The organism is Streptomyces sp. NPDC006529 (assembly GCF_040611795.1).
Lineage (GTDB): Bacteria > Actinomycetota > Actinomycetes > Streptomycetales > Streptomycetaceae > Streptomyces.
This window is the reverse complement of record NZ_JBEXPB010000006.1, coordinates 1-115343: the sequence shown is the minus strand read 5'-3', so window position 1 is coordinate 115343 and position 115343 is coordinate 1. Positions and strand designations below refer to the sequence as shown.

The window sequence follows — 115343 nt, the reverse complement described above, 5'->3', positions numbered from 1 at the left end:
CGCACTCGCCGCCCGGCGCGGGGAACTCCTGGACGAGGCCCGCGCGGACATGGCCGCCTTCGCCCTGCTGATCGACGCCTGGGAACCGCTGGTCCGCGCGAGCGCGGCCGAAGGAATCACGACTGAACGGACCGCTTTCGGGCGGTCGGCGAGGATCCACACCCGAACCGTCACCGTCCGCTACGCGGGCGGCGCCGAACGCCGGGGCCCCGTCACCATGGGGCAGGCCAACATGATCCGGTGCATCCTGCGCGACGATCCCGCGCACATCAACATCCACGACGTGTGGCCGGTACCCGCGGGCACGGAACTCACCGCGGCGATCGACGCGCTGCGCACCCTCGTGGTGCGGCACGAAGCGCTGCGCACCACCTTCCCCGGCGCCACCGGCTCCCCGCCGGCCCCGGGCGACGCGCCTGCCGAGCAGCTGGTCGCGCCGGAGGGGCAGTTCGAGGTCACCGTCCTCGACCACGAGGAACTGCCGTCGGAACCGGCGCGGTACGCCGAGGCGCTGGCCCGCCAGGCCCGCGCCGAACGCTACGCCCTCGACCGGGACTTCCCCCTGCGGATCTCCGTCGTCGCCGAGCGGGGCGCTCCCGGCTCCGTCGCCCTCGTGTCCAGCCACGCCGTGGCGGACGGCAGCGCCCTCGCCGTCCTGCGGGAGGAGTGGCTCGCCCTGCTGGCCGGTGAACCGCTGCCGCCGGTGACGGCCTTCACCCCGCTCGACCTCGCCGCCGAGGAGGCGGCTCCGGCCGGGCTGCGGAAGTCCGCGGCGTCCCTGCGGTACTGGGAGCAGATCCTGCGCACCGGTCCCCAGGCGATGTTCGCGGAGCCGGGGGCCACGGGTACCGAGGTACGCATACCCCAGCTCACCCTCCGCTCGGAGCGCGGCGCCCGGGCCCTGGCCCGCGTCGTGGAGCGGACCGGCAGCCTTCCCTCGACCGTGCTGCTGACGGCGTGGTGCACCCTCGTCGCGCACCGCGCGGGCCAGCGCACCTGCGTCGCGGCGGTGCCGACGTCCAACCGGTTCCTGCCCCGGCTGGCCCGTTCGGTGAACACCGTGTCCCAGGACGCGCTGCTCGCCCTCGACGTCGGCGTCCCGTCCTTCGACGCGCTGCTGCGCACGGCCTGGGGGGCGGCGCTCAACGCCTACCGGCACAGCCGCTTCGACTCCGTCCGCCTGTGGGAGATGATCGGGCGGGTCACCTTCGAGCGCGGCAGCCACTTCGCGCGCGACGTCGTGTTCAACGACGTGAGCACGCTGCTCTCCACCGCCAACGTCCCTGCTGACGAGAACGGCTCCGATCCCGGACCGGAGCTGAGCTGGGGCCCGGTCCAGGTGCTGCCGACCCGCGTCCTGGCCTTCGCCTACCGCACGGACCCCGTGCTCCACATCGGGATGTGGGCCGACCCCGCGCTGTTCCCCCGGGCCGAGGCCGAGGGCTTCCTCACCGGTCTCGTCCGGCTGCTGGAGGCGGCCGCGGCCGGGGACGTACCGCTCGCCTCGCTCACCGCGGTGACCGGCGTGCGTACGGTCGAACGCGACGCGCGCTGGCTGCGGGTGGACGGCTGCTGGGTCTCGCCGCCCGACGTGGCGGACGCCCTGAGCAGGGCGCTCGGGGGCCTGCCCGTGCACGTCACGGCCGAGGCGGACGCTCCGGGCGCTCCGGCCGGCAGCAGCGGGTCGCCCGGCGGCCTCACCGCGTTCATCGCCTCCGGCGGATCCCCGCTGACGCCGGCGCGGGCGCACGCAGCGCTGATGGACGCCCTCCCGGGCCGTCCCGGCGTGCTGGCCCCCCGCCGGTACGTGATCGTGCAGGACCCCCCGGCACAGACCGACCGGAGCGACGCGTGGCTCCGGCAGCAGATCCTCGCGGAAGGGAACGGCCGGGAACGGCGGATGTCACATGACGATGGATGAGGTAACCGTACGGCCGGAGCGGGTCCCGCTCCCCAGCCCGTGGCGCTCCAGCCGCTTCCGCCTGTTCTTCACCGCCCGCAGCACCTCGCTGCTCGCCGACGGCATGCTGATGGTCTCGCTGACCACCGCCGTGCTCGGCGCGGGCTACGGGGCGAGCGGGGTCGGGTACGCGCTGGCCGCGTGGATGGCTCCGATCGTGCTCCTGGTGCTCTTCGGCGGCGTGCTGGCCGACCGCTTCACCCCGCAGGTGATGATGGTCGGCGCGGACGCGGTGCGGATGGTGGCCATGCTCGCCCTCGCGGCGCTGCTCGCCACCGACCACGTACGGCTGTGGCAGATCATGGCCCTGCTGGCGCTCAGCGGCGCCGCGACCGCCATGTTCCAGCCGGGTCTGGCGAGCATGGTCCCCCGGGTTGCGCAGGACATCCAGCGGGCGAACGCGCTGCTGCGGATCTCCGAGGCGATCTGCACGCTGCTCGGTCCGGGCGTGGCCGGTCTGCTCGTGGCCTACTGGGACGTGGCGGGCTCGTTCGTGGTCATCGCGGCGTTCTACGCACTGAGCGCGCTGGGCCTCACCCCGCTGCGCGCGCTCGGCACCACCCGGGACGAGAGCGACGAGCCGATGTCGCGCAGGCTCGTCACCGGCTGGCACGAGTTCCGGTCCCGGTCCTGGCTGTGGGGCGTCATCGCGGTCTGGTCCGTCTACGGCCTCTTCGTCTTCGGGCCGGCGCTGCCGCTCGGCGCGGCGCTGCTCACCGAACAACACGGGGCCAGCGGCTACGGCTGGATCGCCTCCGCCGACGGCGCGGGGACGATCGTCGGCGGCCTGCTCGGCATGCGGGTGCGGCCCGCCCGGCCGCTCGTCGCGGGGGCCTTTGCCATGTTCTTCTTCTCCCTCAACCCGCTGGCGCCCGCGCTCGGCTGGTCCTTCACCCTGACGGCGCTCACCGGAGTGCTGGCGGGCTGCGGGTTCGCCTTCTGGGGCGTCATGTGGGCGACGAGCGTGCAGTCGCACATCCCCCTGGCCGTCCTCAGCCGGGTCTCCGCCTACGACGTGGCCGGCTCCATCATGGTCATCCCGCTGGGCCGGGCCCTGGCCGGCCCGGCGGCCGAATCCTTCGGCGCCGACCGCGTCCTGCTCTTCTCCTCGGCCGTGGGCGTCCTGCTCCTCGCGCTCATGCTCGCCATCCCCGCGATCCGCGCCCTCACCCGCACACCGGAGGGCGCGGTGGAGGCGGCCGCGAAGGATGTTGCTCGGTGAGCGGACTCGGCGCCGGTCACTGACGGTGTCAGCGGTCGGCGCCCAGCGTGCCCCCGTGGTCAGGCGCCCCCGGGGACGGGGTCACGGTCGATCACCTGCAGGAGCTTGAGCAACTGCCTGGTCGCGTCCAGAGCCGGAGCGTCCTGTTCGGGGGCGTCGACGTCCCAGTGCGCCAAGGCGTTCCGGTAGGCGCTGACCGTCTTGAGCCGGTCGACGATGTCCTCGCGCTCATACGGCCAGGCGAGTTTCGCCCACCGGGCGTCGTCGTCGATCAGGAAGCGGTAGGCGCCGAGAGTCAGGTCGGCAGCCGAGTGGATCTTCGCTGCCATGTGGGGCTTGTGCGACGCGCGCAGTTCCTCGACGGTGAAGCAGCCGACCGCTCGGCGCAGCCTGCGCTCCACCTCTTCGAGCAGGGTGAAGGGTTCGACGCGCAGCTTCAACTGGGCAGCCAGGTCGGAAGCGGTGAGGATGCCGACCACGACGCCTTCCGCATCCACGATGATCAGGAAGCCGCGGTGCTGTACGTCCCCGATGCGCCCGAAGAGTTCCTCGGATTCCCGTGCCGTCCGCGGATGGCGGTGCATCGCCTCGGCGATGGTGGCCTCGCGCCGCCCGAGCTGGGCGCGGGCAATGCCTTCCCACGTCACCACGCCGATGAGCCGGTCGTGCGGTCCGACGACCGGCAGTTGCGAGAAGTCTCCCTGGATCATGCGGGTGACGGCCCGGCTCAAGGGTGCCTGTTCCTCGATGGAAACGACATCGCGTACGAACGGCAGACTGCCGATGCGCCAGGCCAGGTCCGCCTGGTCCGATCCGTCGTCCACGCCCGCGGCGGTGTCCTGGTAGGCGTCCTGATAGGCGCGCCCGCTGTCCGGTCCGGTCACGTCGGCCTCGGCCGTCGCCGCAGCGACGGCCGACACGGTGACGATGCCGTCCATGCGCACGTCGGTGAAGTGCGGATCCGCCCGCAGTCCCCGCGCGACCAGTTCCCGGTCCACGAGGTCGATGACGTCGGCGGTCCGCCGGGACCAGCCCCACAGCCCGATCAGGTCCCGGGCCGTCAGCTGGCGGCTCCCGGCTTCTTCGACGTCGCTCTCCAGCTCGGCGGGCCCGTCCGGCGGTTCGATGTAGCCGCGGTAGCCGGGATCCACGCCACCGGCAGCCAGTGTCGCCACGCGCCGGACCGCGTCGCCACGGCTCAGCTCGCTGATGGTAAGCAAGGACCCCATGCTGTCCCGCAGGTCCCCCTTGACGGCGGCCCGCTCCACGTCGCGGCGTTCCCACGTGACCCTGCGGACGTGACGGAATCCGGGCGGATTCTCGCCTCGGTACTCGTACGGGCCGTTGAGCCGCCCGATCGCGATCACCGACCGGAACTTGCGCGGCATGACGACGAAGTCCCCGGTCTCCATCGTCAGGAACCGGCGCAGCTGGTGCGTCCAGCTCCGAACGGTCCGGGGTGCCTCCTCCGGGTAGGTGCGCCGGAGCAGCTCACCCAGTTCCTCGAGGGCCGAGCAGTCCGAGAGGTCGCCCAGGCTTTCCCAGCCCGCGACGACCAGTCCTTCGTCCAGCGCCGCCTGCTCCCGCTCGCCCTGTTTCCCACCTCTGACCGTCCACGCCCTTGCCACAGCCCCGCCCCACCCCGTGTCCGCATCCTTCGACCGTCCGCCGTTCCGCGGAAGCCGCAAGAGTACTGAGCAGCGACCCGATCCGCTCCTGCGCGACCGTGTGATGGCCGGGAATCGTCATGTCCAGAACCGGTTCGAATCCTTCGAACGGGCCGCGGGCGCGGGGGCCGCGTCCTACGATCGGCGGCATGCCGTTGCGTCGTGTGGTGCACGTGTTCATGGTCCTCGCCGTGGCCCTGGGGCTGGCCGGAGGCGCCTGTGGCGTCGCGGCTGCCGAGGGCGGCGGGGCGGGGGCCGGTCGTCAGCTGCTCTTCTACAACCACGCCTACGGAGTGCTCGACCGGGAGACCGCCGACGCGGTCGAACGCTCCGCCTACTTGCGGGACTTCGCCAACTTCCAGGTCCGCACCACCACCGGCGCGGGCGGGGAGAAGTGGACCGGGCGCTACCTGATGGGGCGCGAGACCTACCTCGAACTGTTCGGCGTCGGCGACGTCCCCGGCCAGGACGGGCTCCTCGGCGCGGGGGGCATGGGCCTCTCGGTCGAACGGGCCGGTGACCTCGCCACGGTGACGGGCCGGCTGCCGGGCCTCGGCGTCCCGCAGCCCATCGCCTTCCGCCAGACCCGCGACTTCGGCGACGGCGTCCCGGTGCCGTGGTTCGACGCCGTCCTCACGTCCGAGCAGTACGACGGCTTCGGCGCCTGGGGCATGGAGTACCGGCCGGAGTACTTCGCCGACCCGCGCAGCGGCACCGAACCGGCGGCGTTCCCCGGTGACGTGGGCCGCGAGCGGTACCTGTCCGACGCCTACCGCGACCACCTCATGCGGGACGTCACCTCGATCCGCCTCGCGGTCACCGCGGGCGACCTCGCCCACACGGTGCCGCTGCTCCGGGCGGCCGGCTTCCACGTGCGGCAGCTCCCGGGCGGCGGTGTCGTCGCCCGCGGCGGCGGCGTCACCATCGCGCTCGACTCCGTCGCCCGCGAGGACGCCGGGCTGCGCCGGGTGGAGCTGTCCCTCAACCACCCGGTGGCGTCCCGGCACGAGGAGCGCCTCGGGCACTCCACGCTCGTGGTCGGCCCGGGCGACCGTGCCGTGTGGACCTTCGACGCCACCGGTCCCGGCGGCGCGTCCCGCTGACTCCCGGCCCGTGGCAGCCCCGGCCGTCGCCGCCGGTCCGCCGGACGCCCCCGTAGCCCGGACGCCCCCGTAGCCCGCACGGCCCCGTACCGCCGACGACGTGCGGGCCCGGGGCCGCCGTGCCAGGCTGGACGGTGCCCCCGGGTCGCCATCGACCGGGCGACGCAGCCGCAGTCCGTCGAGACGAACGGGGCCTGCCGTGGTGCGAAGAGTGAGTGCATCGTGCCCGCGACCGCGATCGCGGCGGCGCCGCGCGGGGGCCGGATGCGCGGCCCTGCTGCTCGTGGCCCTGGCCGCGGTCCCGGCGGCCAGGGCCACGCCGCCGCCCCCGCAGCCGACCCCCACGCCGAGCACCCCGACCGTCCCGGCCACCCCGGCCTCGCCATCCGCCTCGTCCGCCCCGCTGGACCCGCGGATCACGGAGATCATGCGGAAGCCGGAGTACCGCAACGCCCAATGGGGCCTGTTGCAGACCGACCCCGCGACCGGGCGCGTGGTCCGCGGCAGCTTCCCCGGGCAGTTCTTCATCCCCGGCTCCACCGCGAAGCTGTTCAGCGTGTCCGGGCCCTGGAAGACCCTCGGTTCCGACCACCGCTTCGAGACCCCGGTGTACGCGGTCGGCGAGCGGCGCGGCGCCACCCTGGACGGCGACCTCGCACTGGTGGCCCAAGGCGATCTCACCCTCGGCGGCAGGACCGCCCCGGACGGCACGGTCGCCTTCACCTCCCTCGACCACACCTACGCCAACGACGTCCCGGGCGCGACGCTCACCCCGGAGGACCCGCTCGCCGGGATCGACGAGATGGCGCGGCAGGTGCGGCGCGCCGGCATCACCCGCGTCGACGGGAACGTCATCGTCGACCAGCGGCTCTTCGCCGCCGATCCGGTGCTCGTCCCCACCCCGACCCCGCTGATCATCAACGACAACCTGATCGACATCACGGCCACCCCCGGCGACCGCGCCGACGCGCCGGCGCGCCTGGACTGGCGGCCGAAGGTCGCCCCCTACCGGGTCACCTCGAGCGTGAAGACGGTGGCCGCGGGCGAGCAGACGGCCGTCACGGTGACGGCTTCCGACAACGGGACCCGGATCCAGCTGTCCGGCACGGTCGCGCTGGGCTCCGCCCCGGTGGTGCGCGTCTCCCCCGTCGCCGACCCGGCCGCCTTCGGCCGCACGGCGCTGATCGAGGCCCTGGAACGGGCGGGGGTGCACATCAGCGCGACCCCGACGGGCCCCAACCCGGCGGCGGGGCTGCCCGCCGACTACACGGGCCGCGCGCGCGTGGCGCTGTACACCTCACCGCCCTACGCGCAGTACGCCAAGCTCATCCTGAAGGTCAGCCACAACCTGGGCGCCAATCTGGGCATCTGCCTGATGGCGGTCACGACCGGCAGCCACGCCTGCATGGACGGGTTCCCCGTCCTCGCCCGGTTCCTGGACTCGGCGGGCGTCGACCGCCGGCAGGTGCAGCTCCTGGACGGCCGGGGCGGCAACCAGGTCGACCGGTCCACGCCGCAGGCGGAAGTGCAGATGCTGTCGTACTGGATGCGCACGCCCGACGCCCGGCTCTTCCGGGAGTCGCTGCCCGTCCTCGGTGTGGACGGGCTGCTGGCCGACAACTGCCGGGCCTGCCCCGCGCGCGGGAAGGTGTTCGCCAAGACGGGCGCCGCCGTCGGACTGGACGCGCTCAACAACCGCCTGGGCGTGGGCGCGATCACGATCGCGGGCTACCTGGACCGGGGCGGCGGCCGCTACGACGTCTTCTACGCGGGGGTCACCGGCGCCTCGACGCCGACGACCGACCCCACCGGCATCCTGTCCATCGCCAACGACCTCGCCATGATCGCCGCCTACCTCCAGGAGGGCTGAGCGGCGCCGGCGCCCCGACCCCGGCGTGCCATGATCGAGGGGGCGCGTGCCCGCCCGCACGCGCCCCGCTCGCACGCCCCACGTCAGGAGCACCGCCCATGTCCGCGCAGCCCGGTCCGCCCGCCTCCACGCTCGGGGCCACCCTGCTCCGCTCCCGGCGGCTGGTCGAGCCCGCGCTCCGCAAGGCCGTACAGGAGCTGCATCCGGCGCCGGCCCGGGTCGCCTCCCACGCCTTCGGCTGGTGCGACGAGGACGGCACCCCGACCCGGGACCCGGGCGGCAAGGGCATCCGCCAGGCGCTCGCCGTACTGGGGGCGGAGGCGGTGGGCGCGGCCGCGGAGAGCGCCGTGCCGGCCGCCGTGGCGATCGAGCTGGTGCACACCTTCTCGCTGATGCACGACGACATCATGGACGGCGACGAGCGCCGGCGGCACCGCGCCAGCTCCTGGAAGGCCTTCGGCACCGGGCCCGCGGTACTGGCGGGCGACGCGCTGTTCGCCCTGGCCTTCCGCACCCTGGCCGAGGCCCCGGGCGACGGGGGCGGCGCGGCGCTGCGGCAGCTGACCGGGACCCTGGGCGAGCTGGTGCACGGGCAGGCGGACGACCTGGAGTTCGAGTCCCGGCCGTGGACCGGGCCCGCAGCCGTGGACCTCGCCGAGTACCGGGCGATGGCGGAGCGCAAGACGGGGTCCCTGCTCGCCTCCGCCATGAGCCTGGGGGCGGTGCTGGCCGGCGCGCCGCCGGAGCCGGTGGCGGCGCTGTCCCTGGCGGCGCGCCGGTGGGGCGTCGCCTTCCAGGGGATCGACGACCTGCTGGGGATCTGGGGCGACCCCGACTCCACCGGCAAGCCGGTCCACAGCGATCTGCGGCGCCGCAAGAAGACCCTCCCGGTCCTCGGCGCGGTGCACCTGGACCCGGCGGCCGGGCCCGCTCTGGCCCGGCTGCTCGGGACGCGGGGCCCGGCCGGGGAGGACGCGGTGCGCAGCGCGGCGCGCCTGGTGGAGGAGGCGGGCGGGCGCGCGTTCGCCGTCGCGGAGGCGCGCCGCCTGCTGGACGAGGCGCGCGCGGACCTGTGCGCGGCGCCGCTGGCCCCCTCCGCCGTCGACGAACTGGTCGCCCTGTCGGAGGCCCTGCTGCGGCACGCCGTGTAGGGCGGGCCGCGGCAGGGCGCCGGGGTCGGGGCTTCGGGGCCGGGCCTGCGGGCTCAGGGGGCGGAGGTGGTGACCGTCACCGTGCGCGGTGCCTCGCGTTGGTGCGGGACCGGCGCGGGCGCGGTCTGCGGGGCCTCCTCCGGCAGGGACGCGGCGTCCCCCTGGAGGGTGACCGTCCGGGTGGGGGCGGGGATCGAGATGCCCTCCGTGCGGAAGCGGTGGTGCAGGCGCTTGATGAACTCGTGCTTGATCCGGTACTGGTCGCTGAACTCGCCGACGCCGAGGATCACCGTGAAGTTGATCCGGGAGTCCGCGAAGGTGTGGAAGCGGACGGCCGCCTCGTGGTCCAGCACGGCGCCGTCGATGTCGGCCATCACGCTGTCGACCACCTCCAGTGTGACCCGCTCGACGTGCTCCAGGTCGCTCTCGTAGCCGACCCCCACCTGGACCAGGAGGGACAGCTTCTGTTCGGGCTGCGTGTAGTTGGTCATGTTGGTGCGGGCGAGCCGCGCGTTCGGGATGATCACCAGGTTGTTCGACAGGTTGCGCACCACGGTGTTGCGCCAGTTGATGTCGACGACGTACCCCTCCTCGCCCCCGCTGAGCCGGATGTAGTCACCGGGCTGCACCGTCTTGGAGGCGAGGATGTGCACGCCCGCGAAGAGGTTCGCCAGGGTGTCCTGGAGCGCCAGGGCGACGGCCAGACCGCCCACGCCGAGGGCGGTGAGCAGCGGCGCGATGGACACGCCCACGGTTTCCAGGGCGACCAGGGCCCCCATCGCGAGGACCACGATCCGGGTGATGTTGACGAAGATGGTGGCCGACCCGGCGACCCCGGTGCGCGACTGGGCCACTGACCGGACGAGACCGGCGACGACCCGGGCCGCGCCGACCGTGGCCAGCAGGATGAACACCGCGGTCAGCGTGTGGTTCACGAATCCGGAGATCCGCGCGGTCAGCGGCAGCGTGGAGGCGGCGACGGCGGCGCCCGCGACGAGGGCCGCGCCCGGGGCGAGGGTGCGCAGCGCGTCGACGATGAGGTCGTCGCCGCTCCAGCGGGTGCGCTCGGCGTGCTTGCCGAGCCAGCGCAGCAGGGCCCGGACGAGCAGCCCGGCGAGGGCGCCTGCGGCCAGGGCGATCCCGGCGATCAGCCAGTCGTGCACGACGAGGTCCCGGGTCACCGGCGGGCCTCCGCCGCGCGGTGGGCCGGGGCCGGGGTGGCGGCGGGCGCCGCGGGGCGGGGTATGGGGGGTGTCGTCACCTTGTCACCTGTCAGTTCGTCGTGGGACCAGCCGTGTTCGGCGGTGCGCGGGCGGATCCGGATGTACGCATTCCGAACGGGTTGCCATCCTGCCCCATCGCCGGGGCGGCCACCGCGGGCGGGCCGCCGGAGCGCTCCCGCCGGCCGGACACCGGATCCGACGGTCCATCAGGTCAAGCGTCCCGGACTCTTGACTCCGTGTGCGGCAGCCGGGACCCTCATCGCATCGTTTGCTCGGAACATGACAACGCGCACGACCGCTCGCCCCGCTCCTGGGGACCTCTCCCGCCGCCCTGCGAAGCCGACCGAAGACGTGAGTGATGACCTTGACCCGACACCCGTACACCCGGCGCAAACCGGCTCTGGTTCTGTCGTTGCTCCTCGCCCTGCTGGCGATGGCACTCAGCCCGGCGTCCAGCGCCGCCGCCGACCCCGGCTGGTGGAACCCGACCGCGCGGCCCGCCCCGGACTCCGCGATCAACGTCACCGGCGAGCCGTTCAAGGGAACCGACGCCCAGGGCGGCGTCCGCGGCTTCGTCGACGCCCACGACCACATCATGGCCAACGAGGGCTTCGGCGGCCGGCTCATCTGCGGCAAGCCCTTCTCCGACCTGGGCGTGGCCGACGCGCTCAAGGACTGCCCCGAGCACTACCCGGACGGCTCCCTCGCGATCTTCGACTTCGTCACCAAGGGCGGTGACGGCAAGCACGACCCGGTGGGCTGGCCGACCTTCAAGGACTGGCCCGCCCACGACTCGCTCACCCACCAGCAGAACTACTACGCCTGGATCGAGCGGGCCTGGCGCGGCGGACAGCGCGTGCTCGTCAACGACCTGGTCACCAACGGCGTGATCTGCTCGGTCTACTTCTTCAAGGACCGCAGCTGCGACGAGATGACGGCCATCCGCCTGGAGGCGAAGAAGTCGTACGACATGCAGGCGTACATCGACGCGATGTACGGCGGCCCCGGCAAGGGCTGGTTCCGGATCGTCACCGACTCCGCCCAGGCGCGGGACGTCGTCCAGCAGGGCAAGCTCGCGGTGGTTCTGGGCGTCGAGACCTCGGAGCCCTTCGGCTGCAAGCAGGTTCTGGACATCTCGCAGTGCAGCAAGGCGGACATCGACAAGGGCCTGGACGAGCTGCACGCGCTCGGCGTCCGCAGCATGTTCCTGTGCCACAAGTTCGACAACGCCCTGTGCGGGGTGCGGTTCGACGAGGGCGCGCTCGGCACCGCGATCAACGTGGGGCAGTTCCTGTCGACCGGCACCTTCTGGCAGACCGAGAAGTGCACCGGTCCGCAGCACGACAACCCCATCGGCCTGGCGCCGGCCCCCGGCGCGCAGAAGGAGCTGCCGGCGGGCGTGTCCGTCCCGGCGTACGCAGCCGACGCGCAGTGCAACAGCCGCGGACTGACGGACCTCGGCGAATACGCCGTGCGCGGCATGATGAAGCGCAAGATGATGCTCGAAGTCGACCACATGAGCGTCAAGGCCGCGGGCCGCGCCTTCGACATCCTGGAGTCCGCCTCGTACCCGGGGGTCCTCTCCTCCCACAGCTGGATGGACAGCGCCTGGACCGAGCGGCTCTACAAGCTCGGCGGGTTCGCCGCCCAGTACATGAGCGCCTCCGAGGGCTTCAGCGCGGAGGCGAAGAGCAAGGACGCGCTGCGCGACAAGTACCGGGTCGGACTCGGCTACGGCACCGACATGAACGGGGTCGGCGGCTGGCCCGCCCCGCGCGGCGCCGGCGCCCCGAACGCGGTGACGTACCCCTTCCGCAGCACCGACGGCGGCTCGGTCGTCGACAAGCTGACCGCCGGACAGCGCACCTGGGACTTCAACACCGACGGCGGCGCGCACTACGGCATGGTCCCGGACTGGATCGAGGACATCCGCAAGGTCGGCGGCCAGGACGTGGTGGACGACATGTTCCGGGGCGCCGAGTCCTACCTGCGCACCTGGGGCGCTTCGGAGCAGCACCGGGCGGGGGTGAACCTCGCGTCCGCAGCCGCCTCCTCCGCGAGTTCGGCCGAGTGGAACCCCTTCACCAGTTACGCCCCCGGCCAGGCCGTGGACGGCTCCACCGGCACCCGCTGGGCCAGTGACTGGAGCGACGACCAGTGGTTCCAGGCCGACCTGGGCTCCGCGAGCCTGGTCAAGCGCGTCACCCTGGACTGGGAGCGCGCCTACGGGAGGGCCTACCGCATCGAGGTCTCCACCGACGGCTCGGCCTGGCAGACCGTGTGGTCCACGACCACGGGCGACGGCGGCCTGGACACCGCCCAGTTCGGCGGGGTCTCCGCGCGCTACGTCCGCGTCCACGGGGTGGGACGTGGCACGCAATGGGGTTACTCCCTGCGCGAAGTCGGCGTATACAGCAGCTGACGCGATCATGTGGACGCCCGCTCCCGGCGCACCTGCCGGGGGCGGGCGTTCCCGTCGTACCCGAGAGAATGGAGACCGCCATGGCACGGATGCCGCTGGCCGAGCGCCGCGGGCAGCTGACCCGGGCGGCGATCCGCGCGATGACCCGCGACGGCGTCTCCCGGACGACCACCCGGTCCATCGCCGCCGAGGCGGGCGTGTCGCTGAGCGTCTTCCACTACTGCTTCGACTCCAAGCAGGCCCTGCTGGAGTCCGTCCTCACCACGATCACCGACCACTACGTCGCGGTGGTGCAGGAGGCTATCCGGCCGCGGGCCACCCTGCGCGAGACCGTCCGGGCCGGGCTCCAGGCGTACTGGGACCACGTGGCGGCCCGGCCGGGCGAGCACATGCTGACGTACGAACTCACCCAGTACGCGCTGCGCGAGCCGGGGTTCGAGCAGCTGGCCCGGCGGCAGTACGAGCTGTACTGCGACACCTACGCCGAACTCCTCGACCGGCTGGGCCGTCAGATCGAGTTCGAACTCCTCGTCCCCGTCCCGGTGCTCGCCCGCTACCTGGCCGCCATGACGGACGGGCTGACCCTGCACTTCCTGGTCCTGGGCGACGCCGACGCGACGGCCGGCATCCTCGACATGATCGCCGACCACGTCGCGGGGCTGACCAAGGAGCACTGAGCCGACCTACGGGGACCCTTCCGCGAGCACGGGGTGCACCTCGGGATGGGCGTCCCACCAGGCCCGGTGGAAGGGGTTGTTGTCCACATTGGCCAGGTAGGCGCGGGCCGCGGCGCGGTAGACGAGTTCCGCCTGGAGGCCGGAGACCGCCGCGCGGTTCCAGGCGACCCGGATGCGGCCCACCACCGGTTCCCCGGTCAGGGGACGCACCACGGTGCCCGGGACGGCCGGTGCGGTGGGCTGGCACAGCGAGACGGCGCGGCCGGCCGAGATCAGGTCGTACTGCATCATGCGGTCGGTGATCCGGTAGCGCAGCTGGGGCGTGAACCCGGCCTTGGCGCAGGCCTCGACGAGGGCCTCGGGCCCGCCGTCGTCGTCCTCGACCAGGGTCATCCAGGGTTCGTCGGCGAGATCGGCCAGGTCCAGGGAGGGTCGCGCCGCCAGGGGGTGCCGGTCGGACAGCCGGATGCAGAAGGGCTCCCTGGGGATCAGGGTGCGGCCCAGCACCCCGCCGGGCAGCGGGACTTCGTGGTCGTTGACCTCGCCGTAGACGATCACGTCGTAGCGGCCCGCACCGAGCAGCCGCACCAGCGCGGTCACCGAGTCCTCCAGGTCCACGGTGATCTCGCGGCCGTAGAGGTCGAGGTCGGTGCGGGCGAGCAGGCCGTCGAGCAGGACGAGCATGATGCAGCCGAGCCGCAGCGGGGTGTGCCCGGCCATCGCGCGCGCCTCCGCGCCGAGCGCGTCCATCTCGTGGATCACCCGGCGGGCCTTGGCCAGCACGAAGTGGCCCAGCGCGGTGGGCTCCACGCCGTGCCGGCCGCGGACGAAGAGTTCGCCGCCGGTGACCCCTTCGATCCGGCGGAGCTGGGCGGAGAGGGCGGGCTGGGAGACCCCCAGCCGCCGGGCCGCACCGCCCAGGCTCCCGGCTTCCGCTATCTGGCAGACGGTGTGCAGATGTCTCAGCTCGAGCTGCATTGCGGCAGCGTACGCAGCGTGACGCGCCCCGCACCATAACGCGGGTCTTATGCGCGCAGGGATGTCCCAATCCCGCCATGCCCGCGCCCATACTCGGCGGCGAACCGCCCGCCCGGCGCACATCCCCCGCACAGCCTTCGCACAGGAACCGCACAGCCTTTGCCGAGGCCGCGCACAGGCCCTGCCCGGGCGGACCCCACCCGGAACCCCCCACACACGATCGGAGTGGACTCTTGCAGCCCACCAGATGGACGGCGACCGTGGCAGCGATGGCGCTGACCGCGAGCCTCGCCGGCGCACTGGCCGGTAACGCGTCGGCCGCGCAGCAACCGGCGGGGCGACTCCAGCCCGCACCGGCCACGTCGGCCGACCGCGCGGTCGCGGCCGCCGACGCGGCCGTCCGCAGCGGCCTCGACTCCCTCGTCAACTCCCCGCGCCAGCAGTACGACCGGCGGATGGTCACGCCCTGGCTCCAGGACCTGTACTCCGTGGCCTACGAGCGCACCTACCGCGGCCTGCCGGTGGTCGGCGGCGACGCGGTGGTCCTCGCCGACGGCCAGGGCCGGGTCCGCGCCGTCCAGTCGGCGTCCGCCACGGCCATCGAGGTGGCGACGACCCCGGCCGTCACCGCGAAGGCCGCGGAGGCCACCTCCCGCCGGGAACTGGCGAAGACCGACAAGGTCCTGGACAGCAGGCTGGTGGTCCGGCTCAAGGACGACCGCCCGGTACTGGCCTGGGAGACCGTCCTGTCCGGCCGGACCGCGACCGCCCCGAGCAAACTGCACGTCTTCGTGGACGCCCGCACCGGCGCGGTCCTCGACCGCCACGACGAGGTGGTGGCCGGCAGCGGGACCAGCAAGTGGAACGGCCCGAACCCGCTGACCATCGACACCACCGCGTCCGGGGGCACGTACTCCCTGCGCGACCCGAACCGGACCGGCCTGAGCTGCGCGGACTACAGCAGTGGCAGCGTCTTCTCCAAGTCGTCGGACTCCTGGGGCACCGGGAACGCCACGTCCAAGGAGACCGGCTGTACGGACCTCATGTTCGCCGCCCAGAAGCAGTGGGACATGCTCGGTGCGTGGCTCGGCCGCAACGGGGTCAGCGGCAACGGCCGCAGCTTCCCGGGCAAGGTGGGCCTGTCCGACCTGAACGCGTACTGGGACGGCAGCTCGGTCACCATCGGGCACAACAGCGCCAACGAGTGGATCGCCGGCGTGGACGTGGTGGCCCACGAGTACGGGCACGCCATCGACACCAACACCCCGGGCGGCACCAGCGGCCAGGAGGCCGGACTGGGCGAGGGCACCGGGGACATCTTCGGCGCGCTGACCGAGGCGTACATCAACGAGCCGTCCCCCTACGACGTGCCGGACTACACCGTCGGCGAGATGATCAACCTCCAGGGCCGCGGCCCGATCCGGAACATGTACAACCCGCCCGCCGTCAACAACGACCCGGCCTGCTACAGCTCCTCCATACCCGGCACCGAGGTGCACGCCGCGGCGGGACCGCTCAACCACTGGTTCTACCTGCTGGCCGAGGGCACCAGCCCGGGCGGCGGCAAGCCGAACAGCAGCACCTGCAACCAGAGCACGCTCACGGGCGTCGGCGTGCAGAACGCCGGCAAGATCTTCTACGGCGGCATGCTGCTGAAGACCAGCAGCATGAGCTACAAGAAGTACCGCACGGCCACCCTCAGCGCGGCCAAGTCGCTGGACCCCACCACCTGCAACCTGTTCAACCGGACCAAGGCCGCCTGGGACGCGATCAGCGTGCCCGCCCAGGCCGGTGACACCACCTGCGTCCCGAGCGGTCAGAACGACGACTTCTCGATGGTCCTGAACCCCTCCGCGGGCACCGTCCAGCAGGGCGGATCGCTCACCACCACCGTGGCGACGACCACCACGACCGGTTCGGCCCAGCAGGTCACCCTCACCGCCACCGGGCTGCCGTCCGGGGTGAGCGCCTCCTTCAACCCGGCCACCGTGCAGTCCGGCCAGTCCTCGGTGCTGACCCTCAGCGCCACCTCCACCGCGGCGCCGGGTTCCTCCACCGTCTCCGTCAAGGGGCAGGGACCGGGCCTGTCGCACACGGTCGACTACGCGCTGACCGTCGGCGGCACCACGCCCGATCCCGGGCAGCCGAACATCGACGTCGCGAACGTGCAGGCGCACCTCGCCCAGCTGAACACGATCGCGTCCCAGAACGGCGGCAACCGCCGGGCCGGCAGCGGCGGTTACACCCAGTCGCTGGCGTACGTGAAGGGCAAGCTCCAGGCGGCCGGTTACACCGTCACCGAGCAGAACTGCACCTCCTGCACCTACCCCTCGAACAACCTGATCGCCGACTGGCCGGGCGGCCCCGCCGACCAGACCGTCATGTTCGGCGCGCACCTCGACAGCGTCTCGGCGGGCCCCGGCATCAACGACAACGGCTCCGGCTCGGCGACCCTGCTGGAGAACGCCCTCGTCCTGGCGCAGCGGAACCCGACCCTGACCAAGCACGTGCGCTTCGCGTGGTGGACCGACGAGGAACAGGGCCTGAACGGCTCGAAGTTCTACGTGGGCCAGCTCAGCAGCACCCAGAAGTCCGCCATCAAGGGCTACTACAACTTCGACATGGTCGGCTCCCCCAATGGCGGCTACTTCATCAACAACATCAACTCGGCCACCTCGGCCCCGATGAAGGCGTACTGGACCTCGCTGAACCTCTCCCCCGAGGAGAACGTCGAGGGCCAGGGCCGCAGTGACGACTACTCCTTCCAGCAGGGCGGCATCCCGACCTCCGGCTACGCGGCCGGCGCCAGCGCCCGCAAGACCTCCGCGCAGGCCGCCAAGTGGGGCGGCACCGCGAACGCCGCCTACGACTCCTGCTACCACAGCAGCTGCGACACCACGAACAACATCAGCGCCACGGTCCTGGACCGCAGCGCCGACGGCGTCGCCTACACGATCTGGAAGCAGGCCGTCGGCGGCGACACCCCGGCGCAGGACTTCTCCCTGAGCACCTCACCGGCGGCCGGCAGCGCCAACCCCGGCTCCAGCGTCACCTCCACCGTCAACACGGCCACCGTGAGCGGCAGCCCGCAGACCGTGAACCTGTCGGTCTCCGGCGCGCCCACCGGCGTCACCGCCTCGCTCAGCCCGTCCTCCGTGCAGTCCGGCAGCTCCTCGACCCTGTCCGTCCAGGTCGGCGCGGGCACCGCGGCGGGCACCTACACCCTGACGGTCACGGGCACCGGCACCACCAGCCACAGCACCACCTACACGCTGACCGTCGGCGGCGGCGGGTCCTGCACCCCGCGCCAGGTCGTCGCGAACGGCGGCTTCGAAAGCGGCACCAGCCCCTGGACCTCCACCTCGGGCGTCATCACCAACCAGGCGGGCGAGGCCCCGCACAGCGGCGCCTACATGGCGTGGCTGAACGGCTGGGGCACCGCGCGCACCGACAGCGCGGCGCAGTCGCTGACCCTGCCGGCGGACTGCGCCACCGGCCGGCTCGCCTTCTACCTGCACATCGACACCGACGAGACCGAGAGCGTCGTCTACGACACCCTCACGGTGTCGGTGGGCGGCCAGACCCTGGAGACCCTGTCCAACGTGAACGCCACGTCGGGCTATGTCCTGAAGACCTACGACGTCTCGCGGTTCGCGGGACAGACGGTCACCCTCCAGTTCCAGGGGGTCGAGGACCAGTCCCTCCAGACCTCCTTCGTGGTGGACGACGTCACCCTCCAGGTGAGCTGACACCCCTCGGAGTCCCCCCACGGGACGCACGGGAAGGCGCCTGACCGGGGCAACAGCCCCGGTCAGGCGCCTTCTTCGCATTCCGTGCCAGCCGGTCAGGCGGAGGCCCCCGCCGCGCCGGCCATCCGACGGCGCAGGCTGAGCGGCCGCATGTCCGTCCACACCACGTCGATGTGGTCCAGGCACTCCTGCTTCGTCCCGGTCGTGCCCTCGGCCCGCCAGCCGCCGGGCAGCTCGCGGTCGAGCCGCCAGACGGAGTACTGCTCTTCCTCATTGCGCACGACCTGGTAGCCGTTCTCGCCACTGGCACTCATCTTTTGGCCCTTCCGCGTTCGATCGCCTCGACGCGCCCAGCCTGCCCCCCGGACCGGCGGCCGCCATAGAGACAAACGCGCAGAAGCCGCGGTGCCCCGCGCTGCCCGTCCTTCCCTACTGCCGCCGGCCCCGCACCGGCAGTGTTCAGGGAGCCAGGGTGACGCCAGAGACGGTACCCGGCGCGGTGTCAGTACCGCCTGGAAGGAGCCCCGCCATGACGGACGTCCCGGACCACGTGCACCTGCCCACCGGTGGGTGGCGCTTGTGGGAGCATTTCGCCCTGCGCGGGCCCGGTTTCCCCGCTGAAGGGGTGCTGCGCATGGCCCCCCCGGGGCTGGCCGTGGCCGCCGACAAGTTCGGACCGCGCGACCTGCTCGCCGGCCCCGAGTGGGAGGCCTTCACCGAGACCTTCGACACCGGGGCCGTGCGGACCGCCGAACTGCTGCAGGAGATCGCCGCCGCCCCGCGCTTCCGCGCCGCGGTGGCCTGGCAGAACCGTACGGTGCTGCGCACGGGCATCGCCCCGTTCCTGAACTGGACGCCGACCGCGGCGGGCCGCACCAGCATGCCCCGCCAGCGCGAGGAACTCGTCGCGCACTACTGGCAGCGGTTCTGCGTCAAGAACGACACCATCGGCTTCTTCGGCCCCGTCGGCTGGGGCCGCTGGGACCTCGCGAGCGAGGGCATCACCGTCGATCCAGGTGAAGGCCTGCTCGCCGACTCCCGTGTGTACTTCGCCAGTTGGGCGATCGACGCGCTGGCCAAGACGCTGGGCGCGGATCCGGCCATGAAGGCCTGGATCCCGCCGCGCCGGGTGTCCTTCGTCCGTGCCGAGGGCCGGACGGTGCGGCTGCCCGGACGCCCGCCGCAGCCCATCACCGACGCCCAGCGGGCCGTGCTCGACCTGTGCGACGGCACCCGGGCGGTGGCGGCGATCGCCGCGGCCGCCGGGATCACCGAGGCGGAGGCGGCGGAGACCGTCGCCTGGCTCCAGTCGAAGCGGTGGGTGCACTGGCGCCTGGAGGTGCCGAGCAGCACCTACCCCGAGCGGGACCTGCGGGCCATCCTGGAGCGGGTGGGCGACCCCGCGCTGCGGGAGTCCGGGCTGGAGCGCCTCGCGGTGCTGGAGCGCGGGCGGGACGCGGTACAGGCGGCCGGGCTGGACGCCGACGCGCTGGGCGAGGCGATGGGCGCGCTGGAGGCGGACTTCGCGCGGCTCACCGACACCGACGGCCAGCGCGCCAAGGGTTCCCGGACGGCGCCCTGCCGCGGGCTGGTCTACTCCGACTGCCGCCGCTCGGCGACGGCGACGCTGGGCACCGCGCTGCTCGACGAACTGACGCCGCTGGCCCAGTGCCTGACCTCGGCGCGCTGGATGACGAACCGCTTCACCGAACGGGTGGGGGCGCGGCTGCGCGAGGTGTACGAGCGCCTGCACGCCGGCGGCCCGGTGGACCTGGGTGCGATGTGGCTGGCCTGCCTGCCGTCCCCGTACCCCGAGGCGAGCGCCGATCTCGACGTCATCCAGGCCGAGATGCGGGCGAAGTGGGCCCGCATCCTGGAGGTGCCCGAGGGTGCGCGCAGCGTGCGGGTCTCCTCGGCGGACATCGCCGAGCGGGTGCGCGAGGAGTTCGAGGAGCCGGGCGCGGGCTGGTCCCTGGCCCGCTACTTCAGCCCGGACGTGCTGGTCCTCGCCGAGGACGCGGCGGCCGTGTCCCGCGGGGACTTCGCGCTGGTGCTCGGCGAGATGCACAGCGCGCTCAACACGATGGGCGCCTCGCTCTTCGTCCACCAGCACCCCGACCGCGACCAGCTGATCGCGGAGACGACCCGGGACTTCCCCGGTCCCCGGCTGCTGCCGATGCTCCCCAAGGAGCTGCCGCTGAAGTGGTCGACGCGCAGCAGGCCCTCGCTGGACCGCCCGGAGGACTACTACGTCTCGCTGGTCGACGACACGGGCGACCCGCACCGGCCGCGCACCTTCCTCAGCGCGGACGTCTTCGTCGAGGACCGGGAGGGCACCCTGGTGGCGGTGCTGCCGGACGGGTCCGCGTTCTCCCTGCTCGACGTCTACGCGAACACCCTGACCCAGCGGATCATGGACCGCTTCACCATCCGCCCGGAGGGCGACCACACCCCCCGGATCAGCATCGACAAGATGATCGTGGCCCGCGAGACGTGGTCCTTCCCCGCGTCCGAACTCACCTTCGCCGACGAGAAGTCGGAGAGCAGGCGCTACGTACGGGCCCGGCACTGGCAGCGGGAACACGATCTGCCGCGCTTCGTGTTCGTGGTCTCCCCCACCGAACCCCGGCCGTTCTACGTGGACTTCGAGAGCCCGGTCTACCTGACCATCCTGGCCAAGGCGGCCCGCCGGCTGGCCCGCAAGGACCCGGACGCGCGGCTGAAGGTCAGCGAGATGCTGCCGACGCCCGAGCAGGCCTGGCTGACCGACGACGAGGGCAACTCCTTCACCTCCGAGCTGCGTTTCGTCGCGGTCGACCAGACGGCGGTCGGCCCGAGCGTGCTCGGTCCGGACGCGGCCGGCCCGGACGCGGCAGGCACCGGTGCGGAGGGGGACGCGTGATGCGGACCTTCGTCGACGACATCACGGAGCACGCCGCCCGCCACCCCGACCGGGTCGCGCTCACCACCCCGGCGGGCGAGCTGACGTACGAGGAGCTGGCCGCCCGGATCGACGCGCTCGCCGGAGTGCTGCGGGCGCGCGGGGCGGGCCCCGAGGTGGTGTGCGCGGTGGCCGTGGAGCGCGGGGTGGACGCCGTGGTCGCGATGGCGGCCGTGGTGCGCTCCGGCGCCGCGTTCCTGGGCCTGGACCCGGAGCAGCCCGCGCCGCGCCTGGCGGCGCTGGTGCGCAGCGGGGGCGCCTCGATGCTGCTGACCGCCTCCGGGCTCTCGGCCCGCATGGACGACCTGCCGGTCGACGGACCGCGGGTGCTGCTGGACCGGCCCGGCGCGGTCGGGGCGGGCGGTACGCCGGCGGGGGCGCCCGACGGGCGCGGACTCGCGTACGTCAGCCACACGTCCGGGACCACCGGAGAGCCGAGCGCGGTGCTGGTCGAGCACAGGGGTCTCGACGCGTACCTGCGCTTCGTCGTCCGGGACTACGGCCTCGGGGCGGACACGGTCGGCCTCCAGGTCGCACCGCTGGGCTACGACGCGTCCGTGCGCGACACCTTCGCCCCGCTGCTGGCCGGCGGGCGCCTGGTCGTCGTACCGCGCTCGGCGCTGCTGCGGCCGGAGGAGTTCGGGGAGGTGGTGCGCACCGAGGGGGTGAACACGCTGCTGAGCGTGACCCCGTCCTTCCTGTCGTTCCTGGCGGGGCAGCCGGACGCGGCCGCGCTGCTGGCGGGGCTGCGGCTGGTGGTCTCCAGCGGGGAGTCGCTGCGGCCGTTCCTGGCCGCGGGCGGCCGGGCTCTGGTGCCGGGCGCGCTGGTCAACCAGTACGGGCCCACCGAGTGCACGATGACCTCGACCCGCTACGCCGTCCCGGCCGAACCGGACCCGGTGGCCGATCTGATCGGCACCCCGATCGACGGGGTCGTCGTCCGGCTGCTGGACGAGGGCCTGGCGGAGGTGGCCGAGGGGACCGTCGGGGAGGTCTACATCGGCGGGACCGGGGTGGCCCGGGGGTACCGGGGGCTGCCGGGCCGGACGGCCGAGCGCTTCGTGCCCGACCCGCTCGGGCCGCCCGGTGCCCGGCTGTACCGGACCGGTGACCTGGCCCGGCGCGGCCCCGGGGGGCTGAGCTACGTGGGGCGCGGGGACCGGCAGGTCAAGATCCGGGGCTACCGCGTCGACCCGGCCGAGGTGGAGGGCGCGCTGCTGGCCCACCCCGCGGTGACCGGCGCGGTGGTCACCTCCGCGACCGACCCCCGGGGGCGGGTGTTCCTGACCGCCCACGTCACCGGCGACGCCGGTGTTCCCGACGCGGCGCTGCGGGCCCATCTGGTGGCCACGCTGCCGCCGCACCTGATGCCGCGCCGGTTCGTCCGGCTCGACACGCTGCCGACCACCCGCGGGGGCAAGGCCGACCGGCGCGCCCTCGCCGAAAGCGGAGGCACCCGGTCATGAACGTGACCCTCAACACCCTGGGCCCGGCCGATGTGGACGCGGCCGCCGAACGGCTCGCGGGGTACGTACGGCGCACCCCGCTGCTGCCCGGACTGGGCGCGCCCGGGCGGCGGCCGCCGGACGGCTCGCTGCTGCTGAAGGCCGAACACCTGCAGCACAGCGGCTCGTTCAAACTGCGCGGGGCCGCGAACGCGGTCCTGGCGATGGGCGCGGACCGGATCGTCACCGGTTCCTCCGGGAACCACGGCATCGCGCTGGCCCGGCTGGCCGCCCCGCTCGGGGTCGAGGTCACCGTGGTCATGGCGGCCGGGGCCAGTGCGGCGAAGGCCGCGCTGATCCGGGCGCTGGGCGGACGGACCGTGTCCGTACCGGGCGGGGTGGCCGAGCGCGACCACCGGGCCCGGGAACTGGCCGGGGAGAGCGGCGCGGCCTTCGTGCCCTCCTCGGACCACGAACTCGTGATCGCCGGGCAGGGCACGGTCGGGGCGGAGGTCCTGGCCGAGGTGCCCGACGTCGAAACGCTCTACGTGCCGACCGGCGGGGGCGGGCTGCTGGCCGGAGTCTGCCTGGCCGCGCACGGCCACCGGGTCAGGGTGGTGGGCGTGGAGCCCGCCGCGACGCCCCGCTACGCCCGTTCGCTGGCGGCCGGCCACCCGGTCCGGCTGCCGCCGAGCGACACCGTCGCCGACGGGCTGCGCGCCCAGCAGCCGGGCACGGTGACCTTCCCGGTCATCAGGGACCGGGTCGACGACCTGATCGCCGTGTCCGACCCCGAGATCCTGGCCGCCGCGGCCTTCCTGCGGCGGCTCGGGATCGAGGCGGAACCCAGCGGGGCCGTGGCCCTGGCCGGGGCGCTGCGCGCCGGCCGGGGCGCGGGCCGCGCCGTCGCCATCGTGTCGGGCGGCAACACCACCGCGGCGCTCACCGCCGCCGCGGCCACCGAACCGTATCTGGAGGAGATCTCATGACCACGTCCGTGAATCCGACCCTGACCACCGCCGAGCTCACGGAGCTGGTGCTCGGCATCTACCGCGACACCCTGGGCGAGGAGTCCCTCGACGAGGACAGCGACTTCTACGAGTGGGGCGGCGACTCGCTGACCGCGTTCCGGATCACCGCGCGGATCGAGGAGGCCCTGGGCGTCGAGGTGCCGGTCGCCCTGGTCTTCGCCTACCCCTCGCCCGCCGACCTGGCGTCCGTCGTCGACGCCGACCTCGTCCGAGCGTGAGGGGCAGACCATGAGCGAGACGTATCTGCCGGGCGGCCGCTGGCGGCTGTGGGAGCAATTCGCGCTGCGCGGGCCGGGCTTCCCGGCCGGGGGCGTGCTGCGGCTGGCCCCGGCCGGGCTGGCCGGGGCGGCCGACAAGTTCCCGGAGGGCGAGCAGCTGTCCGGGGAGCGCTGGGAGGAGTTCGGGGCGCTGTTCGCCGACGCCGCGGTGGCGAACGCGCACGCCCTCCAGGACATCGCCCGGCTGCCCGCCTTCCGGGAGGCCGTGGCCTGGCAGAACCGGCCGGTGCTGACCTCCGGGATCGCCCCGTTCCTGAAGTGGACGCCGAGTGCGGCGGGCCGCACCAGCATGCCCCGCCAGCGCGAGGAACTCGTCGCGCACTACTGGCAGCGGTTCTGCGTCAAGAACGACACCATCGGCTTCTTCGGCCCCGTCGGCTGGGGCCGCTGGGACCTGGGGGCCGGCGGCCCGCAGGGCGTGGCCGTCGACCCCGGCACCGGACTGATCGCCGACTCGCAGGTGTACTTCGCCAGCTGGGCCATCGACGCGCTCGCCGCGACGGTCGCGGCCGATCCGGAGCTGCGGGAGTGGGTGGCCCCCCGGCGGGTGCCGTTCGTCCGCCTCCGGGACGTCACCGACGGCGGGGACGACGGGGGCGACGAGGGCGCGCCGGGCATCGACGGCGCCGAGGTGCTGGTCCCGGGCCGGCCGCCGCAGCTCGCGGGGGCCGCGGCCGCGGCCGTACTGGCCCTGTGCGACGGGGTGCGGACCGCGCGGGAGATCGCGGACGCGCTGCCCGGCACCGACGTGCCGGCGGAGCTGACGGCCCTGGTGGCCCGCCGGTGGGTGGTCTGGAAGCTGGAAGTGCCGGCCGACGCCCGCCCCGAGCGCTACCTGCGGCGCTGGCTGGAGCGGATCGGGGACCCGGTGGCGCGCGAACGCGCCCTGGCCGCCCTGGACGTGCTGGAGCGGGGCCGCGACCTCGTGGCGGCGGCCGAGGGGTCCGAGGCCCTGGTGGAGGCGATGACCGCGCTGGAGGGCGAGTTCGTCGCCCTGACGGAGACCGCCGCCGTCCGCGAGAAGGCGGCCGGTACGGCGCCGTGCCGGGCGCTGGTGTACTCCGACTGCCGGCGCTCGGCGAGCGCCCGGCTGGGCCCGGTCGTGCACGAGGCCCTCGCCCCGCTGGCGCCGCTGCTCACCAGCGCCGGCTGGCTCACCACCCGGCTGGCCGCCGCAGTCATGGCCCGGGCGACGGAGGTGTACGAACGCCTCGCCGCGCAGGGGCCGGTGGACCTGGCCGCTTTCTGGTTCGCCTGCATGCCGATCCTGCACGGGGCGGCGCGCACCGAAACGCAGGCACTGCAGAAGGAGTTCCGTGCGCGCTGGGCGGCGATCCTGTCGCCGCCCGCCGGAGCCCGCCGGGTCCAGGTGTCGCTGGCCGACGTCGCGGGGCCCGTGGCCGAGCACTTCGGCGCGGACTCCGACGGCAGCGATGCAGCGAGCGGCACAGGCGTGTCCGGTGGCTGGACGGCCGCCCGCTACCTCAGCCCCGACATCATGATCGCGGCGACCGGGGCGGACGCCGTGGAGCGCGGCGACTTCGCGCTCGTACTGGGTGAACTGCACCTGGCGGCCAACACCTTGGGCTCCTCGCTCTTCGTCCACCAGCACCCCGACGTAGCCGAGCTGACCGCCCTCACCGACCGCGACCACCCCGGTCCCCGGCTGATGCCGCTGCTGCCCAAGGAGCACCGCTCAAGGCTGTCCGTCCGTACCCGGCACGCCCTGGTGCGGCCGGAGGACTACCACGTCGCGCTCGTCGACTTCACCGCCGACCCGGCCCGGCCCCGTACGGTCCTCAGCGCCGACGTGACGGTCGTCCGGGGGGAGGACGGCCGCCTGGAAGTCGTCCTGCCGGACGGCGCGCGGTTCGCGGCCGTGGACGTGTTCGCGCACGTCCTGACGACGCTCGCGATGGACCTGTTCCAGATCCTGCCGGACGACGCCGAGCACTCTCCGCGGGTGACCGTCGACCGGCTGGTGGTGGCCCGGGAGACCTGGCGACTGCCGCAGGACGGCATCGACTTCGCGGACGAGAAGGACGAGGCCCGCCGGTTCGTGCGGGCCCGGCAGTGGCGGGAGCGGCACGGGCTGCCGCGGTTCGTGTTCGTGGTCCTGCCGACCGAGACCCGGCCGTTCTACGTCGACTTCGACAGCCCGGTGTACCTCACCATCCTGGCCAAGGCGCTGCGCCGGATGGCCCGCAACGACCCGGACGGACGCGCCGTGATCACGGAGATGCTGCCCAGTCCGGAGCAGGCGTGGCTGACGGACGACCAGGGCGCCGTCTACACCTCCGAACTGCGCTTCGTGGCGGTGGACGAGGGCTAGCAACGGTCTCTGCGACGCGCGACGGCGGCGCGCCCGGCACGCTCGACGTGTCCGGGCGGGGCCGCCGTTGCGCGTTCTACCCCCGGCGGCTGCGCGCGGGGCTGCGTCTTCTTCCCTACTGACGGACCGCTCCAACCAGCAGTGTTGTGGAAAACACCGCTTGGAGGCCCGCAGTGAAGGCATCGTTCGCGCAGCGCAGGCTGTGGTTCCTCGACCAGCTCACCCGAGGGTCCACGGACTCCTTGCTCCCCCTGGCGCTGCGGATCCGAGGCGCCCTCGACGTCCCGGCCCTGGAACGGGCCCTCACGGGCGTCGTTGCACGGCACGAAGTGCTGCGCACCCGGTTCACCGCCGTCGACGGGGAGCCCGTCCCCCGGGTGGACCCGGCCGGGGCGATCACCCTGGAGCCGGCCGAGGCGGCCGACGCCGCCGAGGTCTTCGCACGGGAGCTGTCCCGCCCCATCGACCTGGCCACGGAGCACCCGCTGCGGGCCAGCCTCACCCGGCTCGGCCCCGAGGAGCACCTGCTCCTCGTGGTGGTCCACCACATCGCGGTCGACGGCTGGTCCTGGGCCGTGCTGCTGCGCGAACTGGACGCCGGGTACCGCGGCGAGGCCGTGGAGGCGCCGGCGCTCCAATACACCGACGTCGCCGCCGCGGAGGCGGAGCGGCTCAGCGGCCCGCGCATGGAGCGGCTGCTCGGGTACTGGCGCGAGCGGCTGGCCGGGGTGACCCCGCTGGCGCTGCCCACGGACCGGCCGCGGCCCGCGTTCTGGGACGGCTCGGGGGACGTGGTCCGCTTCGAGCTGCCGGCCGAGCTGGTCGCCGAGGTCGACCGGGTGGCCCGCGAGCACCGCGCGACCCGCTACATGCTGCTGCTCGGCGTCTACCAGGCGCTGCTGGGCCGCTACTCCGGCCGCCACGACATCGCCGTGTGCACCACCCTCGCCGACCGGAGCCGGCCAGGCGTGGACGCGCTGATCGGCCCCTTCGTCAACACCATCGTGCTGCGCACCGACCTGTCCGGGGACCCGGCGTTCGGAGAGCTGCTGGCGCGGGTGCGGACCGGGGCCCTCAAGGACTTCTCGCACGCCGACGCCCCCTTCGACCGGGTGGTCGGCGAGGTGGTCACCGAGCGCGACCTGTCCCGGCACCCGCTCGCCCAGGCCTCCTTCACCCTGCTCAACAACGCCCCCGCGGCGGCCCGGCTGGCGGACCTGGACGTGGCGCTCGTCCCCACGCCGCTCGGCGGCACGGGGCTCGACATCTTCCTCGACCTGAGCCTGCGCGCCAACGGGAACATCGCGGCCCTGCTCCAGTACTCCACCACCCTCTTCCACGGCGCGACGATCGAGCGGTTCGCCGCCGGGTACGTCGCCCTGCTGCGCGCGGTGGTGGCCTCGCCGGAGGCGTCGGTCGCCGCGCTCGCCCGGGAGCTGGAGCCGCTGCCCGGCGGGGAGGCCCGGCGCCTGGTAGCGCTGGCGGCCGGCCCGGGGGCCGACGCGGCCGCGGCCGCCGCTCCCGCCGCGCCCTTCGCGGTGTCCGGCGCACCGGAGGCCGTGGCCCTGGTGTGCGGGGAGGAGTCCCTGACCTACGGGGCGCTGGACGCGCTCACCGGTGACCTGGCGGCGGCGCTGGCCGATGCGGGGGTGGAACCCGGTACCCCGGTGGGCGTGTGCATGCGGCGGGGGATCCCGTCCGTCGCGGCGATGGCCGCGATCTGGCGCGCGGGCGGCGTGTTCGTCCCGATGGACCGCCAACTCCCGCCGGAGCGGCTGCGGTTCATGGCCGAGGAGGCGGGGGTCGGGTGCGTGCTGACCGACACGGCGACGCGCGGGACGGCGGAGGCGCTCGGCGCTCCCGTGCTGGCCGTGGAGAGCGTGCGGCCCGGCTCCCGCGCGGCGGCGGGTGCGCCGCGGCACACCCCCGATCCGCGGGAGCTCGCCTACGTCATCTTCACCTCGGGTTCCACCGGCCGCCCCAAGGCGGTCGGCGTGGAGCACGGCGCGATGGCCGCCCACGCGGCGTCCGCCCGGGCCGAGTTCGGGATCACCGCGGCCGACCGGGTGCTCGCCTTCTCCTCCTTCTCCTTCGACGCCTCCCTCGACCAGCTGCTGACGGCGCTGGGCTGCGGGGCGAGCCTGGTCGTCCGCCCCGACGAGCAGTGGCTGCCCGACCGGGTGGCCGGCCTCGTGGAGCGGTACGGGATCACGGTGCTGAACCTGCCGCCGACCTACTGGGCCGAACTGGCCTTCTCCCTGACCGACGGCTGCGCCGCCGCCCTGGCCCCGCTGCGCCTGCTGATCCTCGGCGGCGAGTCGATCCCGGCGGGAGCGCTGGCCGCCTGGCAGGCCCGGGTCCCCGGGGTGCGGGTGGTCAACGCCTACGGACCGACCGAGACCACGGTGACCGCGACCGTCCACGACATCCCGGCCTCGGTCCCGGCCGCCGAGGGCGCCGCCGCTTCCCGGGTGCCGATCGGAACGCCGCTCGGCGGGCGCCGTGCGTACGTCGTGGACGAGCGGGACGAGCTGGTCCCCGAGGGCGTCCCGGGCGAGCTGCTGATCGGCGGCCCGGAACTGGCCCGCGGCTATCTCGGCCGGCCGGCCCTGACCGCGGGGAAGTTCGTCCCCGACCCCTTCGCCGGAAGCGGCGGCCGGCTCTACCGCACCGGTGACCTGGTGCGCCGACTGCCCACCGGGGAGCTGGAGTTCCTCGGCCGGACCGACGACCAGGTCAAGATCCGCGGGTTCCGCATCGAACTCGGCGAGGTCGAGTCCGTCCTGCTCCAGTGCCCGGGGGTGGTGGCCGCCGCGGTGGCCACCGGCTCGGACGCGCAGGGCGGTGCCACCCTGGCGGGTTACGTGGTGGGCGCCGACGGCCCGGTCCCCGCGACCGTGCTGCGCGCCTTCTGCGCGGAGCGGCTGCCGCACTACGCGGTGCCCGCCGACTTCGTGAACCTCGACGCGCTCCCGGTGAACGCGTCCGGAAAGCTCGACCGGGCCGCGCTGCCCGCCGTCGGGCCGGACCGGGACCGCGCGGTGGGCGGCGCCGAGTTCATCGCCCCGCGCGACGAGACCGAACGGGTCGTCGCCGGGATCTGGGCCGAGGTGCTGGGCGTGGACCGGATCGGCATCGACGACGGATTCTTTGACCTGGGCGGGCACTCGCTGCTGGCCACGATGGCCGTCTCGCGGATCGCCGAGCGGCTCGGCCGCGAGGTGGAGCTGCGCACCCTGTTCGAGAACCCCAGCATCCGCGCCTTCGGGCCGCTGGTGGCGGCCGCCCGGCAGGCCGGTGGGAGCGCCGTGGTCCCGGTGGACCGCTCCGGTCCGCTGCCGCAGTCCTTCGCCCAGGAGCGCATGTGGTTCCTGGACCGGATGTCGGACGCGGGCGACACGTACGTGCTGTGGTTCTCCTGGCGGATGCGCGGCGGCCTGGACCGGGCCGCCTGGCAGGGCGCCCTGGACGAGGTCGTCTCCCGGCACGAGGCGCTGCGCACGGCGCTGGGCGAGCTGGACGGGCGGCCCGTGCAGCGGGTGGTGGAGGGGATCGGCGTACGGCTGGAGTGGCACCAGGCCCCGCCGGGTGAGGAGTCCGTCCGGCTCGGTGAGGTCCGCGAGCGGGCCTTCGCCTTCGCGACGCGCCGGTTCAACCTGGAGCGCCCGCCGCTGCTGCGGGCCGGAGTGTGGGAGCTGGGGCCCGAGGACCACGTCTCGGTCATCTCGTTCCACCACGCGGCCACCGACGGCTGGTCCAAGGACATCATCATCGGCGAGCTGTCGGCCGCCTACCGGGCCCGGCTGGCCGGGGAGCCGACGGCCTTGGCGCCGGTGCCGGTGCAGTACGGGGACTACGCGGTGTGGCAGCGCGACCGGCTGACCGGGGAGGTGCTGGAGCGGCAGCTGGACTACTGGGAGGGCAACCTCGCCGGGGTGCCGGCGCTGGAGCTGGCGACGGACCGGCCGCGTCCGGCGGGCTGGTCGGGCCGGGGCGGCGCGGTCGAGGTGGACCTGCCGGCGGAGCTGGCGGCCGGGCTGGGCGAGCTGACCCGCCGGTTCGGGGTCAGCCGGTTCATGGTGCTGCTGGCGGTGACCCAGATCGTGCTGTCCCGCTGGTCGGGGCAGCAGGACCTGGCGGTGGGCACCCCGGTGGCGGGGCGCGGCCAGGTGGAGCTGGAGCGGCTGGTGGGGCTGCTGGTGAACACGGTGGTGCTGCGGGCGGACCTGTCGGGCGAACCCACCTTCGAGGAGTTCCTGGGCCGGGTCCGCGAGTCGGTCCTCGGCGCGTTCGACCACCAGGAGGTGCCCTTCGAACGGCTGGTGGAGCAGCTGCGGCCCGAGCGGGACCCGTCGCGCAACCCGCTCTTCCAGGTCATGTTCGACGTCCAGGAGAGCGCGACCGGCGGCCCGCGCGTCGAGGGGCTGGAGGTGGAGCACTTCGTCCTCCCCTGGCGCTCGGCGAAGTTCGACCTGACGGCGACCTTCCTGCTCTATCCGGACCGCTTCGCGCTGAACGTCGAGTACGCGAGCGACCTCTTCGATCCCGCCACGGTGACCAGGTTCGCCGGGCACGTGGGCCGGGTGCTGGCCTCGGCCGTGGCCGATCCGGGCCGCCCCGTGGCGCGGCTGGAACTCCTCTCGGCCGGTGAGCGCGCGGAGCTGACCGCGGCGGGGGCCGGCGCGCCGACGGTGGCGCAGGCGCCGCCCTTCGCGGTGCGGGGCGAGGCCGACGCGGTGGCCCTGGTGTGCGGGGAGCGGACCGTGCGCTACGCCGAACTGGACGCCCTGACCGGCGGCCTGGCCGGGGCGCTGGCCGCGGCGGGGGCGACGCCGGAGACCCCGGTGGGGGTGTGCCTGCGGCGCGGTACCTGGTCGGTGGCGGCGATGGCCGCGATCTGGCGGGCGGGCGGGGCGTACGTACCCCTCGATCCGCACCTGCCCGAGGAGCGGCTGCGGTTCATGGTGGAGCAGGCCGGGGTGCGGTACGTCGTCACGGACGGCCCGACCGCCTCCCTGGCCGCGGCCCTGGGACGGCCGGTGCTGCGGGTCGAGGACGTACGGCCCGACCCGGACGGCCCCCGGTGCGCACCGGATCCCCGCGCCCTGGCCTTCGTCATCTTCACCTCCGGCTCCACCGGCCGCCCCAAGGCGGTCGGGGTGGAGCACCACGCACTGGCCGCGCACGTGCAGGCCGCCCGCGAGCGGTTCGCCCTCACGGCCGAGGACCGGGTGCTGAACTTCGCCTCCCACTCCTTCGACGCCTCCCTCGAACAGATCCTGCCCGCCCTCACCACGGGGGCCGCGGTGGTGATCCGCCCGGACGAGGTGTGGACGGTGGAGGAACTCGCCGAGCGGGTGCGGGCGGAGGGCGTCACCGTCATGGAGGTCACGCCCAGCTACTGGGAGGAGATCGCCGCCCGCCTCGACACGGTGGCCGGGGACCTCAAGAGCCTGCGTCTGGTCGTGACCGGCGGGGAGGCCCTGCCCTCCGCGCCCCTGGCCACCTGGTTCGCCCACCTGCCGGACCTGCCCGTCGAGAACACCTACGGGCCCACCGAGTCCGTCATCTCGGCCACCTCGCACCTGGTCACCGGTCCGGTCGACGGCCGGGTGCCGATCGGCCGGGCCTGGGGCGGGCGACGGCTGTACGTCGTGGACGCGCACGACGAGCCGGTGCCGGTCGGCGTACCGGGCGAACTCCTGATCGGCGGACCGGAACTGGCCCGCGGCTACCTCGGGCGCGGCGCGCTGACCGCCGAACGGTTCGTGCCCGATCCGTACGGCGCCGCGGGCGGCCGGCTCTACCGCACGGGGGACCTCGTGCGCCGACGGTCCGACGGGGAGCTGGAGTTCCTCGGCCGGACCGACCACCAGGTCAAGATCCGCGGGTTCCGCATCGAACCCGGTGAGATCGAGGCCGTCCTCGAAGCGCACGAGGGCGTGCGCGGCGCGGCCGTCCTGGTCCGCGAACTGCGCGGCGACCGGGCCCTCGTGGGCTACGTCGCCGGACCGGGCCTCGACGCCGACGGCCTGGCCGCGTGGTGCCGTACCCGACTCCCCGGCTACATGGTCCCGGCCGCCTTCGTGGTCCTGGACACCCTGCCCCTGACCGTGCAGGGCAAGACCGACACCGCGGCGCTGCCCGACCCCGAACTGCCCGCGCCGGCCGAGTCCGTGGCCCCGAGGACCCCGACCGAAGAGGTGACGGCCCAGATCTGGGCCGAGGTCCTCGACCTGCCCGCGATCGGGGTGTGCGAGGACTTCTTCGCCCTCGGCGGGCACTCCCTGCGCGCCGTCGCGGTGGCCTCCCGGCTCCGCGCCGCCTTCGACTGCCCGGTCCAGGTCCGCGACCTGTTCGAGCACCCGACGGTCGAGCTGCTCGCCGCACTGGTGGAGCGCCGGCTGTTCGAGGAGATCGCCGGAATGAGCGATGACGAGATCGACCTGTCCCTGACGGCTGACTTCTGAGACGAGATAGGACCGTATTCCCATGACCACTTTCCAGGTCGAAACCGCCCCCGTTCAGTCCGGACTCTCCGCCGCCGCCCGCGAGTTGCTGGAGCGCAGACTGCGCGGCCGGGCCGGCGCCGCGGCGGGCATCCCCCGCGTCGCACCCCGCCCCGAGCGCATCCCGCTGTCGGCCGCCCAGCAGGGCCTCTACTTCCTCCACCGGCTCGACCCGCAGGGCACCGAGTACCTGATGCCCGCCGCCTGGCGGTTCACCGGCCCCCTCGACCTCCTCGCGCTGGACGCGGCCGTCGGCGACCTGGTCGTGCGCCACGAGCAGCTGCGGGTGGTCTTCCCGGACGTGGACGGCGTCCCGGCCCAGGAGGTGCGGCCCGCCGAGGGCAGCGGCCTGGACCTGGTGGAGCTGCCCGCCGGGGCGGACGCCGCGGCCGTCGCCGCCGCCGTGCGGACGGTGGCGCTGCGCCCCTTCGACCTGACCGTCGAGCCGGGCTTCCGCGCCACGCTGGTGCGCGTCTCGGCCGAGGACCACGTGCTGGTCCTGGCCCTGCACCACATCGTGGCCGACGGCTGGTCCCTCGACCTCCTCATGCGGGACCTGCGCGCCTTCCACCGGGCCCGGTCCGAGGGCACCGCGCCGCCCGCCGACCCGGCGCCGATCGCCTACGTGGACTACGCGATCTGGCAGCGCGGCCGCGACGAGAGCGCCGACCTGGCCTACTGGCGCTCGGCCCTGGCCGGTCTCACCCCGCTCGAACTGCCCCTGGACCACCCGCGCCCGGCCACCCGCTCCTACGCCGCGGCCGTGCACACCGTCGACCTCCCCGAGGAGCTGACGGCGGCGCTGGCGGAGGTGGGCCGGCGGACCGACACCACCTCCTACATGACCACGATGGCCGCCTTCCAGGCCGCGCTGGGCTTCCACAGCGGACAGGACGACATCGCGATCGGCACCGTCGTAGCCAACCGCGAACGGCCGGAGACCGAGCAGCTGGTCGGGTTCTTCGTGAACACCCTGGTCGTCCGGGCCGACCTGGCCGGCGACCCGACCGGGGACGAGCTGCTCGCCCGGACCCGGGACCGGGTCCTGGGGGCGCTCTCGCACCAGACGCTGCCCTTCGAGCGGGTGGTCGACGAGCTGAGTCCCGAACGGGACCTGTCCCGCAACCCGCTCTTCCAGGTGCTGTTCACGCACACCGGCGCCGAGCACGGCGACTACGCCCTGGGCGGCGCCACCGGCACCCCCTTCCCGATCGACCTGAGCACCGCCAAGTTCGACCTGACGCTGGACGTCCTGGACGACGCGGGCCGGCTCGGCCTGCGCTTCGTCTACCGCCCCGACCTCTTCGAAGCGGAGTCGATCGCCCGGCTGGCGGAGCACACCGTGGCGGTGCTGCGGGCCTTCACCCGCACCCCGGCCCTCCCGCTGAGCCGGATGGAGCTGCTCACGGCGCCGGAGCGGGCCGAGCTGCTCGGCCCCGACGGCCCGGCGAACCGGCCCGTGGCCCCGGCCGAGGAGGACGGCGCGGCCGCGGCGCCCCGGCTCGCCTGGGCCCGGCTGGCGGAGCACATCGCCCGGACGCCCGCCGCGGTGGCGGTCTCGGGGGGCGGCCGCTCCCTGACCTACGCCGAGCTGGACGCGGCCTCCCTGGCGCTGGCCCGGCGGCTGCGGGCCGCCGGGATCGGGGCGGAGTCCCTGGTCGGGGTGTGCCTGGGCCGGTCGGTGGACCTGGCCGTGGCGCTGCTCGGGGTGTGGCGGGCGGGGGCTGCGTACCTGCCGCTGGATCCGGCGCACCCGCGGGCGCGGCGGGAGTTCACCGTCGCCGACGCCGGGGTGGAGTGGGTCGTCACCGACGACACCGGGCGTGCGGCCGTGGAGGGGCTGGCGGTCGGGGTGATCCCGCTGACGGAGACCGGCGCCCCGGGCGCCCGCGACCTCTCCGAGCAGCCGGGCGGCGCCGACGCCGTGGACCTCGCGTCCGTGGCCCCGGGGCCGGACTCGCTCGCCTACGTCATCTACACCTCGGGTTCCACGGGGCAGCCGAAGGGCGTCGAGATCACCCACGCCAACCTGGCGTGGCTGCTGGGCGCGGCCGACCACCACTTCGACTTCGGCGCCGACGACGTCTGGACCCTGCTGCACTCCCCCGCCTTCGACTTCTCCGTCTGGGAGCTGTGGGGTCCGCTGACCTCCGGCGGGCGGGTGGTCGTGCTGACCGAGGACGAGGTCCGCGACCCCGCCGCGGTGCACGCCGTGCTGCGCGACGAGCGGGTGACGGTGCTCAACCAGACCCCGGCCGCCTTCAAGGGACTGCGGGCCCACCTGGCGCAGCAGGGCGAGGAGTTCTCCAGTCTGGCCCTGCGGACGGTGATCTTCGGCGGTGACGCCTTCGACGCCCGGGACTACCGCGACTGGTTCGCCGCTCCCGCCGCCGGGCGGCCCGCGCTGGTGAACATGTACGGGATCACCGAGACCACCGTGCACGTCACCTACCGCCTGATCACCGAGGCGGACACGGTCTCCCCCGTCTACTCCCCGATCGGCCGCCCCCTCGCCGGCCAGCACGGGTACGTCCTCGACCGGTCCGGACGGCTCGCGCCCCGGGGCACGGTCGGCGAGCTGTACGTCGCGGGCGGCGGGGTGGCCCGCGGCTACCGCAACCGGCCCGAACTGACGGCGGAGCGCTTCCCCTCGGACCCGTTCGCCCCGGGCGCCGGCGCGGGTGGCGCCCGGATGTACCGCACGGGTGACCTGGTACGGGTGCTGCCCGACGGACAGCTCGCCTACGCCGGGCGCGCCGACCACCAGGTGAAGATCCGCGGCTTCCGCATCGAGCCCGGCGAGATCGAGACCGCGCTGCGCTCCCTGCCCGGCGTGCGGGACGCCGCGGTGGTGGCCCGGCCCGACGCGCACGGCGGCGCCCGCCTGGTCGCCCACGTGGTGCTGACCGAGGGCCGCCCGCTGGACGCGCCGGACCTGCGCGACCGGCTGCGGCTGACGCTGCCCGAGTACATGGTGCCCGCGCTGTTCGTCCGGCACCCGAAGCTGCCGATCACCGCCAACGGCAAGGTGGACCGCAAGGCCCTGATCGAGGTGGCCGTCGAGGGGACGGGCGCGCCCGCCGGACACGTCCCGCCGACGGGTCCGGCCGAGGAGGCGCTGGCCCGCATCTGGTCGGACGTACTGGGCGCCGAACGGATCAGCCGCACGGCGAACTTCTTCGACCTGGGCGGCGACTCGATGCTGGCGCTGCGGGTGATCGGTCAGGCCCGCTCCGCGGGACTGGGCCTCAGCGTCCCGGACCTCTTCCGGGCCCGCACCCTGGGCGACCTGGCCGCGCTGGCGACCGAGGCCGCCGAGGACAGCGGCCCCGCGCCCGTCGAGCCCTTCTCCCAGCTCGACCCGGCCGACGCGGCCCGGCTGCCGCAGGGCCTCGACGACGCGTACCCGCTGACCATGCTCCAGGGCGGCATGCTGCACGAGATGCTGGCCGACCCGAGCCGCGGCGCCTACCACAACGTCACCGACCTCAAGATCACCGTGCCGGAGGGCTTCGACCTCACCGCCTTCCAGACGGCCGTGGACACCGTCGTACGGGGCCACAGCATCCTGCGGTCCTCCATCGACCTGGTCTCCTTCTCCGAGCCGCTCCAGCTGGTGCACGCCACCGCCGCGCTCCCGGTCGGCTACAGCGACCTGCGCGCGCTCTCCCACAAGGAGCAGTGGGCGTCCGTACGGGCCTACGTGGACGCCGAGTTCACCCGGCGCTTCGACCTGGCGGCCGCGCCGCTGGTCCGCATCCACCTGCACCGGCTCACCGACCACGAGCTGCGGCTCACGCTGACCGACTGCCACGTGGTGCTCGACGGCTGGAGCCTGACCTCGCTCATCGCGGACCTGCTCGACCTGCACCGGCAGGCCGTGGCGCAGGGCCGGACCCCGGAGCTGCCCCCGGCGCCCCCGTACGCCGAGTACGTCGCGCTGGAGCGCGCCGCACTCGTCGACGAGGAGGGCCTGGAGTACTGGCGCTCGGCGCTGGCCGACCTCAGCCCGGTCCTGTTCACCCGGCGCGGCACGGAGGCCTCCGACAGCGGTCAGTTCGTCCACGAGGTGCGGCGCTCGTACGCGTCCTTGGCCGAACCGATCGGCCGGCTGGCCCGGCTGGCCGGGGTGCCCCGCCGCACCGTCCTGCTCACGGCGTTCCACCACACCATGAGCCTGTTCGCCGAGCGCGACGGCTCCGCCGAGGGCCACTCGGTGGGCCTCGTCACCAACGGCCGGCCCGAGGTCCCCGGCTCGGACCGGATGCGCGGCCTGTTCCTCAACACCGTGCCGTTCGGGGTGCGCCGCCCCCGGGGCAGCTGGCTGGAGTACCTCAAGGCGGCGTTCGCGGCCGAGCAGGAGATGCTCCCGTACCGCAGGGTGCCGTTGGCGCGGATGGCGCAACTGGGCTCCGGTGCTCCGCGCGTGGCGGACACCCTCTTCAACTACGTGAACTTCCACCGGCTGTCCGGGGACAGCTGGGACGACTCGCTGGAGATCGCCCGCACCGCGTTCCCGCTGATGCTCAACGCGAGCGTGGAGTCCCTCACCCTCGACGTCGACCCGGACTACCTGGCGCCCGCCACCGCCGAGCAGCTCGCCGACCTGATGTGCGGGGTGCTGAAGGCGATGGCCACGCGCCCGGAAGGCCCGGTCACGGCGCCGGCACTGGCCGGCGAGGCGCGGATGCGGGCGCTGGAGGAGTGGGGCCGCGGCCCCGACCTGCCGAACACCTCGCTGATGTTCCACGAGTGCGTGGCCGAACACGCCGTGCGCACCCCCGGCGCGGTGGCCGTCCGGCAGGGCGACCGGGAGGTCACCTACGCCGAACTCGACGCCTCCGTGCACCAGCTGGCGGACCGGCTGCGCGCCCTGGGGGTCGGACCCGAGGTACCCGTCGGCATCTGCCTCGACCGGGGTCCGGAGATGGTCCGGGCCGTGCTCGGTGTGCTGCGGGCGGGCGGCGCCTTCCTGCCGCTGGAGTCCCAGCACCCTTCCGACCGGCTGAAGTTCATCGTCGAGGACAGCGGGATGCCGGTGCTGATCACCCAGTCCTCGCTGCTGGGGACGGTGCCCTTCGACGGCCCGACCCTGGTCGTGGACGATCCGGCGACCTGGGCGGAGCCCGTCGAGGTCCCGGCGCCGGGGCTCGCCGTCACCGCGGACAACGCGGCGTACGTCCTCTACACCTCCGGTTCCACGGGTAACCCCAAGGGCGTCACCATCGTGCACCGCAGCCTCACCAACATGCTGGAAGGGCAGCGCGACCTGTTCCCCGTGACCGCCGAGGACCGGGTGCTCCAGTTCGCCTCGCTCAGCTTCGACGTCTCCATCCTGGACCTGACCTGGGCCCTGGCGAACGGCGCCCAGCTGTGCACCCCGCCCCGGGAGGCGCTGCGCGCGGGGGCCGACCTGGCGAACACGCTTCTGGACTACGGGATCACCGTCGCGATGCTGGCCCCGAGCGCCTTGGCGGCCCTGGGTGAGGACCGCTTCCCCGCGCTGCGGATCCTCCAGGTGTGCGGCGAGGCCTGCCCGGCGGAACTGCCTCAGAAGTGGGCGCGCGGACGACGGTTCTACAACGTCTACGGGCTCACCGAGACGGCCGTGTGGTCGGTGTCCACCCTCCTCAAGCCCGACTGCAAGCGTCCGCCGATCGGCTGGGCGATCCGCAACACCCAGGTGTACGTGCTCGACGAGGACCTCCAGCCCGTTCCCGTCGGGGTGCAGGGCGAGGTCTACCTCGGCGGGCGCGCCATCGGCCGCGGCTATGTGAACCGCCCCGGCCTGACCGCCGCCGCGTTCGTGCCCGACCCGTACGGCGCCCCCGGCGCCCGGCTGTGCCGCACCGGAGACATCGGCGTCCAGCTGCCCGACGGCGCGGTGGAGGTCCTGGGCCGCCGCGACAGCCAGGTGAAGCTGCGCGGGTTCCGCATCGAACTGGGCGAGGTCGAGCACGCGCTGCGCGAACTGCCCGAGGTGCAGCAGGCGGTGGTGCTGCTGCGGCGGGACCTCCCGGAGCCGGCGCTGGTGGCGTACGTGGTGCCCGAGGAGGGCGTGGAGCCCGTCGTCGAGCCCTTCCGCCGGGCGCTGCGGGCCAAGGTGCCCGCGTACATGGTCCCCGCGCGGTTCGTCTTCCTCGACGCGATGCCGGTCAACAGCAGCGGCAAGGTGGACAAGAAGGCCCTGCCCCTGCCCGCGGCCGACCGTCTGGGCAGCGCCACCGAGTACGTCGCACCGGCCACGCCGGCCGAGATCGCGCTCGCCGAGGTGTGGCGCACGGTCCTCGGCATCGAGCAGGTCGGCGTCCACGACGACTTCTTCGCCCTCGGCGGCAGTTCGCTCTCCACCGTCCGGGTCTGCGCCCAGGCGGCCGCCCGCGGGCTGAGCGTCTCCGTACGGGACCTGCTGGAACTGCCCACGATCGCCCGGCTCGCCGCCCGCGCCACGGAAGCCGCGGAGCGCGCGGCCGGCCCCGGGGCCGGGCAGGCCGCCGACGGTGCGAAGCCCGTCACCTCCGAGGTCCGCCTGCGCGAAGGCGATGGCGACCCGCTGTGGTGCGTGCACCCCAGCGGCGGCAGCGGCGCCTGGTACGTGCCGCTCGCCCGGGCGCTGCCGCCCGGTCAGCCGGTCCGGGCCTTCCAGGCCCGCGGCCTGCTCGGCGGGGTGGACCCGACCACGATCGCCGGGATCGCGGCCAACTACGCCGCCGAGATCGCGGCCCACGGCGGGGAGGGCCCGCACGACCTGCTGGGCTGGTCCATGGGCGCCAACATCGCCCTGGAGATGGCCACGCAGATGCACGAGGCCGGTCACACCGTCGCACCGCTGACGCTGATCGAGCCGCACCTGCCCCACCCCGCGGCCTGCGAGCGCCTCGCGGCGGTCGGCCGCGACATGGAGCGGGGGCTGCGGATGCGCGACCGGGTCCGGGCGCTGGCTCCTTCCCCGGAGCGGGACGCCGCCGCGGCCGAACTCACCACCCTGCTGCTGGGGGCCGGTATGAGCCCCGGCGAGGCGGCCCTGGTGGAGCAGTCCCCGATCGAGGTCTGGCACTCGCTGCTGACCGCCCTGTCCGCCTACGAACTGCGCCCGTACCCCGGCCACGTCCACCTGCTGGTGGGCAGCGCGGCCGCGGAACTGCCCGACGGCGAACCGATGCCCGGGCTGGACGTCGACTTCCGCACCTACGTCGAACGCTGGCGCGAGATCGCGCTCGGCGGGCTGACCGTCCACGTCACCGAGGGTGACCACATGTCCATGATGTCCGAACGGCTGATGCACAAGACCGCTGCTGTGCTCGGCCGGATCCAGTCGGAGGAACGCCGATGACCGTCCTGACCACGAACACCACCACGCCCGCCGCCCCGAGCGCGCCCGCGGACCTCTCCGCCCTGGTGTGCCCGATGACCGGGCGGACCGCCCCGCCGGACCCGGCGGCCCGTACGGCGCCGCCGGCCCCCCGGGTCGCCCCGGTCCCGTCGGCCGCCTTCACCGAGCGGTACCTCCTCGACCCCGCCGTCAACGCGGACCCCTACCGGTACCTCAACTCCCTGCGCGATCACGATCCCGTGTACTGGTCCGCCATGCACCGGGCCTGGCTCGTCACCGGACACGGCCAGCTGATGCACTGCCTGCGCGACCCGGCGGTCTCGGCCGAGCGGGTGGGGCCCCTGATGGACGCCGTCCCCGAGGGCGCCCGGGAGGACACCGAGCGCGCGTACTCGGTCCTGTCCCGCTGGATGGTCTTCAACGACCCTCCGCAGCACCGACGGCTGCGCCAGGTGTTCCAGGAGCAGTTCTCGGCCCGCTCCATCGGCCGCTACCGGACGTTCGTGGAGCGGGCCACCCGGGCCATGCTGGCCCGCCGCAGCGTCCCGGGCACCTCGGGCGACCTGCTCGCCGACATCGCCCGGCCGCTGCCGGCGCTGGTCTTCGCCCGCTGGCTGGGCGTCCCGCAGGCGCACAGCCCCTCGTTCTGGTACTGGAACGCCCGGGTGGGGGACCTGGTGCTCGGGGCCGCGCAGGAGGAACGCGAGTACCGCACCTCGCTCCAATCCCTGGTGAAGCTGGACGACTACCTCGCCGGTCTGGTCCGCGAGCGCCGGGCCGACCCCAAGGACGACCTGATCAGCTGCGTGCTGGCGGGCGGCCAGATCGGGAAGTCGGTCAGCGAGGAGGAGTTCGTCGGGATGCTGACCCAGATGGCCTTCGCGGGCGGGGAGACCACCAGCAACCTGATCGTCAACACCGTGCTCGCCCTGCTGCACCACCCGGAGCAGCTGGCGGCGCTGCGCGCGGACCCGGCCCTGGTGCCGCTCGCCGTCGAGGAGGCGATGCGCTACGACGGCCCCTCGAAGATGTCGATCCGCAGCGCCGCCCGGGACTTCGAGCTCGACGGCCGCCCGGTGCGCGGCGGGGACCGGCTGTTCCTGGTCACCGCCGCCGCCAACCGGGACCCCCAGCGGTTCGCCGACCCGGACGTCTTCGACGTGGCGCGGGGCAGTGCCTCGCACCTCGGGTTCGGCCACGGCGCGCACTTCTGCATCGGGGCGGCGCTGGCCCGGCTGGTGGCCTGCGCGGTGGTCGGCGTCCTGGTGAGCGAGTACCCGGACCTGGCCCTGGCCACGGACGGGCACAGCTGGCAGCCCTCGCTGCTCAACCGCGCCCTGACGGCGCTGCCCGTCCACTACTGACGCGTGGCCGTCCGCCACCGCACCGCGGCCGCCCCGGCGGCCCGACGAAGGGTCCCATCATGGCCTCCACGCTGACGAATGCGGGGACGCGGCTGCGCGCACCCGCCAAGCTGCCCTCCTTCCGGCTGCTGTGGCTGGGGCAGTCGCTGTCCCTGCTCGGGGACGGCTTCAGCTACATCGCCTTCTCCTGGATCACGCTGAGCCTGACGCAGTCCACCCTCACCCTCGGCTACGTCCTGGCCTTCCAGGCGGTGCCGCGGGCGCTGCTGACCCTGGTCGGCGGCTCGCTCAGCGACAAGTGGTCCCCGCGGACGCTGATGACGCTCTCCAGCTGGGCCCGCGCGGTGCTGATGGGGGGCGTCGGGCTGATCGGTATGACCGGGTCGCTGACGGTGGCACTCCTGTGCTGCGCCGCCGCCGCGTTCGGCGCGGTCGACGCGTTCTTCCAGCCGGCCCGGGCCTCGATCCTGCCCTCAGTGGTGGACAAGGAGCAGCTGGCCCCGGCCAACGCGCTGCTGGCGGTCGGCACGAAGGTGTCCTCCATCCTGGGCCCGGCCGTCGGCGGCATGGTGGTCGCCCTCTCGGACGCGCCCGTCGCCTTCCTCGTGGACGGGGTGTGCTTCGCCCTCTGCGGGCTGTGCGTCTCGCGGATCCGGACGGCCCCGGCGCCCGGGGCTCCCGGGGAGGCGGAGCCGGCGCCGGCCGCGCGGGAGGCCGGGGACTCGCTGCTCACCCGGATGCGGGCCGGGCTGCGCTACGCCATGGTGGACCCGCGGATCCGCTCCATCCTGGTCGTCGACACGGTGATGACCTTCTGTTACGCCGGGACCTTCACGGTCGGCTTCGCCACCCTCGCCAAGGTGGACCTGCACGGCGGCTCGGCGACCCTGGGCCTGCTCAACGGCGCCCTGGCGGGCGGGGCGATGCTCGGCACCCTGGTCGGCGGCTCGCTCAGCGGCCGGCCCCGGGTGGGCCTGCTGATCGCCGCGCTCGCCGGGTGGCTGGCGGTGGGCATGGGGGTGCTGGGGCTGGCGGACAGTGCGGTGGCGGCCTTCGTGACCGTCCTGGTGATGGGCTTCGGCATCGGGTTCCAGGGCGTCTTCGGCCTCAGCTGGATCCAGCGCACCATCGATCCCTCGGTGCTCAGCCGGGTGATCTCCATCGACATGGTCCTCGGCTACGCCATGGCGCCCGTCTCGCTGATCCTGTGCGGGGCCCTGGCGCAGGGCGGCAGCGGCCCGATGTTCGCGGTGTCGGGCGCCCTGCTCGCGCTGACGGCGGTCGGCCTGCTCAGCTCCAGGGCGGTGCGCACGATGCGCTGAGCGGGCCGGGCCAGGGGCACGGCACAGGGCCCCTACCCCCGCAGGGAGGCGGAGAGTTCGCACAGCGCCGCCCGGTTGCTGCGGCCGGTCTTGGTGCCGAGGCTGGCGATGTGCTTCTCCACCGTGCGGGGCGAGATGTAGAGGCGGTCGGCGATGTCCTTGTTCCCCAGCCGCTCGGCGAGCAGCCGGAACACCTCGTACTCGCGGACCGTGACCCCCTGGGTGCGCAGGACGTCCGGGATGTTGCCCGAGCCGGAGCGCCGCTGGGCGACGGGGGCGCCCATCCGGCGCAGCGCGGCCCGGCAGGCGTTGGCGACGGGGGCCACCGACTGCTGGTGGAAGTGGAGTTCGGCCCGGCGCAGCCAGGCCACCGGCTCGCCCCAGCCGTCCTCGTGGGCCGCCTCGGCGATCAGCCGCAGGCCCAGGTGGAGGGCGGTGGCGTAGGGCTCCGCGGTGCGCAGGGCCTCGTTGACGGCCGCGGCCGCCAGGTCGGGTCTTCCCTCCCGGCCGAGCAGGACGGCGCCCGCGAAGTGCACGAACTGCCGGTTCCAGCGCATCCGGCCGGGGGCGGTGGCCGCGATCTCCTCGTACGGGCCGCGGCCCGCCTCGCCGGAGAGCACGTCCAGGAGCAGCCCGATGCCGTAGCGCCCGCTGAGGTAGTAGGTGCTGGGGTTGGTGTTCTCCAGCTCGGCCACGGTGTGCAGCTCGCGGACCGCGGCCGGCCGGTCCTCCTCCAGCAGCGCGCAGAACGCGCGGGCCAGGCCCCGGGTCAGCGGCTCCTCCTGGGAGCCGCTGCCGTCCCACTCGGCGAAGGCGTCCAGCGCCCGTTCCATGTCCGCCCGGTCGCCCTGGTGCGCCGCGAGGGTCGCCTTGGCCATCAGGACGTAGCGGGTGGCCGGGGCCAGGCGCAGCCGCTGGACGACGGCCAGGCACTCCTCGGCGCCCTGCGCGGCGGCGGTGAACTCGGCCCGCAGCGCCGCGTCCAGGATCATGATCCCGTCGATGGTGTACACGATGGTGGCGGAGCCGAGCCGCTGGGCCTCGCCGCGGGCCGCGAGGAGGGGGATCGTATTGCCCTCGGTGAGCCAGTTGTTCCCGCCGATGCGGGTGAGGGCGTACATCCGCTGGAGCGGGAGCTGATGCTGCTCGGCGGTGTGCAGGGCCGATTCCAGCAGGGCCGTGGCCTCGTCGAAGTCCCTCTCGCGGGCGAGCGTGGCGAGCAGTTCCCAGGCCTGGCAGACCACCGTGGGCAGACCGTGCCGTTCAGCGGCCTGGAGCGCCGAGTAGGCGAGCTTCTCGGCCTGCTGGGTGCGGTCCGGGCCGGGGGTGTCGAGGGCCAGGTAGGCGGCGGTGACGTCGATGGAGGCGGTGCCGCATTCGTCGGGCTGCTCCCCGAGCAGGGCCCTGGCCTGGGCGATCTGGCGGTTGCCGTCCTCCCAGCGCCCGGCGGTGTGGGCGACCTTGGCGAGCCGGGTGTGCAGGGCGGCGAGGCGCTCGGCGCTCAGCCCGCTGCCGCCGAGGGTGTGCAGGTTCTCGGCGAAGCCGAAGGCCTGGGCGAAGTCGCCGGCTTCGGCGAGCGCGGGCAGCAGGGCCTCCAGGGCGGCGGTACGGCCCGCCGCGTCCCCGCTGGCGGCGAGAAGCCGTTCGGCCCGGCTGAGCAGGGTGACCGCCGAGCCGATGGCCCCGGCGCCCAGCGCCCGTAGCCCGGCGACGGTGAACAGCCGTCCCGCTTCCGCGTCGTCACCGGCCTGCGAACGCAACTCCGCGACCAGCGGGCACCATTCGCCCTCCAGCTCGGGGTAGAGCGCCTGGACCGCGTCGGCCGCGCGCCCGGACATCTCCGCGCGGTTGGTGGGCGTGAGCTGGGTCAGCAGCGCCTCGGCGGTCAGCGAGTGGCGGAACGCGTACCAGTCGGGGGCCGGTTCGTCGTGCACGACGAGCTGCGCCGCCACGCCCGCGTGCAGGTGGCTGAGCAGGCTGCGGTCGTCGATGCCGGTCATCCGCTGGAGCACGGTCAGCGGGAAGCGGCGGCCGATGACGGCGGCGGCGGACAGCAGGGTCAGGCCCTGGGGGGCCAGCCGGTCGACGCGCCGCAGGATGCCGCGGGCGAGGGCGGTGGAGACGTCGCTGCGCAGGTCGCCGACGACCCGCCAGCCGTCCTCGGCGCGGACCAGGGCGCCGCTGCCGATCATCCCCTGGAGCAGTTCCTCGACCAGGAAGGGGCTGCCCGCGCTGTCGTCCCAAAGCCGGTCCAGGGCCGCCTCCGGCACCCCGTCCGGTTCGGTGTCCAGCTGTGCCGCGATCACGGCGCGCACCTCGGGCCGGGTCAGCGGCGCCAGCTGGAGGACGGTTCCCACCCCGCGGCGGCGCGCCGATTCGGCCATGTCGAGGGCGTCGCAGGATTCGGTGCGGATCGTGGCCAGGAGGACCACGTTGGTGTATTCGAGGTTGTCCACGAGGTACTCGACGACCGCGAGGGTCTCGGGGTCGGCGTCGTGCAGGTCCTCCAGCAGGAGGAGCTGGCCGTCGTCCCGGCCGGTGGCGATGAGCAGCCGCAGCACGGCCTCGCCGAGGATCACCATCGAGCTGTTGTCCTGGGCGTCGCTGCTCCAGTCCGGGATGATCCGGCCCAGCGCGGGCCGGTAGGGCCCGAGCGGCAGGTCGTCCAGGGACGGGCCGCCGGGCGGCCCGCCGCGGAAGAGCGCCATCAGCGCTTCGGTCAATGGCCGGAAAGGCACTGTGGGGCCGGTGGTGCTGCTCCGGCCCCGCAGTGCCCGCATACCGGCGTTGAAGGCCATTCCCACGGCCTCGGCGGCGAGCCGGGACTTGCCGATGCCCGCCTCGCCGACCAGGAAGACGACCCCGCCGTGTCCGTCCCTCGCCTCGGTCAACGCCTGCTTGATCTCCAAGAGTTGTGAGTCACGACCGATGATGTACCGCGCACGGGAACGCATGAGCGCAAATCTAGTTCATACGTACGGTCCGCAGTGCACCGAAAGTCGGCCTTTCCCACGTGCCGGACTCCGGAATCCGGGCGCGGACAGGGGTCCTACCAGGTGACATTGGGGGCCGAGACGCTGGTGTCGATCTGGCTCAGCGCGACCACGAGGCCGCTGGTGAGCACGAGACCGGCCAGTGCCCGCGCCCGCGCGCACGCCGTGTTGCGGCCCGACAGGGTGATGCCGCCCGCGGGGTCCCCGGCGGGAACCGCGGTGGTGGCGTCGACGGCGTCGGTGGTGATGTCCGCGGCGGTGGCGTTGACCTGGAGCTCCTGCATGGTGGTGAGTCCCTTTCTCGGAACCTGAAGTGGAGTGTGGTCTCGGACTGCGGTGAGGAGGTGCGGCGAAGCGGGCGGGCGGTCAGTGGAGCAGGAGGACGGACGGGACCGTCTCCGGGAAGCCCAGCCTGAGCAGGGCGTATCCGATGCCGGACAGTCCGGTGAGGAGTCCGGGTGAGGGGACGTGGTCGGGGGTGCCGCAGCGGTGGCCGTGGTCCTCGAGGCGGCCGAGGACCTGACCGGCCCGGTGGGTGAGGGCGGTGGCGGCGCCGGCGTGGCCCTGCCCGGCGAGGACGCTGAGCAGCTCCAGGGAGCCGAGCGTGCCGTGGCCGAGGCTGAGGTCCCCGAACTCGGCGGCCTCCGTGGACGGGCCGCCCTCGGCGGGATCGCTCAGCAGGGCCGCGCACCAGGTCAGTTCCGCCTGCGGGACCGGCCGGCCGGCGCGGGCCAGCGCGTCGGCGGCGGCGAGCGCGGTGCCCGCCAGTCCGGAGTGCCAGCCGAGGTCGGCGGGGCGGCTCAGCGCCGCGTCCAGTGCGGGGCGCAGCAGGGCGGCGCCGGTACGGGCGTACGCCTCGGCCCGCGCGGCGCCGGTGGCCCCGGGGCCCCGCTCGGCCTCCGCGGCGGCGTAGCGGAGCAGGGCCCAGCCGATGCCCGCGTCCCCCTGGGCGAAGCCGGGGTCCGCGGCCGCCGCCCCGGCGGGCCGGGCGAGGCCCGCCTCGGCGTGCTCCCGCAGCCGGTCGGCGAGGGCGCCGGCCAGGGCGGCGGCGCCGGGCATCCCGGTCAGGCGGTGCACGGCGACGGTGGCGGCCAGCGCTCCGGCGAGTCCGTCGGCCAGGTCGGCCGGGCCGTCGGGGGCCGCTTCGACGGCCAGGGCGAGGGCGGTGAGCGCGGCGGGCAGACAGGCCCGCAGCGGACCGGCTCCGGTACGGCCGGCCTCCGCGCCCCCGTCACCGTCGTTGTCGTTGTCGTCCAGCAGGGCGGCCAGCCGGGCCACGCTGTAGACGATGCCGCCGAGTCCGTTGAGGGCGCCCGGTCCGACGGCGGCGCTCAGCTCCGGGGCGGCGGCCAGTGTGGCCAGCAGCTCCGGCAGCGGGGCGGCGGCCTGCCGGGCCAGCGCGGTGTAGCGTCCGGCGCCGGTCAGCGCGCCGAGCTGGGCCAGGAAGAGGGCCACTCCGCAGTAGCCCTGGGCGAGTCCGCCGCCCATCGGCAGGACGGCCCAGTGCTCGCCGGAGACCTGCTCCAGGCCGAGCCAGTTGACCCGGCCGTCGCCGTGTACGGCGCGGGCCGCGATCTCGTCGGCGATCCCGCAGGCTGCGGTCAGCAGCCGGGAGGGCTCGGGGGCGACGGCGGGGGCGAGGTGCCCGGCCAGCGCCGAACGGGGGCGGCCCCCGGTCAGGTTGGCACCGGTCACCGCGAGCGTGGCCGAGATGATCCACTCCTGGTCGTGCCGGTCCACCTCGCCCATCGCGGCGATCTTGTCCAGCGCCGTCCGCAGGCTCGGCGCGGGCAGCACCCCCTCGACGCACGTGCCCCGGGAGGTCCGCACCACGGCGTCGGCGGGGTGGTGGAAGAAGAGGGGCACGTCACCGGCCCACAGGTCGGCGGTCTCGTCCTCGATCAGCCGGCGGCGGGCCGGGTCGTTCTCGGATTCGGCCCACAGGACGGCGAACAGCGCGTCCCGGGTCAGCGCGTCGCGCAGCACGTCGGGGTGCGTCGACTCTTCCAGGAGGGTCGTGTACAGCCGGGTGGCGCGGGCGATCAGCCGGCCCGGGCTGGTGGCCCAGCGGGCGAGCAGCCCGTCCTCACCGAGGAGTTCGGCGCGGTGCGCGGTGATCGCGTCGTAGCCCGCCCGGAAGCCTTCGAGCAGCGCGGCCCGGTGGTCCCCGTGGCCGGCGGCCGGGTCCCGCGGGGCGGGCCGGTTCTGCCCGGCCGGGGTCTCGACGCGACCGCGCAGTACGCGCATCTCGTCCGTTCCGGCGCCTTCCCAGCTCATTCCGTCGCTCGGGTAAGAGCCGCCGTGGCCGCCACCGAGGGCGGAGATGTCCATGGCGCCGTGCTCGCCGATCAGCAGGCTCGGCAGCAGGCAGGTGCGGTGGACCGAGGCGGCCAGGGCAGCCGCCGCGGGGTCGGAACCGCAGGTCACCGCGGCGGGCAGGCCCGCGTGGAGCAGGGTCTCGGCGTCCACCAGGACCGGCTGGTCCCGGCAGGCGATGACGTTCTCGTAGTGCATGTCCACGCCGTCCACCGCGTACAGCAGGGCGAGCAGCGCGCCTTGGCGGCGGTAGAACCGGTCCAGCTCGGTGGCCGAGGAGCACCAGGCGTGCTCGATGAATTCCAGCCAGCCGTATCCGGGCCGGCGCACCGAGCGGGGGGTCCGCAGGCCGAGGCCGGCGACCTTGCCGTTGGTCCAGGCGACCGCCTGGTCGAGGAGGGCGTGCTGGTCGAGCGGGCGGGGCTTGTAGACGACGGTGGCGCCGTCGGCGAAGCGCAGCAGGGCGACGGAGCGGTTGCCCTGGTGGACGTCGCCGCGGCCGAGGTCGATCCGCACCAGCGGTCCCGGCTCGGCGCCGCCGAGCAGGCCGCGGACGAGGGCGGCGCGGTCGGCGGTGTAGCGCCCGACCAGTTCCACCGTCGCGTCCGTGGCGTGGATGCAGGACTGGGCCAGCATCCGGGCCAGCACCGGGTAGCCGGTGAAGAGCGCGGCCAGGCCGTCGCGGGTGCCGAGCCCGGCGAGGAAGTCGGCGAACCGCTCCCGCGAGGTCTCCCCCGACAGCTGCCCGGCGGTGCGCGCCGCGTGGAGTTCCCGGACCAGGGTCCGGGCGGACTGGCGGATCAGCCGGTCGCCGAGCCAGCCGGTGAAGGCGGCCCGCACCGGGGCCAGTTCCGCCTCGGGCAGTTCGATCCGCGCGGCCGCCTCGGCCCAGGCGGCCTCGGTCAGCGGGCGCAGTGCGGGCAGGAACACCGCGGCGCCCTCAGCGCCTTCGGTACCGGCCGGCCCGGCGGCGGTCGCTTCCCGCCCGGCGGGGGCCGCGGCCACGATCCGTTCGGCGTACCCGGCCCACTCCGGCTTCCCGGCGCGGGCGGCCAGCTGCCAGGACCGCTCCGCCGCGAGGGCGTACCCGGCTTCCTCGGTGGCGCCCAGGCTCGCCATCCGGGCCGCGAAGCCCTCGGGGTCCCCCAGGGCCCACGAAGCGGGCCGGGTGTGGGGGGCGGCGGGCCGTGCGGACGCGGGGGCATCCGGGGCGGCGAGCCGCTCCCGCAGGTTCAGGGCCTGCGCCCACCAGGAGTGGGTCAGGCCGCCGACCTCGGTTTCTGCGGCGGTGGCGGTGTCAGTCACAAGAAGAAAACTCGCAGAGGCCGCCGCCGGGCACATGGGGGGTCGTCCCCCATATTCCGCGCGGCCGCCCCCACCACCCCCCGTACGCACCGGCCGGCCCCCGCCGCCGCGGGGCCCGGCCCCGGCCCGCGCACCCCGTGCGACCCGCCACGACGCCCCGCCGGGGCGGTCCGGGCAGCGTCCTTCACCGGATCCGACGCTCGTGACGCCGGGCCTTCACAAATGTGGGGGCCGGGGCCCGATGCCCCCACCGGGGGGCCGCCCCCACTCTGGGAACCAGCGCCCCTTCCGCCGGCCGACACCCCGGCAGGCGGATGACTTTCGGAGGACCCGGTGGGAGAACCCGTCCCTGTCAACGTCGTCGCACTCGATCCGGTGCTGGAAGCCGGTACCAAGAGCGCCCTGCTCGCCTGCCCCGAGGTGGCCCTGGCCGCTCCGGGCGGTGAACCCCGCGTCGTGGTCATGACCGTGGACCGGATCGGCCGTACGGAACTCGACGTACTCCGCTCGATCCGGGACACCCCGTCCCGGCCCGACGTGGTGCTCGTGGCGGGCGAACTGGAGCCCGCCGACGCCCTGCACGCCATCGCGGCGGGGGCCCGGGGGCTGCTGCGCCGCCGGGAGGCGGATCCCGTCCGCCTCGCCCGGGCCGTGCGGGCCGCCTCCCGCGGTGACTGCACGCTGCCGCCGGACCTGCTGGACCTGCTGCTGGAGCACGCCGGTGCCAAGGGTGCGGCGGCCGACGCGGTGGCCGGCCCCTGGGACGCGGCCGGGCTCAACGACCGGGAGCGGTCCGTCCTGCGGATGGTCGCCGACGGCCACGAGACCAGCGAGATAGCCAAACGACTCTGCTATTCACCCCGGACGGTGACCACCGTGGTCCACGACATCACCCAGCGGTTCCGGCTCCGCAACCGCGCCCACGCGGTGGCCTACGCCCTCCGGGCGGGCATGCTGTGAGCGCCGTCGCCGCACCGCCGCGCACGTCGGCCCGCGGGGCCACCCGCCCGGCCACCAGGGAAGGGTCCCTCGAAGCGGTCCTGGAAGCGGGCCGGCTGAGCCGGATGCTGGCCCAGGTCGCCACCGGCCTCGCGCCCGCCCCCGAACCGGTCCCGGACACCGTCGAGATGCCCTACCCGGACCTGGTCCGGCTGCTCGGCGGCCACACCGCGCTGCCCGCCCCGCGCCCCGAACCCACGGAGGTGGCACCCCACTTGACGGCCCGCCAGACCTCGGTGCTGGCCCTGATGGCGGAGGGCCACGGGAACGCCGTGATCGCGCGCACCCTGTCCTGCTCGGAGCACACCGTCAAGAACGTCATCTACGAGCTGATGTCCCGCCTGCACGCCCGCAACCGTTCGCACGCGGTGGCCTGCGCGGTCCACCACAGCCTGATCTGAGCGGACGCGCGCGCCGCTAGCGGCGCGCCTCGCGCGAGTTGCCGAACAGGATCCGGTAGGCGACGAGCAGGACCAGGGACCCCGCCACCGCCGCGCCCCAGGTGGGCAGGTCGAAGAACTCGTTCCGGACGGGCCGGTCGAGGAACTTCGCCGACAGCCACCCGCCGATGAAGGCACCGGCGACCCCGATCAGGGTGGTCCCGATCAGACCTCCGGGGTCGCGACCGGGCAGCAGGACCTTGGCGATGCCTCCGGCCAGCAGCCCCAGGACGACCCAGCTGACGATCCCCATACCCGCTCACTCCTCTGTCCCGCCGGGCCGCACCCGTCGTCGGTGTGCGCGCTCACCAGGGAGGACGCCGTGCGGCCCGAAATGGTTCTCGGGGCGGACCCGCACGGTCCGGATGAGGAGGTCACAGGGCTGCGCGGACCCGAACCTTGACGGGGCTATGCCGTCAAGTGGCCGGAAGAGCACAGTCGTCGGGCAGGCCGGGCACGAGTGCCGCGCACCCGCCCCGCTCCTGCTCCTCCCCGTCCCGCGCACTCCGTCACGCAGCGAGGCACCCATGACACTGCCCGATCCGTCCGGCCCGGCCGCCCTCACCCACGTCCTGGTGGGGTACAGCCCGGTGATGCTCGGCAAGCTGGACGCCCTGCTCCCCGAGAATTCCGTCCTGGTCGTGGAGGAGCCCGCCGTCATCGCCGCGCGCGGCATCGACGGCCTGCCCGCCGCGCACCGCTGCGTGGGGGCGCTGCTCGGCGCGCCCAGCCAGGACGAGGACAACCCGCACCGGATCGTCGCCGCGGTCCCCCGGCCGCCGAACGCCCGCGCGGTCGTCCCGGTCGTGGAGTACGGCGTGGTGGCCGCCGCGGCCCTCGCCGAGGCGTGGGGGCTGCCCGGCGCGGGTCCCAAGGCCGCGCGGATCCTGCGGGACAAGGCCCGGCTGCGGGCCGCGGTGGACGGTACGGACCTGGACCAGCCAGCCTGGCAGCGGGCCCGCGGCCCCGAGGACGTGAGCGCCTTCCGGGCCCGGTACGGCGGGGCGTGCGTGCTCAAACCCGCGGGCCGCCAGGCCAGTCTCGGCGTACGCCTGCTGGGACCGCACGACGACAGCGCCGCGGCCTGGGCGCACACCACGACCGCCGACGAGCCGTCGCTGCACGCCGGTTACCCGGACGCGGCGCGGTACCTGGTGGAACAGCGGCTGTACGGGCCGGAGGTGAGCGTCGAGGCGGTGGTCCACGAGGGCATCGTCGGCTTCACCAACATCACCGCCAAGCTGGTCCAGGACTCGGGCCACCCCGTCGAGACCGGGCACACCGTGCCCGCCGCGCTGCCCCACGCGCAGGCCGACGCGCTGCGCGGCGCTGTGGCGGTGCTCGTCTCGGCGACGGGGTTCCGCTCGGGCGTGCTGCACTCGGAGTGGATCCTCGACGACGGCCGCCCGCACCTGGTGGAGTGCGCGGCCCGGCTGCCCGGCGGCGGGATCACCGCGCTGATCGACCTCGCCTACGGGATGGACATCCTGGCCGCGCTGCTGGGCGTCCTGGACGGCGGCGCCGCGACACCGCAGCGCCCGCCGGTGCTCGGCGCGGCCGTACGGTTCCTGATCGCGCCGGTCGGCCCGGTGGAGGCGGTGGACGGCGCCGACGCCGCCCGGCGCGCCTTCGGGGTGGAGGAGGTGCACGTCGCGGTGGCCCCCGGCGACGTGGTCCGGGCCGTCACCAGTTCCTGGGAGCGGGCGGGATACGTCATCGCCACCGGGACGGACGCGGCGGCCGCGGCCCGCAACGCCGAGGACGCCGCCGCGCTGGTCTCGGTGCGCACGGCCGGCAGCGGCGGCGGTGCGCGATGAAGCGGATCTCGCTCACGGACTACGTGCCGGCCACGGCGGCCGGCCGGACCTTCGCCCTGACCTCGCTGATCAACGCGATCGGCACCGGCCTGTTCCTCGCCGGGTCGACGGTGTTCTTCATCCGCTCGGTCGGCCTCTCCTCCACCCAGATCGGCGCCGGACTGGCAGTGTCGGGGGTCGTGGGCTTCCTGGCCACCGTCCCGATCGGCGCGCTCAGCGACCGGATCGGGGCCCGGCGCACGCTGATCGCGCTCCAGGTGTGGCGGGCCCTGTGGTTCGTGGCGCTGGCGTACGTGCACGGTTTCGCCGGGTTCCTGGTGGTGTCGTCCTGCCTGGCGGCGGCGGAGGGCGCGACCCAGCCGATGACACAGGCGGTGGCCTCCGACACCACCGAGGAGTCGGACCGCACGCGGACCATGGCGATCGTCCGCACCGTGCGCAACATCGGCTTCTCGGTCGGCGCGCTGCTGGCGGCCCCGCTGCTCGCCGCCGACAGCACGTGGGCGTACCGGGGCATCGTCCTCGGCAACGCGGCGGCCTTCCTGGTCTCGGCGGTGATGCTGGCCCGGCTGCGGCTGGTGCGTTCCAGCGCGGCCGCCCGCAAGGTGGGTCCGCTCACGGCGATCCGGGGCTTCCGCGACGGGAGGTACCTGGGGCTGGCCGGGCTGGCCGGGGTGCTCAACCTGCACACGACGCTGCTGTCGGTGGGGCTGCCGCTGTGGGCGATGACGGCCACGGGGGTGCCCGCCGGGTTCGTGCCGGTGCTGATCCTCGTCAACACGGCGCTGTCGATCACGCTCCAGGTACCGGTGTCGCGCGGGGCGGAGCGGCCGGGCGGCGCGGCGCGGGCGCTGCGGCTCAGCGGCTTCGCGCTGGCCGCGTGCTGTGCGGCGCTGGCGGCGGCGCACGGCCCCTCGCCGCTGCTCGCGGGGGCGCTGCTGCTGCTCGCCTGCGTGGCGCTGACCTTCGGCGAGATGTGGCAGGCGGTGGGCGGCTGGGACCTCAGTTACGCGTTCGCGCCCGAGGACCGCCGCGGGATCTACCTGTCGGTGTTCAGCCTGGGCAACTCCGGGCAGCGGATCGTGGGTCCGGCGCTGGTGACCGGGGTGGTGATCGCGACGGGGGCGGTCGGATGGGCCGCGCTGGCCGTGGTGTTCTGCCTGGCCTCGGTCCTCGTACCGCCGGTGACCCGGGCCCTGGAGCGGCAGCGCGCGGAACAGGAACGGGAACGCGAACGAGCAGGGGAACCGGACGGGATGCGCGCAGCGAGCGAAGGGGCAGTGGCGTGAAGGATCTGCTGGTGGTCGGGGTGGGCACGATGGGACGCCCGTACGTCGAGGCGGCGAGGCGGCTCGGTCACCGGGTCCGCGCGGTGGAGAACGCGGCGCTCATGGGCGGCCGTGCGGCCGAGGAGGGCGTCACCTACTACCCGGTGTCGGGTTCGCTGGACGAGTCCTGGTTCGCCGGGGTCACGGCGGCGCTCGCGGACCGCGCCCCCGACGGGGTGCTCGCCTTCGCGGAGGCCAACGTGACGGCGGGCGCGCTGGCGCAGGAGCGGCTCGGGCTGCCCGGGCCGTCCCTGCACGCCGCGGTGATCTCCCGCAACAAGGCCCTCCAACGCACCGGGTTCGGGGCGTACGGGGTGGCGCAGCCCGCGTTCCTGCTGGCCCCCGACCTGCACGCGGCCCGGGAGTGGATGCTGGAGCGGCTGCCGGTGGTGGTCAAGCCGCTGTCCCTGGGCGGCAGCGAGGGCGTCGAACTGGTGACGAGCGCCGCGCAGGCCGAGGAGATCGTCGCGCGCCGGGGCGGCGAGGGGAAGATCCTGGTCGAGGCGGCCGTGAGCGGCCCGGAGTACAGCTGGGAGGCGCTCGTCCACGAGGGCGAGGTGCTCTTCGCCAATGTGACGGAGAAGGAGACCACCGCCCCGCCGTACTTCGTGGAGCTGTCGCACCGCTGCGGGTACGCCTTCGCGGATCCGCAGCTGGCGGCGCGGGTGGACGAGCTGACCGCGGGGGTGCTGCGGGGGCTGGGGATGCGGACCGGGCTGGTGCACCTGGAGTTCCGGGTGGGGCTGGAGGGTCCGGTGCTGATGGAGGTGGCCGTCCGTACCCCCGGGGACTTCCTCGCCGAGGCGGTGGGCCTGACGTACGGCTTCGACCTGCACGAGGCGGTGGTGCGGCTCGCGCTCGGGGAACCGCTCGGCGGTCCGCTGCCCGCGCTCCCGGTGGCCTACGCGGCGACGTACTTCCCCACCTGCGCCCCCGGCACGATCACGGCGGTCGACGGCCTGGCGGAGATCGCCGCGCACCCGGCGGTCGTCCGGGTCGGGCTGCGCAAGGGGGTGGGCGACGTGGTCGGCCCGCTCACGTCCTCGTCCCAGCGCCTGGGCCACATCCTGGTGAAGGCCGGCTCGCCCGCCGCGCGCGAGGACGCCCTGAAGTTCCTGGCGGAGCGGCTGCGGATCTCCGTACGGGCGCACTGAGCGGGTCCGCGTGGGCCCCGTGCGGGGCCCACGCGCCGGTTCGGACGGGGGTGACGGTTCAGCCCAGGACGACGGGCAGGTCGAACAGGTCGTTCTGGGTCACGATCGGCTTGTTGCGCAGCTCCTCGCGGCCCACGGCGAGGCGCAGTCCGGGGAAGCGCGCGTAGAGGGCCGGAAGGGCCACCGCCGCCTCCAGCCGGGACAGCGCGGCCCCGGGGCAGACGTGCGGACCGTGGCCGAAGGAGATGTGCCGGTTCGGGGTGCGGGTGACGTCGAAGGCGCCCGCCGTCCCGCCGTGCTGCGCCTCGTCGCGGCCGATGGCGCCGAAGGAGACGATCAGCCCCTCGCCCTTCGGCAGGACGCCGTCCCCGACCGGGACGTCCTCGGTGGCGAACCGGATGAGAACGTGCGAGGTCGGGGTCGACCAGCGCAGCGTCTCCTCGATGACGTTCTCCCACGGCACCTCGCCCTTGAGCACGAGGGCGCGCTGCTCCGGGTGGGTCTCCAGGGCGACGACCGCGTTGACGATCAGGCTGATGGTGGTCTCGTGACCGGCCGCGACCATCAGCTGGAGGGTGTTGGTGATCTCCTCGGTGGTGAGGTGGTCGCCGTTCTCGGAGGCGGCGATGAGCGCGCTCGTCAGGTCGTCGCCGGGGCTGCGCCTCTTGGCCTCCACGATCCGGCCGAACAGCGCGGCGAGGTCCGCCATCATCCGCGGGACGTCTTCGGGCCGGGTCTGCGTGGAGAAGAACTGGTCGAACAGCTCCTTCATCCGGGGGTGGTCGGCGGCGTCCACGCCCATCAGTTCGCTGATCACGTTCATCGGCAGCGGGTACGCGAAGTGTGCCTTGAGGTCGACGCTCTCCCCCGCGGGCAGCTCGGCGAGCCGGTCCAGCATCCCCTCGGTCAGCGCCTCGATGCCGGCCCGCAGCTTCTCCACCCGGCGGACGGTCAGCGCCTGCGCGACCAGGGTGCGCAGCCGGCGGTGCTCGTCGCCGTCGACGGTGAGCATCGAGCGCCCGGGGTTGGCGAGCCCGATCAGCGGCCAGTCCAGCGGTATCTCACCGCGCTGCCAGGCGCCCCACGCGTTGATGTCCTTGACGATCCGCGGGTCGGTCAGCAGCGCCCGGGCCTCGGCGTGGTGGGTGACGGCGTAGCAGGGCACCCCGCCCGGCAGGACGACGCGCACGAGCGGTCCGGCGGCGCGCAGGGCCTCGCTCTCGGCGTCGAGGTCGGCCACGAAGGGGTCCAGGCTGATGGCGGCGGCGCCGGAGTGGTCGATCGGGCACGTCATCTGGTGGCTCCAAGGGCGGGCGTAGGGGTGTAGGTGACGGGCAGTTCGGACAGGCCGCGCAGCCAGGGCGAGGGGCGGCGGGAGAGCGCGGAGGCGGGGACGGCGAGGTCCACGTCGGGGAGCCGGTCGAGGAGGACCTCGATCCCGGTCCGGGCGATGACCTCGGCGACCTCCTGCGCGGGGAAGGGGCAGCGGTGGTCGCCGTGCCCGAAGGAGAAGAAGGCGTTGTTGCCGCCGGTCAGGGCGCCCGCGTCGGTGCGCACGTGCGGGTCGGAGTTGGCGGCGGCCAGCCCCAGCAGGACGAGGTCGCCGCGGGCGATCCGGCGGCCGCCGAGGTTGGTGTCGCGGGAGGTCCAGCGGCCGGCCACGTTCTGCGTAGGGGTGTCCTCCCACAGCACCTCGTTCATGGCTTCGCCGACGCTGTGGCGGCCGCCCGCGAGGGAGGCGGCGAACCGGTCGTCGGTGAGCATGAGGCGCAGCGAGTTGCCGATCCAGTCGGCGGTGGGCTGGTGCCCGGCGGCCATCATGACCATGAGGTCCTGGGCGATCTCGTCCAGGGTGAAGCCGGAGCGGTTGCCGAGCATCCGGGAGGCGACGTCCTGGCCGGGCGCGGCCGATTTGGCGGCGAGCAGCGCGTACATGGACCCGCCGAGGTGCTGCTGGCCCGCCAGCGCGCCCTCGCGCCCGTTGATCATGTCGTTCATGGCCGTGACGAGGCCGGGGCCCTCTTCGTCCGGGAAGCCGTAGATGCGGGCGAGGACGCGCAGCGGCAGCAGCATGGCGTACTCGCCGACGATGTCGCAGCGGCCCTTGCCGCAGATGCCGTCGATCAGCTCGTCCGCGAACCGCTCGGCGTGGCCCTTGAGTTCGAAGGGGTCGATGGCCTCCAGCGCGTCGGTGATCACCGCCGCCCGCTCGCGGTGGCGTTCGCCGACGGTGTAGAGGATCGACGGCTGCTTGCGGCCGATCATCGGGAGCAGCGGCCAGTCGGCGGGGATCCGGTCCCACTGGTTCCAGAGGTCGGAGTCGCGGGAGAAGAGCACCGGATCGCTGGTGACCTGGTGCAGTTCGCGGTAGCCGAGGACCAGCCAGGCCGGTACGTCGCCGTCGAGGACGACCGGGGCGACGGCGCCGTGGTCGCGGCGCATCTCCCGGTACAGCTCGGTGGGGTCGGTCTGGAACCGCGGGCCGCCCAGGTACACGGGGCGGGGCTCGGGGGTGGTCACGGGGTGGGCTCCGGGGTCGTCGGCCGGTCGGCCGTCTGGACGTGCTGAAGGTGGTGGACGTGCTGGACGTGCCGCACGAGGGAGATGAGCACCTGCTTGCTGGACTCGCGGGAGCGCGCGTCGCAGAACACCAGCGGGACGTGCGGCGGCAGGTCGAGCGCGGCGCGGATCTGGTCCGGGGTGTGCGTGGGACCGCCGAAGTCGTTGCAGGCGACGACGAAGGGGGTGCCGTGGTGTTCGAGGCGGTCGATGGCGTACCAGGAGTCGGCGAGCCGCCGGGTGTCGACGAGGACGACCGCCCCGAGGGTGCCGGAGAACAGCCGGTCCCACAGGAACCAGAACCGCTCCTGGCCGGGGGCACCGAACAGGTAGAGCACGTTGCGGGCGTCGAGGGTGATGCGGCCGAAGTCGAAGGCGACGGTGGTGGAGGTCTTGGTGGCGACGCCGCCGGTGTCGTCGACGCCCTCGCCCGCCTTGGTCATCGTCTCCTCGGTGTTCAGCGGACGGATCTCGCTGACCGAGCGGACCATGGTGGTCTTGCCGACGCCGAACCCGCCCACGACGACGATCTTGAGACCGTTGTCCGCGGTGCTGCTGAGGGTCTGCCGGTCGGCGCGGGCGCCGTCCTGGACGGCGGCCCGGTCCGTCGGCTGGTCGATCGGCGGGTCCATCGGCCGATCAGAGATTGCGGAGTCCAACGAGCACCTGCTCCAGGATGTCGGGGTCGGGAAGGCTGTACGCCGAGTGCGCCGAACGCGGGTGGCGGGCGCTGATCCGGCCCGTGCCGAGCAGGTCGGCGAGCAGGATCCGCACGATGGAGACCGGCAGCGCCAGGTCGGCGGCGATCTCGACGACCGCCGTCGGGTACTGGCACATCCGAAGGATGGCCGCGTGTTCCGACTGCATGCCCACGACCGGATCGCATTCGGCGATGACCAGGGTCACGAGGTCGAAGGCGTCCGAGCCGGAGCGGCTGCGGCCGCCCGTGAGGGTGTAGAGCCGGTCCGGGGAGTCGTCCCGGCCCGGCCTGCTCCGGCTCATCCCCGGGGCCTGGCGATCAGGTGCTCACCGAGCTGTTCGACCAGTTCCGACATGTTGTGGCCGACGAGGCCCGCGTCCGCGTCCTCGGCGGCGACCAGCGCCAGGTGGGCGCCTTCGCCCGCCTCGACGATGAAGAGGATCCCGCCGTAGAACTCGGCCATGGCGGAGCGGACGCCGCCGCTGCCGTCGCCGAACTCGATGGAGGCCCCGTGCGACAGGCTCTGGATGCCGGCGGCTATCGCCGCGAGCTGGTCGGCCTGGTCGACGGACAGCTCCGGGGTGCGGCAGAGCTTGAGGCCGTCCCGGGAGAGCACGAGGGCGTGGCGGGCGCCGGGGGTGCGCTCCAGGAGCCCGTCGAGGAGCCAGCCGAGCGTCTCGTCGGTGGTGGTGCCGGTCATCGCGTGTTGCCTTCCGGGTACGGGGGGTTCGAGGGCGTCGTGGGCGGCGCGGCCGCGGCGCCGCGCACGGCCTGGCGGAAGCTGCCGAAGCGGGCGGCGGAGCGGGAGGCGTCCGCGGGGGCGGCGGTGCGCGCGGCCGCCTGGTCGGCGGCCCCGGCCCCCTCGGGGTGGGCAGCGGCCAGGGTGCGGCCGCGGCGGCGCTGCGGCAGTCCGCTCTCGCCGAGGGCGGGCTGCCCGCCGGTGTCCCCGGCGGTGGGCGCGGTGGCGGGGTGCGGGGTGGCGGGGCGGACGGCGGCGTGGTCTGCGTGCCCGGTGCCGTGCTCGGCGTCGGCGGGCGCGGTCCTGTGCCCCGCGTCGTCGGCGGCGTCGTTCCCGGCGCCGTTCCCGGCCGCCGGTTCGGCGTCCGGTTCCGGGCCGGCCGGGGTGGCGCGGGCCGGGTCGGCGGCGGCGAGCGCGTCGACGGGCAGGGGCGCCCCGTCCTCGGCCGCGGGGTTGGCGGAGGGGCCCCGGCTGATCAGCTCCTGAGGGAGCATCATCAGTGCGCCGGTGCCACCGCGCGCGGAGGGCCGGAAGGAGACGGTCAGCCCGTGCTTGCGCGCCAGTCGGCCGACCACGGCGAGGCCGAGCCGGGTACCGGAGAGCCCGGCCAGGTCCAGCGACTCGGCGGTGACGGCCTGTTCGGCGCGGCGCAGCTGCACCTCGCTCATCACGAGGCCGCTGTCCTCGACGGTGATGATGATCCCGGCCGGCACCTCCTCCACGTACACGTGGACCTCGGCGGTCGGCGGCGAGAAGTTCGCGGCGTTGTCGAGCAGTTCGGCGAGCGCGTGCATGACGCCCTCGGCGGCGTGCCCGGCGATCGCGGCGTCGCTGGTGGAGTGCAGCCGCACCCGCTGGTAGCCGCCGATCCGGCCCATGGCGCCGCGCAGGATGGATTCCATGACGATGGGCTTGGCCCACCGGCGGCCCGACCGGGCGCCGGTGAGCACCGCGATGGAGTCGGCCAGGCGGCCCGCCTGCGCGGTGCGGTGGTCGAGGTGCAGCAGGTCACCGAGGACGTCCTCGTCGGCGTGCCGGTGCTCCATCTCCCGCAGGTCGGCGAGCATTCCGGTGGCCAGCGCCTGCATGCGGCCGGCCGCGTTGGCGGCGGCGGCCATGGCCGCGGCCCGGCCGGACTCGGCGCGGCGCAGCTGGTCGCCGAGGTGTTCGCGGGCGCTGAGGTGAGAGGCCGTCAGCCTGTCGGCCTCGGCGGCCCCGGCCCGGGCGAAGTGTTCCAGCTCGGCGGTGTGCTCGGCGATGAGCCGCTGCCGCTCCGCGGTGCGGGCGGCCGCGTCGCGGGCCCCCTGGGCGGTGAGCCGGGATATCTCGGCGTCCCGGGCGGCGACCTCACCGGCGAGGCCGGCGGCCCGGGCGCGCAGCAGCCGGGCCGAGCGCGTCGTCCAGGTGACCGTGAAGGCCGCGATCCCGAGCAGCAGGACGCCCGAGACGGAGAACCATGCGAGGGGGGTTCGGACGGTCGACGGGGCCGCGGCCACCGCCGCCGTGCAGAGCGCACCGGCGACCGCTGCGGTCAGCAGCAGGGCCAGCGCGGAGGGGCGAAGGGGGGAGGGCGACGCCGTCATCAATCAAAGCCTCAAACCGGGCGGAAATGGAAGAGAGGGTTCCTGTGGCAACGAGACGCAACTATAGGAGAGTTGCTGATCGAAAGAGAAAGCTCTTGGCGAAGTTTGCCTGGTACCAAGGTCAATTCATCCCGATCTAGCGCACTTTGTCGGTGGATTTCTGTGCACCGCCCGCGTCAAAACGTGCCCCGCCGGAGTACCCCGCGGGCCGGGGCCGGAGCACGCGGGAGGAAGGCCATCCGGGTCACGGCGCCCCCGTCCGCGCCGCATTGGCCCACTTCCCCGGCGGCAGAATGGCCCTTCTGGACGGGACACCGGCCTTCTAGTCTCGGACGGGTGACCAACAAAGTCGATTTCTACTTCGATCCCATCTGCCCCTTCGCCTGGATCACCTCCCGCTGGATCCTGGAGGTGGAGAAGCAGCGCGACCTGGACCTCACGTTCCGTGTCATGAGCCTGTCGGTGCTCAACGAGGGCAAGGAAGACCTGCCCGAGCGCTACCGCAGGCTGCTGGAGACCGGCTGGGGTCCCGTGCGGGTCTGCATCGCCGCCGCCCAGGAGCACGGCGAAAGCGTCCTGCGCGACCTCTACACCGCCCTCGGCACCCGGTTGCACAACGAGGACCGCTCGGCCACGGACGAGCTGATCCGCGAGGCGCTGGCCGAAGCCGGTCTGCCGGCCGAGCTGGCCGATGCCGCCGGGCGCACCGAATACGACGACGCCCTGCGCAAGAGCCACCACGAGGGCATGGACCCGGTCGGCGAGGAGGTCGGCACCCCGACGATCCACATCGACGGCACCGCCTTCTTCGGTCCGGTCCTCACCTCCATCCCGCGCGGCGAGGACGCCGTACGGGTCTTCGACGGGGTCCGGCTGCTCGCCGGGTACTCCGATTTCTTCGAGCTCAAGCGCACCCGGACCGGCGGCCTCGACTTCAGCTGAGGCCGGGCCGGTGGCGGTCACCGCGGCGGCGGCCCGCCGCCGCCGTGAGCGCGACGCAGACCGTGAAGACCAGGCCCGCGCCGCGCAGGCCCAACCACAGGGTGAGCGCACCCACGCCCACCACCGGCAGCGAGATCCCGCAGTAGGCGATGACGAACAGCGCGGAGATCGTGGCCCCCCGCTGCTCCGCGGGGGCCGCGGCCGATACGGTCGCCACCGCCGCCCGGAAGGCCATGCCCTGGCCGAACCCCGCGACGGCCCCGCCCGCGACCAGCAGCGGCAGCGATTCCACGGCCAGCGAGGCGGCGACCAGTGCCAGACCGGCCACCAGCACCGCCCGTCCGCGCGGCAGCGCGCGGTCCGCGTCCAGCCGGCCCCCGGCCAGCTGCCCGAGGGTGGAGGCGAGGAACACCGAGAAGACCAGGGCGCCCGCGACCGCGTGGTTCGTGACCTCCAGCGTCTGCGCGACGAAGGTGGGCGCCACCGCCGTGAACAGACCCAGCAGCGCGAAGCCCGCGAACGCGGCCGGAGCGCAGAGCGCGAACGCCGCCCGCGCGCCCGGCGGCACGCGGACGCCCTGCGGCCGGGGCCGGGCCCACCGCCGGGGCCGCTCCACCGTCTCCGGCAGCAGCAGCACGACGGCCGTGGCGGGCACCAGCAGCGCGAGGTGCACGAGGAAGGGCAGCGCGAGCGGGTACGGCGCGTACTGGGCGAGCAGCCCCGCGAGCAGCGGTCCGCAGCCCAGGCCGCCCATGTTGGCGGCGGTGGCGGCGAAGGCGGCCCGGGCCCGGCGCTCGGGCGGGGCGAGTTCGATGACCGCGGCGGTCCCGGTGCCGCTGAGCAGCCCGGCGGCGAAGCCGGACAGCAGCCGCCCGGCGAAGAGCAGCGGCAGCCCGTGCTCGGCCAGGAAGCAGAGGGCGCTGAGCACGGACAGTACGATCGCCGCCAGCAGGACGGGCCGCCGTCCGACCCGATCGGAATAGTTCCCCGCGAGCAGCAGGACGGCCAGCACACCGACCGCGTAGACGGCGAAGACGACGGTCACCATGAAGGTGGAGAAGCCGATCTCCTCGCGGTACAGCCCGTAGAGCGGGGTCGGCAGGGTGGTGCCCATCATGCCGACCGCGAAGACGGCCGCGGCGGCGAGGTAACCCGGTCTGCGGCGCGGCGCGGCGGTGATCACCATCGCATCGTACGAGCGGACCCGCCGCCCCGCCCGGCGGCGCGGCCGGGCCCCGCGCGCCCTGCCGGGGCCCCGGCCGGCCGCGCCGCGCCACCCCCTCGTCCAGGCGGTACGCACTGATCGTCAACGAACGCCGCACCCGGTGCACAGCGGCCGGAGCCCGCCCCGTCCTAGGCTCGGGGAGCGGAGTGCGTGAGCGGGTGGTGTTGGCATCGGGGGACGCAACACCACCCGTCGCGCACCTCGGCTCCGCCGCCCGGGCTCGCCAGGTATCTCAACAGGTATGACGGAATCCTGACGGCGGGCCGCCGGCCCTGGTGCCGGGGCGCGCACGGTGGTCGAATCGACGGGTGAGCACAGAACAGCACGCACCGGACCCCGGGCATGCGGACCCCGGGCACGCGCCGGACGGGCCCCCGGATCCGGACGGCCGGGGCGCCCCCGTCGGCCGCCGCCTGGTCCTGGGCATGGTCGGCCTGGGCGCCGTGGGGCTGGCCGCCGCTCCCGTACTGCAGCGCGGCTTCGAATCGGTCCTTGGGGCCACCGCCGACAAGGACCCCACGGGGCTGACCTCGCTGCTGCCCAACGGCGGCGGGTTCCGCTACTACTCGGTGGCCTCCTCCGTGCCCCGGCGCGGGCCCGAGGACTACCGGCTCACCGTCGACGGCCTGGTCGAGCGCCCGGCCACGTACACCCTGGACGCCCTCGGGCGGCTGCCGCAGACGCGGGTGGTGCGGGACGTCCAGTGCGTGACCGGCTGGCGGGTCCCCGACACCCCCTTCGAAGGGGTGCCGCTGCGCCTGCTGCTGGACGCGGTTGGGGTCGGCCCGCAGGCCCGGGCCATCCGGTTCACCTGCTTCGACGGCACCTACACCGAGAGCCTGACCCTTCCGCAGGCCCGGCGGGATGACGTGCTGGTGGCCCTGCGCATGCAGGACCAGCCGCTCGGTCACAGCCACGGCGGTCCGGTCCGGCTGTACGCGGCCCCCATGTACTTCTACAAGTCGGCGAAGTGGCTTTCCGGCATCACCCTGACCCGGGACGTCGAACCCGGGTACTGGGAGCGCCTGGGCTACGACGTCGACGCCTGGGTCGGCAAGTCGAACGGACGCGACGATGCGCCCACCGTCTGAGCCCGCGCCCCGGCCGTCCGAGCCCGCGGCCCCGCGGTCCGGGTCCGCGGCGGCGGCCACCGGGCGGGTGCGCCGGTTCAGCCGCTCTCAGCGCTGGGTGCACCGCTCCACGGCGGCCCTCATGGGCGTGTGCGTGGCCTCGGCCGCCTGCCTCTACCTCTCGCCGCTCGCCGAACTGGTCGGGCGCCGCCACCTCGTCGTCACCGTGCACGAGTGGTCCGGGCTGCTGCTCCCGGCGCCGTTCCTGCTGGGCCTGGCCTCGCGGACCTTCCGCGGGGACCTGCGCCGCCTGAACCGGTTCGGGCCGCACGACGGGACGTGGCTGCGGTCCGCCCTGCGCCGGGACCGGCTGGGCCCCCGTCCCGCGGGGAAGTTCAACGCCGGGCAGAAGGTGTACGCGAACTGGCTGGCCGGCGCCGTCCTGGTGATGCTGGGGACCGGGCTGCTGATGTGGGTGACGGGCTTCGCGCCGCTGCGCTGGCGGACGGCGGCCACCTTCGTCCACGACTGGCTGGCCCTGACCCTGGGCGTGGTGCTCGCCGGGCACGTCGGCAAGGCGCTGGCCGATCCGGAGTCCCGGCGCGGCATGCGCACCGGCTCCGTGGACCGGGCGTGGGCCGAGCGGGAGCACCCGCTGTGGCGGACCCGGGAGAAGTAGCGGTCCCCGGCGGGGCGGCCCGGCGCGGGTCGCCCCGCCGGGCCGCCCCGGAGCGCCGGGGGGCCGCAGGCTCAGTCGGCGTCCCGTACGGCCACGATGCCGTTGAAGACGCCGACGTACGCCGTTCCGTCGGGGCCGAGGGTGATCGGCGCCCAGTTGTTGTCGTACAGCGGCCCGGTGCCGGTCAGCCGGCGCCAGCGGCGCTCGCCGGTGCGGAAGTCGACCGCGCTGAGGTACCAGGCGTCGATCCCCCAGACATTGGGCTCCTTCTCGTAGAAGTAGAGCAGCCCGTTGGCCGTGGAGAGCTTGGGCACGGTCGAGGGCGAGCGGATCCCGCTCTCCCACACCGTGTCGCAGCCGCTGCCGTCGGCCCGGACGTCGATCCGGCTGACGCCGCCGACCACGCTCTTCCCGAACAGCAGGGTGGTGAGGTTCTCGTAGCCGTAGTTGTTCTCGACGACGAGGCTGTTGCCCCAGCTGATCAGGGAGTTGTCGGTGGTGGAGGCGCCGGAGCGGAAGACCGGGACCTTGCACACCAGGCGCCGGTCCGCGGGGACGTCGGCGCCGCGCCGGTAGACGAGGACGTTCATCCGGTCGTCGGCGTTGTCGGTGATGGCGACGTAGCCGTCGCCGAAGAGGTCCGGGGTGGTGCCCGAACCCTGGTTCACGGAGCCGGGTTTGGCTCCCGTTCCGCGGTCGTAGGTCTGGCGCCACTGCACCTGCGGGGTGCCGTCGGCCGCGGCGCGGAAGCCGTAGAGCGCGTGGTCGGAGACGATGGACACGCCGTCCTCGGCGACGGAGAAGGAGTTCTGGATCTCCTCGCCGTCCAGCCGGATCGAGCGCAGGGCGCCGGTCGCCGGATCCACGGTGCCGACCCGGCCCTGCCGGGTGACCCACCAGATGCGGCCGTCCCAGTCGGGCATGACCGAGGTGAGCGGATCGCAGGCCCCGCTGGGCCACAGGTCGGTCCAGCTGACGCAGTCGTGCGGGACCTGGCCGGTGAGGTCCCAGTCGTCGGCGACGGAGAAGGTCCAGGTGCCGTCGGGGCGCTGGGTGTGCGCGAGGCGAAGGATGTGCCGGCGGGAGTCGGCCAGCACGGCCCGGTCCTGGTCGTCCAGGTAGAAGTACGCGCCGCCCGAGGTGTCCTTGACGATCTTCGAGAAGTCGAGCGAGGTGATCGCCTCGACGGTCGAGGAACGCTGCGGGAGCTGGTACTCCGCGAGCGTGGCGAGGGAACGGGGGTCGAGCAGCTTGACCTTGAAGCCGGAGAAGGTGCCGCAGACGGTGACCAGGCGGCCGCCCGCGTCGAAGGTGACGGTGGCGCACTCGCCGCCAAGGGCGGCGATCTTCTCGCTGCCGACCCCGGGATTCCTGCCGAGGGGGCCTGACCAGGGGTAGGTGGCGCTGCCCGCCGCGTCGGCGTGCATACCGCTGCGGCCGTTGGGGGCGAGGAACGGGTGCTGCGGCGGGGCTCCGCCGGGCACGGGGACGGCGGCCGCGGGGCTGCCGTCGTACTGGCTGACCAGGCGGTGGCCGGGCGCCTGGGGTATCGCGTCCGCCCGCGCCGGGGAGATCCCGTACATCGCCACGGCGACGGCCACGGCCGGCATCACGGCGCAGTGCAGCGCTCTTCGGAGCATCCGGGTGCCTCCTTCCTCTTCCGTCCTGTTGACGGTTCGTCTGACATCGCGCCGCGGCCAGACGCTAGGGCGGAGCACCCGAGGAGTCCATGCCGGGGCGCGATGATTCACGAAGGCGCAACAGTCGTCCGGGCGGCGCCCGGTCAGGGCCTGAGGCCGGACACCACCTGCGCCGTGGCCGTGAAGCCGTGGTGGATGGTCGCGGCCATGCTGCTGCTCGCCAGGTAGAAGCCGAGCAGGACGCAGACCAGCGCGTGCGAGAACTTGAGGCCGCCGCTGCGTACGAAGATCCACGCGAGGACGAGGAGCAGGACGACCACGGAAAGCGACATCACCATCGGGGCACCTCCTTGTGCGCGGCGCCATGGTGGCGCAGCGGAGGGTGCCTCCGGGTGAAATCCCTGTCCGCCGTACGGGTGTTGACCGTGTGTGACGGCGGTGGATCAGTGGTCGGCATGCTGGCCGGCCGCGCCGCGGACCGGCGGGGTGGGCGGATCCCGCCCGCCGCGTCCGGGGTCTTGCCGGTGGCCCCGGGGGCGTGCCATACATGTCTAGACCTTTGCGGTTCCGCTCGCGGCCCCCACCCGCCCCCGGCCCCACCCGGACGGTCCCGCACCGACACCCCGTGAGGACGCCCCGTGCGCCGCCCCGCCACCCCCACCGCCGCGGCCGCCCGTCGGCTGGCCGCCGCCGCCCTCGCCGCCGTCGCGCTCGCGGCGCCGACCGCCTGCGCCGCCCCCGACACCCGCCCGCCGGAGCCGCCCGCCGGACTCACGGCCCAGGCGGGCAGCGCCACTTCGGCGCACGTGATGTGGCAGTCCGCCGATCCGCGGCAGGGGGTGAAGGAGTACCGGATCTTCCAGCAGGGCGTCCTGGTCCGGGCGGTTCCGGCCGAGAAGACCATGGTCGACCTCACCGGCCTCGCCCCGCTGACGGCGTACTCCTTCACCGTGCGCGCCGCCGACGCGGCCGGCAACCTGTCCGCGCCCAGCGCCGCGGCGGCCGTCACCACCCCCGCCGTGAAGGCCGAGGACCACCGGCCGCCGACGGCCCCCGCGAGCGCCGCCGGCCACCCGGACGGGGCCCGGGCGGCCGCCCTGACCTGGGCTCCCGCCGGCGACGACACGGGGGTGACGGCCTACGACGTCTACCAGGGCGGCGTCCGGATCCACACGGTCGGCGCCGCGGAGACCTCCACCCGGCTGACCGGCCTCCAGCCGGACACCGTCTACACCTTCACCGTGCGCGCCCGCGACGGCGCCGACAACTCCTCGCCCGACAGCCCGCCGGTGGACGTCACCACCGCGACGGCCACCGGCAAGGGCCCGAGCACCGCGCCCGCCGACTTCACCGCGACCGCCTCACCCGGCGCCGTGGTGCTGTCCTGGACCCCGCCCGACACCGGCCGGCCGACCGCCGAGTACCAGCTGTACGTCGACGAACGGCCCACCACCGTCATCCAGTTCGGCGCCGGAGCCGTGCCCGTCGGGCGGGCCGAGTACCGGCTCGCCGCCACGGAACCGGCCGGTACCGTCTGGGCCGTCAAACTGCGCGCCCGGCTGCCGGACGGCAACTGGGGGTCCTTCTCGGCGGAGCGCCGGGTGCCCCTCGGCTGAGCCGGCGCCCGCGCGCGCTCCCCCGCGAACCGGTGATCTTCCACGATCTTCACCGAACGGCTCTGCCGCGCACGTGGATCGCGCACAATACATCCGTGTTCGGTGAGTACTCGATCAACAGCGGTCGGTCCGGTCCGCCGGACGGCGACCCCCGGCCGAACGCTTCCCCCGGGCCGGGGAACCTGCCGCCGGAGGCGCCCGCCTTCATCGGCCGGGACAGTGAACTCGGGCTCCTGGACGCCTTGTTGCGCGAGCGCAGACTGATCACCCTCACCGGTGTCGGAGGCGTGGGGAAGTCGCGCCTCGCCCGGCGCGCCGTCCACGGCCCGGGCGGGCGACACCGCGACGGCGTCTGGTGGGTGGACCTGTCGCCGCTGCGCGATCCCGCTCTGCTCACCTCGACCGTTGCCCACGCCCTGGGCTTCTCCGACCACCGCGCCCGCTCCCCCGACGAGGAACTCTGCGCCTGGATGGCGGACAAGGAGCTGCTCCTGGTCCTCGACACCGCCGAGCACCTGGTGGCCGCCTGCCGCCACCTCGTCGGCGAACTCCTCCAGTCCGCCCCCGGCCTCACCGTGCTGATCACCTCCCGCGAACCGCTGGGATCCCCCGCCGAGGTGCTCGTCGAGGTGCGCCCGCTGCCCGCCGACGGCCCCCGCAGCGACGCCCTGGCCCTCTTCCGGCAGTACGCCCTGGCCGCCTCCCCGCAGGCCGCGGCCGCCTTCGCCGACCCCCGGCGGGCCGCCGTCGCCGCCGAGGTCTGCCGCCGCCTGGACGGATTGCCGCTCGCCCTGGAGATCGCCGCCGCCCGGCTGCGGTCCTGGAGCCTGGAGGAGCTGGCGCAGCGCCTGGACGCGCGCTTCGAGGTCCTCTCCGACAGCCGCGGGGCACTCCAGCCCCGGCACCGCACCATGCGGACGTCGATCGGCTGGAGCCACGAGCTGTGCGCGCCGGTGGAACGGCTGCTGTGGGCGCGGCTGTCGGCCTTCGCCGGGGACTTCGACCTGACCGCCGCCCGGGCGGTGTGCTCGGGCGGGCCGCTGGCGCCGGACCGGGTGGAGCGGGTGCTGGACGGGCTGGTCGCGAAGTCGGTCGTGCGGCGCACCGAGGAGCGGGGCAGCGGGGCCCGCTACCGGATGCTGGACACGATCCGCGAGTACGGGCACGACTGGCTCACCGAGCTGGACGAGGTGCGCACCCTCGCCGACCGGCACGCGCACTGGTACGCGGCGCTGGCGCGGGCCGCCGACGCGGGCTGGCTCGGCCCGGGCCAGGTCGACTGGTACCGCAGGATGACGGCCGAGCACGCACAGCTGCGCACCGCGCTGGAGCACCTGCTGGGCACCGACCGCTCGACGGCGCTGGAGATGGCCGGGTCCCTGTGGTTCTTCTGGTTCGCCTGCGGTCACACGCACGAGGGCCGCGGCTTCCTGGAACGGGCGCTGCGGACGTCGCCCGGCACCGGGAGCGCCCACTTCCAGGCGCTCTGGGCACTCGGGCTGACCACGATGCTCCAGGGGGAGATGCCCACGGCCCGGGCGCTGGGGGCGCGCTGCGTGGAGGCGGCGGCCCGGCTGGCGGACCCGGAGCCGGAGCTGCGGGCGGCGTACCTGCTCTCGGTGGCGGTGCTGATGCCCGGGGACGCGCCGCGGGCCCTGGAGCTGGCCGGTCCGCGGGCCCGGGCCGGGCACGGCGGGCGCACCAGCGGCCCGGGCTGGCTGCTGTGCCGTCTGTCGGCGGCGTACGCGCTCTGCGACCGGGGCAGCTTCGAGGAGGCGGCCGACGAGGCCCGGGGCCTGCGCGAAGCCTGTGAGGAACTCGGGGAGCGCTGGCTGCGCGCCTACGCCGACTACGTGCTGGCGGTCGCCGCCCTCGGGCTCGGCCACCACGGGGAGGCGGCCCGGCACGTCCGGGCGATGCTCTCGGGCAAGCGGCTGCTGGGCGACCGGCTCGGGATCGCGCTGGGCCTGGACGTCCTGGCGGCCGCGGTGGCGGGACTCGGCGACGGGGAATTCGCGGCGCGGCTGCTGGGCACCGGGCAGGCGTGGTGGCGCACGGTCGGCCATCCGCAGATGGGCGGTTCGCCCTCGCTGCTGGCCCTGCGGGACGAGGGCGAGCGGCGCGCGCGGGCGGCGATCGGCGACGCGGCCTACGAGGACGCCTTCCGCGGCGGCGCGGCGGCGTCCACCGGCTGAGGCGTCAGCGGCCGCGGGGCAGGGCGACGACGGCCCCCACCGGCCGGGCGGGGGCGCCGACGGCTCGTGCGGGCGTCAGTACGGCAGGGGCCGGCCGGACGGGGTCCGCAGATCGAGGTCGCGGGGGGCGGGCTTCGGGACGGGCTTGCGGATCAGCTGCTGGCGCATGCTGCCTCCTCGGCTCAGACCAGGGCCGGTCGGCGAGGCGCCACCGTGCGGCCGTCGGGGAGCAGTTCACCGGTGTCGTCGAAGACCACGGCGCCGTTGCACAGCAGGCTCCAGCCCTGTTCGGGGTGGAAGGCGACCGTGCGGGCGGCGTCGTGATCGGCGCTGTCAGCGGTCGGGCAGGGGGGCTGGTGGGAGCACATGGCGCACCTCATCGCAGGGTGGGGCGGGAGGCCGATGGTCAACCGGTCGATTCCGCGATCCACGGTGGCGAGGAGTATTACCGATCACCACCCCCGTATGGAACCCATATTCGGGGTCCAGTTCAGGATGTGTATGCCCGATTACGATGCGCTCATGCCCGTTATCCGGATTTCGCGCAGGACCGCACTGCCCGCCGAGGAGGCGTGGCTCAGGCTCACGGACTGGGAACGCCATGGTGCGCCGGTTCCGCTGACCCGGACGGTGATCACGACGGCGCCGCCGACCCGCGTCGGAACCCGCTTCACGGCCCGCACCGGTGTGGCGGGGGTCACGTTCGACGACCCGATGGAGGTGACCCTCTGGCGGCCCCCCTCGGCGGACGCGCCCGGGCTCGTCCGGCTGGAAAAGCACGGCCGGGCCGTCCGCGGCTGGGCCGAGATCGGGGTGCACCCGCTGCCGGCGGGCGGCGCGGACGTCCGCTGGCACGAGGAGCTGCGCCTCGCGGGCTTCCCCCGGCTCTTCGACCCGGTGGTGGCCGCGGCGGGCCGCCGCCTCTTCGGCCACGTGATCGACACCCTGCTGCGGGACGGATCCCGCAGCAGGGGCGGTCGGGCGGGGCGGGACTTCTGAAACACGCGCTAGCGGATCGGCATGTCCGAGAGGGTGCGCGCGATCACCAGGCGCTGGATCTCGCTCGTGCCCTCGAAGATCGTGTAAATAGCGCTGTCCCGGTGCATCCGCTCCACCGGGTACTCGCGGGTGAAGCCGTTCCCGCCGAGGATCTGCACCGCCTGCGCGGTGACCTTCTTGGCGACCTCGCTCGCGAAGAGCTTCGACATCGAGCCCTCCGCCGAGGTGAACGGCTTGCCCGCGACCGCCATCCACGACGCCCGCCACACCAGCAGCCGGGCCGCGTCGATCGAGGTGCGCATGTCCGCGAGCTGGAAGGCGACACCCTGGTTGTCGATGATCGGACGGCCGAACTGGGTGCGGGTCTTCGCGTAGTCCAGGGCCACCTCGTACGCGGCGCGCGCGGTGCCGACCGCCATCGCGCCGACGGCCGGGCGGGACGCCTCGAAGGTGGCCATGGCCGCGTTCTTCACGCGCTCGCCGCCGCCGCTGCGCGCCCGCTCGCGGGCCCGCGCGAGCCGCTCGTCCAGCTTCTCCTTGCCGCCGAGCAGGCAGGAGCCGGGGATCCGGACGTCCTCCAGCACCACCTCGGCGGTGTGCGAGGCGCGGATGCCGTGCTTCTTGAACTTCTGGCCCTGCGAGAGGCCCGGGGTGTTCGGCGGCACGATGAAGGACGCGTGGCCCTTGGTGCCCAGCTCCGGGTCGACCACGGCGACGACGATGTGGACGTTGGCGATGCCGCCGTTGGTCGCCCAGGTCTTGGTGCCGTTCAGCACCCACTCGTCCTTGGCCTGGTCGTAGACGGCCCGGGTGCGCATGGCGCCGACGTCGGAGCCCGCGTCCGGCTCGGAGGAGCAGAAGGCGGCGACCTTCACGTCGTCCGGGGTGCCGTACATCTGGGGGATCCAGGTGCCGATCTGCTCCTCGGTGCCGTTCGCCACGACCCCGATGGCCGCGAGGCCGGTGCCCACGATCGACAGCGCGATGCCCGCGTCGCCCCAGAACAGCTCCTCCATGGCCATCGGAATGCCGAGGCCGGTCGGGTCGAAGAACTGCTGGGCGTAGAAGTCGAGGGAGTAGATGCCGACCTTGGCGGCCTCCTGGATGACGGGCCAGGGAGTCTCTTCGCGCTCGTCCCATTCCGCGGCGGCGGGCCGGATCACGTCGGCGGCGAAGCCGTGGATCCAGTCCCGTACCTGCTTCTGGTCGTCGCTCAGGTCCATGGTGAACTCCGCCATGTCGTCCCCTCCAGCTGTGCGTGTCGAGCGCATGATGTTACTCCCGGTAACATCACTCGTGGGGCCAGTATGTTACTGACGAGTAGCCACTGTCAACCGCCCTCGCCGACGACCCCCGGCGGCCGTCGCCGATTCGGTCGACCGGGTGTGCGGGGTGTTACGTTGCGCGGGCGGCACGCACATCGCAAGGGCGGGGAGAGAAACACATCATGGAGACCACGCGGCAGGCCGGCCCGTCGGGCGGCCAGCAGGGATCGTCCGAGCACCGGCGGCGGGAGCTGCTCGAAGCGGCCGACCGCGTCGTCCTGCGGGACGGCCCCCGGGCCTCCATGAACGCCATCGCGGCCGAGGCCGGCATCACCAAGCCCATCCTCTACCGGCACTTCGGCGACAAGGCGGGCCTCTACCAGGCGCTCGCCGTCCGGCACACCGACGCGCTCCTCGACTCGCTGCGCGCCGCGCTCGACGCCCCCGCCGAGCGGCGCCGCCGGGTCGAGGCCACCCTGGACACCTACCTCGCCGCCATCGAGGCGCGCCCGCAGGTCTACCGGTTCCTGATGCACCCGGCCGAGGACTCGCACACCGCCGAGCGCGGCTTCGACGTCGGCCTGCACTCGGCGCCGCTGCTGCGCCGCCTCGGCGAGGAGCTGGCCCAGGTGATCGCGGAGCGGGTGGACCCGGGCCCCGGCGGGGAGCGCCTCGCCCGGGTGTGGGGCCACGGGATCGTCGGCATGATGCACGCGGCCGGCGACTGGTGGCTCGGCGAACGCCCCTGCACACGGGCGGAGTTGGTCAGCGACCTGGTGGACCTGCTGTGGGGCCGGCTGGCGACCGCGGGCAACCGCCCGGACGGCCCGGGCTTCTGACGTCCCGGCAGGGGCCGCTACGCCGACCAGGGCGCCCGGCGGATCGCGCGGCGCAGGCGGCGCAGCCGCAGCCCGGTCACCCGGTCCGCGTAGAGCCCGCCGTCGAGGTGGTCGCACTCGTGCTGGAGGCAGCGGGCGAAGAACCCGGTGCCGCAGATCCGGACCGGCGCGCCGTCCGAGGTGACCCCCTCGACCGCGGCCTCGTCGAAGCGGGCCGTCCCGGCCTCCAGGCCGGGCAGCGAGAGGCAGCCCTCGGGGCCGATCAGCTCGGGCCCGCCGGTCCGCACGAGACGCGGATTGACGACGTGGCCGACGTGGCGGACGTCCTCGTCGTCGGGGCAGTCGTAGACGAAGACCCGCAGGCCCACGCCGATCTGGTTCGCGGCCAGGCCCACGCCCTCGGCGGCGTACATGGTGGCGAACATGTCCTCGATGAGCCGGTCGAGGTTGGGACCGAAGTCGGTGACCTCCGCGCAGGCGGAGCCGAGCACCGGATCGCCCAGCAGGCTCATGGTGCGGACGAGGCCTGAAGTGCCGGGGATCGGACGCTGTCGCATGGCGATAAGGGTACGCGGAGCGACTGTATGAGCGATTCGCAGGGCGCCGCGGTCAGGGCTCCCACCGGTTCTGGATAGGCTGGGGCCGACCGACGCAAGGAGGACAAGGGACGATGGCAGGCAACACAGAGCCGCTTTCGCCGCGGGCCAAGCTGGCCGTGACGGCGGGCAAGGCCGCGGCGGCGGTGTCGCGGGCCGCGGGACGCGGAAGCGGATCGGTGATCGGGGGCAAGGTCGCGCTCAGGCTCGACCCCGATCTTCTCGGCGCGCTGGCACAGCATCTCGATGTCGTCCTCGTGTCGGCAACGAACGGCAAGACGACGACGACCCGGCTGATCGCGGAGGCCCTGCGCGCCAGCGGCCCCGTGGTGTCCAACGCGCTGGGCGCCAACATGCCCGCGGGCATCACCTCGGCGCTGGCCGGCGGCAGCGACGCCAAGTACGGCGTCATCGAGGTCGACGAGAAGTACCTCGCCGGCGTGGCCCGGGACGTGACGCCGAAGGTGATCGCGCTCCTGAACCTCAGCCGCGACCAGCTGGACCGCGCCGCCGAGACCCGCATGCTCGCGGAGAAGTGGCGCGAGGGCCTCTCGGGCTCCAAGGCGGTCATCGTCGCGAACTGCGACGACCCCCTGATCGTGTGGTCCGCCTCTTCCTCGCAGAACGTGGTCTGGGTCGCGGCCGGCCAGGAGTGGAAGGACGACGCCTGGTCGTGCCCCTCCTGCGGCGGCGTGATGCAGCGGCCGGGCGACGACTGGTTCTGCGGCGAGTGCGGCTTCCGCCGCCCGACCCCCACCTGGGTGCTCAGCGGCGACCACGTCCTCGACCCGCACGGCAGCGCCTGGCCGATCCACCTCCAGCTGCCCGGCCGCGCCAACAAGGCGAACGCCGCCACCTCGGCGGCCGTCGCCGCCGTCTTCGGCGTCCCCCCGCAGGTCGCCCTGGAGCGCATGTACCAGGTGCAGGCCGTGGCCGGCCGCTACGACGTGGTCTCCTTCCAGGGCCGCGAGCTGCGCCTGCTGCTCGCGAAGAACCCGGCGGGCTGGCTCGAAACGTTTTCCCTGATCGACCCGCCGCCCACCCCGGTGGTCCTCTCGGTCAACGCGCGCGGCGCCGACGGCACCGACACCTCCTGGCTCTGGGACGTGGACTACCCGCGGCTGGCCGGTCACCCGATCTTCGTGATCGGCGACCGCAAGCTCGACCTCGCGGTCCGCCTGGAGGTCGCGGGCCTGGACTTCCGCGTCTGCGAGACCCTGGACGAAGCGGTGCAGCTCGCACCGCCCGGCCAGATCGAGCTGATCGCCAACTACACCGCCTTCCAGGACGTGCGCCGCCGCGTCGGCAACTAGTACCCATAAAGGACAAGAGCATGAGCGACAACAGCCTGCGTCTGGTGTGGGTCTACCCCGACCTGCTGAGCACGTACGGAGACCAGGGCAACGCCCTGGTCGTGGAGCGCCGGGCGCGCCTGCGCGGTCTGGACGTCCAGCGCGTGGACGTGCGCAGCGACCAGCCGATCCCGACCTCCGGGGACATCTATCTGATCGGCGGCGGCGAGGACCGGCCCCAGCGGCTGGCAGCGGACCGGCTGCTGCGCGACGGCGGCCTGGAGCGCGCCGTCTCGAACGGGGCGATCGTCTTCTCCGTCTGCGCCGGCTACCAGATCCTCGGCCAGGAGTTCGTCAACGACCTGGGCGAGCGCCAGCAGGGCCTCGGCCTGCTGGACGTGGTGACCGTGCGCGGCGAGGGCGAGCGCTGCGTGGGCGACGTCCTCGGCGACATCGACCCGCGGCTCGGTCTGCCGCAGCTGACCGGCTTCGAGAACCACCAGGGCGTTACCCACCTCGGTCCGACCGCCCGCCCGTTCGCGCGGGTGAGCATGGGCCGCGGCAACGGCACGGGCGACGGCACGGAGGGCGCGTACAACGACACCGTGTTCGGTACGTACATGCACGGCCCGGTCATGGCCCGCAACCCGCTCATCGCGGACCTGCTGCTGAAGCTGGCCCTCGACGTGAACGCGCTGCCGCCGGCCGACGACCGGTGGTACGAGGCGCTGCGCGCGGAGCGCATCGCCTCGGCGACGCAGCCCGCGTAGCCCCTCGCGCCCGGCGCGGCGCAGCGCGTTCCGGCCCGGATCCCCCAGGGGAATCCGGGCCGACGTGCGTTCGCACGACGGATGCGACCAGCATGTGGAGGATGGTTCAGCCCTGCGGTCATCCGCTTGTAGGGTGGCCGTTAGTTCCAACCGGACGACGTGGTCCGGTCGTCGGCCCACGTTGCAAAGGTCCTCCTGCCATGCGCATTGGTGTGCTCACTTCCGGAGGCGACTGCCCCGGCCTGAATGCCGTCATCCGCTCCGTCGTGCACCGCGCCGTCGTCGACCACGGCGACGAGGTGATCGGTTTCCTGGACGGCTGGAAGGGCCTTCTGGAAGGCGACTACCGCAAGCTGGACCTGGACGCCGTCAGCGGCATCCTGGCCCGCGGCGGCACCGTCCTCGGCTCCTCCCGCGTCCAGCCCGCGCACCTGCGCGGCGGGGTCGAGACCGCCCGCGGACACGTCGCGGACCTCGGACTCGACGCGATCATCCCGATCGGCGGCGAGGGCACCCTGAAGGCGGCGCACCTTCTGTCGGAGGCCGGGCTGCCGATCGTCGGCGTACCGAAGACCATCGACAACGACATCGCCTCCACCGACGTCACCTTCGGGTTCGACACCGCGGTGGGCGTGGCCACCGAGGCCCTCGACCGGCTGAAGACCACCGCTGAGTCGCACCAGCGCGTGATGGTGGTCGAGGTCATGGGCCGGCACACCGGCTGGATCGCCCTGCACTCGGGCATGGCCGCGGGCGCCCACGCGATCGTCGTGCCGGAGCGCCCCTTCGACATCGAGGAGCTGACGGCGATCGTCGGCGAGCGCTTCTCGGCGGGCAAGCGGTTCGCGATCGTCGTGGTCGCCGAGGGCGCCAAGCCCGCGGCGGGCTCCTCGATGTCCTTCGAGCAGGGCGGCAAGGACATCTACGGCCACGAGCGGTTCGCCGGGATCGGCAACCGGCTCGCCGTCGAGCTGGAGGACCGCCTCGGCAAGGAGGCCCGTCCGGTGATCCTGGGCCACGTCCAGCGCGGCGGTACGCCCACCGCGTACGACCGGGTGCTCGCCACCCGCTTCGGATGGCATGCCGTGGAGGCCGCCCACCGCGGCGAATTCGGCATGCTGACCGCCCTGCGCGGCACGGACATCGTGATGGTCCCGCTCGGCGAGGCCACCCAGACCCTGAAGACGGTCCCGGCCGAGCGATACGCGGAGGCGGAGACCGTTCTGTGATGTTTCCCCCCTTCTGACACCCGCCCCCGGACGCATCGGCGTCCGGGGGCGGCACTACTGTGGTGGGGCACCACGGGTCAAGGGAGTACACGCATGAACCACCTCGCGCACGACGGCATGGATATGGGCGACCTGCCGCCGTTCACCCTCGGGCGCGGGCTGGAGTTTTCGTTCGACGCCTTCTTCCTGATCGGCTCCCTGCTCGGACTCGGCCTCTACTTCTGGGGCGTCCTGCGGCTGCGCCGGCGCGGTGACGCCTGGCCGCCCGGCCGGACGGTGGCCTTCACCCTCGGCGTGCTCACCGTGATGCTGGTGATGTGCACCAAGCTGAACGACTACGGCATGGTCATGTTCAGCGTGCACATGATCCAGCACATGGTCATCAGCATGCTGAGCCCGATCCTGCTGCTGCTCGGCGCGCCGGTGACGCTGACGCTGCGCGCGCTGCCCCCCGCGGCCCGCGGCCGCAAGGGTCCGCGCGAGCTGCTGCTGATGTTCCTGCACAGCCGCTACATGAAGGTGATCACCCACCCGGTGTTCACCATCCCGCTGTTCATCGCCAGCCTCTACGCCCTGTACTTCACCCCCATTTTCGACTTCCTGATGGAGTCGAAGACTGGGCACATCGCGATGATGGTGCACTTCCTCGCCGTGGGCCTGGTCTTCTTCTGGCCGATCATGGGCGTGGACCCGGGTCCGCAGCGCCCCGGCTACGTGATGCGGATGCTGGAACTGTTCGCGGGCATGCCCTTCCACGCCTTCTTCGGCATCGCGCTGATGATGGCGAGCGAGCCGATGATCAAGACGTACGCCGACCCGCCCGCGAGCCTCGGCATCGACCCGCTGCTCGACCAGCAGTGGGGCGGCGGCATCGCCTGGGCCTTCAGCGAGATCCCGTCCGTCCTGGTGCTGATCGCGCTGGTCTACCAGTGGTACCGCTCCGAGCAGCGGACGGCGAAGCGCTCGGACCGCGCCGCCGACCGGGACGGCGACAAGGAGCTCGCCGACTACAACGCGTATCTGGCGGCCCTCCAAGCGCGTGGACAGTAGCGCCGGGGTACCCGGGCGCGCCACCATGGGGCATGACCGGTTCTGTGAAGGCGATGGCCGTGCTGACCTGTGCCGCGCTGGTGGCGGTGGCGGCGTACTCGGTGGCCCTCGGCAGCAATGGGTGGCTCTGGTTCGGCTGGGTCGTGCTGGGACTGCTCACCGCCGCGATGGCCGCTTCGCGCGGCGCCTGAGGGGCATGCTCTCGTACGGTCCGCAGCCGTCCCGCGCCCGCCCGTAGGACGACGGGGACCTCCGGGGCGTCGACGGGAGCAGCCTGATGTTCTACCACCTGCTGAAGCACGTACTGCTGGGACCCCTGCTGCGGCTGCTGTTCCGGCCGCGGATCGAGGGCATCGAGCACGTCCCGGCCGAGGGGGCGGCCATCGTCGCGGGCAACCACCTGTCCTTCTCGGACCACTTCCTGATGCCGGCCGTCCTGAGCCGCCGGATCACCTTCCTGGCCAAGGCCGAGTACTTCACCGGGCCCGGCCTCAAGGGCCGGCTCACCGCCGCCTTCTTCCGCAGCGCGGGCCAGATCCCGGTCGACCGCACCGGCAAGGAGGCGGGGCAGGCCGCCATCCGGGAGGGGCTCGGGGTGCTGGCCAAGGGCGAGCTGCTGGGCATCTACCCGGAGGGCACCCGCTCGCACGACGGACGGCTGTACAAGGGCAAGGTGGGGGTGGCCGCGATGGCGCTCGGCGCCGGGGTGCCCGTCGTGCCCTGCGCGATGGTCGGCACCTTCGAGATCCAGCCGCCGGGACAGAAGGTCCCGAAGATCCGCCGGGTGACGATCCGCTTCGGCGAGCCGCTGGAGTTCAGCCGCTACGCCGGGCTGGAGAACGAGCGCGCCGTCCTGCGCGCGGTCACCGACGAGATCATGTACGCGGTCCTCGGACTGTCCGGTCAGGAGTACGTCGACCGGTACGCCGGCGAGGTCAAGGCCGAGGCGGAGGAGACGCGGAAGAAGGCCCGGCGCACGGGGCGCTGAGCCTTCTTCCTCCGTCCGGACCGTCACCGCGAGCGGAGCCGGCCGGGCGTCACTAGCGGACGGCCGGGAGCTCCTCCAGCGCCGGCAGGTCCGCCGGCGCGTTCTGCGCGAGGGACTTCGCGGCGGCCGGGGCCGGGGCGACCGGGGTGGCGTGCGGACCGCACGTCACGTCCTTGGCATCGACCTTGCCGGTGAGCAGGTAGGTGTCCACCCGGGTGTTGATGCAGGGGTTCACCAGGCTGGTGACACCGTGCGAGCCCGCGTTCTGCTCGGTGATGAGGCGCGAGCCGGCCAGACGCTTGTGCAGCGAGACCGCACCCTCGTACGGCGTGGCCGCGTCCCGCTCCGACTGGACGATCAGCACCGGCGGCAGCCCGCGCTTGGCACCGACCTCGATCGGGGTGGACTGCTTGGCCTTCCAGGTCGCGCAGGGGAGGTTCATCCACGCGTTGGACCAGGTCAGGAAGGGGTACTTCTCGTGCAGCTTGCTGTTGTCGCGGTCCCACTTGGCCCAGCTGGTGGGCCACTTGGCGTCCGCGCACTCGACCGCGGTGTAGACGGCGTTGCCGTTCTCCGCCGTCGCGTTGCCCTTGGTGTCGGACATGTCCGGGGCGATCGCGTCGACCAGCGCCTGCGTGTCACCGGCGACGTAGGCCGCGAAGGTCTGCGCGACCGGCACCCACGAGGAGTCGTAGTACGGAGCGCTCTGGAAGAAGCCGATCAGCTCGGCCGGACCGACGACGCCGCCGATCGGGTTGGCCTTCGCCTTGGCGCGCAGCGCCTCGTACTGGGCCTGGACCTTGGCGCGGGTGTCACCGAGGTGGAAGGACGCGTCGTTCTTGGCGACCCAGTCCTGCCAGTCGTTCCAGCGGCCCTGGAAGGCGACGTCCTGGCCGAGGTTGGCCTCGTACCAGATGTTGTCCTGGTCGGGGTTGACCACGGAGTCGACGATCATGCGGCGCACGTGGGTCGGGAACAGGGTCGCGTAGACCCCGCCCAGGTAGGTGCCGTAGGAGACGCCGAGGTAGTTCAGCTTCTTCTCGCCGAGGGCGGCGCGGATGACGTCGAGGTCGCGCGCGGTGTTCGGCGTGGTCATGTGCGGCAGCATCTCGCCGCTGCGCTCCTTGCAGCCGTCCGCGTACTCGGCGGCCAGCTTGCGCTGCGCGTTCTTGTCGGCCACCGAGTCGGGGACCGGGTCGGCCTTGGGGGCCTTGACGAACTCCTGCGGGTCGATGCAGGAGATCGGCGCCGAGTGGCCGACGCCGCGGGGGTCGAAGCCCACGAAGTCGTACGCCTTGGAGGTGTTGACCCACAGCGGGCTCTTGGTGGTGACCCGGCGCGGGAAGCGCATGCCGGAACCGCCGGGGCCGCCGGGGTTGTAGATCAGGGCGCCCTGGCGCTCCTGCGGAGTGCCCGTGCTGCCGATCCGGTCCACCGCGAGGTCGATGGTCTTGCCGAAGGGCTTGGCGTAGTCGAGCGGGACCTTCACCCAGCCGCACTGGATCGGGGCTTCGAAACCCCAGTCGGCCGGGCAGGCCTTCCAGTCGATGCCGGTGTGGGCCGCGCGGGCGGCGGCGATCTCGACGCCGACCGACTCCGGGATGCCGTAGGAACGGCTGTCGGAGGCCGCGGCGGGCGTGGCCATGACGAGGCCCGCCGTGAGCGTGCCGGCGATCAGAGTGGCAGCGCTCCCCAGCGCTGCGTTGCGTATCACGTGGTTGTTCCCCCTGCGTCAGGTGCCGCCGTGGGCGGCCGACTTCGGACGACGTACAGACGACGTGCAGGGGGATCTTCGCGCCTGACCTGTGCGCGACAACAGAGCACGGTCGGGTTCTTTGCCAACCCGATATCCGGATTGAGGTGTACCGCTGAGCGGTGTCCCGGTTCGTCCCGGGTTCAGCGTCCCGGCAAGGCCGCTGCCGGTCGCCCGCAGTTGTGGCCGGGGAACCGGGCCCGGAATCACCAGGCGTACGTTCGCAGCGCTTCGTCCAGCAGCGCGCGCAGCGCCAGCGCGTCCGCGGCCAGGGCCGTGACCAGTACGGCGGGCCCCGCGAGGGGGGTGACGGCGGCCAGCTCGCCGAGCATCGCGGCGGCCGGCGGGTGCTCCGCGAAGCCGGGGTCCACGATGAGCAGTTGCCCCAGGGCCCGGTGCCCGGCGAGCCCGGCCGGACCGTCCCAGCCTCCCGGGGCTCCCGGGCCGCAGGCGAGTTCCTGGTCCAGCAGGGGCAGCCCGGCCCGGTGCACGGTGAGCCGGCTGCGCAGCAGGCCCGGCGGTTCGCCGGTGCGCCCGAGCACCTGCTCCTCGCGCAGCACCAGCCGGGCGGTGGCGGCGAGTTCGACGCGGGTGCGCACCCACAGGTCACTGCCCCGGACCGAGACCAGCTGTTCGGGCAACCAGCGCACCGCCGCGCCGTCGTCCACGGTCAGGGTGGTCTCGTACAGGGCGGGCGCGCCGCCCCGGCCGGGCAGGGCGAGGGTGGCGGCGGCCGAGCCGAGGGCGAGGCGGGCGCCGGGGCCCGCAGCAGCCTCGATGCTCAGGTGGTCCCCGCCGAGGGGGGCGGTCATCGCCCCGACGAGGGTGACCCGGGCCTCGCCGGGCTCGCTCCCCCGGGTGCGGCGCAGCGCGAAGGGGCCCTCACCGTGGAGCAGGGGCAGGGCGGTGCCGCCGCGGCCGTCGGCGACGGCGCGGATGCGGGCGGTGGCCCGCAGCCCCGTGGCCGGTACGGCGCCCGCAGGCGGGGCGATTGCCGGGGCCGCGGCGGCGGTGGTCACCGGGCCGCCCAGGCGGCGACGTGGCCCCGGACCCATTCGGCGACCGGAGCCACCCCCTGGGCACTGCGCAGCGACTGGAAGACCACGGGGAGTTCACCGCGCTGCTCGGCGGCGTCCCGGGCCATCCGGTCCAGGTCGGAGCCGACGTGGGGCGCCAGGTCGGTCTTGTTGACGAGGAGCAGGTCGGCGGTGGTCACGCCGGGTCCGCCCTTGCGCGGGATGTCGTCCCCGCCCGCCACGTCGATCACGAAGATCTGCGCGTCGACCAGCCCGCGCGAGAAGGTGGCGGTGAGGTTGTCCCCGCCGGACTCGACGAGCACGAGGTCCAGCGGGCCGATCGCGTCCTCCAGCTCCTCCACCGCCTCCAGGTTGGCGGAGATGTCGTCGCGGATGGCGGTGTGCGGGCAGGCGCCGGTCTCCACGGCGGCGATCCGCTCGGGCGGCAGCACTGCCTCGCGGAGCAGGAACTCGGCGTCCTCGCGCGTGTAGATGTCGTTGGTGACGACGGCCATCGAGTACTCGGCGCGCAGCGCGCGGCAGAGCGCGGCGACGGTGGCGGTCTTGCCGGAGCCGACGGGACCGCCGAGTCCGATGCGCAGGGCGCGGCGGGAGCCGTCGGCGCGCAGCGGCGCGGCGCTGTGGGCGTGCCGGTGCGGGAAAGTCCCGGCGTGGTCGAGGTGCATGGAGGCTCCTTGGGGAGGGCTGAGCGGGGTCAGGAGGCGAAGAGGCGGACGGGCCAGGCCGCGTGCGCCTGGGCGGCGATGTCCAGCAGCGGCGAGGAGGCGGCGGGCAGGGCGTGCGCACCGGCCGAGAGGGCGAGGCGGGCGGCGTCCGCGGCCCGGGCGGCCACCTCGTCCAGGGCCGGGGCGAGCCGGGCCAGTACTCCGCTCGCCTCGAAGGGGTCCAGGCCCAGCAGCCGCACGGTCGCGGTGGCCGGTCCGCCGACGGCTTCGTACGCCGCCACGTGCGCGGCGTCGAGCGGCCCGAGCCCGGCGGCCCGGGCGGTGACGCCGAGCACCACGGGCTGGTGGGCCCCTCGCGGGAAGGCGGCGGCCAGCGCTTCGAGTTCGGGCGCGGGCCAGGTGGCGCGGGCGGCCCGGATCAGCTGCCGGCCGAGCCGGCGCGCCGCCGTCCGCAGCGCGGGGGACGGCGTACGGGCGTCGGCGGCGGCGTCCAGCTCCGCCGGGTCCATGCCGAGCGCGGCCGCCGCGGCCAGGGCGGCCGCGACCAGGCCCGTGGTGTGCAGCCGGCCCCGGCAGAACGCCTCCAGGGTCACGTCGTCGTGGATCCGGCCCGCCTTGACGGCGGCCTCGGCCCCGCCGGAGTGCGCGTGCCCTCCGGCGGGGAAGCGCCCGTCGGCGAGGACGAGGAGTGCGGCGCGGCTCACCGGACCGGTCCGGTCACCGGGTGCGGCGCGGGGCCGGTGCCCGGCGCGGCGGGCACCCCGAGGACGGGAACCCCCATCGCAGCGACCCTCATCAGAACAGGAAGTAGCGCTGGGCCATGGGGAGTTCCGCCGCGGGGGCGGGTTCCACGGCTTCGCCGTCGATGGTCACGGTGAAGGTGTCGGCGTCCACTTCGACGCGCGGGCGCGCGGCGTTGTTGCGCATGTCCTCCTTGGTGACCTTGCGGGTGCTCTCGATCGCCACGAACGCCTTGGTCAGCCCGAGGCGTTCGGGCAGGCCGTCGTCGAGGGCGGGCTGCGAGGTGAAGTTGAGCGAGTTGTGGCCCGCCGAGCGGCCGGTGGCGCCGAACATCGGCCGGGGCAGCACGGGCTGCGGGGTGGGGATGGAGCCGTTCGCGTCGCCCATCTGCGCGTAGGCGATCTGGCCGCCCTTGACGACCACCTCGGGCTTGACTCCGAAGAACGCGGGCCGCCACAGCACGAGGTCGGCGAGCTTGCCGGTCTCGACCGAGCCGATCTCGCGGGCGAGCCCCTGGGCGACGGCCGGGTTGATCGTGTACTTGGCCACGTAGCGCCGGGCCCGGTGGTTGTCGGCGGGTCCGTCGCCCGGCAGGAAGCCGCGGCGCTTCTTCATCACGTGCGCGGTCTGCCAGGTCCGCATGACGACCTCGCCGATCCGGCCCATGGCCTGGGCGTCGGAGGAGATGATCGAGATCGCGCCGAGGTCATGCAGGACGTCCTCGGCGGCGATGGTCGAGGGCCGGATGCGGGACTCGGCGAAGGCGAGGTCCTCGGGCACGGCGGGGTTCAGGTGGTGGCAGACCATCAGCATGTCGAGGTGCTCCTCGACGGTGTTGACGGTGTGCGGGCGGGTCGGGTTGGTCGAGCTGGGCAGGACGTTCGGCTCGGAGACCACGGTGATGATGTCGGGTGCGTGCCCGCCGCCCGCTCCCTCGGTGTGGTACGAGTGGATGGTCCGGCCGCCGATGGCCGCGAGGGTGTCGGCGACGAACCCGGCCTCGTTGAGGGTGTCGGTGTGGATGGCGACCTGCGCGCCGGTCTCGTCGCAGACGCTCAGGCAGGCGTCGATGACGGCGGGGGTGGCCCCCCAGTCCTCGTGGATCTTGAACCCGAGGGCGCCGCCCCGCAGTTGGGCGCGCATCGCGTCGCGGGACATCGTGGTCCCCTTGCCCAGCAGCCCGATGTTGACCGGAGAGTCCTCCAGCGCGGCGAACATGCGGGCGAGGTGCCAGGAGCCGGGGGTGACCGTGGTGGCCTTGGACCCCTCGGCGGGGCCGGTGCCGCCGCCGACGAGCGTGGTGACGCCGGAGGCGAGGGCCTCGTCGATGATGGTCGGCGAGATGAAGTGGACGTGCGTGTCGATGCCGCCCGCCGTGACGATCTTCCCGTTGCCCGCGATGACCTCGGTCTCCGGTCCGATGACCAGGGCCGGGTGCACCCCGTCCATGGTGTCCGGGTTGCCCGCTTTGCCGATGCCGCAGATCCGGCCGTCGCGGATGCCGATGTCGGCCTTCACGATGCCCCAGTGGTCCAGCACGACCGCGCCGGTGATCACGGTGTCGGGCGCGCCCTCGGCGCGCGTGGTGCGGGCCTGGCCCATGGACTCGCGGATCACCTTGCCGCCGCCGAAGACGGCTTCGTCGCCGGAGCGTCCGGGTCCGCCGCTGAGATCCTCCTCGATCTCGACGAAGAGGTCGGTGTCCGCGAGCCGGATCCGGTCGCCGACGGTCGGGCCGAAGAGGTCGGCGTACTCCTGGCGGGTCAGCTCAGCCATCGAGCGGCCCCCCGGTCTCCCCGCGCAGGCCCGGTACGACGCGCAGGCCGGCCAGCGGGACGAGCTCCACCGCGACCGGGATGCCCGGCTCGAAGCGGACGGCCGTACCGGCGGCGATGTTCAGCCGGAGCCCGTGGGCGGCCCGCCGGTCGAAGTCCAGACCGGGGTTGACCTCGGCGAAGTGGTAGTGGGAGCCGACCTGCACGGGCCGGTCGGCGGCGTTGAGCACGGTGAGACGGGTGACGGCGCGGCCCTCGTTGAGGCGCACCGGCCCGTCCCCGAAGCGGATCTCTCCGGGGATCATGACGGGGAAGCCTCTCAGACGATGGGGTCGTGGACGGTGACGAGCTTGGTCCCGTCGGGGAAGGTGGCCTCGACCTGGACGTCGTGGATCATCTCGGGAATGCCCACCATGACCTCCGCCCGGGCCAGCACGGTCCGCCCGGAGGCCATGAGTTCGGCGACCGTGCGGCCGTCGCGGGCCCCTTCGAGGATGTGGGTGGTGATCAGGGCGATCGCTTCGGGGTGGTTGAGGAGCACCCCGCGCGCCCTTCGTTTCTCGGCCACGTCGGCTGCCACGTGGATCAGCAGTCTTTCCTGCTCGTGCGGTGTGAGTTGCACCCGTATCACCCGGTTTCTCGACGTCTTCGACTACGCGCCGTGCGAGACCCTATCCGCCGTCAACACTTTGTTGACCTGCGCATATGCGGCTCAAGCAGTTCTTTCCCCATGAAGGGCAAGACTTTCCGGAGCACACACCGCCGCTTTGCCATCCCTTGGCCGAAGACAGACCGTTGGGCCCCGGCCCGGCGTGCTGTCCGCTGCCGGGAGGACGTCACGGTAGGGCGCCGGTTTTTCCGCGGCGTTAATTCACGTTTCCAGCAGGGACCGGATGCGGCGGCCGGGCGCAGCCGGACACCGGCTCGTATACGGCGGTACGTTGAGGGCAGCGAACTCTGCATGGAGCACAACGCCCCGGAGTGCGGCCAGGACTGACCGGTCCTCAGCCGCGGCGCGCCGCGGGGACCGTCCAGGGCAGCGCGATCCACACCGTCTTGCCGCCGTCGTCGGTGGGGCTGACCGAGAGCCGCCCCCCGGATTCCGCCGTGAGCCAGCGGATGATGACCATGCCCCGGCCGTTGTCCTGCTGGACGGCGGCCGGGAGCCGCTTCGGCCAGCGCGGATGACTGTCCGTCACCCCGACCCGCAGGAGTTCCTCGCGCTCCAGGCGGACGTCGACGGTGAAGGTGGGCGACTGGCCGAAGGTGTGCTGGACCGCGTTGGTGGCCAGTTCGGAGACGATCAGCCGGATGGTGTCCGCGATGTCGGCGTCCTCGGGAAGTCCCCATCCGCTCAGCACGTCCGCCACGTAGCGCCGGGCGGTGGAGACCGATGCGGGATCGCTCGGCAGGGTGACGGATGCTTCCTGGTGGTCTGCCATGGCGCGGTCCCTTTCCCACCGGAGCGCAATGCCCCGGATCTGTGCTGAGCGCCAGAGTGCCACTCATTGTCCCGGTGCTGCTGCCGTTCACCCAAGATCTGCATATATCTGTCCCTCGTTGCGGTGAACTCTGCTACGGAAGACCGTATTCGGACGGCAGACTGGTGCGAGCTGTGCCGGGGGTAAGGAGGCGGGTGTGCAACACGGTCCCGCGGTGCGCCGGCGCAAGCTCGGCGAGGAACTGCGTGCGCTCCGTGACCGGTCCGGACTCACCAGCGGTGAGGCGGCCCGGATCGTGGGGTGGCACCAATCGAAGATCAGCCGGATCGAGACCGGCCGCAGCGGGGTGAAGCCCGAGGACGTACGGCTCCTGCTCGACGCCTACGGAGGCGTGGGCGCCCAGCAGCGCGCCCTGCTGGAGGCGCTCTCGGCGTCCGCGGCCGGGCCGGGTCCCGAGATCGGGCGCGGTCCGCAATGGTGGCACGACTACCGAGGCCTGCTGCCGCAGGAGTACCGGGACTTCATCAGCCTGGAGGCGGGCGCCCGGTCCGCGCGCACGGTGGAGCTGTCCGTGGTCCCCGGCCTGCTGCAGACCCCCGCCTACGCCCGCGCGGTGACCCGGGCCGCGCTGGGCGGGCTGCCGGAGCCGAAGGTGGACGCGCTGGTCGACGTACGCCTCGCCCGGCAGTCGGTGCTGCGGACGGATCCGCCGCTGGAGCTGAGCGCGGTGCTCGACGAGGCGGTGCTGCGGCGCCAGATCGGCGGTCCGGGGGTGATGGCGGAGCAGCTGCGGTCGCTGGTGGTCGTGGCGCGGCTGCCGCAAGTGCGGCTCCAGGTACTGCCGTTCAGCGTAGGGGGGCATCTCGGCCTGACCGGACCGTTCGTCATTTTCTCATTTCCGGACATCGCCGATCTGGATGTGGTGGTACTCGACCATTTGACGAGTAGCCTCTATCTGGAGCGGAAGGAAGACCTTGAGGCGTACAGCGCCGCGTTCCGCACCATCCAGGCGCACGCCCTCCCGCCCCAGGACTCGTCGGATCTGATCAGCGCCCTCGCTGACGACGCGTAAGGAGGCACCCCCGTGTCCGCAACCCCCTTATCCCCCCGCGGACTTCTGATCAGCGCGCGGTGGCGGCGCAGCAGCCGCAGCACCGGAATGAACAACTGTGTGGAAACCGCCGTCCTCAGCGGCGGCCTGCTGGCCGTCCGCGACTCCAAGCGGGCGGACGGCCCGGCCGTGCTCTTCACCGGGCCGGCCTGGGACGGTTTCCTCACGCTGGTACGGGCGGACCTCGCCCGGTAACGCCGGTCCTACCGGTCCGCGGCTCCGGCCGGCGCGGTCGCCAGGATCGTGTCCACGGCCCGGGTGATCTCCTCCCCCGTGAGGTCCCCCCGGGCGGTCAGCCGCAGCCGGGAGATCCCGTCCGGCACGGACGGCGGCCGGAAGCAGCCCACGAACAGACCCGCCTCGCGGCAGTCGGCGGCCCAGCGCAGTGCCGCCGCGGCCGACGGGGCCCGTACCGACACCACGGCCGCGTCCGGCCGGGCCGCGGTCAGGCCGGACGCGGTGAGCCGCCCGTACAACCGGTCGGCCACCTCGCGGGCCCGCGCCGCCCGCTCCGGTTCGCGCTGGAGCAGGCGCAGGCTCGCGAGGGCCGCCCCCGCGGCGGCCGGAGCCAGCCCGGTGTCGAAGATGAAGGTCCGGGCGGTGTTGACCAAGTGCCGGATCACCCGGGCCGGGCCGAGGACCGCCCCGCCCTGGCTGCCCAGGGACTTCGAGAGGGTCAGCGTCGCCACCACGTCGGGCGCGCCCGCGAGCCCGGCGGCGTGCAGCGCGCCGCGGCCGCCCTCGCCCAGCACCCCCAGCCCGTGCGCGTCGTCCACGACCAGGGCGGCGCCGGCCGCGCGGCAGACGGCCGCGTACCCCGCGAGCGGCGCGGCGTCCCCGTCCACAGAGAACACCGAGTCGCTGACCAGCAGCGCCCGGCCCTCGTGGCCGGCCAGCGCCTTGGCCGCCGTGTCCGGATCCGCGTGCGGGACCACCTCCGTCCGCGCCCGCGAGAGCCGGCAGGCATCCACGATCGAGGCGTGGTTTCCGGCGTCGGAGACGACCAGCGTGTCCCGGTCGCTGAGCGCGGTGACGGCCGCGAGGTTGGCGGCGTACCCGGAGGACAGCACGAGCGCGGCCTCGAACCCGCAGAAGGCTGCCAGCTCCCGTTCCAGCTCGGCGTGCAGTTCGGTGGTCCCCGTGACCAGCCGCGACCCGGTGGCCCCGGCGCCCCAGCGCTCGGCGGCCTCGCGCGCGCCCGCGACGGTCTCGGGGTGGCGGGTCAGGCCGAGGTAGTCGTTGCTCGCGAGGTCGAGCAGGGACGAGGAGGCCGGCCGCGGCCGCAACGTCCGGACCAGTCCGGCGCGCTCCCGGGACCGCTCCGCGTCGTCGGTCCAGGCGAAGACCTCGGCGGGGTCGGGAAGGTGCTGGGGCATCGGCGGGTCCTCTTTTGTCGGCAGTCCACAGACCTGCCCGACCCTAGCCGCCCCGACTCCGGCGCCAGGTGTGGCGATACACACACTCCGATCCGGCCATGTTGTGCGATCTCTCCTTGGCCGGGAGTGGTCGTGTGGTCCAGGATCGGCGTCATGGACCTGCTGAACACCCTGGTGGACAAGGGGCTGCGGCGCGAGCTGCCGACCCGCGAAGAGGCGCTCGCCGTACTGGCGACCTCTGACGACGAACTGCTCGACGTGGTGGCCGCTGCCGGCAAGGTGCGCCGCCAGTGGTTCGGGCGTCGGGTCAAGCTGAACTACCTGGTCAACCTGAAGTCGGGCCTGTGCCCGGAGGACTGCTCCTACTGTTCCCAGCGGCTGGGTTCGAAGGCGGAGATCCTGAAGTACACCTGGCTGAAGCCGGAGGAGGCCTCCGAGGCCGCCGCGGCCGGGGTCGCGGGCGGCGCCAAGCGCGTGTGCCTGGTGGCGAGCGGCCGCGGCCCGACGGACCGGGACGTGGAGCGGGTCGGCAAGACCATCGCCGCGATCAAGGAGCAGAACGAGGGCGTCGAGGTCTGCGCCTGCCTGGGCCTGCTGTCGGACGGTCAGGCGGAGCGGCTGCGCGACGCGGGCGCCGATGCCTACAACCACAACCTCAACACGTCCGAGGCGACGTACGGGGCGATCACCAAGACCCACACCTACGCGGACCGCGTGGACACCGTGCAGAAGGCGCACGCCGCGGGCCTCTCCGCCTGCTCGGGCCTGATCGCGGGCATGGGCGAGAGCGACGAGGACCTCGTCGACGTCGTCTACTCGCTGCGCGAGCTGGACCCGGACTCGGTGCCGGTCAACTTCCTGATCCCGTTCGAGGGCACCCCGCTCGCCAAGGAGTGGAACCTCACCCCGCAGCGCGCACTGCGCATCCTGGCGATGGTGCGCTTTGTCTGCCCCGACGTCGAGGTCCGCCTCGCGGGCGGCCGCGAGGTCCACCTGCGCACGATGCAGCCGCTGGCCCTGCACCTGGTCAACTCGATCTTCCTCGGCGACTACCTCACCAGCGAGGGCCAGGCCGGCCAGGCCGACCTCGACATGATCGCGGACGCCGGTTTCGAGGTGGAGGGCGCCGGTACGTCGACCCTCCCCGCGCACCGCTCCGACGTCGCGGCCGGCGGCTGCGGCTCGCACGGCGAAGGCGCGGGCGCGGGTGCGTCCGTCTGCGGTTCGGCCGCTCCGGCCGGCGCGGACGCGGGCTGCGGTTCGGCGTGCGGGGGCTGCTCCGGCCACGCCGAGGACGCGGTGGCCGCCGTACCGGCGCAGGACGCCTCCGGGCAGGCCCCGGCCGGCGAGGTGCGCCCGGACCTGGTGGCCGTGCGCCGGCGCGGCGCGGGAACGGAACTCGCCCCCAATGCCTGATCCGCACCACCCGCACGACCCGCTGCCGGCCGGCGAGCTCCTCGCGCTGGACCGGCAGCACGTCTGGCACCCGTACGGCCCCATGCCCGGGCGGCAGGAGCCGCTGGTCGTCTCCTCGGCCTCGGGCGTCCGGCTGCGGCTCGGCCGGACGGCCGAGGGACGGGACGAACTGGTCGACGGCATGTCCTCCTGGTGGTCGGCCATCCACGGCTACAACCACCCGGTGCTCAACGAGGCCGTGCGCGACCAGCTCGGCCGGATGTCGCACGTCATGTTCGGCGGGCTCACCCACGAGCCCGCCGTCCGGCTCGCGGCGAAGCTGGTCGAGATCTCCCCGGCGGGCCTGGAACACGTCTTCCTGGCCGACTCCGGCTCGGTCGCCGTCGAGGTCGCGGTCAAGATGTGCCTCCAGTACTGGACCTCGATCGGCCGCCCGGGCAAGCACCGCCTGCTCACCTGGCGCGGCGGCTACCACGGGGACACCTGGCAGCCGATGGCCGTGTGCGACCCCGAGGGCGGGATGCACGAGCTGTGGCAGGGCATGCTGCCGCGCCAGATCTTCGCCCAGGAGCCGCCCGGCGGCTTCGACGCGCCCGTGGACCCGGCCTACGTGGAGCACCTGCGCTCCCTGGTCAGCAAGCACGCGGACGAGCTGGCCGCGGTGATCGTGGAGCCGGTGGTGCAGGGCGCGGGCGGCATGCGCTTCCACTCCCCCGGCTACCTGCGGGTGCTGCGCGAGCTGTGCGACGAGTACGGGGTGCTGCTGATCCTGGACGAGATCGCGACCGGATTCGGGCGCACGGGCGCCCTCTTCGCCGCCGACCACGCGGGGATCACCCCGGACGTGATGTGCGTCGGCAAGGCGCTGACCGGCGGTTACCTGACGCTGTCGGCGACTCTGTGCACGCCGCGGGTCGCGGACGGCATCTCGCGGGGCGAGGTGCCGGTGCTGGCGCACGGGCCGACCTTCATGGGCAACCCGCTGGCCGCCGCGGTGGCGCTGGCCTCGCTCGACCTGCTCCTGTCCCAGGACTGGGCGGGGGAGGTCAAGCGGATCGGGGCCGGGCTGGCGGAAGGCCTGGCTCCGGCGGCCGGTCTGCCCGGGGTGAAGGACGTACGGGTGCTGGGCGCGATCGGCGTGGTGCAGCTCGACCACCCCGTGGACATGGCCGCGGCGACCCGGGCGGCCGTTCGCGAGGGTGTGTGGCTGCGCCCGTTCCGGGACTTGATCTACACGATGCCGCCGTACGTGACGGGCGACGGTGACGTGGCGCGGATCTGCCGTGCGGTGTGCGCGGCGGCGCGGGAAGGCTGAGCGGGAAGACCGAGCTGAAGAGTCCGATGAGTACGGGTGCGATGAGTACGGGTGCGAGAGGTGCGGGGCCGATGGACGCGGGGTCGACGGGTGTGAGCGGTACGGGCAGGGGTCCTTCCGGTGTGGTGGTGGTGTCCGGGACGGGCACCGAGATCGGCAAGACCGTCGTCACCGCGGCGATCGCGGCCGCGGCGGTGGCCGCCGGGCGTTCCGTGGCGGTGCTCAAGCCGGCGCAGACCGGGGTGGGCCCGGACGAGCCGGGTGACGCGGCCGAGGTGGCGCGGCTGGCGGGCGCCGGGGTGATCACCCGGGAGCTGGCCCGCTATCCGGAGCCACTGGCTCCGGACACCGCGGCCCGGCGGTCGGGGCTGGCCACGGTCGGACCCGCGGAGGTGGCCGAGGCCGCCGGGAAGCTGGCCGCGGAGCACGACCTCGTCCTCGTCGAGGGGGCGGGCGGGCTGCTCGTACGCTTCGACGAGGCCGGGAACACCCTCGCCGACGCGGCCCGGCTGCTGCGGGCGCCGGTGCTGCTCGTGGTCCCCGCCGGGCTCGGCACCCTCAACTCGGCCGCGCTGACGGGCGAGGCGCTGCGGGCCCGCGGGCTGACGGGCCTCGGCCTGGTGGTCGGCAGCTGGCCGACCGCACCCGACCTCGCCTCCCGCTGCAATCTGGCCGACCTCCCGGCGGTGTCGGAGATGCCGCTGCTGGGCGCGGTCCCCCACGCTTCGGGGTCGCTGACCCCGGCCGCCTTCCGCGCCGCGGCGCCCGGCTGGCTGGCCCCGGACCTGGGCGGCGACTGGTCCGCGGCGGACTTCCTGCGGGCTTGGAGCTGAGGTCCTGCGAATCTGAAACTGAGGGGGGGTACTGAGGACCTGGGGCTGAGGGTCCTCGGAGCCGGGCCCGAGGTTTTCGGGACTTCTTCGCGGCGCCGCGGGTGGCGCCCCGCATCGGGGGGAGACTGGAGACACGCGTACGTCCGCTCCAGGAGGTCCGTCATGTCACCGCGCCCCCGCCGGACCCCGCCCCGGGACGCCGTCCACCACCCCGTGTTCGCCCGCTTCTACGCACGGATGAGCGTCCAGGCCGACTCCCGCGGCGGGATCTCCTCGCTGCGCGGCGAGCTGCTGCGCGGCCTCTCCGGCCGAATCATCGAGATCGGCGCGGGCAACGGGCTGAACTTCGCCCACTATCCGCGCGCCGTCTGCGAGGTGGTCGCGGTCGAACCGGAGCGCACCCTGCGCCGGCTGGCGGCCCGCGCCGCGCTGCGCGCCGAGGTCCCGGTGGATGTCGTACCGGGCGCCGCCGAGGCCCTTCCCGTCAAGAGCGAGGCCTTCGACGCGGCCGTGGCCTCCCTGGTGCTGTGCACCGTACGGGACCTGCCGCGCTCCCTCGCCGAGCTGCACCGGGTCATCCGGCCCGGCGGTGAGCTGCGCTTCTTCGAGCACGGACTGGCGCCCGGACCCACGATGGCCGGGATCCAGCGCGCGCTGGACCGGACCGTGTGGCCCCGGTTGTTCGGCGGCTGCCACACGGCGCGGGACATCCTGGCCGCGGTCGACGCCGCCGGCTTCCGGATCGTCGAGCAGCGCGGGCTGCGGATGCCGGAGCGCGGGCCCGCGCTGCCTACCTCGTACTGCGTGATCGGGTCGGCCCGGCGCTCCGACGACTGAACCGGCGCTCGCCCGGGGAGCCCCGCCGGCGTCCCGCGGTCGGGCATTGCGCGGGAACCCGTGCCCGTGCTGGGATCACGGTCATGATCGATCTGCGCATACGGACGGCCGGGGCGGCAGAGGCCGAGGACGTGCTGTCCTTCTGGAAGGTGGCGGCGGAGGGCACTTCCGTCACGGACGACGTGGACGGGGTCACCCGGCTCATCGAGCGGGATCCGGACGCCCTGATCCTCGCCGAGACCGACGGGCTCCTCGTGGGGTCCGTGATCGCGGGTTACGACGGCTGGCGCTGCTCGCTCTACCGGCTGGCGGTACTCCCCTCGCACCGCAGGCGCGGGATCGGCACGGCGCTCCTGGACGCCGCCGAGCGGCGCTTCCTGGCCGTGGGCGGACGGCGCGGGGACGCGATGGTGCTGGAGGCGAACGAGCCGGGGCGGCGGGCCTGGGCCGCGGCCGGCTACCACCGCGAGGACCACTGGCGCCGCTGGGTCAAGCCGCTCGGGACGGCGTAGCGTCCGTCCGGGCGCGTTCCGCGCCTCCTGCCCGTCATGTCGTCCGATCGAGCGATGCGCACACTTTGCCGATCCTTTACCCTGGGGGAGACCGCTTCCCGATGCAGTCCCCTCGAACGAAAGGTGTGAGCGTCCGCCCATGGGCGAGCCTCCCAGTACCCGACACCGCGCGATCCGCCTCCTCCTGTCTGATCATGGGACGGAGGTGAACCGATGACCGAAGTGCTTCTGCTCGTCGTCGCGCTGCTGCTCTGCCTCGCGTGCGGGGTCTTCGTCGCGGCCGAGTTCTCGTTGACGACCATCGAGCGCAGCGAGCTCGAAGGAGCCGCCGAGCGCGGCGAGCGCGGCGCCGACAGCGCCCTGGCCGCCGTCCGGAGCCTGACCTTCCAGCTCTCCGGCGCCCAGCTCGGCATCACCGTGACCGGCCTGGTCATCGGCATGATTTCCAAGCCCTCGATCGCCACCCTGCTCAAGGGGCCGTTCGAGGCCATGGGGCTGTCCGCCGGAGCCGCTTCGTCCACCGCCCTGGTCCTCGGCACCGCCGTGTCGACCGTCGTCCTGATGGTCGTCGGCGAACTGGTGCCGAAGAACTGGGCGATCTCCTCGCCGCTGGCCCTGGCCAAACGCGTGGCGACACCGCAGCGGATGTTCAGCCGGGCCTTCCGGCCGCTCATCGGCCACCTGAACACCACGGCCAACCACATGGTGCGCCGCTTCGGGCTGGAGCCGGCCGAGGAGCTGGCCTCCGCGCGCAGCCCGCAGGAGCTGGTGGCACTGGCGCGGCACTCCGCGAAGGCGGGCGCGCTGGAGAAGGACACCGCCGAACTGTTCGTGCGGACCCTGAACCTGGCCGACCTGACCGCGGAGAACGTCATGACCCCGCGGGTCCAGGTCACCGCGCTCGACGTGCAGACCACCGCGGAGGACGTGGCGAACGCGACCATGGCCACCGGCCTGTCCCGCTTCCCCGTCTACCGCGGCAGCCTCGACAGCGTCGTCGGCACGGTCCACATCAAGGACGTCCTGGCGCTGCCCGCCGCCGAACGCCACCGCTACCCGGTCGCGCAGCTGCTGCGCGAGCCGCTGCTCGTCCCCGAGTCACTGACCGTGGACCGGCTGCTGGACCGGCTCTCCGGCAGGCAGACGATGGCCGTGGTGATCGACGAGTACGGCGGCACGGCCGGCGTGGCCACCCTGGAGGACATCGTCGAGGAGGTCGTGGGCGAGGTCCGCGACGAGCACGACCCGCACGAGACCCCGGACCTGGCCGCGGCCGGTACGGACGCCTCCGGCCGCGCGCTCTTCTCCGCGGACGGCGCGGCGCGCACCGACCAGCTGGAGCGGATCGGCCTGCGGGTGCCGGACGGCCCGTACGAGACGCTGGCCGGGCTGATGGCCACCGAGCTCGGCCGCATACCGGTCAACGGCGACAGCCTGGAGCTGGGCGGCTGGCGCCTCGACGTGGTGGACGACAGCGGGCGGCGCGCCGCGCGCGTGCTGCTGCACGCGCCGGTCGAGGAGCCCGCCGACGCTTCGCGCGGACGCGACGGCGCGCACGGCAAGACCCGCCGCAAGAGCGGCGACACGCAGCCGGAGGAGGGCCGATGACCGCGATCCAACTACTGATCGGCCTGGCGACCCTGGTCGTCAACGCCTTCTTCGTCGGCGCGGAATTCGCGCTGATCTCGGTCCGGCGCAGCCAGATCGAACCGTACGCCGAGGCGGGCGACCGGCGGGCCCGGGCCGTGCTGTGGGGCCTGGAACACGTGTCGGCCCTGATGGCGGCGGCCCAGCTCGGCATCACGCTGTGCACCCTGGTGCTCGGTGTGGTCGCCGAACCGGCCATCGCCCACCTGCTGACCCCGCTCTTCGACCTGTTCGGGGTGCCGGCCGGGGTCACCCACGCGATCTCCTTCGTGGTGGCACTGGCGCTGGCGACGTACCTGCACATGCTCTTCGGCGAGATGCTGCCGAAGAACGTGGCGCTGGCCGAGCCGGTCCGTACCGCGCTGCTGCTCGGGCCGCCGCTGGTGACCCTGACGCGCGGCCTGCGGCCGGTGATCTTCGCGATCAACGCCTTCGCCAACGCGTTGCTGCGGCTGCTGCGGGTCGAGGTGAAGGACGAGGTGGCCGCGACCTTCTCGGACGACGAGCTGGCCCGGATCGTCAAGGACTCCAACGCCGCGGGCCTGATCGACGGCCGGGCGAGCGAGCGGCTGCACGACGCGCTGGAGCTGGGCCGCCGGCCCGTCATCGAGGTGGCGCTGCCCATGGACCGGGTCCTCCCGGCCGAGGAGGGCATCACGCCGGAGGGGCTGGAGCGGCTCTCCGCCACGTCCCGCTACTCGCGGTTCCCGGTGCTCGACGGTCAGGGAAAGATCCTCGGCTACCTGCACGTCAAGGACGCCCTCGACGTCACCGCGCGGGACGAGGCCTTCCCGGTCTCGGCGCTGCGCCCCATCGCCCAGGTCCGGGCCCAGACTCCGCTGGATGACGTCCTGACCGCCATGCGGCGCAGCCGGACGCACCTGGCGGCGGTCCTCGGTGCGGACGGGACCATGACCGGTCTGGTCACGATGGAGGACGTGCTGCGCGAGCTGTTCGGGAACCGCTCGGCCACGTGACGACGATCCCGGGCAGCGACCGGCCGGGTCCGGCAGCCCGGCCTGCGGCGCGACGTCCCCGGTCCTCATCGCGGGACCGGGGAACCGCGCGGTAGCATCGCTGCGCCATGGAGATGAATGCGACATACACGAGTCTGGTCGCGGTCGGCGACTCCTTCACCGAGGGCATGTCCGACGCGCTGCCGGACGGCTCCTACCGGGGCTGGGCGGATCTGCTCGCCGCCCGTCTCGCCGCGCGGGAACCGGGGTTCCGCTACGCGAACCTCGCGGTGCGCGGCAAGCTGATCGGCCAGATCGCCGAGGAGCAGGCACCCCTGGCGGCCTCGATGGGCGCGGACGTGGTGACCCTGGTGGGCGGCCTGAACGACACCCTGCGACCCAAGGTCGACATGGGACGGGTGCGCGGCCACCTGGAAGCCGCGGTGGAGACCCTGGCGCCCGCGTGCGGGCAGCTCGTCCTCATGCGCTCGCCCGGCCGCCAGGGGCCCGTGATGGAACGTTTCCGCCCGCGCATGGAAGAGCTGTTCGCCATCATCGACGAGCTGGCCGCGCGGCACGGCGCTCTCGTCGTCGACCTGTACGGCGCCCCCGTCCTCGGCGATCAGCGGCTCTGGCACGCCGACCGGCTGCACCTCACGGACGAGGGCCACCGCAGGGTGGCCGAGGCCGTGTGGCAGGCGCTGGGGCTGCCCGCGGAGGAGGACTGGCGCACGCCGCTGCTCCCTTCGCCGCCGCCGGGCTGGGCGACCCGGCGCGTCCACGACGCGCGTTTCGCCCGCGAGCACCTGCTCCCCTGGATCGGCCGCCGCCTGACGGGCCGCTCCTCGGGCGACGGCCGCCCGGCGAAGCGGCCGGAACTGCTGCCGTACGGCGCCACAGCGGACGAACGGCTCCCGTGAGCACCCCGGTTCACGGGCGCCTGGCCCCGGCCCGGCCTCGTAGCAAACCACAACCGGCCGCGGGTCGCCCACCTGCGTGAACGCACAGCCGAAGCGCAAGTAGAATCCCTTTACGTGACTGCCAAGCCCCGCATCCCCAATGTCCTGGCCGGCCGCTACGCCTCCGCGGAGCTCGCCGTCCTGTGGTCCCCCGAGTACAAGGTGACGCTGGAGCGGCGGCTGTGGCTCGCCGTCCTGCGCGCCCAGAAGGACCTCGGCATCGAGGTGCCCGACGCGGCCCTCGCCGACTACGAGCGCGTCCTGGAACAGGTCGACCTGGCCTCCATCGCCGAGCGCGAGAAGGTCACCCGGCACGACGTGAAGGCCCGGATCGAGGAGTTCAACGCCCTCGCCGGTCACGAGCACGTGCACAAGGGCATGACCTCCCGCGACCTCACCGAGAACGTCGAGCAGCTCCAGATCCGGCTCTCCCTGGAGCTGGCCCGCGACCGCACCGTCGCCGTGCTGGCCCGCCTCGGCAAGCTGGCCGCCGAGCACGCCGAGCTGGTCATGGCCGGGCGCTCCCACAACGTCGCGGCACAGGCCACGACCCTGGGCAAGCGCTTCGCGACCGCCGCCGACGAGCTGCTCGTCGCCTACGGCCGCCTGGAGGACCTGCTGGAGCGCTACCCGCTGCGCGGGATCAAGGGCCCGGTCGGCACCTCCCAGGACATGCTCGACCTCCTCGGCGGCGACACCGCCAAGCTCGCCGACCTGGAGCGGCGCATCGCGGGCCACCTCGGCTTCGCCCACGCCTTCACCTCGGTGGGCCAGGTCTACCCGCGCTCGCTCGACTACGACGTGGTCACCGCGCTGGTGCAGCTCGCCGCCGCCCCGTCCTCGATCGCCAAGACGATCCGCCTGATGGCCGGACACGAGCTGGTCACCGAGGGCTTCAAGCCCGGCCAGGTCGGCTCCTCCGCGATGCCGCACAAGATGAACACCCGCTCCTGCGAGCGCGTGAACGGCCTCATGGTCATCCTGCGCGGCTACGCCTCGATGACCGGCGAGCTGGCGGGCGACACCTGGAACGAGGGCGACGTCTCCTGCTCCGTGGTCCGCCGCATCGCGCTGCCGGACGCCTTCTTCGCCTTCGACGGTCTGCTGGAGACCTTCCTGACCGTCCTGGACGAGTTCGGCGCCTTCCCGGCCGTCGTCGCCCGCGAGCTGGACCGCTACCTCCCCTTCCTGGCCACCACCAAGGTCCTGATGGGTGCGGTACGGGCCGGCGTCGGCCGCGAGGCCGCCCACGAGGTCATCAAGGAGCACGCGGTGGCCTCGGCCCTCGCGATGCGCGAGCAGGGCGCCGAGCGCAACGAACTGCTCGACAAGCTGGCCGCCGACGCGCGCATGCCGCTGGACCGCGCGCAGCTCGACGCCCTGATGGCCGACAAGCTGTCCTTCACCGGCGCCGCCGGCGACCAGGTCGCCGTGGTGGTCTCCCGCATCGAGGAGATCACCAAGCAGCACCCGGAGGCCGCCGGCTACACCCCGGGGTCGATCCTCTGACCCCCGAAGAGCTGGCCGCCGCCCGCGACCGCATCCTCCCGGATGTGGTCGCGGGCGGTTTGCGCGTCCTGTTCTGCGGGATCAACCCGGGCTTGATGTCCGCCGCCACGGGCCACCACTTCGCCCGCCCCGGCAACCGCTTCTGGCCGGTCCTGCACCTGTCGGGCTTCACCCCGCGCCGCCTGGCCCCCGCGGAGCAGGAGGAGCTGCTGACCTACCGGCTGGGCATCACCAACGTCGTGGCCCGGGCCACCGCCCGCGCCGACGAACTGAGCGCCGAGGAATACCGCGAGGGCGGCCGCCTCCTGACCGCGAAGGTGGAACTCCTGCGCCCCCAGTGGCTCGCCGTGGTCGGCGTGACCGCCTACCGCACGGCCTTCGGTGAGCGCGGCGCCAAGATCGGCCCGCAGGAGCGGACCATCGGCTCCACCCGGATCTGGGCCCTGCCCAACCCGAGCGGCCTCAACGCCCACTGGACAGCCCACACCATGGCCGAGGAGTACGCCCGCCTCCGCCTCACCGCCGAGACCGGGACCGGGACCGGGACCGAGGATGGGGCTGAGACCGGGGCCGGGGCTGAGACCGAGGCCGACCGGTGACCACCCCTGGCACCCGGCCAGGTACGCCCCTGCTCTTCCTCGACGTCGACGGCCCACTCATCCCGTTCGGCGGGCCCCCACCCCACCAGCCCTCCCCCCTCCGCACCGCCCCACGAGGGCAGCGCGCACCCCCTCCTCCACCGCCTCGACTCCCGCCACGGCCCCCGGTTGTCGGCCCTGCCCTGCACCCTGATCTGGGCCACGACATGGATGGCCGACGCGAACACCGACCTCGCACCCCGGCTCGGCTTCCCACCGCTGGAAGTGATGACCTGGCCGGAGCCCTCGGGCACGGACCCCCAGGCGGAACGGGACAGGCAGACGAACCAGGAGGAAGACGACCTGCGCAGGGGTCTCCACTGGAAAACACGCGGGCTGGTCGCGCGGGCGGCGGGGCACCCGTTCATCTGGGTCGATGACGAGATCACGGACAGGGACCGCGCCTGGGTGTCCGCCCACCACCGGGGCTTCGCCCTGCTGCACCGGGTCGACCCCCGCCAAGGCCTCACCGACCCTGACTACGCCACCCTCACCGACTGGCTCCGCCACCCGTCCTCTCAGCCTCCCCCATGGACTCCCGCAGGCAGCTGAGCGGCCCGCCGGTCCGTCCTCTGTGGCGGATCGGTTCCCGGGCGGGGAGATCCCAGGGCGGGTCGGTTCCCGGCCCGGTCGGTTCTAGGGCGGGTCGATGACGGTCACCGCGGCCATCAGTTGCGGTGAGTGGTCGGCCCCCCATTCCGCCGCGTACACGGCCACCCAGTGCTCGCCAGCCCGCCACACGTGCACGTGGTCGGTGGTTCCGCTCATCTCGCCCCACGGTTCGGGGATCTCTTCCCCCGCGACCACCCGCGCCAGCAGGCTCCCCAGGTGGAACACCTGCGCCTCCCCCCACCGCTCCGTCAACCGCTGGGTGAGGGCGCCGTACTCGGCTGAGATCTGTTCTGCGCCGGCTATCCGGTCAGCCGCGTCCTCGTCTCCGTACCAGTGGCTCTCACCCAGCTCCACGAGGTGGTAACCCGGACCGCTCCGTTCGGTCACCGATCTGCTGCGCGCCGCGGGGAACCCGCGTGTCCGGAGCCGGTCGATTGCCTCGAGATGCGCTGCCGTCGTCATGTCGTCAGTATCCCCAGCAGCACTGACAACTGGTCCGGCGTCACGCGTCCCGCCTGCGGACGGCGATCCAGCCCGCCCCCAGCGCTGCCGCCGTCCATAGGGCCATGACGCCCAGCCCCGCCCACGGCCCGAGCTCTCCCTGCGGATTCGCACTCAACACCAGCTGCCCGGCACGGTCCGGCAGGTACTGCCCGAGCCCACCCGCATGGTCACCGAAGACAAACGAGATCAACAGGACGAAGGGTATGAGCAGGCTCAACACCGCTGTCCCGCTGCGGAGTACGGCGGTCAGTCCGGCTGCGAACAACGCCATGAGGGCGAGGTAGAGGCCGCTGCCGACGATCGCCCGGACCGCACCCGGATCACCCGGGCCGATGGCCTGCTCCCCCATCAGGGCCTGACCGGCCAGGAAAGTGGCAAGGCCGGTGAGCTGCCCGGCCACCAGCGCCAACCCGGCGATGACCACTGCCTTGGAGAGGTAGAAGCGGCTCCGGTTCGGCACGGCGCCGAGAGTGATCCGCAGTGCCCCGTTGTGGAACTCCGCTGCGAACGCCTTGGCGCCGAAGGTGATGGCCGCTATCTGCCCGAAGCTGATGCCATAGAAGGCGAGCCGGAGTGGATCACTTCCGGCCCTCGCAGCCTCCGACGGGCCGATGAGCGCGTTCATGAGGACCTGTATCCCGGCGGTGGACACGAGTATCGCGACGAGTGCCCAGAGCGTGCCGCGCAGCGACCGTATCTTGATCCACTCCGAATGCACGACGGGGATGGTGGGGAGGGCGGGAGCGGTCATGGCCGGTTCTCCAGTCACGGTGTTCGGGGTGTTTTGGTGTGCATCGGTCACGGGTGTCCGGGCTCGGGTGTCCGGGCTCGGTGTTCGGACCCGATTGCCCGGCTGTTCGGGTACGCGGCTGTTGTTGCGGCAGGCGGTCTCGGTGCCAGTGGTCAGCGCGAGCCAGACGCGAAGGGAGTCGACTCCGCGGTGAGATCGAGGTAGGCCTCTTCCAGGGAGGCGCGCTCATCCGCCAGTTCAAGGACCGGTATGCCTTCGCGCGCTGCCAGGGTGCCTATCCACTCGGCCTGGACGCCGTCCACGGTCCAGCGCCCGTCCTCGGCCTGCACCATCGAGAGCCCGTCGGCGGCCAGGACCTCTGCCATGCGACCTGGATCCGTGGTGCGCAGCCGCACCCTCGGGGTGCTGCGTGCATCGATGAATTCCTTCATCGATGTGTCGGCGAGCAACTTTCCCCGGCCCAGGACGACCAGGTGTTCCACGAAGGACGCGGTCTCCGCCATCAGGTGGCTGGAGACGAGGACGGTCCGGCCCTCCGCCGCGAGCTGCCGGAGCAGTTCGCGGATCCAGATGATGCCTTCGGGGTCGAGACCGTTGGTCGGCTCGTCCAGGAGCACCACCCCGGGATCGCCCAGCAGCGCAGCGGCGATGCCCAGGCGCTGGCGCATGCCCAGGGAGAAGGTCTTGACGCGTCGACCGGCGACCGGGGCCACGCCGGCCTGTTCGAGTACCTCGTCGACCCGGCGGGCCGGGATGCGGTTGCTGACCGCCAGGGCCAGCAGATGGTCGCGGGCGGTACGCCCTCCGTGCGCCGCCTGCGGGTCCAGGAGTGCCCCGACGCGGAGCAGCGGGTCGGGGAAGTCGGTGAACATCCGGCCGCCGATGGTGGCGGTGCCGGAGGTCGGGCGGTCCAGGCCCAGCAGCAGGCGCATCGTGGTCGACTTGCCTGCTCCGTTGGGCCCGAGGAAGCCCGTCACGCGACCGGGCAGCACCTCGAAGGTGAGGTGGTCCACCGCTCGAACGGTGCCGTACTCCTTGGTGAGTTCGCGGATCTCGATGCTGTTCATGACTCAAGGCTGGCCGCTCGGTCCTGGTCGTTCCTCCCCCGCCCGGGGGGAAGCCCTCCCCCGCACGGGGGAGAAGCGCCGCCCTGCCTAGACTCGGCGCGTGAACACCATCAAGTGCACGCAGTGCGGTGCCGTCGGGCTCGAACAGGGATTCGTCGAGGACACCGGAGAGCACTCACGGGGATACGCTCGCTGGATCGCCGGAGCGCTGGAAATCGGCATCTTCGGCGGGGCGAAGCGGATGGGCCGGCCGCGCTGGCAGATCGACGCCTTCCGGTGTCCGGACTGTGGCCACCTCGAACTGTTCGCGCGCGAGCGCGTCTGACGCGGTCCCGGTGCGGCCCCGACGACGACTCCTCCCCCGCCCGGGGGTCCCCGTCTCCCCCGTGCGGGGGTGACGCGCCTGATCGGGCGGCTGCCACGATGACGGCATGTACCGACTGCTCCGCGCACCGTTCAAGGCAGTGACCTACACACGCTGGTTGCATCTGTGCGTGCCCATCCTCATCGTGGCCGTGTGGATGTTCATAGCTCCCCACGCGCCGTGGGTGCCTCTTCTCCTCGTCGCGCCGTTCGGCCTGGTGCCCTGGGTTCGTCTCGCCGAGGGACTCCAGGCGCGGTTCCTCCTGACCCCCCAGGACCAAGGCGACGACAGCACGATCAGTACGTCCCCTTCGGCGTCCTGGGGTGACCGGTGGCGGACGATGCTGTGGCTGGAGATACGGCTGGTGGTCTCCTCGGCGACGCTCTTCTCGTCCTCGTTCCTCCCGACGGTCTCGGTCGATCTGGCCCTCGCCGCCCTGGGCCGTCCCTCCGCGCATCCGTGGGTGCCGCTGGACGTCCCGGGCTGGGCATCGGCCGTGCTCATCCCCGTGCCGCTGATCCTGCTCATCGTGACGGTCGTCCTGCTCGGCGAGATGATCACCGCGATCGCGGGCAGCCTGCTCGGGCCGTCCGCTGCCGAGCGGCTCACGGCGCTGGAGCAGCGGACGGAGCAGTTGCTGGAGCGGACCCGGATCGCGCGCGAGCTCCATGACTCGATCGGTCATGCCTTGACCGTCGCGGTGGTGCAGGCGGGTGCGGCCCGTGCGGCCGGCAGTCCGGAGTTCACCGAGCGGGCGTTGTGCGCGATCGAGGACACGGGGCGGGCCGCGCTGGAGGATCTGGAGCGCGTGCTGCTGGTGCTGCGGGAATCCGCGCAGCCGCCCTCCCAGCGTCCGACCCTTTCGGAGGCGGACCGGCTGCTGGAGTCGGCCCGTGCGTCGGGGGCGGCGGTGGACAGCGAACTGCGCGGCCCCTTGGGTGGGTTGCCCGGCCCGGTCACTCGTGAGGGGTACCGGATCCTTCAGGAGGCACTGACGAATGTGCTGCGGCACTGCGGGCCGGTACCGGTGCGGGTCCGGGTCGAGGTGACGGGCGAACGACTCGACCTGGAGGTCACGAACCCGCTGCCGGAGGGGCCGACCCTGATGTCGGGCAGTGGCACCGGGCTGCGGGGAATGCGCGAACGGGCCGCGCTGCTCGGCGGCACGGCCGACACCGGTCCGCACGAGGGCAATTGGAGGGTACGCGCCCGGCTTCCGCTGGAGCGAATACGCTGACCGGATGCCGGTTACCGTACTGCTCGTCGACGACGAACCCCTGGTGCGAGCGGGTCTGCGCGCCGTCCTGGACGCCCAGTCCGACATCGAGGTGGTCGGCGAGGCCGCTGACGGGGCCGCCGTGGTCCCGCTGGTTCGTCGGCTGCGGCCGGACGTGGTCGCGATGGACGTCAGAATGCCGTTGCTCGACGGCATCGAGGCCACGCGGGCCGTCCTCAAGAGCATCGACAACCCGCCGAAGATCCTCGTCGTCACGACCTTCGAGAACGACGAGTACGTCTACCAGGCGCTGCGTGCCGGGGCGGACGGGTTCCTCCTGAAGCGGGCCCGGCCCTCGGAGATCGTCCACGCGGTGCGCCTGGTGGCGGAGGGCGAGACCCTGCTCTTCCCGGCGGCGGTGCGCGCGCTGGCCGCCGAGTACGGGAACCGCCAGGCGCGGACCATGCTGGAACGGGCCGCGCTGACCGAGCGGGAGGAGTCGGTGCTGCGGCTGATGTCCCGGGGGCTGACGAATGCGGAGATCGCCGGGGAGCTGTTCGTGGGGGCGGAGACCGTGAAGTCCCACGTGAGTGCGGTGCTGGCGAAGCTGGGGGCGCGCGACCGGACGCAGGCAGTGATCATGGCTTACGAATCGGGCTTCGTCGCCCCGGCCTGAGGGCACGGAGAGGAAGAGCTGATTCCGGCCGATGGGGGGCCGCTTCTCGCCGTCGCCCGGGGTGCGCAGTACGATCCGGCTGAACAGGCGCGCTAGCTGGGAGGACACACGTTGGGGCAGCTGACCGGCGGGGACCCCTCGCTGCTCCGGCGGATCAATTCCGCCGTGGTCTTGCGGGCGCTTCGCGCGGCCGAATCACCGACCCTCACGGATCTCACCCGACTCACCGGACTCTCCCGGCCCACGGTCGAGGGAGTCGTCGAGGGGCTCATCGGCACGGGGCTGGTCACGGAGGCCGAGGCCGGGGACGGTGCCCGCAGACAGGGGCGGCCCGCCAGACGGTTCCGGTTCCGTGCCGAAGCGGGCCACCTGCTCGGGATCGAGATCGGCTCCCACCGGGTCTCGGCCCTGCTCTCCGGGTTGGACGGGCGGGTGATCGGGGCCGGTACCAAGCAGGTCGCCGAGTCGGCTTCGGCCGACGAGCGGCTCGACCGGGTCCGGGCGACGGTCGCGGACCTGCTGCGGCGAGCCGGGGTACCGAGGGACGCGCTTCGCGCGGTCGGCGTGGGCAGCCCGGGGATCGTGGAGGCGGACGGCACCGTCCGCCTGTGCACGGCCCTCCCGGGCTGGACCGGGCTCCCCCTCGGTGAGCGACTGCAGCGGTCCTTCCGCTGCCCGGTCCAGGTGGAGAACGACGCCAACGCGGCGGCGGTCGCCGAGCACTGGAAAGGGGCGGGCCGGGACACCGATGACCTGGTGTTCGTCATGGCGGGCCTCAGCCCGGGTGCCGGTTCGCTGATCAACGGCCGGTTGCACCGGGGCTTCGGCGGCGCGGCGGGCGAAATCGGCGCGCTGCACCTGCTGGGCCGCGAGGTGACGCCGGAGAAGCTGCTGTCGACCACCGGTGAGCCGTTGCATCCGCTGGACGAGCAGGCGGTCGCCGCGGTGTTCACGATGGCCAAGCAGGGTGACGAGGGCGCGGTGGCCGCGGTGGAGCGGTTCATCCAGCGCCTCGTGCACGACGTGGCGGCCCTGGTGCTGGCGATGGACCCGGAACTCGTCGTGGTCGGGGGGTGGGCGGCCGGGTTGGACGGCGTACTGGACCCGCTGCGGCGCGAGCTGGAGCGGTACTGCCTGCGGCCGCCGCGCGTGGCCCTGTCGCTCCTCGGGGAGGCGGCGGTGGCGACCGGGGCGTTGCGGCTGGCGCTGGACCAGGCGGAGGAAGAACTCTTCGCGATCGAGAAAACGGTCACGGCCCGCAGCCGCGGCTGACCCGGGGTCCGGGGTCCTGGTGGGCGCCCTGGTTGACCGGGCCGACGACGGCCCGTCCGGGCACGCTGCCCGGCCCGGCCCCGCCGCCGCCGCCGGGCGTGCCACGGGCGGCCACGGAATGGAGCCGCCTCGGGCGGGTACATGGGGCGGGGGGCAGGGCGAGCCGGTGCGTGAGCCCGCTCATCGCGCCCGCCAAGCCTGTTCACCGGCCTGCGAGCGGCCGGGACACACCCGCAGTCGAGCGCAGCCCAGCCCACGAAGCCGCAGGGGGGGGGACCAGCCCCCCGCGCATAGAGCCCCGCGCGCCCGGCCTGCCGCGTCCCCGGGCCCGCGTCCCGCACCCCGAACCACCAGCGGGGCCCGACGCTCCGAGCCCGGCGGCCCGAGTGACCGGCGGCCCAAGCCGAGCCCCACGGCCCACACGAGCCCCGCAGCCCGGAGCCGCACCGCTGCGCGGCCCCAGTGCCCGCCCGCCCGCCCGCCCGCCGGCCGTCAGGAGGCGACGCGCGTGTCCGGGTCGTGGCTTATGCGGACGTCGCCGGAGTCCCCGAAGGTCAGTCGGCAGGTGTCCGCGCGGTAGGTCGCGACCGAGACCGCCGCGGTGCCCTCGGCCGTGAAGTAGCGGGTGGTGACCAGCAGCACCGGGGCTCCGGGCAGCCGGTCGAGTTCCCGGGCGTCGTCGGCGCGGGCCGAGCCGAGTTCCACGGAGCGGTCCTGCCCCTCCAGCACCAGGCGCTGCAGCTCGCGCAGCACGGCGCGGGCGCGGGCGGGTCCGGCGGGGGCGTCTATGCCGGAGAGCCCCGGTACCGACGAGCCGGGAACGTACAGCAGCTCGGCGGCGACCGCCTGGCCCTGGGTGACGCGGGTCCGGCGCACCGTGTGCACGGTCCGGTCGGTACCGAAGGGGACGGCGGAGGCGGTGCCGAGGAGCCGGGCGACGGCGGCGCCGGGCAGGGTCTCGGCGGCGTCCACCAGCTCCCACCCGTCGGCCTCACCGGGCCAGACGTGTTCGGTGGTCCCGACGGCGACGCCCACCCGCGGCGGGGCCACGGTGGTGCCGACGCCGCGCCGGCGCTGGAGCCTGCCTTCGAGTTCCAGCTGTTCGAGGGCCTGGCGCAGGGTCGCGCGGGCCACGCCGAAACGGGCGGCCAGGTCACGCTCGTTGGGCAGGACCTCGCCCACGGCGAAGTCCTGGTCGAGCGCCTCGCTGAGCACGGTCTTGAGATGCCAGTACTTCGGCTCCGGCACCGATTCGAGCTGCGTGGTCCCCACCCTGACTCCTCCTGCTGCCATCGCCGCAATCGCCGTGTTCCAGCGGCAGTTCCGCGCCTTTGTTTATTAAAGGTCCTTGCACTATCCCTGCGACGATAGGACGGTGCCTGCACTTGGTCAAGACCAATGCTCATCCCCGAGGCGGGCATAAGGGGTATTCGTATCAAGCCGTTCACAGGATGTTCTCGGCGCTCCGGGCGGCCGGTGGCGAGGGCTTGTTGCGGGGCACTACCGGGCGGTAGTCATTACTGACAGCGTGTCTCACAAAGCCCGCAGCGCCCACCGCCGCACCCGAGGAGCAGCATGACCGCCACCGCCTCCTTCGCCGTCGAATCCCCGCTCGGCCCCCGCACGGCGACCGTCAGCTACGAACGCGAGGGCGCGGGGGAGCCCCTCCTGCTGCTCCACGGCATCGGGCACCACTTCCAGGCCTGGCGCCCGGTCACCGGCATCCTGGCCGCCGACCACGACGTCATCGCCGTGGACCTGCCCGGCTTCGGGGCTTCCCCGGCGTTGCCGGAAGGGGTCCCCTACGACCTCGCGACCGTCGCGCCCGCGCTCGGTGCACTCTGCGCGGCCCTCGGTGTCGAGCGCCCCCACGTGGCGGGCAACTCGCTCGGCGGTCTGCTCGCCCTCGAAATGGCACGCCTGGGCCTGGTCCGCTCGGTGACCGCCCTCTCCCCCGCCGGCTTCTGGAGCGAGACGGAGCGCCGGTACGCCTTCGGGGCCCTGCGCGCCATGCGGGCCGGGGCCCACGCCCTGCCGCTCCCCGCCGTGGAGCGGCTCTCCCGCAGCGCCGCGGGCCGGGCCGCCCTCACCGGGACCATCTACGCCCGTCCCGGCCGCCGCTCCCCCGCCTCGGTGGTGGCCGAGACCTCGGCCCTGCGCGGGGCCGCCGGCTTCGAGCCGACGCTGGCCGCGGGTGGCGCCGTACGGTTCACGCGGGACGTGCCGGGCGTGCCGGTCACCATCGCCTGGGGCGAGCGCGACCGGTTGCTGCCGCGACGGCAGGGCCTGCGCGCCAAGCGCGCCATCCCCGGCGCGCGGCTGGTCCGGCTGCCGGGCTGCGGTCACGTCCCGATGAACGACGACCCCGCCCTCGTCGCCCGGGTCATCCTCGACACGGCGCGCACCCCGCTCCCGGCGGCCGTCACCGGCTGACGGCGTCCGCCCCCGCCCCGCTCCGACCGCCGACCCGCCGACGCTCCGGCCGCCGCCTCCCGACCGCCGGCTCCCCAGCGCTCCAGCCACCGCCTCCGGCCACCGGCCGACGGCGCGCCGAACCACCCTCAGACGGCCCGGCCGTGCCCCACCAGCCTCTGTTCATCCACGGTTCGCGTGCGCGACGCGGGCGGGCCGGTGTGCCGGCGGCACACTGGTCCGGCCCGTGCGAGACGACCGGAACCCTGGAGGCGCAACCGATGCCGCACACCCGCCGGACCCTGCTCACCGGTTCGCTCACCGCGTCCGCCGCACTGGCCCTTCCGCTGGGGTGGGCCGCCCCCGCGTTCGCCCGGTCCGGGCGCCCCGCCATGGCGTGGGGCACCCAGTGCGGTGAGGTGACGGAGTGCTCGGCGCTGGTCTGGACGCGTGCGGACCGGCCCGCGCGGATGTACGTGGAGACCTCGCCCACCGCCTCGTTCCGCCGCGCGGTACGCCGTCACCCCGGCCCGCTGCTCGGACCGGCCACCGATTTCACCGGCACCACCGCCCTGCGCGGCCTCCCGCCGGGCGAGCAGGTCCACTACCGCGTGGTGGTGGCCGATCCGGACGACCCCCGACGCGCCGGCGAACCGGCCTACGGCACCTTCCGCACCACGCCCGTCTCGCGCCGCTCCGGCGTCCGCTTCCTGTGGTCCGGGGACCTCGCGGGACAGGGCTGGGGCATCAATCCGGACCTCGGCGGCTACCGGGTCTTCGACGAGATGCGCCTGCGCGACCCGGACTTCTTCCTCTTCAGCGGGGACACGATCTACGCGGACGGGCCGATCCAGCCGAGCGTGACGCTGCCCGACGGCCGGATCTGGCGCAACGTGACCACCGAGGAGAAGGCGAAGGTCGCCGAGACCCTGGCCGAGTTCCGCGGGAACTTCCGCTACAACCTCCTCGACCGCAACCTCACGGCCTTCAACGCGCAGGTCCCGGTGATCGCCCAGTGGGACGACCACGAGGTGCGCAACAACTGGTACCCCGGCCAGCTGCTGGACGACCCGCGCTACACCGTCAAGCAGGTCGACGTACTGGCCGAGCGCGCCCGCCGCGCCTTCGGGGAGTACCTCCCTGGTCTGGCGGTCGATCCCGGCGCCCGCGCGGAGGGCCGGGTCCACCGCGTCGTCCGGCACGGTCCGCTGCTCGACGTCTTCGTCCTCGACATGCGCACCCACCGCAACGCCAACTCGCCGGGCCGTCAGGTCACCGACCCCGTCGGGATCCTGGGCGCCGAACAGCTGGCCTGGCTCAAGCGGGAGCTGTCCCGCTCGCGCGCCACCTGGAAGGTGATCGCCGCCGACATGCCGCTCGGCATCGTCGTCCCCGACGGCACGGCCGACTTCGAGGCGGTCGCCCAGGGCGACCCGGGCGCCCCGCTCGGCCGGGAGCTCCAGATCGCCGACCTGCTGCGCCACATCAAGCACCAGCGCGTCACCGGCACCGTCTGGCTGACCGCCGACGTCCACTACACCGCCGCCAACCACTACGCCCCCGAACGGGCCGCCTTCCAGGACTTCGCGCCCTTCTGGGAGTTCGTGTCCGGGCCCGTCGGCGCGGGCGGCTTCCCGCACGGCCGGCTGGATGCGACCTTCGGCCCCGAGACGGCGTTCGTGCGGTCGGCGCCGGTGGCCAACATGTCGCCGGCCGAGAACCCGCCGTACTACGGGGAGGTCGAGATCGACGGGGCGAGCGGGGAGCTGACGGTGCGCCTGCGCCGCCAGGGGGGCGCCGTCCTCTTCACCAAGACGCTGCGACCGGGCCGGGTCGGCCAGTAGCGGGTGGGCCGGCAACCGGGTCGGCCGGTGGGCCGATGCCAGGTGCGCCGCGAGCCGGAAAACAGGGCGAAATCGATCGGATCGACACTTAACCAGTCGGTCACAAACCGTTCGTGATCACGCAACACCCCACCGTCACAGTGGTGTGCATGACTGACCGCAGCCCCGCCTCCGCCTCCCGGCCCCACCGCCCCCAGCGCGCCCACCACTGGCGCCACGACCTCGTCGAGCTCGCGGCGCTGTTCTGCGCCGTGGCCGTCGCCGACGCGTTGGCCAATCTCGTGGTGCACGGTCCGCGCGGGCCCGTGATGCTCGTCGCCTCGGCGATTGCGCTCCTGGTCACGGCCGCCTTCCACACCTGGTGGGCCCGCCGTCACAGCCACGCCCCGCCGGGCCCGACCGCCCCCTCCGATACCGGCGCCCCGGCCGGGACCACGGCGCGGGGATCCACCGCGGGCACGGCGCCGGCTCCGGCCGATCCCGCGACCGAGGGCGCCACCGCCCTGTGGCGGATGCGGACTACCGTACGGGACGAGCCCGGCAGCCTGGCCGCGCTCTGCACCGCGCTCGCCCACCACCGCGTCGACATCCTGACCCTCCAGACCCACCCGCTCCCCGAGGGCGGCACGGTCGACGAGTTCCTGCTGCGCGCCCCTCAGGAGCTGCCCTCCGCCGAGCTGACCCGCGCCGTCGCCCGGGCCGGCGGCCACAGCACCTGGATCGAGCGCGCCGACGCGCACGACCTGGTGGACACGCCCACCCGGGTGCTCGGGCTGGCCACCCGCACCGCGCTGGACGCCGCCGAGCTGCCGCTGGCGCTGCGCCAGTTGCTCGGCCGCTGCACGATCCACTCGATCCCGGCCACCACCCTGACCGGCCGGCCCAACGCCGCCGCCTCCGCCCCCGTCGAGGGCGTGCTGGAGGCCACCACGATGCGGCTGCGCGACCCCTCCGGCGGCGTGATCACCGTGGACCGTCCCTACCTGCCCTTCACGCCCACCGAGTTCGCCCGGGCCCGCGCCCTGGTCGAGCTGGACGCCCGCCTCGGCCCGCGCGTCCCGCGCAGCCAGGACGTGCTGACCCTGCCCGAGGGCAACGAGATCACCGTGCGCCGCGCCGACGGCTCCGACGTCGTGGCCGCCCGCGCGATGCACGACCGCTGCTCCGAGCGGACGCTGGGCCTGCGCTACCACGGCCCGGTCGCCGACGCCGACCGCTACCTCGGCCACCTGCTGAGCCCCCGCTTCGGCCGCACCCTGGCCGCCACCACCACCTCCGGCAAGCTGGTCGCCCTCGGGCACCTGCTCTGGGACGGGGACGAGACCGAGGTGGCCCTGCTCATCGAGGACGACTGGCAGCGCCGCGGCATCGGCTCCGAACTGCTCCGCAGGCTGATCGCGATGGCGGTCGAGGCGCGCTGCGACAGCGTGTACGCCGTCACCCAGGCCTCGAACACGGGCATGGTGGCGGCCATGCGCGGCCTCGGGCTCCCGCTCGACTACCAGATCGAGGAGGGCACCCTGGTGATCACGGCCCGCCTGGACGCCGTCCGGGCCGGCTCCCGGCCGTCGTACGGGCCGCAGGGCGGGCAGCGTTCGTACGAGAGCCCGCGCCACCAGAACTGACGTCCCGGCTCCGGCCGTGGTGCGGCGCGGCGTCGTCCTCGCCGCAACCAGCTTCAACACCTCCTCCAGCGGCCGTTCGAGGTTCATCGCCGCACACACCGCGTCCAGCGCCTCCGCGAACACCGGGACGGCGTCATACAACTCACGCCCCATCCCGAGCCGCTGACTGCCCTGCCCGGTGAACAGGAAGGCCGTGCGGCCGGTCTTCGTCACCGTGTCGCGGGTCACCCCGGGGGCGGTACCGCCGTTGGCGAGGGCGGCGAGGGCGGTGGCGGCGGACTCGGGGTCGCGTGCCAGTACCACCGCACGATGGTCGAAGGCGGCGCGGGTCGTGGCCAGCGAGTACGCGAGGTCCGCCAGCCCGATGCCCGGGTGCGCGGCCAGGTGCGCGCTCAGGGCGCGGGCACGGTCGGCGAGGGCCTGATCCGTACGGCCCGACAGCGGCAGGGGCAGGACGACGCCCGGGGCGGCTCCGGTCCCGGTTTCGGTGTCGGCGGGAGCCGGGGATGCGGGCGGCGCCTGCTCGATGATCGTGTGGGCATTGGTGCCGCTGATGCCGAAGGACGACACGGCGGCGCGGCGGGGACGTCCGGTCTCGGGCCACGGAACCGGCTCGGTCAGCAGGCTTACGGAGCCTTCCGACCAGTCCACGTGCGGGGACGGCTGCTCGGCGTGCAGGGTCCGGGGAAGCACCCCGTGCTGCATGGCCAGCACCATCTTCATCACACCGGCCACGCCAGCGGCGGCCTGGGTGTGGCCGAGGTTCGACTTGATGGAGCCGAGGAGCAGCGGCTGGTCCTCCGGGCGGTCCTGCCCGTACGTGGCCAGCAGCGCCTGGGCCTCGATCGGGTCGCCCAGGGTCGTACCGGTGCCGTGGGCCTCCACCGCGTCGACGTCGGCGGTGGTGAGTCCCGCGCTCGCGAGGGCGGCGCGGATGACGCGCTGCTGGGAGGGGCCGTTCGGGGCGGTGAGCCCGTTGCTGGCACCGTCCTGGTTGATCGCGGAGCCGCGGACCACCGCGAGGACGGGGTGGCCGTTCCTGCGGGCGTCGGAGAGCCGCTCGACGAGCAGCATGCCCACGCCCTCGCCCCAGCCCGTGCCGTCGGCGTCGGCCGAGAAGGCCCGGCAGCGGCCGTCGGCGGAGAGGCCGCGCTGGCGGCTGAAGCCGACGAAGGTGCCCGGGGTGGCCATGACGGTGACACCGCCGGCCAGGGCCAGGTCGCACTCGTGGGCGCGCAGGGCCTGGATCGCCATGTGGAGGGCGACCAGCGAGGATGAGCAGGCGGTGTCGATGGTGACGGCGGGGCCTTCGAGACCGAAGGTGTACGAGACGCGTCCCGAGGCGATGCTGCCCGTGCTGCCGGATCCGAGCGACCCGTCCGCGCCGTCGGCCGAGCGTTCCAGCAGGGCGGCGTAGTCGTGGTACATGACACCGGCGAAGACACCGGTGCGGCTGCCCCGGACGGACGCCGGGTGGATGCCGGCCCGTTCGAAGGCCTCCCAGGTGGTCTCCAGGAGCAGGCGCTGCTGCGGGTCGGTGGCGACGGCCTCGCGCGGACTGATCCCGAAGAAGGCGGGATCGAATCCGGCGGCGTCGTGCAGGAAGCCTCCGTGGCGGGTGTACGAGGTGCCCGCGTGGTCGGGGTCGGGGTGGTAGAGGGAGGCGAGGTCCCAGCCGCGATCGGCGGGGAAGCCGGTGATGGCGTCGCCGCCGCTCTCCAGCAGCCGCCAGAGCTCCTCGGGGCTGGTCACGCCGCCGGGGTAGCGGCAGCTCATGGCGACGATGGCGATCGGGTCGTCATCGGCGCCGGCCGGGGTGGGCGCGGTGGGTGCCGTCCGCTCGGGGGCCGCGTGTTCCTCGCCGAGTTCGGCGGCGAGGTGGCGGGCGAGGGTGAGGGAGGTCGGGTAGTCGAAGACCAGGGTGGCGGGCAGGCGGCGGCCGACGGCCGCGCCGACCCGGTTGCGGAGCTCGACGGCGGTGAGGGAGTCGAAGCCCAGTTCGCTGAAGGCCTGTCCGGGTTCGACGGCGTCCACGGTGCCGTGTCCGAGGACGTCGGCGACGTGGCTGCGGACGAGGTCGAGCAGGAGCCGTTCCCGGGCGGCCGCGTCGAGGCCGGCGAGGCTCCGTTCGAGCGCGGAGAGCTCGGCCCCGGCGCGCCCGCCGCGGCTGGTACCTGCCGCGGCGGCGCGTCGTACGGGCGTGCGGACGAGCCCGCGCAGCAGCGGGGCCACGTCCGTCCCGGCAGCGGGCGGGGTGAGCCGCATGGGGACGAGGAGCGCCCGGTCCGCCCCGCCGTCGGTGGCGGCGAGGGCGTCGGCGAGGTCGAGGAGGGCGAGGCCGTCGGCGGCGGAGAGTCCTTCCACGCCGCCGCGCTTCATCCGGTCGAGGTCGGCCCGGTCCAGGGCGCCCGCCATGCCACCGGTGTCCTCCCAAAGGCCCCAGGCGAGCGAGACGGCCGGGAGGCCCTGGGCCCGGCGGTGTTGGGCGAGGGCGTCGAGGAAGGAGTTCGCGGCGGCGTAGTTGCCCTGGCCGGGGGCGCCGAACACGCCCGCGGCCGAGGAGAACAGGACGAAGGCCGACAGGTCCAGGCCGCGGGTCAGGTCGTGGAGGTGGAGCGCGGCGTCGGCCTTGGGCCGCAGAACGGTGTCGAGGCGTTCGGGGGTGAGGGAGTCGATCACGGCGTCGTCGAGGACTCCGGCGGTGTGCACGACGCCGCGCAGCGGGTGGGCCGCGGGGATCGCGGTCAGGGCGGCGGCGAGCGCCTCCCGGTCGGCGGCGTCGCAGGCCGCCCAGGTCACCTCGGCGCCCAGCCCGGCCAGTTCGCGGGTCAGGTCCGCGGCCCCGGGGGCGGTGTCGCCGCGGCGGCTCAGCAGCAGCAGGTGGCGTACGCCGCGCTCGCCGACGAGGTGGCGGGCGACGAGCCGGCCGAGGGTGCCCGTGGCCCCGGTGACGAGGACGGTCCCGTCGGCGTCGTACTGCGGGACGCTCTCCCCGGTGTTACCGGCAGCCGTGCGACCAGGGGTGGTCCGGGCCAGGCGGGGGGCGTGTGCGGTGCCGGCGCGCAGGGCGAGTTGCGGTTCCCGCGCGGCCAGGAGCGCGTCCAGGACGGGGGCGGCGATGTCGTCGCCATCGGTGTCGACGAGGACGAAGCAGCCCGGGTGCTCGGCCTGCGCGGAGCGCACCAGCCCCCAGACGGCCGCGTGGACGGGGTCCGGAACCCGGTCGCCGGTGCGGACGGCGACCGAGCCCCGGGTCAGGAGGACGAGCCGGCTGTCGGTGAGCCGCTCGTCGGAGAGCCAGCGCCGCAGCAGGCGGAGCGTGGCGCGGGAGGCCGCGTGGACGGCCTCGGGGGTGAGCTCCGGCGCGGCGGGCAGCCGTACCAGGACGGTGGCGGGTGCGGGAGTGCCGGAGTCGAGAGCGGTGTCGAGGGCGGCGTCGGCGGACGGCCCGTCGAGGACCAGGACGTCCCGGTCGGAGGTCGAGTTCCTGGAGCCGCTCGGGGAAGACCCATCCGTCGGGGTTGGGTGCGTCGTCGGTGGTGCCGAAGCCCAGCAGCCGGGTCGGGGTGCCGG

The 115343-nt window shown here is 73.8% G+C and carries 87 protein-coding genes and 3 pseudogenes (1 of these 90 running past the window's edge); 56 read left to right on the top strand and 34 right to left on the bottom strand.

All coding sequences use genetic code 11. From position 1 onward, the window contains the following. The 3 genes and pseudogenes from ABZY31_RS07480 to ABZY31_RS07470 form a co-directional block, all read left to right on the top strand. Nucleotides 1–115, top strand: a pseudogene (locus ABZY31_RS07480) (DUF6271 family protein) (its annotated part extends 1178 nt beyond the left edge of the window); the annotation flags it as partial. Then, nucleotides 116–1921 (top strand): condensation domain-containing protein, encoded by a 1806-nt coding sequence (locus ABZY31_RS07475; RefSeq protein ID WP_356405988.1) that lies wholly within the window; start codon nt 116–118, stop codon nt 1919–1921. Next, entirely contained in the window at nt 1908–3182 is a 1275-nt protein-coding gene (locus ABZY31_RS07470; protein WP_356405813.1) for an MFS transporter, read from the top strand. The genes ABZY31_RS07475 and ABZY31_RS07470 overlap by 14 nt, the downstream gene beginning before the upstream one ends. Nucleotides 3183–3241: 59 nt before the next feature. Here ABZY31_RS07470 and ABZY31_RS07465 read toward each other — a convergent pair whose 3' ends face one another. Beyond that, nucleotides 3242–4810: a CBS domain-containing protein gene (locus ABZY31_RS07465; protein WP_356405811.1), complete on the bottom strand. Its 1569-nt coding sequence runs from the start codon at nt 4808–4810 to the stop codon at nt 3242–3244. 212 nt (nt 4811–5022) lie between these two features. Here ABZY31_RS07465 and ABZY31_RS07460 point away from each other — a divergent pair, with 212 nt between their 5' ends. From ABZY31_RS07460 to ABZY31_RS07450, 3 genes are all read left to right on the top strand, one after another. Further along, entirely contained in the window at nt 5023–5952 is a 930-nt protein-coding gene (locus ABZY31_RS07460; RefSeq protein ID WP_356405986.1) for a DUF5829 family protein, read from the top strand. Nucleotides 5953–6235: 283 nt separating this feature from the next. Next, complete coding sequence (gene dacB / locus ABZY31_RS07455; protein ID WP_356405809.1) at nt 6236–7822, top strand: D-alanyl-D-alanine carboxypeptidase/D-alanyl-D-alanine-endopeptidase; 1587 nt, start codon at nt 6236–6238, stop codon at nt 7820–7822. A 98-nt stretch (nt 7823–7920) separates the two neighbouring features. Beyond that, nucleotides 7921–8973 (top strand): polyprenyl synthetase family protein, encoded by a 1053-nt coding sequence (locus tag ABZY31_RS07450; protein WP_356405807.1) that lies wholly within the window; start codon nt 7921–7923, stop codon nt 8971–8973. A 53-nt stretch (nt 8974–9026) separates the two neighbouring features. Here the strand turns inward: ABZY31_RS07450 and ABZY31_RS07445 are convergent, their stop codons facing one another. Continuing rightward, nucleotides 9027–10154 (bottom strand): mechanosensitive ion channel family protein, encoded by a 1128-nt coding sequence (locus ABZY31_RS07445; RefSeq protein WP_356405805.1) that lies wholly within the window; start codon nt 10152–10154, stop codon nt 9027–9029. Between the two features lie 400 nt (nt 10155–10554). Between ABZY31_RS07445 and ABZY31_RS07440 the strand changes: the two genes are divergently transcribed. Both ABZY31_RS07440 and ABZY31_RS07435 read left to right on the top strand, forming a co-directional pair. Further along, entirely contained in the window at nt 10555–12618 is a 2064-nt protein-coding gene (locus tag ABZY31_RS07440) for a discoidin domain-containing protein (RefSeq protein WP_356405803.1), read from the top strand. Nucleotides 12619–12698: 80 nt separating this feature from the next. Beyond that, nucleotides 12699–13295, top strand: coding sequence for a TetR family transcriptional regulator (locus ABZY31_RS07435; protein ID WP_356405801.1), 597 nt, complete (start codon nt 12699–12701; stop codon nt 13293–13295). Nucleotides 13296–13301: 6 nt separating this feature from the next. Here ABZY31_RS07435 and ABZY31_RS07430 read toward each other — a convergent pair whose 3' ends face one another. After that, nucleotides 13302–14273, bottom strand: a complete 972-nt coding sequence (locus ABZY31_RS07430; protein WP_356405799.1) for a LysR family transcriptional regulator — start codon at nt 14271–14273, stop codon at nt 13302–13304. Nucleotides 14274–14542: 269 nt separating this feature from the next. On the opposite strand from ABZY31_RS07430, the gene ABZY31_RS07425 reads away from it, so the two are divergent. After that, nucleotides 14543–18022, top strand: a complete 3480-nt coding sequence (locus ABZY31_RS07425) for a M28 family peptidase (RefSeq protein ID WP_356405797.1) — start codon at nt 14543–14545, stop codon at nt 18020–18022. 95 nt (nt 18023–18117) lie between these two features. Here the strand turns inward: ABZY31_RS07425 and ABZY31_RS07420 are convergent, their stop codons facing one another. Next, nucleotides 18118–18336, bottom strand: a complete 219-nt coding sequence (locus tag ABZY31_RS07420; RefSeq protein WP_356405795.1) for an MbtH family NRPS accessory protein — start codon at nt 18334–18336, stop codon at nt 18118–18120. Between the two features lie 215 nt (nt 18337–18551). Between ABZY31_RS07420 and ABZY31_RS07415 the strand changes: the two genes are divergently transcribed. The 9 genes from ABZY31_RS07415 to ABZY31_RS07375 all read left to right on the top strand — a co-directional run bounded on the left by ABZY31_RS07415 (nt 18552) and on the right by ABZY31_RS07375 (nt 42577). Further along, nucleotides 18552–20924 carry a lantibiotic dehydratase gene (locus ABZY31_RS07415; protein WP_356405793.1) on the top strand — a complete coding sequence of 791 codons (2373 nt, stop codon included), beginning with the start codon at nt 18552–18554 and terminating at the stop codon, nt 20922–20924. Beyond that, nucleotides 20924–22429: an amino acid adenylation domain-containing protein gene (locus ABZY31_RS07410; protein ID WP_356405984.1), complete on the top strand. Its 1506-nt coding sequence runs from the start codon at nt 20924–20926 to the stop codon at nt 22427–22429. The genes ABZY31_RS07415 and ABZY31_RS07410 overlap by 1 nt, the downstream gene beginning before the upstream one ends. Then, nucleotides 22426–23397, top strand: coding sequence for a pyridoxal-phosphate dependent enzyme (locus ABZY31_RS07405; RefSeq protein ID WP_356405791.1), 972 nt, complete (start codon nt 22426–22428; stop codon nt 23395–23397). The genes ABZY31_RS07410 and ABZY31_RS07405 overlap by 4 nt, the downstream gene beginning before the upstream one ends. Beyond that, the gene (locus tag ABZY31_RS07400) at nt 23394–23657 is read left to right on the top strand and encodes an acyl carrier protein (RefSeq protein ID WP_356405789.1); all 264 of its coding nucleotides are present in this window, start codon (nt 23394–23396) and stop codon (nt 23655–23657) included. Before ABZY31_RS07405 ends, ABZY31_RS07400 begins: the two co-directional genes overlap by 4 nt. 10 nt (nt 23658–23667) lie before the next feature. Next, complete coding sequence (locus ABZY31_RS07395; RefSeq protein WP_356405787.1) at nt 23668–26049, top strand: lantibiotic dehydratase; 2382 nt, start codon at nt 23668–23670, stop codon at nt 26047–26049. Between the two features lie 173 nt (nt 26050–26222). Beyond that, nucleotides 26223–32519 (top strand): amino acid adenylation domain-containing protein, encoded by a 6297-nt coding sequence (locus ABZY31_RS07390; RefSeq protein WP_356405785.1) that lies wholly within the window; start codon nt 26223–26225, stop codon nt 32517–32519. A gap of 22 nt (nt 32520–32541) precedes the next feature. Then, on the top strand, nt 32542–39891 hold the full coding sequence (locus ABZY31_RS07385; protein ID WP_356405783.1) for an amino acid adenylation domain-containing protein: 7350 nt from the start codon (nt 32542–32544) through the stop codon (nt 39889–39891). Further along, nucleotides 39888–41255: a cytochrome P450 gene (locus tag ABZY31_RS07380; protein WP_356405781.1), complete on the top strand. Its 1368-nt coding sequence runs from the start codon at nt 39888–39890 to the stop codon at nt 41253–41255. The genes ABZY31_RS07385 and ABZY31_RS07380 overlap by 4 nt, the downstream gene beginning before the upstream one ends. A 59-nt stretch (nt 41256–41314) precedes the next feature. Next, complete coding sequence (locus tag ABZY31_RS07375; RefSeq protein WP_356405779.1) at nt 41315–42577, top strand: MFS transporter; 1263 nt, start codon at nt 41315–41317, stop codon at nt 42575–42577. Between the two features lie 32 nt (nt 42578–42609). On the opposite strand, the gene ABZY31_RS07370 is transcribed toward ABZY31_RS07375, so the two are convergent. The 3 genes from ABZY31_RS07370 to ABZY31_RS07360 all read right to left on the bottom strand — a co-directional run bounded on the left by ABZY31_RS07370 (nt 42610) and on the right by ABZY31_RS07360 (nt 49191). Further along, on the bottom strand, nt 42610–45531 hold the full coding sequence (locus tag ABZY31_RS07370) for an AAA family ATPase (RefSeq protein ID WP_356405777.1): 2922 nt from the start codon (nt 45529–45531) through the stop codon (nt 42610–42612). A 95-nt stretch (nt 45532–45626) separates the two neighbouring features. After that, nucleotides 45627–45854, bottom strand: a complete 228-nt coding sequence (locus ABZY31_RS07365) for a hypothetical protein (RefSeq protein ID WP_356405775.1) — start codon at nt 45852–45854, stop codon at nt 45627–45629. Between the two features lie 82 nt (nt 45855–45936). Next, nucleotides 45937–49191, bottom strand: coding sequence for a type 2 lanthipeptide synthetase LanM family protein (locus ABZY31_RS07360; protein WP_356405773.1), 3255 nt, complete (start codon nt 49189–49191; stop codon nt 45937–45939). 333 nt (nt 49192–49524) lie between these two features. Here ABZY31_RS07360 and ABZY31_RS07355 point away from each other — a divergent pair, with 333 nt between their 5' ends. Both ABZY31_RS07355 and ABZY31_RS07350 read left to right on the top strand, forming a co-directional pair. Continuing rightward, nucleotides 49525–50151, top strand: a complete 627-nt coding sequence (locus ABZY31_RS07355) for a response regulator transcription factor (RefSeq protein ID WP_356405771.1) — start codon at nt 49525–49527, stop codon at nt 50149–50151. Then, nucleotides 50148–50591, top strand: coding sequence for a helix-turn-helix transcriptional regulator (locus tag ABZY31_RS07350; RefSeq protein ID WP_356405769.1), 444 nt, complete (start codon nt 50148–50150; stop codon nt 50589–50591). The genes ABZY31_RS07355 and ABZY31_RS07350 overlap by 4 nt, the downstream gene beginning before the upstream one ends. 16 nt (nt 50592–50607) lie before the next feature. Here ABZY31_RS07350 and ABZY31_RS07345 read toward each other — a convergent pair whose 3' ends face one another. Continuing rightward, nucleotides 50608–50883, bottom strand: a complete 276-nt coding sequence (locus ABZY31_RS07345) for a GlsB/YeaQ/YmgE family stress response membrane protein (RefSeq protein WP_356405767.1) — start codon at nt 50881–50883, stop codon at nt 50608–50610. A gap of 274 nt (nt 50884–51157) precedes the next feature. Here ABZY31_RS07345 and ABZY31_RS07340 point away from each other — a divergent pair, with 274 nt between their 5' ends. The 3 genes from ABZY31_RS07340 to ABZY31_RS07330 are packed head-to-tail and all read left to right on the top strand — an operon-like array spanning nt 51158 to nt 54929. Then, nucleotides 51158–52447, top strand: a complete 1290-nt coding sequence (locus ABZY31_RS07340; protein ID WP_356405766.1) for an ATP-grasp domain-containing protein — start codon at nt 51158–51160, stop codon at nt 52445–52447. After that, nucleotides 52444–53736: an MFS transporter gene (locus ABZY31_RS07335; RefSeq protein ID WP_356405764.1), complete on the top strand. Its 1293-nt coding sequence runs from the start codon at nt 52444–52446 to the stop codon at nt 53734–53736. The genes ABZY31_RS07340 and ABZY31_RS07335 overlap by 4 nt, the downstream gene beginning before the upstream one ends. Continuing rightward, entirely contained in the window at nt 53733–54929 is a 1197-nt protein-coding gene (locus ABZY31_RS07330) for an ATP-grasp domain-containing protein (protein WP_356405762.1), read from the top strand. Before ABZY31_RS07335 ends, ABZY31_RS07330 begins: the two co-directional genes overlap by 4 nt. 58 nt (nt 54930–54987) lie before the next feature. Here the strand turns inward: ABZY31_RS07330 and ABZY31_RS07325 are convergent, their stop codons facing one another. From ABZY31_RS07325 to ABZY31_RS07300, 6 genes are read right to left on the bottom strand one after another with little or no spacing between them, the layout of a single operon-like run. Beyond that, nucleotides 54988–56223 carry a cytochrome P450 gene (locus ABZY31_RS07325; RefSeq protein ID WP_356405760.1) on the bottom strand — a complete coding sequence of 412 codons (1236 nt, stop codon included), beginning with the start codon at nt 56221–56223 and terminating at the stop codon, nt 54988–54990. Further along, nucleotides 56220–57449 (bottom strand): cytochrome P450, encoded by a 1230-nt coding sequence (locus tag ABZY31_RS07320; protein ID WP_356405758.1) that lies wholly within the window; start codon nt 57447–57449, stop codon nt 56220–56222. Before ABZY31_RS07320 ends, ABZY31_RS07325 begins: the two co-directional genes overlap by 4 nt. Continuing rightward, nucleotides 57446–58120, bottom strand: coding sequence for an ATP/GTP-binding protein (locus tag ABZY31_RS07315; protein WP_356405756.1), 675 nt, complete (start codon nt 58118–58120; stop codon nt 57446–57448). The genes ABZY31_RS07320 and ABZY31_RS07315 overlap by 4 nt, the downstream gene beginning before the upstream one ends. Nucleotides 58121–58127: 7 nt before the next feature. Continuing rightward, a complete protein-coding gene (locus ABZY31_RS07310) occupies nt 58128–58490 on the bottom strand; it encodes a DUF742 domain-containing protein (RefSeq protein WP_356405754.1) in 363 nt (120 codons plus the stop codon). After that, nucleotides 58487–58888: a roadblock/LC7 domain-containing protein gene (locus ABZY31_RS07305; protein ID WP_356405752.1), complete on the bottom strand. Its 402-nt coding sequence runs from the start codon at nt 58886–58888 to the stop codon at nt 58487–58489. Before ABZY31_RS07305 ends, ABZY31_RS07310 begins: the two co-directional genes overlap by 4 nt. Further along, a complete protein-coding gene (locus tag ABZY31_RS07300; RefSeq protein WP_356405750.1) occupies nt 58885–60510 on the bottom strand; it encodes an ATP-binding protein in 1626 nt (541 codons plus the stop codon). Before ABZY31_RS07300 ends, ABZY31_RS07305 begins: the two co-directional genes overlap by 4 nt. 336 nt (nt 60511–60846) lie before the next feature. Between ABZY31_RS07300 and ABZY31_RS07295 the strand changes: the two genes are divergently transcribed. After that, entirely contained in the window at nt 60847–61452 is a 606-nt protein-coding gene (locus ABZY31_RS07295; protein WP_356405748.1) for a disulfide bond formation protein DsbA, read from the top strand. Here the strand turns inward: ABZY31_RS07295 and ABZY31_RS07290 are convergent. Continuing rightward, nucleotides 61445–62638 (bottom strand): MFS transporter, encoded by a 1194-nt coding sequence (locus ABZY31_RS07290; protein ID WP_356405746.1) that lies wholly within the window; start codon nt 62636–62638, stop codon nt 61445–61447. The genes ABZY31_RS07295 and ABZY31_RS07290 overlap by 8 nt on opposite strands. A gap of 464 nt (nt 62639–63102) precedes the next feature. On the opposite strand from ABZY31_RS07290, the gene ABZY31_RS07285 reads away from it, so the two are divergent. Together ABZY31_RS07285 and ABZY31_RS07280 are read left to right on the top strand one after the other, a co-directional pair. Continuing rightward, nucleotides 63103–63768: a molybdopterin-dependent oxidoreductase gene (locus ABZY31_RS07285; protein WP_356405983.1), complete on the top strand. Its 666-nt coding sequence runs from the start codon at nt 63103–63105 to the stop codon at nt 63766–63768. After that, complete coding sequence (locus tag ABZY31_RS07280; protein WP_356405744.1) at nt 63752–64426, top strand: cytochrome b/b6 domain-containing protein; 675 nt, start codon at nt 63752–63754, stop codon at nt 64424–64426. The genes ABZY31_RS07285 and ABZY31_RS07280 overlap by 17 nt, the downstream gene beginning before the upstream one ends. A gap of 71 nt (nt 64427–64497) precedes the next feature. Here ABZY31_RS07280 and ABZY31_RS07275 read toward each other — a convergent pair whose 3' ends face one another. Then, nucleotides 64498–66036: a hypothetical protein gene (locus ABZY31_RS07275; protein WP_356405981.1), complete on the bottom strand. Its 1539-nt coding sequence runs from the start codon at nt 66034–66036 to the stop codon at nt 64498–64500. A gap of 173 nt (nt 66037–66209) precedes the next feature. Continuing rightward, entirely contained in the window at nt 66210–66404 is a 195-nt protein-coding gene (locus tag ABZY31_RS07270) for a hypothetical protein (protein WP_356405742.1), read from the bottom strand. 300 nt (nt 66405–66704) lie between these two features. Here ABZY31_RS07270 and ABZY31_RS07265 point away from each other — a divergent pair, with 300 nt between their 5' ends. Both ABZY31_RS07265 and ABZY31_RS07260 read left to right on the top strand, forming a co-directional pair. Beyond that, entirely contained in the window at nt 66705–67682 is a 978-nt protein-coding gene (locus tag ABZY31_RS07265) for a fibronectin type III domain-containing protein (RefSeq protein ID WP_356405740.1), read from the top strand. A 95-nt stretch (nt 67683–67777) separates the two neighbouring features. Further along, nucleotides 67778–69877: an NB-ARC domain-containing protein gene (locus ABZY31_RS07260; protein WP_356405738.1), complete on the top strand. Its 2100-nt coding sequence runs from the start codon at nt 67778–67780 to the stop codon at nt 69875–69877. Nucleotides 69878–70059: 182 nt separating this feature from the next. Here the strand turns inward: ABZY31_RS07260 and ABZY31_RS07255 are convergent, their stop codons facing one another. Further along, nucleotides 70060–70245: a DUF5999 family protein gene (locus tag ABZY31_RS07255; protein WP_330329229.1), complete on the bottom strand. Its 186-nt coding sequence runs from the start codon at nt 70243–70245 to the stop codon at nt 70060–70062. A 154-nt stretch (nt 70246–70399) separates the two neighbouring features. Here ABZY31_RS07255 and ABZY31_RS07250 point away from each other — a divergent pair, with 154 nt between their 5' ends. Continuing rightward, nucleotides 70400–70876, top strand: a complete 477-nt coding sequence (locus ABZY31_RS07250; RefSeq protein ID WP_356405736.1) for an SRPBCC family protein — start codon at nt 70400–70402, stop codon at nt 70874–70876. An 8-nt stretch (nt 70877–70884) separates the two neighbouring features. Here ABZY31_RS07250 and ABZY31_RS07245 read toward each other — a convergent pair whose 3' ends face one another. After that, nucleotides 70885–72114: an acyl-CoA dehydrogenase family protein gene (locus tag ABZY31_RS07245; RefSeq protein WP_356405979.1), complete on the bottom strand. Its 1230-nt coding sequence runs from the start codon at nt 72112–72114 to the stop codon at nt 70885–70887. 209 nt (nt 72115–72323) lie between these two features. Here ABZY31_RS07245 and ABZY31_RS07240 point away from each other — a divergent pair, with 209 nt between their 5' ends. Next, nucleotides 72324–72980, top strand: a complete 657-nt coding sequence (locus tag ABZY31_RS07240) for a TetR family transcriptional regulator (RefSeq protein WP_356405735.1) — start codon at nt 72324–72326, stop codon at nt 72978–72980. 17 nt (nt 72981–72997) lie between these two features. Here the strand turns inward: ABZY31_RS07240 and def are convergent, their stop codons facing one another. After that, nucleotides 72998–73537 (bottom strand): peptide deformylase, encoded by a 540-nt coding sequence (gene def / locus ABZY31_RS07235; RefSeq protein ID WP_356405734.1) that lies wholly within the window; start codon nt 73535–73537, stop codon nt 72998–73000. Between the two features lie 113 nt (nt 73538–73650). Here def and ABZY31_RS07230 point away from each other — a divergent pair, with 113 nt between their 5' ends. The 6 genes from ABZY31_RS07230 (at nt 73651) to ABZY31_RS07205 (ending at nt 78905) form a co-directional block, all read left to right on the top strand. Then, nucleotides 73651–74889 (top strand): MurT ligase domain-containing protein, encoded by a 1239-nt coding sequence (locus tag ABZY31_RS07230; protein ID WP_356405733.1) that lies wholly within the window; start codon nt 73651–73653, stop codon nt 74887–74889. A 20-nt stretch (nt 74890–74909) separates the two neighbouring features. Beyond that, nucleotides 74910–75638 (top strand): glutamine amidotransferase, encoded by a 729-nt coding sequence (locus ABZY31_RS07225; RefSeq protein WP_356405731.1) that lies wholly within the window; start codon nt 74910–74912, stop codon nt 75636–75638. A gap of 200 nt (nt 75639–75838) precedes the next feature. Next, nucleotides 75839–76867, top strand: a complete 1029-nt coding sequence (locus ABZY31_RS07220) for a 6-phosphofructokinase (RefSeq protein ID WP_356405729.1) — start codon at nt 75839–75841, stop codon at nt 76865–76867. Between the two features lie 93 nt (nt 76868–76960). Continuing rightward, a complete protein-coding gene (locus ABZY31_RS07215) occupies nt 76961–77917 on the top strand; it encodes a cytochrome c oxidase assembly protein (protein ID WP_356405727.1) in 957 nt (318 codons plus the stop codon). Between the two features lie 32 nt (nt 77918–77949). Next, nucleotides 77950–78108 carry a hypothetical protein gene (locus tag ABZY31_RS07210; RefSeq protein WP_356405725.1) on the top strand — a complete coding sequence of 53 codons (159 nt, stop codon included), beginning with the start codon at nt 77950–77952 and terminating at the stop codon, nt 78106–78108. 86 nt (nt 78109–78194) lie between these two features. Further along, nucleotides 78195–78905: a lysophospholipid acyltransferase family protein gene (locus ABZY31_RS07205; protein WP_356405723.1), complete on the top strand. Its 711-nt coding sequence runs from the start codon at nt 78195–78197 to the stop codon at nt 78903–78905. Nucleotides 78906–78957: 52 nt separating this feature from the next. On the opposite strand, the gene ABZY31_RS07200 is transcribed toward ABZY31_RS07205, so the two are convergent. From ABZY31_RS07200 to ABZY31_RS07165, 8 genes are all read right to left on the bottom strand, one after another. Continuing rightward, nucleotides 78958–80550: an alpha/beta hydrolase gene (locus tag ABZY31_RS07200; protein WP_356405977.1), complete on the bottom strand. Its 1593-nt coding sequence runs from the start codon at nt 80548–80550 to the stop codon at nt 78958–78960. A 314-nt stretch (nt 80551–80864) separates the two neighbouring features. After that, complete coding sequence (locus ABZY31_RS07195) at nt 80865–81677, bottom strand: urease accessory protein UreD (protein WP_356405721.1); 813 nt, start codon at nt 81675–81677, stop codon at nt 80865–80867. Next, entirely contained in the window at nt 81674–82360 is a 687-nt protein-coding gene (gene ureG / locus ABZY31_RS07190) for an urease accessory protein UreG (RefSeq protein ID WP_356405719.1), read from the bottom strand. The genes ABZY31_RS07195 and ureG overlap by 4 nt, the downstream gene beginning before the upstream one ends. Before the next feature lie 29 nt (nt 82361–82389). Next, nucleotides 82390–83064 carry an urease accessory UreF family protein gene (locus tag ABZY31_RS07185; protein ID WP_356405717.1) on the bottom strand — a complete coding sequence of 225 codons (675 nt, stop codon included), beginning with the start codon at nt 83062–83064 and terminating at the stop codon, nt 82390–82392. Nucleotides 83065–83155: 91 nt separating this feature from the next. Beyond that, entirely contained in the window at nt 83156–84877 is a 1722-nt protein-coding gene (locus ABZY31_RS07180) for an urease subunit alpha (RefSeq protein ID WP_356405715.1), read from the bottom strand. After that, on the bottom strand, nt 84870–85181 hold the full coding sequence (locus ABZY31_RS07175) for an urease subunit beta (protein ID WP_356405713.1): 312 nt from the start codon (nt 85179–85181) through the stop codon (nt 84870–84872). The genes ABZY31_RS07180 and ABZY31_RS07175 overlap by 8 nt, the downstream gene beginning before the upstream one ends. A gap of 14 nt (nt 85182–85195) precedes the next feature. Next, nucleotides 85196–85498 carry an urease subunit gamma gene (locus ABZY31_RS07170; RefSeq protein ID WP_356405711.1) on the bottom strand — a complete coding sequence of 101 codons (303 nt, stop codon included), beginning with the start codon at nt 85496–85498 and terminating at the stop codon, nt 85196–85198. A 382-nt stretch (nt 85499–85880) separates the two neighbouring features. Next, a complete protein-coding gene (locus ABZY31_RS07165) occupies nt 85881–86318 on the bottom strand; it encodes an ATP-binding protein (protein WP_356405709.1) in 438 nt (145 codons plus the stop codon). Nucleotides 86319–86514: 196 nt separating this feature from the next. Here ABZY31_RS07165 and ABZY31_RS07160 point away from each other — a divergent pair, with 196 nt between their 5' ends. Together ABZY31_RS07160 and ABZY31_RS07155 are read left to right on the top strand one after the other, a co-directional pair. After that, nucleotides 86515–87390, top strand: a complete 876-nt coding sequence (locus tag ABZY31_RS07160) for a helix-turn-helix transcriptional regulator (protein ID WP_356405707.1) — start codon at nt 86515–86517, stop codon at nt 87388–87390. A 12-nt stretch (nt 87391–87402) separates the two neighbouring features. After that, complete coding sequence (locus ABZY31_RS07155; protein ID WP_356405705.1) at nt 87403–87624, top strand: DUF397 domain-containing protein; 222 nt, start codon at nt 87403–87405, stop codon at nt 87622–87624. A gap of 8 nt (nt 87625–87632) precedes the next feature. Here the strand turns inward: ABZY31_RS07155 and ABZY31_RS07150 are convergent, their stop codons facing one another. After that, the gene (locus ABZY31_RS07150; protein ID WP_356405703.1) at nt 87633–88805 is read right to left on the bottom strand and encodes an 8-amino-7-oxononanoate synthase; all 1173 of its coding nucleotides are present in this window, start codon (nt 88803–88805) and stop codon (nt 87633–87635) included. Between the two features lie 153 nt (nt 88806–88958). On the opposite strand from ABZY31_RS07150, the gene bioB reads away from it, so the two are divergent. From bioB to ABZY31_RS07095, 11 genes and pseudogenes are all read left to right on the top strand, one after another. Continuing rightward, the gene (gene bioB, locus ABZY31_RS07145; RefSeq protein WP_356405701.1) at nt 88959–90221 is read left to right on the top strand and encodes a biotin synthase BioB; all 1263 of its coding nucleotides are present in this window, start codon (nt 88959–88961) and stop codon (nt 90219–90221) included. After that, nucleotides 90214–91536 carry an adenosylmethionine--8-amino-7-oxononanoate transaminase gene (locus ABZY31_RS07140; protein WP_356405699.1) on the top strand — a complete coding sequence of 441 codons (1323 nt, stop codon included), beginning with the start codon at nt 90214–90216 and terminating at the stop codon, nt 91534–91536. The genes bioB and ABZY31_RS07140 overlap by 8 nt, the downstream gene beginning before the upstream one ends. Before the next feature lie 71 nt (nt 91537–91607). Then, complete coding sequence (gene bioD, locus ABZY31_RS07135) at nt 91608–92369, top strand: dethiobiotin synthase (protein ID WP_356405697.1); 762 nt, start codon at nt 91608–91610, stop codon at nt 92367–92369. 162 nt (nt 92370–92531) lie between these two features. Then, nucleotides 92532–93206: a methyltransferase domain-containing protein gene (locus ABZY31_RS07130; RefSeq protein ID WP_356405695.1), complete on the top strand. Its 675-nt coding sequence runs from the start codon at nt 92532–92534 to the stop codon at nt 93204–93206. Nucleotides 93207–93289: 83 nt separating this feature from the next. Then, nucleotides 93290–93718 (top strand): GNAT family N-acetyltransferase, encoded by a 429-nt coding sequence (locus tag ABZY31_RS07125; RefSeq protein ID WP_356405693.1) that lies wholly within the window; start codon nt 93290–93292, stop codon nt 93716–93718. Nucleotides 93719–93931: 213 nt separating this feature from the next. After that, a complete protein-coding gene (locus ABZY31_RS07120) occupies nt 93932–95326 on the top strand; it encodes a hemolysin family protein (protein ID WP_356405691.1) in 1395 nt (464 codons plus the stop codon). Then, complete coding sequence (locus ABZY31_RS07115; protein WP_356405689.1) at nt 95323–96342, top strand: hemolysin family protein; 1020 nt, start codon at nt 95323–95325, stop codon at nt 96340–96342. The genes ABZY31_RS07120 and ABZY31_RS07115 overlap by 4 nt, the downstream gene beginning before the upstream one ends. Before the next feature lie 107 nt (nt 96343–96449). Beyond that, nucleotides 96450–97241: an SGNH/GDSL hydrolase family protein gene (locus ABZY31_RS07110; protein WP_356405687.1), complete on the top strand. Its 792-nt coding sequence runs from the start codon at nt 96450–96452 to the stop codon at nt 97239–97241. 114 nt (nt 97242–97355) lie between these two features. Continuing rightward, nucleotides 97356–98789 carry an adenylosuccinate lyase gene (gene purB / locus ABZY31_RS07105; protein ID WP_356405685.1) on the top strand — a complete coding sequence of 478 codons (1434 nt, stop codon included), beginning with the start codon at nt 97356–97358 and terminating at the stop codon, nt 98787–98789. After that, complete coding sequence (gene mug / locus ABZY31_RS07100; RefSeq protein ID WP_356405975.1) at nt 98786–99388, top strand: G/U mismatch-specific DNA glycosylase; 603 nt, start codon at nt 98786–98788, stop codon at nt 99386–99388. Before purB ends, mug begins: the two co-directional genes overlap by 4 nt. Continuing rightward, nucleotides 99385–99979: pseudogene (locus ABZY31_RS07095) on the top strand (HAD domain-containing protein). The gene mug and the pseudogene ABZY31_RS07095 overlap by 4 nt, the downstream one beginning before the upstream one ends. Before the next feature lie 84 nt (nt 99980–100063). Here ABZY31_RS07095 and ABZY31_RS07090 read toward each other — a convergent pair. The 3 genes from ABZY31_RS07090 to ABZY31_RS07080 form a co-directional block, all read right to left on the bottom strand. After that, nucleotides 100064–100426, bottom strand: a complete 363-nt coding sequence (locus ABZY31_RS07090; protein WP_356405683.1) for a hypothetical protein — start codon at nt 100424–100426, stop codon at nt 100064–100066. A 115-nt stretch (nt 100427–100541) separates the two neighbouring features. Then, the gene (locus tag ABZY31_RS07085; RefSeq protein WP_356405681.1) at nt 100542–101294 is read right to left on the bottom strand and encodes an ABC transporter permease; all 753 of its coding nucleotides are present in this window, start codon (nt 101292–101294) and stop codon (nt 100542–100544) included. 152 nt (nt 101295–101446) lie between these two features. Beyond that, complete coding sequence (locus ABZY31_RS07080; RefSeq protein WP_356405679.1) at nt 101447–102361, bottom strand: ATP-binding cassette domain-containing protein; 915 nt, start codon at nt 102359–102361, stop codon at nt 101447–101449. A 100-nt stretch (nt 102362–102461) separates the two neighbouring features. On the opposite strand from ABZY31_RS07080, the gene ABZY31_RS07075 reads away from it, so the two are divergent. From ABZY31_RS07075 to ABZY31_RS07060, 4 genes are all read left to right on the top strand, one after another. After that, entirely contained in the window at nt 102462–102686 is a 225-nt protein-coding gene (locus tag ABZY31_RS07075) for a hypothetical protein (protein ID WP_356405677.1), read from the top strand. 106 nt (nt 102687–102792) lie between these two features. Continuing rightward, the gene (locus tag ABZY31_RS07070; RefSeq protein WP_356405675.1) at nt 102793–103962 is read left to right on the top strand and encodes a histidine kinase; all 1170 of its coding nucleotides are present in this window, start codon (nt 102793–102795) and stop codon (nt 103960–103962) included. Between the two features lie 4 nt (nt 103963–103966). Continuing rightward, the gene (locus ABZY31_RS07065; RefSeq protein ID WP_356405673.1) at nt 103967–104617 is read left to right on the top strand and encodes a response regulator transcription factor; all 651 of its coding nucleotides are present in this window, start codon (nt 103967–103969) and stop codon (nt 104615–104617) included. A gap of 111 nt (nt 104618–104728) precedes the next feature. After that, nucleotides 104729–105889, top strand: a complete 1161-nt coding sequence (locus ABZY31_RS07060) for an ROK family transcriptional regulator (protein ID WP_356405671.1) — start codon at nt 104729–104731, stop codon at nt 105887–105889. A gap of 492 nt (nt 105890–106381) precedes the next feature. On the opposite strand, the gene ABZY31_RS07055 is transcribed toward ABZY31_RS07060, so the two are convergent. Further along, nucleotides 106382–107161, bottom strand: coding sequence for a GntR family transcriptional regulator (locus ABZY31_RS07055; protein WP_356405669.1), 780 nt, complete (start codon nt 107159–107161; stop codon nt 106382–106384). Between the two features lie 303 nt (nt 107162–107464). Here ABZY31_RS07055 and ABZY31_RS07050 point away from each other — a divergent pair, with 303 nt between their 5' ends. The 3 genes from ABZY31_RS07050 to ABZY31_RS07040 all read left to right on the top strand — a co-directional run bounded on the left by ABZY31_RS07050 (nt 107465) and on the right by ABZY31_RS07040 (nt 111770). Beyond that, nucleotides 107465–108322, top strand: coding sequence for an alpha/beta fold hydrolase (locus ABZY31_RS07050; protein WP_356405667.1), 858 nt, complete (start codon nt 107465–107467; stop codon nt 108320–108322). 260 nt (nt 108323–108582) lie between these two features. Further along, a complete protein-coding gene (locus ABZY31_RS07045; RefSeq protein ID WP_356405665.1) occupies nt 108583–110145 on the top strand; it encodes an alkaline phosphatase D family protein in 1563 nt (520 codons plus the stop codon). Between the two features lie 149 nt (nt 110146–110294). Next, entirely contained in the window at nt 110295–111770 is a 1476-nt protein-coding gene (locus tag ABZY31_RS07040) for a GNAT family N-acetyltransferase (protein ID WP_356405973.1), read from the top strand. Nucleotides 111771–111824: 54 nt separating this feature from the next. Here ABZY31_RS07040 and ABZY31_RS07035 read toward each other — a convergent pair. Beyond that, a pseudogene (locus ABZY31_RS07035) lies at nt 111825–115343 on the bottom strand (type I polyketide synthase); the annotation flags it as partial.

Excerpts from the sequence above, each read along its gene's own strand:
- ABZY31_RS07335 (WP_356405764.1), top strand. The coding sequence starts at position 52,444 with ATGAAGCGGATCTCGCTCACGGACTACGTGCCGGCCACGGCGGCCGGC.
- ABZY31_RS07230 (WP_356405733.1), top strand. The coding sequence starts at position 73,651 with ATGGCAGGCAACACAGAGCCGCTTTCGCCGCGGGCCAAGCTGGCCGTG.
- ABZY31_RS07080 (WP_356405679.1), bottom strand. The coding sequence starts at position 102,361 with ATGAACAGCATCGAGATCCGCGAACTCACCAAGGAGTACGGCACCGTT.
- ABZY31_RS07110 (WP_356405687.1), top strand. The coding sequence starts at position 96,450 with ATGGAGATGAATGCGACATACACGAGTCTGGTCGCGGTCGGCGACTCC.
- ureG (WP_356405719.1), bottom strand. The coding sequence starts at position 82,360 with ATGCACCTCGACCACGCCGGGACTTTCCCGCACCGGCACGCCCACAGC.
- ABZY31_RS07345 (WP_356405767.1), bottom strand. The coding sequence starts at position 50,883 with ATGGGGATCGTCAGCTGGGTCGTCCTGGGGCTGCTGGCCGGAGGCATC.
- ABZY31_RS07240 (WP_356405735.1), top strand. The coding sequence starts at position 72,324 with ATGGAGACCACGCGGCAGGCCGGCCCGTCGGGCGGCCAGCAGGGATCG.
- ABZY31_RS07255 (WP_330329229.1), bottom strand. The coding sequence starts at position 70,245 with ATGTGCTCCCACCAGCCCCCCTGCCCGACCGCTGACAGCGCCGATCAC.
- ABZY31_RS07315 (WP_356405756.1), bottom strand. The coding sequence starts at position 58,120 with ATGGACCCGCCGATCGACCAGCCGACGGACCGGGCCGCCGTCCAGGAC.
- ABZY31_RS07050 (WP_356405667.1), top strand. The coding sequence starts at position 107,465 with ATGACCGCCACCGCCTCCTTCGCCGTCGAATCCCCGCTCGGCCCCCGC.
- ABZY31_RS07270 (WP_356405742.1), bottom strand. The coding sequence starts at position 66,404 with ATGGTGATGTCGCTTTCCGTGGTCGTCCTGCTCCTCGTCCTCGCGTGG.
- ABZY31_RS07215 (WP_356405727.1), top strand. The coding sequence starts at position 76,961 with ATGAACCACCTCGCGCACGACGGCATGGATATGGGCGACCTGCCGCCG.
- ABZY31_RS07400 (WP_356405789.1), top strand. The coding sequence starts at position 23,394 with ATGACCACGTCCGTGAATCCGACCCTGACCACCGCCGAGCTCACGGAG.
- ABZY31_RS07205 (WP_356405723.1), top strand. The coding sequence starts at position 78,195 with ATGTTCTACCACCTGCTGAAGCACGTACTGCTGGGACCCCTGCTGCGG.
- ABZY31_RS07395 (WP_356405787.1), top strand. The coding sequence starts at position 23,668 with ATGAGCGAGACGTATCTGCCGGGCGGCCGCTGGCGGCTGTGGGAGCAA.
- ABZY31_RS07140 (WP_356405699.1), top strand. The coding sequence starts at position 90,214 with ATGCCTGATCCGCACCACCCGCACGACCCGCTGCCGGCCGGCGAGCTC.
- ABZY31_RS07245 (WP_356405979.1), bottom strand. The coding sequence starts at position 72,114 with ATGGCGGAGTTCACCATGGACCTGAGCGACGACCAGAAGCAGGTACGG.
- ABZY31_RS07065 (WP_356405673.1), top strand. The coding sequence starts at position 103,967 with ATGCCGGTTACCGTACTGCTCGTCGACGACGAACCCCTGGTGCGAGCG.
- ABZY31_RS07385 (WP_356405783.1), top strand. The coding sequence starts at position 32,542 with ATGACCACTTTCCAGGTCGAAACCGCCCCCGTTCAGTCCGGACTCTCC.
- ABZY31_RS07040 (WP_356405973.1), top strand. The coding sequence starts at position 110,295 with ATGACTGACCGCAGCCCCGCCTCCGCCTCCCGGCCCCACCGCCCCCAG.
- ABZY31_RS07225 (WP_356405731.1), top strand. The coding sequence starts at position 74,910 with ATGAGCGACAACAGCCTGCGTCTGGTGTGGGTCTACCCCGACCTGCTG.
- ABZY31_RS07425 (WP_356405797.1), top strand. The coding sequence starts at position 14,543 with ATGGCGCTGACCGCGAGCCTCGCCGGCGCACTGGCCGGTAACGCGTCG.
- ABZY31_RS07380 (WP_356405781.1), top strand. The coding sequence starts at position 39,888 with ATGACCGTCCTGACCACGAACACCACCACGCCCGCCGCCCCGAGCGCG.
- ABZY31_RS07120 (WP_356405691.1), top strand. The coding sequence starts at position 93,932 with ATGACCGAAGTGCTTCTGCTCGTCGTCGCGCTGCTGCTCTGCCTCGCG.
- ABZY31_RS07300 (WP_356405750.1), bottom strand. The coding sequence starts at position 60,510 with ATGACGGCGTCGCCCTCCCCCCTTCGCCCCTCCGCGCTGGCCCTGCTG.
- ABZY31_RS07370 (WP_356405777.1), bottom strand. The coding sequence starts at position 45,531 with ATGCGTTCCCGTGCGCGGTACATCATCGGTCGTGACTCACAACTCTTG.
- ABZY31_RS07115 (WP_356405689.1), top strand. The coding sequence starts at position 95,323 with ATGACCGCGATCCAACTACTGATCGGCCTGGCGACCCTGGTCGTCAAC.
- ABZY31_RS07365 (WP_356405775.1), bottom strand. The coding sequence starts at position 45,854 with ATGCAGGAGCTCCAGGTCAACGCCACCGCCGCGGACATCACCACCGAC.
- ABZY31_RS07305 (WP_356405752.1), bottom strand. The coding sequence starts at position 58,888 with ATGACCGGCACCACCACCGACGAGACGCTCGGCTGGCTCCTCGACGGG.
- ABZY31_RS07210 (WP_356405725.1), top strand. The coding sequence starts at position 77,950 with ATGACCGGTTCTGTGAAGGCGATGGCCGTGCTGACCTGTGCCGCGCTG.
- ABZY31_RS07415 (WP_356405793.1), top strand. The coding sequence starts at position 18,552 with ATGACGGACGTCCCGGACCACGTGCACCTGCCCACCGGTGGGTGGCGC.
- ABZY31_RS07045 (WP_356405665.1), top strand. The coding sequence starts at position 108,583 with ATGCCGCACACCCGCCGGACCCTGCTCACCGGTTCGCTCACCGCGTCC.
- ABZY31_RS07200 (WP_356405977.1), bottom strand. The coding sequence starts at position 80,550 with ATGGCCACGCCCGCCGCGGCCTCCGACAGCCGTTCCTACGGCATCCCG.
- ABZY31_RS07125 (WP_356405693.1), top strand. The coding sequence starts at position 93,290 with ATGATCGATCTGCGCATACGGACGGCCGGGGCGGCAGAGGCCGAGGAC.
- ABZY31_RS07430 (WP_356405799.1), bottom strand. The coding sequence starts at position 14,273 with ATGCAGCTCGAGCTGAGACATCTGCACACCGTCTGCCAGATAGCGGAA.
- ABZY31_RS07130 (WP_356405695.1), top strand. The coding sequence starts at position 92,532 with ATGTCACCGCGCCCCCGCCGGACCCCGCCCCGGGACGCCGTCCACCAC.
- ABZY31_RS07285 (WP_356405983.1), top strand. The coding sequence starts at position 63,103 with ATGGTCGGCCTGGGCGCCGTGGGGCTGGCCGCCGCTCCCGTACTGCAG.
- ABZY31_RS07280 (WP_356405744.1), top strand. The coding sequence starts at position 63,752 with ATGCGCCCACCGTCTGAGCCCGCGCCCCGGCCGTCCGAGCCCGCGGCC.
- ABZY31_RS07310 (WP_356405754.1), bottom strand. The coding sequence starts at position 58,490 with ATGAGCCGGAGCAGGCCGGGCCGGGACGACTCCCCGGACCGGCTCTAC.
- ABZY31_RS07410 (WP_356405984.1), top strand. The coding sequence starts at position 20,924 with ATGCGGACCTTCGTCGACGACATCACGGAGCACGCCGCCCGCCACCCC.
- ABZY31_RS07470 (WP_356405813.1), top strand. The coding sequence starts at position 1,908 with ATGACGATGGATGAGGTAACCGTACGGCCGGAGCGGGTCCCGCTCCCC.
- ABZY31_RS07220 (WP_356405729.1), top strand. The coding sequence starts at position 75,839 with ATGCGCATTGGTGTGCTCACTTCCGGAGGCGACTGCCCCGGCCTGAAT.
- ABZY31_RS07435 (WP_356405801.1), top strand. The coding sequence starts at position 12,699 with ATGGCACGGATGCCGCTGGCCGAGCGCCGCGGGCAGCTGACCCGGGCG.
- ABZY31_RS07150 (WP_356405703.1), bottom strand. The coding sequence starts at position 88,805 with ATGCCCCAGCACCTTCCCGACCCCGCCGAGGTCTTCGCCTGGACCGAC.
- ABZY31_RS07450 (WP_356405807.1), top strand. The coding sequence starts at position 7,921 with ATGTCCGCGCAGCCCGGTCCGCCCGCCTCCACGCTCGGGGCCACCCTG.
- ABZY31_RS07420 (WP_356405795.1), bottom strand. The coding sequence starts at position 18,336 with ATGAGTGCCAGTGGCGAGAACGGCTACCAGGTCGTGCGCAATGAGGAA.
- ABZY31_RS07275 (WP_356405981.1), bottom strand. The coding sequence starts at position 66,036 with ATGCCGGCCGTGGCCGTCGCCGTGGCGATGTACGGGATCTCCCCGGCG.
- ABZY31_RS07070 (WP_356405675.1), top strand. The coding sequence starts at position 102,793 with ATGTACCGACTGCTCCGCGCACCGTTCAAGGCAGTGACCTACACACGC.
- ABZY31_RS07250 (WP_356405736.1), top strand. The coding sequence starts at position 70,400 with ATGCCCGTTATCCGGATTTCGCGCAGGACCGCACTGCCCGCCGAGGAG.
- ABZY31_RS07325 (WP_356405760.1), bottom strand. The coding sequence starts at position 56,223 with ATGACGTGCCCGATCGACCACTCCGGCGCCGCCGCCATCAGCCTGGAC.
- ABZY31_RS07375 (WP_356405779.1), top strand. The coding sequence starts at position 41,315 with ATGGCCTCCACGCTGACGAATGCGGGGACGCGGCTGCGCGCACCCGCC.
- ABZY31_RS07180 (WP_356405715.1), bottom strand. The coding sequence starts at position 84,877 with ATGGCTGAGCTGACCCGCCAGGAGTACGCCGACCTCTTCGGCCCGACC.
- ABZY31_RS07405 (WP_356405791.1), top strand. The coding sequence starts at position 22,426 with ATGAACGTGACCCTCAACACCCTGGGCCCGGCCGATGTGGACGCGGCC.
- ABZY31_RS07340 (WP_356405766.1), top strand. The coding sequence starts at position 51,158 with ATGACACTGCCCGATCCGTCCGGCCCGGCCGCCCTCACCCACGTCCTG.
- ABZY31_RS07440 (WP_356405803.1), top strand. The coding sequence starts at position 10,555 with ATGACCTTGACCCGACACCCGTACACCCGGCGCAAACCGGCTCTGGTT.
- bioB (WP_356405701.1), top strand. The coding sequence starts at position 88,959 with ATGGACCTGCTGAACACCCTGGTGGACAAGGGGCTGCGGCGCGAGCTG.
- ABZY31_RS07085 (WP_356405681.1), bottom strand. The coding sequence starts at position 101,294 with ATGACCGCTCCCGCCCTCCCCACCATCCCCGTCGTGCATTCGGAGTGG.
- def (WP_356405734.1), bottom strand. The coding sequence starts at position 73,537 with ATGCGACAGCGTCCGATCCCCGGCACTTCAGGCCTCGTCCGCACCATG.
- ABZY31_RS07290 (WP_356405746.1), bottom strand. The coding sequence starts at position 62,638 with ATGGTGATCACCGCCGCGCCGCGCCGCAGACCGGGTTACCTCGCCGCC.
- ABZY31_RS07175 (WP_356405713.1), bottom strand. The coding sequence starts at position 85,181 with ATGATCCCCGGAGAGATCCGCTTCGGGGACGGGCCGGTGCGCCTCAAC.
- bioD (WP_356405697.1), top strand. The coding sequence starts at position 91,608 with ATGGACGCGGGGTCGACGGGTGTGAGCGGTACGGGCAGGGGTCCTTCC.
- ABZY31_RS07165 (WP_356405709.1), bottom strand. The coding sequence starts at position 86,318 with ATGGCAGACCACCAGGAAGCATCCGTCACCCTGCCGAGCGATCCCGCA.